Below are 82,290 nucleotides of genomic sequence, written 5' to 3' on the forward strand. Positions count from 1 at the left end.
CTTCCCTGCGCAATGGCTTTACGGCTTATGCCGTGATCTCCCCGGAGACGAGTTCTTGGTTGACTCCGTCGCTGCCGTTCAGCTCTCGCCTACCCGACAGCTTGACACCTGCAACGGGTGCCAGGACCACACGGTTTTGCCGTACGCTAATCCGCGCCATCGTCTCAGCGCAAACCAGCGTCCACCGCAACCCGTCCAACGTCCGTGACGACGGCCGACGCCCTTCTGAGTAGGACGGGATGGCTCTCATATAAACTGATTTGGTCTTCTGTAAAACAGAAATATTTTTTACTTCAGGGCTTGACATGATTTCCGTAAACCAGAAGCGATTTGCCCGTCGGGTCGTTTTGTCGCGGCCAAAGGATCATGTGCAGGTTGTCGGCGCGGCTGTTGCGCGTCGTCCGATCCGTTGTGTGCGGTAACTCACATTCAGTCGATGATGCCTGCTGTAGTCATCACGGATAGCCGAAGCAATCCTTCCCAAGGGCTTCGCGCAGGATGCAGTTGTAGCTCAGTTGGTTAGAGCGCCTGTCTGTGGAACAGGAGGTCGGTGGTTCGAACCCACCCAACTGTACCAGCCTTTCAAGGCGGTCAGATCAGCTTCCATCACAAACGTCCATTTGCCTGGTTCTCCATCGAGCCGAACCGACTATTTGCCGAACCCGAGTTTCACTGCGGCCGACGTCGCAAGTGAGCAGCAAGGAATTGCGCCATGTCGCGGCGCTGGTTGCGACCTTCAATAGTGCTGGCGATCGTCTTTCCCTTCATCGCCGAGCGGACACCTGAACAACTGTTCAGAAATTTTCCATGAACGATGTGAATGACGCGCGCGTCAAACAGCCATGCACACGATTCGACACATCGACACGATCGACGACGAAGCAATTTCGACGCGCGTCATTGTGGCGCATGCCGAGATGAATGTTCAGTTCGTGTCTGATTTGCCTTGCGAATTCGCTTGCATGTCCACGCTTCAAGTAGAGGCGAGTGCACCAACGTGTTTCAGCTCACGTTCAGCCGCCGACAACGATCATAGGGTTCGAACTACGGAGCAGATCCCCTGCTACCACAACCCAAGGAGCTACCATGTCGTTTCGTAAAGCAATCCTCTCTGCAGTCGCTGCAACCGTCATCCTGGTCGCCGGCGTCTCCGCAAGCAGCGCGGGGCATTGGCATCACCATCACGGTCATCATCACCACGGCCATCACCATCACGGTCATCACCATCATGGCCATCACTGGCATTGGCGCTGGCATGGCCATCATCATCATGGCCATCACCATCATCACCACGGCCATCATCACCACCACGGTCACCACCACCACTAACGACAAAAAGCCGGCCGACAGCCGTCGGCCGGCTTACCACCTCGGGTGGATCGCCGTTGATCCACCTTGCCCACATACCTTTGACGCCTGTCGGCAACCGAACATCTGGAGAATGACAATGAAGACGTTTCTAATGGTTGCTGCGCTCGTGGCTTCGTCCGCCAGTGCCTGGGCGCACGATCACCAGGGCACGAATGGCGGCAGGGTCGAGGATGCCGGCTCGTATCATGTCGAGCTGGTTTCGAAATCCGAAAAGGTCGATCTCTACATCAGCGATGCGAACCAGAAGCCGATCGCGGCAACCGGATTCAAGGCCATTGGCATCTTTGTCGTGAATGGCAAGGCCCAGCGCATTGCGATGGAACCTGCCGGAAGCGCGCGGCTTTCCGGAACCGCCAGCGATGCGCTGTCGACGCAGCCGAAGGGGGTGGTGCAACTGACCTCGCCCGATGGCAAAACCGTGCAAGCCAAATTCAACTGAGGTTGCGGGGCGCGTCCTGAACGGATGCGGACCGTAATAGTATTCAGTTTCGAGCGTGAATATACACCCTGTCCGGACCAGCGGCCCCGTTCATCAAAGCCTCGTGAACCGTTGCTGGCCTGAAGACGACAGAAAGATGAATGGCCCGCGGTACGCGTTAGCCATCTTTAACCTGACCTATGCAGTGCCGAGAGCCCTGTGATATTGTGAGCATGATGAACGCGAACCCAAAGCTTTGGCAGTTTATTTGTGCGGTGATCGTCCTGATCGCCGTTCAATTCGCGCCTGCCTTGGCCCGCGCCCATGCCGACCAGGCCCACCGCACGCAGGGACATGTCCACGTTCATCATCATGCGGTGCCTCACGGCGCCCATGCGCCGGTGGCGCATCACCTCACCAAGGCTGCGTTCACCAACGACGTCTTTGCCGAAACGACCGCTTCTATCCCGCACCAGCTTATCCTGACCGCAGGTCGACCGCCGGGCGCAGCGCCGATCGATGCGGACGGATGCGTGGACGGTTGTTGCGGGGCGGGCATGGGGTGCTGCGGCGGCGCCGCTTTGGTTGCAGCCTCGCAATGTTTGCCTCCCGCGGTTCATTCGCACCGTCTTGATGTCACCGGTGCCGTGCTTGCTTCGGGCATAGAGCCCGCAAGCCTGCGCAAACCGCCCCGAGCGTTCACCTGAGCAACGATGTCGCGGCGGCACGACGTGCCGGCCGCGCGAGCGAGAACACGCTTCTTCTCAGGTGAGTTATTCAGATGTCCTTTTTGTTCCGTGCCGCGCGGTGCGTGGCGGCTATGTTATTCCTGCTCACGGCAGGCCCGGTGCTGGCGCACGAAGGCCACGATCATGGCGCGCCCGTTCCGGCGCCGAGCGCCAGTCTCGCGCCGCGTGCCGAGAGCGACTCGGACGCGCATGAACTGGTTGCGATTGCGCGCGAAGGCGTGCTCGTCATCTATCTCGACCGGTTCGCAACCAACGAGCCGGTGGATGGCGCCGAAATCGAAATCGAAACGCCCGCCGGGCCGCAGAAAGCCGAAGCCAGGCCGGGCGAGCCCTATCGCCTCGACGCGCCCTGGTCCGGCAAGCCGGGCGCCTACGACCTGATCTTCACGGTCGCGAAAGACGGCAATGTGGATGTGTTGCCCGCCCGGCTGGTGATTCCGGATGCTCCGGGGGCCAAGGCCGGACCGACTTCGTGGTTCTCGACCTCCGCCATCGCGGGTGAGGTCGGCTATCACTTCAATCATGACGGCCCGGCGCTGTTGATCGCCATCCTGGCCGGGCTTGCTGCCGGCATCGGCGTCATGGCGCTGATCCGGCGGCGTCGCAGAGCGGCGGCAATGGTTCTCCTCGTCGCCGGCGCGTTCGTCCTGTCCAACAACCCATCCCGCTCCCATGACGGCCATGATCACACAGCTCCGGCAGCAGCGATGCAGTCGGCTCGCGACCTCGCGCAGCGTCTGCCTGACGGAGGCGTGTTCGTACCCAAGAGCACGCAACACATTCTCGCCCTTCGTACCGTGATGACCGAATCCCGCGCGCACCCGCGCGCCATCGAGCTGCCGGGCCGGATCATTCCCGATCCGAACGCCAGCGGCTTCGTGCAGGCTTCGGTGGGCGGCCGCCTCTCAGCCCCGCCTGGCGGTTTTCCAAGGCTGGGGACGCCGGTCAAGAAAGGCGACGTGCTCGCTTATGTCGACCCGCCGCTGCAGGCCATCGACGTGTCGGATATGCGCCAGCGCCAGGGCGAACTCGACCAGCAGATTTCCATCGTGGAGCGCCGGCTCGCCCGCTATGAAACGCTGGTGCCGAGCGGCGCCATTGCCCGCTCCCAGCTCGAAGACACAAGGTCGGAGCTGCAGGGACTGAAAGACCGACGCGGATCGCTCGACCGGGCGCGCCGTGAGCCCGAAGCGCTGGTGGCTCCGGTCGACGGTGTGATTGCCGAGGGCACGCCGGTAGCCGGACAAATCGCCCAGTCAAATGCCGTGATCTTCCACATCATCGATCCGACCCGTCTGTGGGTTGAAGCCCGCAGCTTCGACCCGCTGGCGGGCGTTCGCAGCGCGACCGCCAACCTCGGGACCGATCGCATCTTCACGCTGGTCTATCAGGGCTCCGGCTTTGCGGACCGCAACCAATCCATTCCGGTCCAGTTCGCGATTCAGGGCGACCATTCCGGCCTTCGCGCCGGGCAGTTCGTCACGGTCCTGGCCACCACCAATGAGGAAAAGGTCGGCCTTGCGGTGCCGCGGGCCAGTCTGGTGCGCAACGCCAACGGCCAGGAGGTGGTTTACGAGCACGTCGCGCCCGAGCGCTTCGAACAGCGCCCGGTACGGGTGGAACCCCTCGACGGCGACCGCGTGTTCATTGCCACCGGCCTCGCCGGAGGCAAGCGTCTTGTCGTGCAGGGCGCCGAACTCCTCGACCAAGTGCGCTGAGGAGCAGGCAGATGTTTCGCTTTCTCGTCACACAGTCGCTGCGCAACAGCCTGCTGGTCATGGCGGCTGCGCTGGCCCTGGTGTTGCTCGGCATCTTCAGCGCCGGCCGGCTCCCGGTCGACGTGTTTCCCGACCTGAACAAGCCGACGGTCACGATCATGACCGAGTCGGACGGGCTCGCGCCGCCCGAGGTCGAACAGCTCGTCAGCTTTCCGATCGAGACCCAGATGAACGGTGTTCCCGGCGTGACGCGGGTGCGCTCGGTTTCCGGAATCGGCCTTTCGATCGTCTATGTCGAATTCGACTGGGGTACCGATATCTATCGTAACCGGCAGCAGATCGGCGAGCGCCTCAATCTGATCCGGACCCAGTTGCCGCCCAACACCGTTCCGCAATTGGGACCGATCAACTCCATCATGGGCCAGGTGCTGCTGGTCGCGGTGACCAGCGACCGCGCTTCGGCGATGGAAGTCCGCGAGACCGCCGACTTCGTGGTGCGGCCGCGGCTGCTCACGATCCCCGGTGTCGCGCAGGTGATTCCGATGGGGGGCGAGGTCCGGCAATACCGGATCGCGCCCAATCCGCCGGCGCTGCGCAGCCTCGGCGTCACCTACGAGCAGGTCGAGCTCGCCCTCAATCAGTTCGGCGTTAATACCGGCGGCGGATTTACCGATCAGCATGCCCGCGAATATCTGATCCGCAACATCGGGCGGACCACCAATCTGGACGACCTTCGCAACGTGGTGGTGGCGCAGGTCAATGGCGGGCCGGTCTATCTCAAGCAGGTCGCCACCGTCGAGTTCGCACCCAAGGTCAAGCGCGGCGACGCCGGCTATATGGGCAAGCCCGCCGTGGTCGTCTCGGTCGAGAAGCAGCCGAACGTCGATACCATCCGGCTCACGCGCGAGATCGAACAGGCCCTGAAGGAAATCACGGCCTCGCTGCCAACAGGCATGAAGGCCGACCAGATCATCTTCCGGCAGGCCAATTTCATCGAAACCTCGATCGGCAATGTCGAGCGTGTCCTGCTTGAGGCCGGCGCGGTCGTCGCCATCGTGCTGTTTCTGTTCCTGATGAACTGGCGGACGACGGCGATCTCGCTGGCTGCGATCCCGGTGTCGATCCTGACGACCGCGGTCGTGTTCTATTTTGCCGGCCTGTCGATCAACACGATGACCCTTGGCGGCATCGCCATCGCCATCGGCGAGCTGGTCGATGACGCCGTCGTCGACGTCGAAAACATCTTCCGGCGCTTGCGCGAAAATCGCGCCCTGGAGCATCCCCGCCCGGCGTTCGACGTCGTCGTATCGGCATCCCAGGAAGTGCGCTCCGGCATCGTCTATGCGACCGCCATCATCGTTCTGGTGTTCGTGCCGCTGTTCGCGCTGTCGGGTATAGAAGGCCGGCTGTTTGCGCCGCTTGGTCAGGCCTACATCATCTCGATTCTCGCCAGCCTTGCGGTCTCCATCACCTTGACCCCGGTGATGGCGTATCACATGCTTCCGCATCTCAAGCGCCTCGATCATGGCGACAGCGCGCTGGTAGCGATGCTCAAGCGCGCCAATGCGGCCTTGCTGGAACGGGTTTTCCACCATCAGCGCGCCTTGATGGCTGCCGCACTCGCGGCGGTCGTCATCGCGGCGGCTTCCGCATTCTATCTTCCCCGCGCATTCCTGCCGCCCTTCAACGAGGGCACCTTCACGATCAACATGCTCTTCAATCCGGGAATCTCGCTCGCCGAATCCCATCGCGTCGGGTTGATTGCCGAGCGCCTCATCCTTGAAGTGCCCGAGGTCAAGACCGTTGGCCGGCGAACCGGGCGGGCGGAGCTCGACGAGCATGCCGAAGGCGTCCATTCGTCGGACCTCGAGGTCAATCTCAAGCCAACGAAACGGCCAAAGACCGAAATCGTCGCGGATATCCGGGCCCGACTCGCCGTGCTTCCCGCTGCGATCAACGTAGGCCAGCCGATTTCGCACCGGCTCGACCATCTGCTTTCGGGCGTTCGGGCCGAAATTGCGCTGAAAGTGTTCGGCGACGATCTGAACAGCCTGCGCGCGACCGCTGACATGTTGCGCGGCAAGCTGGCGGAGATTCCGGGTCTCACGGACCTGCAGGTCGAAAAGCAGGTGCTGATTCCGCAGCTGGAAATCCGCGTCGATTATGGCCGTGCCGCGCTCTATGGCGTGCAGCCGGCCGCCGTGATCCAGCAGCTCAGCCGGCTCTCGAACGGCCGCGTTATTTCACGGGTGGTGGACGGCTATCGCCGGTTCGACGTCACGATGCGGCTGCCGGATCGGCTTCGCACCACGCAAACCCTGGGCGACCTCTTGATCGAAACGCCGGCCGGATGGATCCCCGCCCGGCAGATCGCCGACGTCAAGGAGACCGAAGGCCCCAACCAGATCCTGCGCGAGAACGGTCGCCGTCGTGTGGTGGTGCTGGCGAACGCCGACGGGACGGCCGACATGACCGACATCATCGAGGCGATCCGGAAGGTGACCGCGTCGACCAGGCTTCCCGAAGGCTTCTATGTTCGGCTGGAGGGAACGTTCCAGGCCCAGGAGGAAGCAAGCCGGACCATCGGCGTACTCTCGCTGCTGTCGCTGTTGCTGGTGTTTGCCATTCTCTACAGCCGCTACCGCTCGACCGTGCTCGCCTTCATCATCATGGGCAACGTCCCGCTGGCGCTGATCGGGTCGGTCGCGGCGCTTTGGCTGGCGGGCCAACCGCTCTCGGTTGCGTCGATGGTCGGATTTGTCACGCTGACCGGCATTGCGGTTCGCAACGGCATCCTGAAAATCAGCCACTACATCAACCTGGCGCTGAAAGAAGGAATGCCGTTCGGCCACGACCTCGTGGTTCGCGGCAGCGTCGAGCGGCTGACGCCGGTCTTGATGACGGCGATGGCGGCCGGCGTGGCGCTGGTGCCGCTGCTGATCGATGCGGCAAATCCCGGCAAGGAAATTCTCCATCCGGTGGCCGTGACGATTTTCGGCGGTCTCCTCAGCGCGACCCTGCTCGACACGCTGCTGACGCCCGTTCTCTTCCTTCGCTATGGCGAAGCTCCTCTGGAGCGGCTGCGGCGAGGTGCCGACGGCAAGGCGGGAACGGCCCCGGCAAATTCAGCCGCCGAAGCTTTTTGACATCAACATGCGGAGAATGACGGTGAATGCGAAATTTCTGATGGTTGCGGCCATGTTGGCCTGGTCGACCTGCGCCTCGGCGCACGACGAGAAGGGAACGAATGGCGGGTGGGTCGCCCATGCCGGTTCGTATCACGTCGAACTGGTTTCGAAATCCGACAAGCTCGAATTGTTCGTCAGCGACGAGAACCAGAAATCGATCCCGGCAACCGGCTTCAAGGCGATTGCCATCCTCGTTGTCGGCGGCAAATCCCAGCGAATCCTGCTGCAGCCTGCCGGGAGCGCGCTGCTTTCCGGCACCGCCAGCGTCGCATTGCCGGTTCAGCCAAAAGGTGTCGTTCAACTGACCGGTCCTGATGGAAAGACGGCGCAGGCAAAATTCGACTGAGCGGATTGCGAAGCAAGGCCCAGATCGATCAATGAAATTCCCGCGGCGCAGCCCGCGGGGATTTTTTCGTCGGTGCGGCATTTTTGCGCATTGGCTGAGGCAGGACAAGAAGCCGGTCTGAACCGGACGGCTCTAGCCAATGACATACTTGTTCAATAGAACGGCGCGATATCGGGGTTGAGGATTTTTCGAGAGAGGTTGTATGGTTTCATTCGCGCGCATGGTGAAGCTCGCAGGCGTTGCCTCGGTGCTGCTGGTTTCCGTCCCCAATGCCGGTCAAGCCCAGGCCGACAACGGCTTTCCGTTCGGAATGGAAATGACCATGGATGTCCCGCCTCAGCCTGGCTCCAAGCGGATACCGAATCTCGAGATTGGCGACGCCGGCGAAGTGGTGCTCGAACTCTGGTGCAAGGGCGGCAAGGGGCAGTTTTCGGTGGCGGGCAACACCGTGATCTTCGTCGCCGGCGCGATGGAGAACCGCAATTGTCCGCCCAATCGCGCCCAGGCTGACGACGAACTGATTGCCGCACTGACCGATGCCGCGACCTGGAAGCGGCAGGGCGATGCGATATCGTTCATCGGCACCAGGACGCTGCGGTTCCGGCTCAATACGAACTAAAGCGTTTTCAAGCGAAGTGGATACCGGTTCGCGTCAAGAAAACGCGTCAAATCTGGAATCTGGAGCCTTTGCCATTCCGATTCAATCGGAACGGCAAAGGCTCCAGGCGCGCGAGCCGAGCCGGCGGCAGTTGCCGCTACCAGCGGAATGAAAAGAAAACCTTCGGCGGCAGCGGCTGCGGATTGAGCGCGACCCAGTCCAGCCTGGAGGTAAACTGGCGCTGCAATCCGCTCACGATGATGATGCCACCCGCAACGCGGTCGAGTTCATCTGATGTCAATGCTTCGGTTTTGACGGGAGTGAAATCGGTCATGGCTGTCTTCCCTTGGTTAGGCGCCGCACGATGCTGCGACGAACGGGACTTTGCCTTTCTCCGACCCGGCTTGTTTGTGATCCAGATCACTCAGCCCACGACTCGTTCCGTGACCCGTCCTGACTTCACGCGTCCTTTGCATAGCGCTTAAGCGAAGCTTTGAGGATCTCCAGCATTTCGTCCCTGATGAGATCGCGCGCGCCGCGGGTCCAGGCGGCTGCGAGCGGCAAGCGGTTCATGTCTGACCCCGCGAGCGGAACAAATCGAACGCCACGCGCCGCCATTCGCGATGTCCATCGTGGCACGATGGCAACGCCGAGTTCGGCCGCGACGAGGTTCACGATGGTCTGCTTTTCATTGGCAATCTGGATGATTCGCGCCTGCAGTCCAGCCTGAGCAAACAGTTTCATGGTCAGATCGTGGCTATGCGGGCGCGACCGGCGCTCGGGTACGATCAGCGGCTGTTCGGCAAGATCGGCGACGGTCACCCGTTTTCTCGACGCGAGGCGATGATGATCCGGCACCGCGACGACGGCCGTCTCGTGCAGGAGAAACAGAAATTCGAGCCGCTTGTCGGGCTTTTCCGGCGGGCGCACCAGGGCGATGTCGAGCCGGCCGGAGAGCAGCGCCGGCAACAGCCGGATCGTCTTGTCTTCCGTCAATTTCACCGTGACATCCGGTCTCTGTTCGCGAAAGTCGGAAAGCAGCATCGGCAGCAGTCCCGCCGCTGCGCTGTCGATCGCGCCGACGCGGATGATCGCGCCCTGCTTGCGGCCCCGCGCCTGGAATTTGACCGCCAGATTGTCCGCCTGCGCCAGCAGATTGCGGGCCTCCTTGAGCAGGACGACGCCATCATCGGTCAGCGTCACGCTGCGCGTCGTTCGCGTCATCAGGCGGGTGCCGAGATCGTCTTCGAGCAGGCGGATGTAACGGCCGAGCGCGGAGGGCAGCATTTCCAGCCGTTGGGCCGCGCGCCCGAAATGCAGCTCCTCGGCCGCCGCCACGAAGCAGCGAAGCTGGTGCAGTTCCATATTTCGTCCTCCTCCGGCAGATTATATCAAATATTTGTATAATCGTATGCCGATTGAAGGCGCGTGGCCTTTAGCCGTAGCGTGTCCGGAAGCGCTGAAATCAGCCAATCAACGAATTCTGCAGGGAGCGACCCAATGCGGTTCAATCGTCGTACGATCCTTTCCGGCGCCCTCGCGGCCGCGTCGCTATGGGCGTCACCCACGGCCTTCGCGCAGACCGCCTTTCCGACAAAACCGGTCACCATCATCGTTCCGGCGGCGGCCGGAGGGCCGACCGACACCGTGGCCCGCCTGATCGCGGAATCGATGGGCCGAAGCCTCGGCCAGACCATCCTGGTCGAAAATGTCGGCGGCGCCGGTGGCACGCTCGGCATGGCGCGCGTGTCGAAGTCGGCCGCCGACGGCTACACGCTCGCGATCTGGCACATCGCGCATGCCACCGCACCCGCGCTCTACGACTCCCTCAAATATGATGTCGTCGACGATTTCGATCACCTCGGCCGCATCACCGACGTGCCGATGACCCTGGTGTCGAAGCCGACACTTGCTGCCAACAATGTGACCGAGTACGTGGCGTGGATTCGCGCGAGCGGCGACAAGGCCGTCTACGGACATGCCGGCATCGGCTCCGCCTCGCATCTTTGCATGCTGATGCTGATGAAGGAGCTCGGCGTGCAGATGAACGGGATTCCGTATCGCGGCACCGGGCCGGCCATGAACGACCTGCTCAGCGGCCAGTTCGACGTGATGTGCGACCAGACCACCAACACCACCAACCAGATCAAGGAAGGCAAGATCAAGGGCTTTGCGGTCACGACCAAAGCCAAAGTCTCGTCATTGCCTGACCTGCCGACGCTCGACGGCGGCGCCGTCAAGGGATTTGAGGTCTCGGCCTGGCATGCGATGTGGGCCCCGAAGGGATTGCCGAAAGAGGTGACCGACAAGCTGGTCACAGCCCTTCAGGCCGCGCTGAAGGACCCCAAGGTGATCGAGCGGTTTGCCAATCTCGGCACCGAGCCGGTCCAGGCGGAGCTGGCGACGCCGGCGGCGCTCAAGGCGCATCTAACAGCCGAAGTGCCGCGCTGGGGCGCCGTGATCAAGGCAGCAGGCGCCAAGGGAAACTGAGCTCGAAATTGAACCCGCCGTCGCAAGCGGCCGGTCACCCATGGCTGAACAACGACATTCGCAATCCGGAGACCAATCGATGAAGACGTACGCCATAGCCGCCATCCCGGGCGACGGGATCGGCACCGAAGTCATTGCCGCGGGTGTCGAGGTGCTGCACGCGCTGGCCCAGCGCGACGGCAACTTCAAATTCAAGGTCGATCATTTTGACTGGGGGTCTGAATACTACAAGAAGCACGGCATCATGATGCCGGAGGATGGCCGCGACCAGATCGGGAACCACGACGCGATCCTGTTCGGCTCGGCCGGCGCGCCTGACGTGCCTGATCACATCACGCTGTGGGGTCTGCGGCTCGCCATCTGCCAGCCGTTCGATCAATACGCCAACGTCCGCCCGACGCGGATCCTGCCCGGCATCACCAGCCCGCTGCGCAACGTGCACGGCAAGGAGCTCGACTGGGTGATCGTCCGCGAAAATTCGGAAGGCGAATATGCCGGCGTCGGTGGCCGCGTCCACAAGGGCCTGCCGCTCGAAGTCGCAACCGACGTGTCGATCCTGACCCGTCCCGGAGTCGAGCGCATCATGCGCTTCGCCTTCAAGCTCGCGCGGTCGCGGCCGCGCAAGCTGCTCACCGTCGTGACCAAATCCAACGCCCAGCGCCATGCCATGGTGATGTGGGACGAGATCGCGACCGAGATCGCGGCCGAGTTCAAGGACGTGACCTGGGACAAGATGCTGGTCGATGCGATGACCATGCGCATGGTCATGAAGCCGGAGACCATCGATACCGTGGTGGCCACCAATTTGCACGCCGACGTGCTGTCGGATCTCGCTGCCGCGCTCGCCGGCTCACTCGGCATCGCGCCGACCGCGAATCTCAATCCGGAGCGGACCTATCCCTCGATGTTCGAGCCTATACATGGCTCGGCCTTCGACATCATCGGCAAAGGCATCGCCAATCCCGTCGGGACGTTCTGGTCATCGGTGATGATGCTGGAGCACCTCGGCGAGCCGGCAGCCGCGACGCGGTTGATGCAGGCGATCGAGCGTGTCACGGCCGATCCCCGCTTTCACACGCCGGACCTCGGCGGCAAGGCCAGGACCGACGAGGTCACGGCCGCGGTCGTTGCCTCCATCCACGGCGCCAACGACTGAGATCGTGCGATCCGTCGCAGCGATCCGAAACGAAGAAAGGGCGACCTTGCGGCCGCCCTTTGCATTGCCGGTTTGCTTTGCAGGTCCGGCAGAGTCCATCAAGTCACGCGGACCGCGCCGGTCGACTGGCCGTACTTGTTGTGACCGACAATGTACCAATGGCCTCCCATTTGGTAATAGGTGGCCTTGCCGCCGGTGACGGCTTCGAGTTCGTGGTCGGCAAGCGCGCGCGTGTCGAGGGTATCGGCATTCCTGATCCTGGTATTCATCGCAGTATCTCCCTTTGCTCCGGGCGGCGCGACCATCGCGTCCGCTGTCCGGTGAGGAGGACAATGCCTGCTGCCGCGCCGGCGCGCTGTTCCCCAGGTGACAGGCGGGGGGCGGGTGAGAAAATGCGGGCCGGGTAGCTCCCGCACCGGCCGGCTCCGAAGATTCGGTCTGGCTTCGGCTTGCGGAAGGTCCCAAAAATCAGGAGTATTCACGCCAATGCGGGAGCCAAATCCCGGGATAAATAATTGAGGGGAGACGCCTATGACGGCTTTCACGCGCCGCGATCTGTTGTCGGCTGCCGCAGGCGCGGCAGCGGCCACGAGCCTGCCGTTCAGTCAGCCAGTTCGCGCCGCGACGCCGCCAGCGGGCAAGCAGACCGCCGGCTGGTACCGCTACAAGATCGGCAGCATCGAGGTGACCGTGGCCACCGACGGCGTCAACCGCTTCAAGATGGCGGAGGATCACGTCACCAACATCAAGAAGGATGCGGTGAACGCCGCGCTCGCCGAGGTCTTCATGGAAAAGGACATGATGACCACGCCGTACAACCCGATCGCCATCAACACCGGATCGAAGCTGGCGATCATCGATACCGGCACCGGCGAGAGCAATTACAAGAAGAGCAACGGCACCGCCGGCCAGTTCGTGACCAATCTCGCCGCCGCGGGCATCGACCGCAATGCCGTCGATGTCGTGATCATCTCGCACTATCACGGCGACCACATGAACGGCCTCCTGATGGACGACAATTCACTGACCTATCCGAATGCCGAGATCCTCGTGCCCGCCAGGGAACACCAGTACTGGATGGACGACGGCGAAATGAGTCGCGCCCCCAAAGGCCGTATCGAGGGCGTCTTCAAGAATGTGCGGCGGGTGTTCACGCCGGAGGCTCTGAAGCGTGTGAGAACCTATGAGGGGGGCAAGGAAGTGATTCCCGGCGTCACCGCGCAGGGTACGCCTGGGCACTCGCCCGGCCATAGCTCGTTCGTGATCGCTTCCGGCTCGGATTCCGTCTACGTGCAATCCGATGTCACCCACGTCCCGTTCCTGTTCGTCCGTCATCCCGACTGGCACGTCTTTTACGATCAGGACCCGGCGATGGCGGAAGCGACCCGCCGCAAGGTTTACGACATGCTGGTGGCCGACAGGATGCGGGTGCAGGGTTTTCATTACCCGTTCCCGTCGCTCGCGCATGTCGAGAAACACGGCAGCGGCTACCGGGAGATTCCGGTGATGTGGAATCCGAATATTTGATGTGGGGTCGGCTTCACCTCGCCCCGCTTGCGGGGAGAGGTCGGATCGCACTTGCGATCCGGGTGAGGGGGTACAGGTCTATCAATTTGCATCAGCGTTCGCGGAGAGAGCCCTCACCCCGACCCTCTCCCCGCAAGCGCGGGGCGAGGGAGCAGTAGCCGGCGCTATTCCACCTTCAGCCCGAGCTGATGCACGAGCTTGCTCCACTTCTTCTCTTCCTTGTCGATGTCGTCAGCGTATTCGGCCGGTGTCGAGGCCAGGGGATCGCCGCCTTCGATCCGGATGCGTTTTTGCACCTCCGGATCGCTGCCGAGTTTGCGCAGCTCGGCGCTGAGGATTTCGACGATCTCCGGCGGCGTGCCTGACGGCGCCAGCAGCCCGTAATGCAGCACGGCTTCGAAGCCGGGCATGCCAGATTCGTCGAAAGTCGGCACGTCAGGCAACAGCGAGAACCGCTGCTTGCTGGTGACGGCGATGGCGCGCAACTGGCCGGCCGCGATATTGCCGAGCGCCGGCGGCAGCACGCCGAACGCGACCGGCACATGGCCGCCGAGCAGGTCGTTCATCACGGGCGCCGTGCCCTTGTAGGGAATGATGGCGGCATCGATACCGGATTCGGCCTTGAACAGTTCCGCGCACATGTAGCCGCCGGTGCCGACCGGCGAAGTGCCGATATTGAGTTTGCCCGGCTCCTTCTTGGCGAGCGCGATCACATCAGCAACCGTCTTGGCGGCAAACGACGGATGCGCGAGCAGGGCCACGGGCATCGATGCGACGAGACCGATCGGCGCAAAATCCTTGCGTGGGTCCATGCCGAGCTTGGTGTAGAGGCTGGGGTTGATCGAGAGGGTGCCGGTGTGGCCCAGCAGCAGCGTGTAGCCATCAGGCGCGGCGCGCGCCACGGCGCGGGTGCCGATGGTTCCTCCGCCGCCGCCCCGGTTGTCGACGGTCACGGTCTGGCGGAACGCATCGGACAGTTTTTGCGCCACCACGCGCGCCATGGCGTCGACGCCGCCGCCGGCCGGGTAGGGGACAATGAGCGTGATGCTGCGCGCTGGAAACTCAGCGGCATGCACGACCGCGCTTGCCGCCAGCGGGACTGCGAAGGCGATCGCAGATGCAAAGGTGATCACCGCGTTCATGACATTGCGACGATGTGAGAGCTTAACCACCAGATTGCCTCCCTCCAGCGATGTCGATCCACGTTCTTATGGGTGGCCTTGTTTCACCGCAAGCCCGGCGCGCCGCAACAATCTTCATCGAATGCTCGATTGGCCTGCAAACGGAATCATGCACTGCAGCAGAGAGGTTCGATTCATCGCCTCGCGCAGCCCCTGGAAAACGGCCAACCGTCAGACCCAACCTTGAACTGCCTGCCAAGGCCGCATAGGCTCGGTGATTGGAAACGCCTGCCAGGCAACAAACAACAAGAGGGATACCCCCCAGTCGATGAGCTCCGCGTTGCGGCGCCCTTTTGCCCACCGCCGGGGCCTGATCATCGTCGCGACCTTGGCCATGGCCTATGTCGCCAGCCATTTTTTCCGCGCCGCCAACGTCACCATCGGCCTCGACCTGATGCGCGACCTCGCCATCGGACCGGAAGCCTTGGGCGCGCTGACAGGCGCGTTCTTTTTCGGCTTCGCCGCGATGCAGATCCCCTGCGGCCTTCTGTTCGACCATTTCGGACCCCGGCGCACCGTGGCTTGCATGCTGATCCTCGCCACGACAGGCGCTGCGATCTTCACGCTGGCGCCGACCTGGCCGGTGCTGCTCACCGGCCGCGTTCTGATGGGCGCCGGCTTCGGCGTCATGCTGATCGGCAGCATGGTGGTGATCTCGCGCTGGTTTCCACCGGATCGTTTTTCCACGCTCACCGCCATGGTGCTGTCGATCGGACTGCTCGGCAATCTCTTCGCCACCACGCCGCTGGCATGGGCCTCGCAGGCCGTCGGCTGGCGCGCCGTGTTCGGCGTCGTCGTCGTCTTCATCGCACTCGCCACCATCGCCGTGTGGCTGGTGGTGCGCGACGCGCCGGCCGGCCACCCGTTTCTCGACCGCACCCCGGAGCCGCCACGCCAGATGCTGCAGGGCCTGATCGAGGTGCTGGGCAATCCGCGCCTGAGGCCGATCCTGGCGATGAATTTCTGCAACTATGCCTGCACCTTCACCGTTCAGGGCCTGTGGGGCGGTTCGTTCCTGCGCGAGGTGTATGGCATGAGCCCGATCGAGGCCGGCAACGTGCTGCTGGCCGCCGTGATCACCTACCAGCTTGGCATCGTCGCCTTCGGCCCCCTGGACCGCGTGCTCGACACCCGCAAATGGATCGCCATCGGCGGCACGATGGTGACCATATCCATGCTTGCGACGCTGGCGCTCGCGTCCCGCCCGCCCGTCTGGGTGCCCGTCGGCGCCATCGTCGCCATCGGTTTCTTCAGCGCCTCCAGCACCATGGTAATGACCCACGGCCGCGGCATCTTCCCGGACCGGCTGATCGGGCGCGGCATTGCGACCATCAACACCGCCGTGATGCTGGGCGTCGCCTGCATGCAGACATTGTCGGGCATCATCGTCGGCGGGTTCGAGCCTCTCGCCGATGGCACCCGCTCCGAGACCGCCTACCGCGCCTTGTTCGGCGTGCTCACCGTGGTGCTGATGTCGGCCGTTGCGATCTACAGCCGCTCGCAGGACGTCAGGCCCAGCGACGAAATGCGCGCCCGGGCGGCCACCGCGTGATGCCTCGGCGCGGCGCCCTGCATGGCTTGCCATGATGCGGGTAAACCTGTGAACATGCCGCCATGAACCTCGGCGCGCTGAAAAGCAATATCCGGCAGCTTTACGAAAGCGACACGCCGCTCGGCGTCCGTTTTCGCTACGCCCTGCTGGCGTTCGACATCGTCACGGTGCTGTTCATCGTCGTAACGTCGTTCCTGCCCCCAAGCGAGATCGTCGAAACGCTCGACGTCCTGTTCGGCGCGGTGATCCTGGCCGACTTCGCGGCGCGCCTGTTTATCAACCGGCGCCGGTTGCGGGCATTTACCCGCATTTCGACCTGGACCGATCTGATCGCGATCGCCTCATTCCTGGCCCCGCTGGCGGGAGAAGCGGGCGGCTTTCTGCGCATCCTGCGCACCTTGCGGCTGCTCCGCGAGGTTCAGATGCTGACCCGGCTGCGCGGCGACAGCACGTTTTTCCGGCGCAACGAGGAAGTGATCTTTGCCGTCACCAATCTTGCGGTCTTCATTTTCGTGATGACCGCGATCGTCTACGAGACCCAGAAGTTTCGTAACGAGCAGATCACGAATTATGCCGACGCGCTGTATTTCACCGTCACGGCGCTGACGACGACCGGCTTTGGCGACATCACCCTGCGCGGAACGGTCGGCCGCATGATTACGGTCGTGATCATGATCTTCGGCGTGACGCTGTTCTTCAATCTCGCCCGCGCGCTGCTGTCCCCGAGCAAGGTGCGTTTTCCCTGCCCCTCCTGCGGCCTGCAGCGCCACGACAGCGATGCCGTGCACTGCAAGGCGTGTGGTGTGGTCCTGAATATTCCCGACGAAGGGGCGACGTAGCCGAGCCGCGCGGAAATTACGATAATTTCGTACAGTGGTATTTGCCTTAAACGCTTACTCTCCGAAGGCGGCGGCATCATCGCCGGCGTTTGAACCTCTGGCCGGAGCGGTCGTACGGAAACCATGCCCTATTTGGGGTAGACTGCCGCGCAATAGACCCATGCAATAGACAACAGCGTTGCCATGGATGATGATGCCACCTGCAAGGTGGCGACAGGCGCCGGTTGCATCGGCCATGTGCGAAAGCCTTTTGCGCCGCAACGCTCGCCAGGTGCGATCCGCGGTGGCCTGGGAGTCGGAACGCAGATGTTCACATTCCGGACCTCCATCACGTTTGTGGTCATGGCGTTTATCGTCGCGTTGACCGTGCTGCTGATCGCCATTCAGCTCCGGTCGCTGCGCTTCGCCACCCACGAAGCCGCGTCTGCCTACATGGATGCAACCAGCACCAAAGTGCTTGGACGTCTTCGAGGCGAGCTGTCCGCGATTTCATCGCTGGTCAATGTGCTGGCTACCAGTTCAAGCGTGGCCGACTCCGATGAACGAAGCGAGACCGGCCGCGCCATTCCGCTGTTCAAGGCCGCGCTGCAGGAATTGCCGCAGATGGACAGCATCTATGCCGGCTTCGAGAACGGCGCCTGGCTGCAGGTGCGGCGCATCAGCGACCTTACCGAAGAGCAGCGCGAACGCCTGCGCGCGCCTTCCAACGCAGACATCGCAATCAGTCTCATTCGTCCGACCGCTGGAGGTCAACTGCCGCTGCGGCGGATCTTCCAGGACAAGCAAGGCAACGAGATCGATGAAATCGATCTGTGGAAATACGGCTACGACACCCGTAAACGTTCCTGGTACTGGGCGACGATGCAGGCGGACCGGCCGTATGTTTCAGAACCCTATCTCTCGTTCAGTATTGGCGCCCCGGTCATCACCGTCAGCGCGCCACTGCGCGGCAAGGTGCCGGGCGTGATCGCCGCCGATCTCAAGCTCGATACGTTCAGCGAATTCGTCCAGGCGCAGCGGGCGGGACAGCACGGCACGGTGATGATCTTCGACCAGGCGGGATCGATCATCGCCCACCCCCAGTTTTCAGATCTGGTGACCAGCGCGATGACGCACCCGGCCCGATCGTCATTGCCCAGCATCGACGAGATCAACAAGGGAATCGTGGCCTCGGTGATACGCGGTGCGTACAACAAGGACAATTACGAAGGAAACATCGAGGACGAAACAGGGAAAGGCTTTCTCTTCAGGGTGACGAAGTTCGCGCTCGGCGAACGCTACAGCGGCAACATATTGCTGCTGGCGGCCCAGGATGACTTCGTCCAGAACGTCCGCGAGCTCCAGTTCAATGGGTTGGTCCTCGCGATCCTGGTTGGCGCGGGCTTCATTCCGGTCGTCTGGATGTTCGGCAGCCAGATGTCCCGGGCCATCCAGCGCATTACCGCGCAGGCGCGCCAATTGCAGACCCTGGCTGAACCCGAACTCGTGCCGGTGACGTCCTACATCAGGGAGATCCACGCGCTGGGCAGCAACATGAATCTCGCGCAGCGGGCGATATGGTCGTTCGCGCATTTCGTTCCCAAGGAGATCGTTCGCGGGTTGATCGATAATTCCATCTCAACCGAACTCGGCGGCGTAAAGCAGGACATCACGCTGGTGTTTACCGACGTCCAGGGGTTTACCACCATTGCGGAGTCGGCCGATCCTGACGTCCTGATGCGGCAGACGTCGCGGTACTTCTCCGTGATGACAGAGGCGTTCCTCGCCGAAGGGGGCACGGTCGACAAGTTCATCGGCGACGCCGTGATGGTGTTCTGGAATGCACCCAATCCGCAACCCGACCATGTGGCGCGCGCTTGCCGGGCGGTGTTGGCAGCCAGGGCCGCCGGTGAACGCCTTAACGCCGAATTCGAGGCCGGCGGATTGCAGCCGTTCATTACAAGGTTCGGCATTCATGTCGGCGAGGCCGTGGTCGGCAATGTCGGATCGACCGAGCGCATGAATTACACGGCACTGGGCAACACCGTTAATCTGGCGGCCCGTCTCGAGGGCCTGAACAAGCAAACCGGGACAACGGTCCTGGTCAGTGAGGATGTGTTCCGGCGGGTTGGGGATCTCTTCAAGTTCAGGGCTCTTGATGCCGTGGTTGCCAAGGGCATGACCAGGGAAACCCGCATTTTTGAACTGCTGGGAGCATCGACATGAAGCGGACGCCGATCCCTTGCAGGATATTGTCGACGCTGCTCACACTCTGGCTGGGCTTCACTGCGTCGGCTGTTCACGCCGCCGAAGACACGATCAAGGTCGGCATTCTGCACTCCCTGTCCGGCACCATGGCAATCAGCGAGTCCGTCCTGAAGGACACCGTGCTGATGCTCATTGCGGACCAGAACAAGAAGGGAGGGCTGCTCGGAAAGAAACTGGAGCCTGTTGTCGCCGACCCCGAATCGGACTGGGATGCCTTTGCGGAAAAAGCCGGCGAGTTGCTGACCAGGGACAAGGTCGCGGTGGTATTCGGCGGCTGGACCTCTCTTGCGCGAAAGGCGGCTCTTCCCATCTTCGAGCAGATGAACGGGCTGCTTTACTATCCCATTCAATACGAAGGTGAAGAGAGCTCCCGTAACATCTTTTATCTGGGCGCAGCACCGAACCAGCAGGCCATTCCCGCTGTTCGGTACCTGATGAGCAAGGAAGGCGGCGACGTTCGCCGATGGGTTCTGCTCGGGACCGATTATCTTTATCCGCGCAAGACCAACCAGATTTTGAGCGCCTATCTTGCGGCCGAGGGCGTGTCTCTGGAGGACATTACGACGATCTATGGAGCGCCGACCCAGTCCGACTGGCGGGAGATCGTCGAACGCGTGAAGTCATTCGCCGCATCAGGAAAAAAGACCGCGGTGATCTCGACCGTCACCGGGGACTCAAACGTTCATTTGTACGCCGAGTTGGTCAAGCAACAGATCGACGTCAGCAAAATTCCGTTCATGGCGCTCTCCGTCAGCGAACGTGAGCTGCGCAGCGTGGACCTCGGCAAGTTCGCCGGGCACATGGCGGCGCGGAACTACTTCCAGTCCGTCAAGTCGGCGGAAAATGACGCGTTCATCAAGATGTGGGCGGATTTCAACGAGCAGCGGGACAAGACCACAAACGATGCGATGGAGGCGACCTTGATCGGCTTTCGGATGTGGGCGCAGGCCGTCAGCCAGGCCGGCACCGCCGACGTCAGCGCGGTCCGGCAAGCGATGTACGGCCAGCGCGTAAGGGCGCCGAGCGGTTTTGAGGTTGTGATGAACACCAATCATCTCCTCTCCAAGCCGGCCATGATCGGCAAGCTCGAAGCTTCCGGAAGTTATGACGTGGTCTGGCGGTCAATCAGCCCGATCAAGGCGTCGGTCTGGAGCAGATATCTTCCCGACAGCGCCAGACGGATTGCCGATTGGACCTTTCCCTGGATTTGCGGCGGGTGCACCGAGCCGACCTACAAGGATTGGTGACGGCCCGCACGATTGAGGTGGGAGCCTCACTCTTCGGTGGCGTCGGGTAGTTCGGCGAGCCGGGGAATCAGCCGAACTTCGATGTTGGCTTCGTTCAGCATCTGACCGGAGATGGAGAAATCCTCGGCCCAATTCGAGTTGGGCCGGTCGGGTTCGTAGGCGACGAGCGCCGTGATGCCGCATTGGATGATGGCCTTGGTGCACTCCACGCAGGGAAACCAGGGAACGTAGATGGTGCAGCCCTTGAGCGCGACGCCAATGCGGGCCGCATTGAAGATCGCATTCTGTTCGGCGTGGCAGCTCCAGATATATTTGGCGCCGGTGATACGGGAGTGGCGCTCCTCGAGGTCATCGCGAACGCCGCGCGGCAGCCCGTTGAAGCCGGTCGAGCGGATTTCATGATCCGGCCCGACGATCACGGCGCCGACGCGCCGCCCTTTCTCGATGCTCCAGGTCGCCAGATGATGCGCCAGGAGCATAAATCGCTCATCCCATTTTGGATCCAGCAATACCGTTCCCTCAAAAATCAGTGCGCTCTATGCGCCAATGTTCCACCATCAACCATGGCGAGACAACAGCGAGAGCATCAACATCCCGTTAATGCCCGTGTGGCCGCGGTCAGCATCTGACAGATTTAAGCCCGGCGGTAGCCGCTTGTCGATGACTGCTTGGTTCGTAAGCTTAACGCTTAGGATACGCCTATTCCTCGTCCGCGCCGGGCGCTTGCCTCAGCATGAAATGCCCGAATGCCGAGGCGATCGGTTTGGTCCGGTCGTCCTGCCAGGCCTGCGCCTCGAAGGCGACGACGCGCCGGCCCTGCTTGACGATCGAGACGTTGGCGTAGCTGTCCAGCGCGCGGCCGGAGCGCAAATAATTGATCGTCAGCCCGATCGGCTTCGGCAGCGACACGCCGAGTTCGCGCGTCACGCCGACGATGGCGGTGGTTTCGAGAAAGGCGCCGGTCATCCCGCCATGGATCGCGGGCAGGATCGGGTTGCCGATGATCTTCTGTGAAAACGGCATCACCAGCGTGCCGTCCTCGCTGACGCGGATGCCGAGGCAGCGCGCGAACGGGCTTTGGGCGAACGGGCCGGTCGGATCTTCCGGCGCCTCAAGCGTCGGCAGCGCGAGATCCTCCCTCGAGCGGCCCTTGAGCATGTTGGTGCGGTTGGCGCCGACCATGAAGCAGGCCGTCGCGGTGGCGACAGGGTCGTCCTCGGTCTCCTGATAGGCGGTCGCGCGCACGAAGGCGATCGAGCGGGTGACGCGGTAGCAGATTGCATGCGCCCTTATGTCGAGGCCGGGCGTTGCCGGCTTCAGGTAATCGATGCGCAGGTCGAGGGTTGCGATCGCGCGCGTGCCGTCGAGCGCGAGCTGGACCGCCATGCCGCAGCTCTCGTCGAGCATCGCGGTGACGACGCCGCCGTGAAGCACGCCGGTCCCGGTGTCGCCGACGAAAACGGGGCGATAGGGCAGGCTCGACCAGGCTTCGCCAGGGGCGGCGCGGTCGAGCTGAAGTCCGCTGATGTGCCCATAGACGGAGCGGTGGCTCTTGATGGCGTCGGCCAGTTCGTCAAACGGCAGCGGCGTGTCGACTTTTGATGCTTCGGACATACGGACGTTCTAGACCATATTGATCGATGAGCCAAAGACGGCTCAGCCGTTCGTCGCGTGCACGCCGGGCTTCCGTCCCGAGTTCCATTGGCCGCCGAGCGCGCGCTCGATCTGCGCTGCGAGCTGCAGCAGCAGCCCGTCATTGGCCTGCCTGGCCTGGGCCTGAATGCCGAGCGGCAAGCCATGCTCGTGCTGCGCCATCGGCAGCGAGATCGCGGGAATCCCGCACAGATTGGCGAGCGGCGTGAACGCAAAGTTGCGCCACAGATTGCCGAACCAGTCCAGCACCGACGGATTGTCCGAGATGGTCAGATATTCCGTGGTGCCGACTTTCGGCGTCGGCAGCGCGGTGATCGGCGTCAGGATGATGTCCCAATCCTCGAAGAATGCGCCGAAGCCGCGCGAGGTCGTGTTGAAGACCGCCTGCATGCGCGCCCGCTCGGCATACGTCGTGTGCCGTCCGGCTTCCCAGATCCGGATGTTGACCGGCTCGATGAGATCCGCCGGCGGCTTTTCGAGCCCGCGGGCGGCGAGCATGTTGCTGATGACCACCGCAAAATTGCTGATGTAGCAGGTGGTCTGGGCGTCAAACGCGGCGCGGTAGTCGATCGCGGGCAACGCGTAATCGACGTGATGGCCGAGGCCTTCGAGGAATTGTCCGGCTTTTTTCAGCTCTGATGCGATCTGCGGTGTCGCCTGGTAGTCGCCCCATTGGTGCGAGAGCGCAATCTTGAGCCGCCCCGGATCGCGCTTGATCATCTCCTGGTAAGGCTCCGGCGCGGTCCAGAACGGCATCAATTCGCCGGGCGCGGGACCGCGGCAAGCATCGACGAAGGCGGCGGTATCGCGCACCGTGCGCGACTGGCAGCCCTGGATCGACACCAGCCCGCTCAAGTCAGAAAGATGCGGCGCGAGCGAGAAAACGCCGCGTGAAACCTTCAGACCGATGTTGCCGTTGACGCCGGCCGGGATGCGGATCGAACCGCCGCCGTCGGTGGCATGCGCGATCGGCACCGCGCCCGCCCCGACCATCGCGGCGCTGCCGGCCGACGATCCGCAGGTGGTGTAGTCGGTATTCCAGGGGTTGCGCGTCACATACACGGCGGGATTATCAGCCGAACTGCAAACGCCGAACTCCGGTGTCGTGGTCCGTCCGATCAAATTGAGTCCGGCCTGGCGCATCTTCGATGTCAGGAACGTATCTGATGTGGCGCGATTGCCGCGCATCAGCAGCGAGCCCATTTCCTGCAGGCGTCCGTTCATGGTCGGGCCCAGATCCTTCATCAGGAACGGCAGGCCGGCGAAGGGTCCCGCGAGATTGGCGCCGGCCTTGGCGGGATCGTCGATCGCGTCTTCAAACAATTCGACCACGGCAGACAGCGCCGGATCGACTTTTGCGATGGCTGCGGCTGCCTGGCTTGCCAATTCCTGTGCCGTCAGTTCGCCCTTCCGCACGCGCTCCGCCAACGCCACGCCGTCGTGCTGCGCCCATTCGTTCCAGTTCATCGACAAAGTCATGCGGTCTATTTCCTTACGCGCGGCGTCTTAATGGGGCGCCGCTTCATGCGCCAACCCGGTTTCCTGTATCGTCGGCATCCACAGCCGTGCCAGCACCGGGATCACCAGCAGGCTGCAGATCGGGGACAGCAGCATTCCGCCGACGATGACGCAAGCCAGCGGCTGCTGAACCTGCGAACCGATCCCCGTCGAGATCGCTGCAGGGACCAGGCCGATGCTGGCCGACAGCCCGGTCATGAAGATCTGCCGCATTCTTGTTTCGGCGGCGCTGATGATCGCGTCCTCCGTTCCCATGCCTTCATCGATTTCGCGCCGGATATAGGACATCAGGAGAATGCCATCCATCGCGGAGACGCCGAACAGCGAGATGAATCCGACCGCGGCCGAGACGCTGAAATTCAGGCCGCCGATATAGAGTCCCAGAATGCCGCCGGCCACCGCAAAGGGGATGCCCGACAGCGCCAGCAGGCTGTCGCGAATCGAATTGAACAGGCTGTACAGCAGCATCAGGATCAACAGCAGGCTCAATGGCACGATCAGCGCCAGCCGCTTCTTGGCATCGACCAGCGCGCCGTATTCGCCGGACCATTCCATCGAGTAGCCCTGCGGAAGCGGTACTTTCTTTCCGACACGGTCCTGCGCCTCGACCACGGTCGAGCCGAGATCGCGGTCGCGAACGCTGTATTTCAGCGGGATGAAGCGCTGGCTGTTCTCGCGGTAGATATAGGCCGCACCACTGACGAGCTTGACCTCGCCGAGATCGCCGAGCCGGATATAGGCGGTTGGCGTCTTCGGATCCGAGTTCGGCAGCGCCACCGGGATCGCGCGGATGGCATCGACGTCCCTGCGGAATTCGGGCGCCAGACGCACCGTCAGCGCGAAGATCATCTCGCCTTCATAGACCTTGGAGACTTCCTGGCCGCCGATCGCGGCCTGGACCACGGAATTGATGTCGCTGATCGAGAAGCCGTAGCGCGCGGCCTTGGCGCGATCGATCTGGACGACCAGATTGGGCTGGCCGAGCAGATTGAAACTGGCGGGGTCGGCGACGCCGCGCACGCCAGAGAGTTCGGTCTTCACCGATTTGGACAGCCGCTCCAGCTCGTTGAGGTCCTTGCCGAAGATCTTGATCGAGTTCTCGCCCTTCACGCCGGAGACGGCTTCCTCGATATTGTCCTGGATGTATTGCGAGAAGTTGAAATCGATGCCGACGAACTCGCGGTTGAGCTTCTCGCTCATCTGCTTGACCATCTGTTCCTTGGTCAGCCCCGCCGGCCAGGTGTCGGCCGGCTTGAGCGGGACAAAGAACTCCGCGAGGAACGATCCGTCAGGATCGGTGCCTTCCTCGCCGCGGCCCTGTTCGGAAAACACGGTCTGGACCGGCGGATAGCTCGATATGATGGCGCGGATCTTGGTCACCGTTTCCATCCCCGCTTCGAGCGTGATCGTCGGCGGCATCACGGCGCGGATCCAGAGATTGCCTTCTTCCAGCTTGGGCAGGAATTCGGTGCCGAGCCGAAAGCTCAAACTGAGGCACAGCGCGAGAAACACTGCGGCGATAACCGTGGAGCGGCGATAGTTGCGGACCGCGGGCACCAGAATGGCCTGGTAAACGGTGCGTATATGACGGACCACGAAGGTTTCGACTTCCCTGACATGGGCCGGCAGCAGGATCGAGGCCAGCACCGGCGTCACGGTGAAGGTGGCGATGACGGCGCCGAGCAGCGCATAGGCATAGGTGCGCGCCATCGGCCCGAAGATCTGCCCCTCGACGCCTTGCATCGTGAACAGCGGCAGGAAGGCCGCGATCGTGATGATCACCGAAAAGAAGATCGCCTTGTCGACCTCGATGGCGCCGGTCAGGATCCGGTGCAGCTTGTCGCTGAGCCGCGCCCGCCGATCCGGGGCTACCCCCGGCGTGTGGTGGGCGATATGGCGGAAGATGTTCTCCACCATGATCACGGTGCCGTCGACGATGATGCCGAGGTCGATGGCGCCGACCGACAACAAATTGGCGGACTCGCCCCGCATCACCGTGATCATGACCGCCAGGAACAGCGCCACCGGAATGTTCGCCGCGACGATGACCGCGCAGCGCAGATCGCCGAGAAAGACCCACTGGATCAGGAAGATCAGCGCGATCCCGAACAAGAGATTATGCAGCACGGTCTGCACCGTGATCGCAACGAGATCGCCGCGGTCATAGAACGGCACGATCTTGACGCCTGAGGGCAGCGATCCGTCGGTGTTGATCCGCTCCACCGCCGCGCGCACGCGCTTGACCACGTCCATGGTGCGTTCGAGCTTCTGCATCAGCACGATGCCGGTCACGACGTCGGTCTTGTCGTCGCGGCCGGCGAGACCGAGCCGGGGCGCGAACCCGATCTGGACCTTGGCGACGTCGGATACCAGCACCGGAACGCCGCCCTGCTGGGTCAGCACGATATTGCCGATGTCGTCCATCGAACTGATGACGCCGATGCTGCGGACATTGACCGACTGTTCGCCGATCGAGATGGTGCGGCCGCCGACATTGGAATTGCTGCCCGAGATCGCGGTCATGATCTGCGGCAGCGTCAGCCCGTAGGCCATCATGCGGTCGAGGTTGATCTCGGCCTGGAATTCCTTGGTCTTGCCACCGAGCACCGCGACGTCGGCGACCCCGGGCACGATGCGCAGCTTGCGTTCGACCACCCAGTCCTGCAGCGCCTTGAGCTTCATCACGTCCATGCCCGGCGGGCCGACCAGCTCGTAGCGGAAGATCTCGCTGATGCCGCCGGCGGGCGAGATCACCGGCAGCACGCCGGCCGGCAGCACCGCATCCTTCAGCCGGTTGAGGGTCTGCTGGCGCACGAAATGATAGTCGCGGCCGTATTCGAATTGCAGGCGGACGAAACCGAGCCCGTAGACGGTATTGGAGCGGATGAACTTCAGCCCCGGCGTAGAGGCGACCGCGATCTCGATCGGGATCGTGATGTAGCGCTCGACTTCCTCCGGCGACTGGCCCGCCTGCTGGGCGATGATCTCGACGATCGGCGGCGCCGGGTCGGGATAGGCCTCGATGTTCAGCATCAGGAAAGTGACGTAGCCGAGACCGAGAAAGGCCGCGAACGCGACCATCACCAGCAGCCGCCGCGACAGGCAAAACGCAATCAGACTACGCAGCATCCGTGGCCCCGGACTCTTTATTTGACGCGTTTTCTTGACGCGAACCGGTATCCACTTCGCTTGAAAACGCTATCAGAATCATTGACGCCACTCGTTGTCGACGAAGATCGCGCCGCGCGCGAGGACTTTTTCTCCGGCCTCGAGGCCGCTGCGAATTTGCGTCAGGCCGTCCTGCTGGATTCCGATCTCGACCGGACGACGCTTGAACAGCAAGGGTTCGGTCTCGACCCAAACGGTGGCCGTGTCGCCCTCGCGGATCACAGCGTCGGTCGGCACCGCGGGATTCCTCGATGTTTCGCCGATGCTGATCCTGAACATCGCGAACATCTCGGATTTGAGCGCATGATCCGCATTCTCGATCTCGGACCGGACCACGACCCGGCGCGTCGTCAGGTCCGACGTCGAATTGATGGCGTTGATGCGTGCCTTGAACACCCGGTTCGGCACGGCGGAAACCCTGGCCTCGATCTCCTGGCCGATCCGCACCTGCGCGATATCCTGCTCGAAGATCTGGGCCTTCAGCCACACCGTCGAGAGGTCGGCGATCGTGTACAGGGCCTCGCCGGAATCGGCTTTGACATATTGCCCCGGTCCGACCTTGCGCGAGACGACGGTGCCATCGATCGGCGCCGTGATCGTGGTCACGCGGTTCAGCATGCCATCCTGCTCGAGCTTGGAAATTTCCGCATCCGCGCGGCCCAAAATCCGCAGGCGGACGCGGGCGGCTTCGAACGCCGTGTCCGCCGATCGCAGGTCATGTTCGGCGGCGGCAAGCTGCGCTTCGGCCTGCTGCAGGTCCTTGGACGGCGCAGCCTTGCCTTCATGGAGATCGCGAACGCGCTTTTCAAGGATAACAGCCAGATTGTGCTGGGAGCCTGCCTTGCGTCTGGCGGCCTGGGCGGCGATGAAGTCGTTCTGCGGGACCAGTTGCTCGGGGCTGTCGATTTCCAGCAGCGGATCGCCCTTCTTGACCTGATCGCCGAGCTTGGCAACCAGACGGGTAACGCGGCCGGAGAACGGTGTCAGGACGATCGTGGAGGCATCCTCATTGTATCCGATCTGGCCGATCGCCGATCTTTGCGGGCGAAACGCAACTGTCTCAACCTTGGCGACCTGCAGCTGATGCATCTGATCGGGGACGACCCGGACAAAGTCCGCCCCCTTCATGGTGCCTTCGGCCAAAGCGAACGATGTCACGGCAGCCGATGCCGTCAACGACACGCCGAACAGGGCAATCAGCCAGGGAAAATGCGTTTTCGCCGTAATTGACATGCCCCGGACGATACCCCAGCCGCGCAACCCAAAACAAAGAAATTCGCGCGGACCAAAGCATGCCGCTCGGGCCGCAGCTAGGGGCGGGGAGCTTCAAACCACTGGAATATCCGCGTCCCGCCTCAATTGCCGAGCGTGATGTTGGCTTCCTGAATGATCCCTGCGAATTTGTCCGATTCCGAACGGACGAAGGCGCGCAGCTCGGCATCGGTCATGCTGCGGGACACGATGCCCTGGATCGCCAGTTTCTCCTTGATGTCGGCCCGCTGCATGATCTGCGGCATCACCTCGGCGAGACGGGCGAGGATCGGCGGTGACGAGCTGGCGGGCGCGAACATCGCAAACCAGTTGAGGAGCTCGTAGCCGGCCAGTCCCGGAGCGTCGCTGAGCGGCGCGACATCGGGCAGTTGCGGCATGCGCTCGCGCGAGGTGACGGCGACCGCGCGGATCTTGCCGGCCTGGATCAACGGCAGCGCGGCGGCAAGACTGGAGAAGCTCATGGTGACGGCGCCGACCGCGACGTCGGTCACCGCCGGCGCCGAGCCGCGATAGGGCACGTGCTGGACATCGGTGCCGGCCATCTTGTTCATCAGTTCGCCGGCGAGATGCTGGGGATTTCCGACGCCCGAGGACGAATAGCTCAGTTTGCCCTTGTTGGCCTTGGCGAAGGCGATCAGGTCCGCAGGCGTCCGCACCGGGGAGCCGTCGGCGACGACGACCACGCAGGGCACTATCCCGGCGAGCGCGATCGGCACCAGCTCGGTCTCGGGCTGATAGGTCATTTTCTCCTTGTAGAGATGCTTGTTGATCGTGACCTCGCCTGACGCCGCCATCAGCAGCGTGTGGCCGTCATTGCCCGCCTTGGCGACAGCCTGGGCCGCGATCATCGCGGCCGCACCGGCGCGGTTCTCGACGATCACGGGCTGCCCCAACACCTCCCGCATCGGATCGGCCACGAGCCGCGCCACAAGATCGACGCCGCCGCCGGCCGGATAGCCGACGAGAATGCGCATGGTGTGATCGGGATAGACGGATTGCGCCCATGCCGAGCGGGCGCCGGTGAGGGCGGCTGCGCTGGCTGCGATGAAGAAGCGCCGTGAGATCATGGTCGCGTCTCCCAATGGGTCGCTCTTGTTAGAGCGTAGGGCGGTTTAGCGACAGTGTAATCCGTCGTCCGAACCGAAGACAAAATGGCGGCACGCCTCCGGTTAACTAATCCACCCCACGGTCCTTAACTCCATTTCGATGTAAGCAATTCCGCTCTCAAACCCCTCTGTCTCCACGCTAAGGGTAGTGCTTATGGCCTTCCATCTCTTGTCGCGTTAGGACAATGGCGCGGCGCTCAAATCCTTTGTTTGGCATGCCTTGAAAGTTGCCAAACGTTCTTTTCCATCATTTGCAATCTTCTTCAATATCTCAACCAGGAGTACAGTCCAATTTTGAGGGTTGAGAATCGTGTCCGATTATCCTGCAAGCCAAAAACTCTGGCGCCATATGTCGTCTTCCCGGTCCATGTGGATGCTACAGCGCAAACTCCTCTGGATTGCGCGGTCGGATACTCTTAACGACCCATAAAATGCATTTCAGCTACGAGCGCATTTCAGATTCGACCTTTGAAGCAAATAGACGCATTGAAGCAAACAGCGTTTCATCATCGAACGCTTTCGCGGAAACCGCCATCGCGGTGATTGCTCGATAGTAAACATTGCGGGCATCGCGCTTGTGTGACGGATATCTATGGTGCTTCCAGGTGCCACTGACGTCGAACCCTTCTGGAAAGTACATGTCCATAATGTGCGGAGAGGCGGCGTGAACATACCCCGAATATGCTTTGGATATAGTTCTGCCTACATCTTTCGCTCTTTCTAGCTCCGCGCCAGACAATGAGCTGCCGTGTACGTAGGCGCGAATTTTGTCGCGCTTAACCATTCCTCGGCTCAAACGTGAGCCGACAACATCATTCTGGTCCGAAAATTCTTCTGCATAAAAATACCGAAGGTACTCCATATGGCGGTCCGTGATATCGCTATTGATTACAGCAAGGGCCAGAAACCAAATATCCTCTTCTATCTCGTCGAGGCCCCGCTGCATAATTCCTAGTTCCTGAAACAAGCCGCGTTCGAGGAGCGCTTCGACCGAATGCAAACTGCTAATCAATCGCGCTAGCTTTTGCACAATTGCCTGGCGTATTGATTGCTCCGCATACCGAAAGCGACCGTCGCGACCTCGCACGGGTTGCGGAACTTTCGTTTCGATTTGGCGAAACGCGTTCTCCAACGCCTGCAAAATAGGCCCGAAAAAGTAGGTCTTGGGCTGGGACAACGACAGTTCTCCTAGGGTCGAGGGACAAACTTGCGCAATGAAAAAATGGAATGATACTAACGAGCCGGCTTAATGATTTTGTCTCGCTTCTCCGCGCCGCGCCCACGTCATCCGTAACGGCCGCTGCAGCGCCTCTGCTGCTTCCCACGGCGTACGCATCCAGACATCGCGCTCCTCGCCGGTCGTGAGCACGTAGAGCGAATTAGACAGCGTAATTCGCTGTCCGGTCGAAGACAAAGTGACGGATTATGCCTGCGGCTAATCCCCTGCGGCCTGCAATGAAGAGGCCGCCAACTGAGGCGGCCTCTCTCTAACCATTGCTACTGTTGGAACGGAGCACCTTTACAGACAACGATTGTATCAGCCTCCTGCACTTTCCACTTTCCAGCTTCGCAGGTGTAGCGCAGGCGCTCTCCGTTACAGATCTGTGCGCCGGTTGAATAAATTCTATTCGCAAAGATACATGCATCCTTAGGAGCAGTTGGCGTTTGTTGTGCGCTCGCCTGCGCGATGCACCCTGCCGAAACAATCAAAACTGCAAACAACCTTCTCATTATCGCCCCCATTCAAGCGTGGAAGAATTCCACTCGCTTAGGTTAGGAGAATATGGTTGTACAATCAAATGATCCACAGCCAAATTCGGCTGCTCGTAAATCAAATTAGGCCATCAGCGACCAAGTACCAAGCGGCCTAAGAGAACGTACCGTGATCTTCGCCAATTCGGGTACGCGGAATTTGCATCCGATCGCTGTGGCGTTGGTTTGGGGGTTACCATGGCAAACAAGAGTAGCTGCTGTGACGGCTCGCATCAATCTGGCAAGTTCCTGCAGCTGTATGCCTGAGTGTGAACCACCAGCTTCTCCTGACGGAAGCGGCAAGTATCTGCTGATATTCAGCGCGTAGGGCGGATTAGCGACAGCGTAATCCGCCGTCCGAACCGAAGACAGAGGGGCGCATTACGCCTTCCGCCTTCGTTCCTTGGGGCTCGGGTGGACAAGTCCGCTGACCAGCCCCCACAAGGCTGCATCGGCGGCCTTCCAAGTAATTTCCGATTCACGGAAATTATGCTTGACAACTTCGCCAAATCAGAATATATCGGTTTCGTCTCATCCCTTCACGAGGGGCGTATCGCGATCGTCACGGACGTGGGGTGGGATGCGGTGGACGTCGATGTTGCGCTTGACGGGCGCAGCAGAGGCGTACGGCGAAAGCATGTGGTCCTGGCGCCCGTAACGGCGTCAAGTCTTGCGGAGCGATCTGCGAGGCGACGGTGGCAATAGAGGCCGTCTCACCGGGGAGAGCGCGTTATAAGCCGTAAAGCCATTGCGCAGGGAATGTCGGATGTTCTCCGCTGCCCTGTATGCTCATGTGCAGTGTTCTTTGCACTATTCGCACATGAGACCGCGGGTGCAGCGCGCATCCGGCATTCCCTGCTCCCTTGTTTTGGGGAGAAACAGCATCAACCACTCGGGCGCATCGCGCCGCGGGATCGCGAACTCGTATCTGGAATTTGGGCGCCGTCATTGCGAGCGAAGCGAAGCAATCCATCGCGCGGCATCAATAAAGCAAAGCATGGATTGCTTCGCTGCGCTCGCAATGACGACCAAGCTGTTTGAAATTCAAATCACTGCATCGAGGCCGCAATCTTCTCCGCTGACATCAGCACCGGAAAATTGGTGTTGGCGCAGGGCACGACCGGGAAGATCGAGGCGTCGACGACGCGCAGGCCCTGCACGCCCTTGACGCGGCCTTCGGTGTCGACGACTGACATCGGATCCTCCGGCCGGCCCATGCGGCAGGAGCAGGAGGCGTGCCACACGCCGATGGTTCCCTTGCGCACGAAGGTCTCCAGCGCCTCGTCGTCGTTGATCACGTCGTCGAACGAAAATCCTTCGACCACGAAATTGTCGATCATGTAATGGCGCAGCGCCGCTGGGCCGTCCATCAGGGTGGCGGCGATTTTGGTGAGGATCCTGTTCTTGTTGTTGACCACGCCGATCTTGCGCACGCGGTCGGTATAGGAGGCAGGGAAGGGCTTGTCGGTGACCGCCTTGACGGCGTCACTCATTTGCACCGCCGCCATCTTGCGGAAACCGCTCATCAGGCGATCGAGGTCGCGCCGGTCGGACAACAGGTTGAACTCGACGATCGGTTCAGCCGCCGGGTCGCGCGAGGCGAGCTTGACCTGTCCGGTTTCGGAATAGGTCTTGTTGACGAATGTCAGCGCCGAGCCGATTTGCTCGCCGACCGCATGCCAGGCCGATTTGCTCAGCACCACGACGAACATGTCGCCCTTCGGCACGCCGGGCAGTCCGGACGAATAACGCAAGCCGACCTGCATGTGACGCCTGGTATGCCCGTTCATGCGCGCGCCGCGGCGGACAAAAGAGGACAGCGAAATCGAGGGATGATCCATCAGGCGCTGGCCGACACCTTCAAGTCCCATCAGGACGGGAATTCCCATGTCCTTGAGGTGACCGACCGGGCCGATGCCGGCGCGCAGCAGATGCGCCGGCGAATGGATGGCGCCGCTGCAGAGAATGATCTCGCGGCCGCGGAATTCCTGCTCCTTGCCGTTGACGAGGGCCTTCACGCCGACGCAATGCGTGCCTTCGAACAGCAATTCCCTGACCTGCGTGTTGGTGGAGATCGTGAGATTGGCGCGCTTGCGCGTTTCGCGATCGAGATAGCCCATCGCGGCCGAGACGCGTTGCTCGGCCTGATTGGAATGGGTCACGGGGAAATAGCCGTCGACGAACTCGCCGTTCTGGTCCGGCAGGAATTGATGGCCGGCCTGCTGGAAGGCGTCAGCGAAAGCCTGCGAATGCTTCGTCCAGTGCTCCCTGGGGATTCGTCGCACCGGGATGCGGCCATCCTTGCCATGGAACGGCCCGTCGAAATCAAGGTCGCGCTCGACCTTCTTGAAGTAGGGCAGCACGTCCTTCCAACTCCAGCCGGTGGCGCCCCGCGCGTCCCATTCATCATAGTCGGTCGGTGCGCCGCGGTTGGCCATCTGGCCGTTGATCGAGGAGCCGCCGCCCAGCACCCGCGCCTGCTCGTATTTGCGCAAGGGCGGACGCCCCTCGTTGGGATTGTTATGGCTGACGATCTGCGTCGTGACCTTGAGTTCGGTCCAGTGGAAGCGCGGATCGAAATAGGCGGTGCCCGGATAGCTATCCCTGATCTCGGCCGGCTCGTTGCCGGGCGGGGTGTCCTGGCCGGCTTCGCACAGCAGGACCTTGTTGGCGCTTTTGGCCGACAGCCGATGCGCCATGACCGAACCAGCCGAACCGCCGCCTACGATGATCGTGTCATACACTTTGGCATTTCCTCTTGTTGTTGATCTTGTTGCCGGGGAAGGTAGCGCAGCTCCGCGTCCGGGTCACGCCCGGCTGTCGCCGCCGTCCACGAGAGCGAATCGTCACGGATGTTCGGACGGGCGGCCGGTCTCGTCATGCAAAATCCGCTCGGCGGCCCCCTCGAGATCGTCGTACTGCCCGTTTTTGAGCGACCACATGAAGGCCGCCAGTGCGGTCAGGCCGATCCCGAGCGCGATCGGTATCAGATAGAAATAATCCTTCATTCGGCCGCCTCCATCATGGCCTTGGCCGAAAGTTGTGCATCCGCACCAGCGCGTGGCGCGATCTTTCGCGGGCTCCTGAGGCGTAGCGCGTTGGCGACCACCAGCATCGACGATGCAGACATCGCCACGGCTGCGACCAGCGGCGTCACATAGCCCATGATGGCGACGGGGACCGCGACCAGATTATAGGCGATCGCCAGGGCGAAGTTTTGCCGAACGAGCCGTCTGGAATTGCGTGCGACGGAAATAGCCTGAGGCACGGCGGACAGGCTCTCGCGCAAGAACACCAGATCGGCTGCGTTACGTCCGATATCCGCCGCGGTAGCCGGCGCCATCGAGGCATGCGCGGCCACCAGCGCCGGCGTATCGTTCAAGCCGTCGCCGACCATGAGAACCTTCCGGCCCGAAGCTTCAAGCGCTGCGATGTGCGCGATCTTTCCGGCGGGCATTACCGAAGCGAAGCAGGGAACATCGAGTTGTCGAGCCATTGGCGCTACCGCGGCTTCACGATCGCCGGAAACCACCTGGACCAGAATGCCGGCGTGCTTCAGTTCGGTCACCGCCGTCGATGCATCCGCGCGCAAAAAATCCTCGAAACGAAACTCGGCCAGGCGGTTTCCGTCTTTGGAAAGCACGACGAACTCATCACCTGGCATCCGCCCGGCGTTGTCCGGGCTCGCAACTGCCCATTCCGGCCGGCCGAGCCGGTAAGTGATAATGCCGGAGCGCGCCTCAAGACCGAATCCGGGGTGCTCGGAGACTTCATCGAATACGATGCGAGACGGCGGAAGATCGGCGGCGGCTTCGACCAACGCGCGCGAATAGGGGTGGCGGGAGTGACTGGCCAGTGCAGCCGCAATCCCGGTTGCCTGCCGGTCCATGCTGTCAGATCCGAGCAGGCGAGGACGGCCCAGCGTCAGCGTTCCGGTCTTGTCAAACACGACCGTGTCGATTTCGGCAAGGCGCTCAAGGGCGCCGCCGTCCTTCACCATGATGCCGCTCTCGAACAGCCGCCGGGCCGCGACGACCTGCACCATGGGTACCGCGAGGCCAAGCGCGCAAGGACAGGTAATGATCAGAACCGCAATGGCGATCGTCAGCGCGCGGTGAATATCGCCGGTTGCGAGGAGCCAGCCGGCAAGCGCGAACAGCGCCGTGAGATGGACGATCGGCGCGTACAGACTGGCGGCACGGTCGGCGATGCGGCGATAGGCCGAGCGACCCTGTTCGGCGGCCTCCATCATCCGCACCATCTCGCCCAGGAAGGAATTGTCCGGCGTCGCCGTCGCGACGATGGTCAGCGGCCCTGTCAGGTTCAAGGTGCCCGCGCGCAGCAGGGATCCGACGGTCGCCGGCTCCGGTGTCTGCTCTCCGGAGACCAGCGAAGCATCCAGTTCGGACGTTCCCTTGGTAACGGTTGCGTCGACCGGCACACGTTCGCCTGCCGCCAGCATGATGGTCATGCCGGTCTGGATTTCGTTCACCGGAAGATAGACCTGCTTGCCGTCCGCTTGCAGCACCCGCGCGCCACGTGCCGCGAGTTGCGCCAGTCCCTTCACGGCCAGCCGGGCCCGTTCGCGCATCATGTGATCGAGCGTGCGGCCGATCAGCAGGAAGAACAGCAGCGAGATTGACGCATCGAAATAGGCGTGCGGCCCATGCTGCGTGGTGTCGTAAAGGCTCATGCCGAAGGCGAGCAGCACACCGATGGAGATCGGTACATCCATATTGGTGCGCCGATGCCGTAGAGCCTGCCATGCGGAACGGAAAAATATCCGGCCGGAATATGCCAGCGCGGGTAGCGCGATGATGGCCGACAGCCAGTGAAACAGGTCGCGTGTCTCGGACTCAGCGCCCGACCAGACCGAGACGGAAAGCAACATGATGTTGCTGGCGGCGAATCCCGCGACCGCCAGCGCGCGGATCAATTCCGACAGCTCACCGTTCCCGTCATCCGACTCGATGTCGAACAAATGGGCTTCAAAACCGGCCTGCTTGAGCGTTTCGAGGAAAGGCGGCGGAGCGCTTTCGGCGTGCCATCTGACGGTCACGCGCCTGGTCGAGAGGTTGACGCGGGCGCTTTCCACGCCGGCAAGCCCGCCGAGTGCCTTTTCGATGGTCCGGATGCATACCCCGCAATGCACCGTGGGCACCGACAGATCAGTCTGGCGCACGCCATCGGCCACGATGCGGCTCGCGAGCAGGACTTCCTCGCCGTTCCCGGCCGCATCCCGAGCAAGCAATGCCGATTCGGCTCCCGGTGCGCAGCAACCCATCGCAGGAACTCCAACCGTCTCGTTATGCTAGGGACCGCATCGTTCGATAGGCGTGCCAGCTTCCGTGTCCCAGCACCGGGAAAACGACGATCATTCCCAACAGGCCGGTGACGATGCCGACAAAAATCAACGCAAGCATGATCGCCGCCCAGGTCAGCATGACCGGAAGATTGTTCCAGACCAGCGCCATGCTGGTGCCCATGGCGGTCAGCGCATCGGTGCGCTCGCTCAGCAGCATCGGAATCGAAAAGGCGCTGATGGCGAATGCGAAGGCCGCAAACAGGCCGCCCACCGCGCCGCCGACCACCAGCATCGCCCAACCGATCTCCGTCGTGAACAGCATCGGGATGATATGGTCGAGGCCGGGAAAAGGACGCAGGCCGAAAAACAGCGCATAAAGGATGACCGCCGCGCGCATCCACAATAGCGTCAGCCCAAGAAGCAGCACGCCTGCGAACAGAATCTGACCGCCTGAATCCGGCCTGACGAAGATCATGTTCCACAGGCTGACGGGCCTGCCTTCCTCGATGCGCCGGCTCTTTTCGTAAAGTCCGATTCCAATGATCGGCCCAGCCACCATGAAGCCGGCAAACGCAGGAAGCAGGATATAGTCGAGGCGCAGGGCAAACAGGCCGACGACGGTGACGACCGACACCAGAAATACCAGCACCCCGTAACTGATGCTGGCCGCCGGATTGATCTTGAAATCGCGCCAGCCGGCCGAGAGCCAGCCCAAAGCGGCTGCGGGGGCGACGTTGCGCTTCCAGGTTTGCGCTTGCGGCAGCGGCGGAACAACGTCCGGGATCGAAATCATCGCCGATCTCCCTGCATTCTCACCGCGGTGTGCATGACGACTTTGCCGCGCTGAATTTTCCGTCCCCAGGGCTGCCTTCGCCCTGGCGGACATGCGCAACGCACTCCGGTTGCGATGTGACCGCCATATAGACCAGGTGCGAGTTGGCGATCAGCACCAATAGCAGCCCGGCACCGACCGCGGCCCAAACAACGGCCTTTGTCCTGAACTGCGCCGTCGCTGCGCCGGTGTCGCTCATCGCTGCTCCCGACGAAGATCGAACAGGTAAAGCGTGAGAATCTTGCGGTCGAGCGGCGAAAGTCTTCCCTCCCAGCCTGGCATCTGGCCTTGCCGGCCGCTCCACACCGTCGTGTAGATCGATTCCGCGTCGCCACCGTAGATCCAGAGCCGATCGGTCAGATCAGGTCCACCGAGATCAGCCTTGCCCTTGGCGTCGTCGCCGTGGCAGGCGACGCAATTGGCGGCGAAGACGGCCTTGCCGGCGTCGATCTTCGCCGCGGGCACGTCCTTTGCGACAGCCGGATCGGAAAGACTGCGCACATAGTTCACGACGTTTTCGACTTCGTCCTTTTTGAGCATCTGATCGCGCCCGAACGCCATCATTTGCGACGTCCTGGTCTGCGGATGTGTCGAATTGATACCGACGCGGATGGTTTCGGAGATGCTTTCGGGATCGCCGCCCCAAAGCCATGACGCCGTCGTCAGGTTCGGAAATCCGTGGCCGCCCCGTGCATTCGATCCGTGGCACGGCGCGCAATTGTCGCCGAACAGCGTCCGGCCGGTCTGCCGCACCCGTTCCATCAATTGTGGATCGGCCTGGATCTCCTTGAAGCTTTCAGCCTCGACGCGCCTGGTCCAGACGCCGCGTTCGAGAGCGGCCTGCTTCACGCTCTCCGTGACGACGTTGCGCTGGTCAATGCCGAGCAGGCCCTTGGTGTAGGTCACACCGAGCGGCCACGCCGGCATCAGCACCCAGTAGCCGACGGCGAACAACGCCGTCACGATCAAAAAGAAATAGACCGGTCGCGGCACCGGCGTGTTCAATTCCTTGATGCCGTTCCACTCATGACCGGTGGTCATGTAGCCGGTGTATGGATCGCGTTCTTCTACCGCCATGGCTGATCCCTGTGCGGCTTGTCCTCATGGTCGAGGATCGATTGCGCGGCCTCGTCGAAATGCTTTTTGTTCGACGGCCAGAACGCATAGACCAGCACGCCGATCGAGAGCGCGATCAGATAGAACAGGCCGAACGACTTCGAGAACCAAACCACAAAATCATTGTCCATGATCAACCTCCCGCCGCGGCGACCGGCTTATGCGCAGCATCGGTCAGCTTGCCGAGAATCTGCAGATAGGCGACCAGGGCATCGAGTTCGGTAAGATTGCCCGGTTTGCCGTCGAAGGCCCTTACATTCGTCGCCGCGCCATATCGCTTGGTGACCCCTTCCGCGTAAGGCGTATCGGGCGCCGCCTGACCGTAGGCATCCAACCTCGCATTGGCGATCATCTCGTCGGTATAGGGGACGCCGACCTTGCGCAATGCCGCCAGGTGCGCGCCGAGGTCATCGCTCCGCAGTTCTGTGCGCCCGAGCCATGAATAATGCGGCATTACTGATTGAGGAACCACGTCGCGCGGGTTGTTGAGATGCCGCACGTGCCATTCGTCCGAATATTTGTTGCCCATGCGCGCCAGGTCGGGACCGGTCCGCTTCGATCCCCAGAGCATCGGGTGATCATATTTGGATTCGACGGCGAGCGAATACGGGCCGTAGCGCTCAACCTCGTCGCGCAAGGTCCGGATCATCTGGGAATGGCAGGCATAACAGCCTTCGCGGATGTAGATGTTGCGGCCTGCGATTTCGAGCGGGGTGTAGACCCGCATGTTCGGCGCGTCCTCGACGGTCTGATGGATCGTGAACAGCGGAATGATCTCGACCGCGCCGCCGATGCTGGCCGCAACGATGATGGCGAGCAGAAAGCCGATGGTCTTGCGCTCAAGCCGGTAATGCAGGTTGAACATGTGCGTTCACTCCGCCGGTTGAGGCGCGGTAGCGCCTGCGAGCGCGGGAACGGGGCGATCGGCCAGCCTTTGGTCGGCCGGCTGATCCGCGGTCCGAATGGTCATCCAGATGTTGTAGCAGGCGACCAGCGCGCCGATCAGGAAGAAGAGGCCGCCGATGGCGCGCGCGATATAGTAGGGATGCATCGCAACCACGGATTCGACGAAGGAATAGGCGAGCGTTCCGCTTTCATTGTAAGTCCGCCACATCAGCCCCTGGATGATGCCGGAATTCCACATCGCAAAGACGTAGATTACCGTACCAGCGAGCGCGAGCCAGAAGTGCACTTCCACCAGCCTGGCGGAATACATGCGCTCGCGCTTCCAGAGCCACGGCACCGAGGCATAGATGGCGCCGAACGTGATCATCGCGACCCAGCCGAGGGCGCCCACATGGACGTGCCCGACGGTCCAGTCCGTATAGTGCGACAGCGAGTTCACCGAACGGATGGCCATGAACGAGCCTTCAAAGGTGACCAGACCGTAAAACACCGCCGCGACCATCATGAAGCGCAAGGTCGCGTCGTCGCGGACCTTGTGCCAGGCGCCGTTCAGCGTGAGCAGCGCGTTGCCGGCCGAGGCCCATGACGGCACCAGCAGCATGACCGAGAACGTCATGCCGAGCGTCTGCACCCACTGCGGCAACGCCGTGTAATGCAGATGATGCGAGCCCGCCCACATGTACATGAAGGTGATGCCCCAGAAGCTGATGATCGACAGCCGATAGGAGAAGATCGGGCGGCCGGCGCGGACCGGCAGGTAGTAGTACATCATGCCGAGGAAACCGGCGGTCAGGAAGAACGCAACGGCGTTGTGGCCGTACCACCACTGCGTCATCGCATCCTGCACGCCGGAGAATGCCGAGTAGCTCTTGGCATGACCAAGTGACACCGGAATCGCCAGATTGTTGACGATGTGCAGGATTGCCACGACCAGAATGAAGGCCATGTAGTACCAGTTCGACACGTAGATATGCGGCTCTTTGCGGCGAACCAGCGTTCGCAAATAGATGATGAAGTAGGTGACCCAGACGATCACCAGCCAGATGTCCGCATACCATTCCGGTTCGGCATATTCCTTCGACTGCGTGACGCCCATCAGGTAGCCGGTTGCGGCGATGACGCAGAACAGATTGTAGCCGAGCAGCACGAACCACGGGCTCAACTGGTCAGGCAGGCGCGCGCGCGTGGTTCGCTGCAGGACATAGAACGAGGTTGCGATCAGGGCGTTGCCGCCGAAGCCGAAGATCACGCCGGAGGTGTGCACGGGGCGGAGGCGTCCGAAGCTCGACCAGGCTGCATCAAACGTCAGGTCCGGGTAGGCGAGTTGCCACGCGATCCAGTCGCCGACAAAAAGTGCCGGCACGAGCCAGACCATCGCGAGGATAATGCCCATCCGGCTGGGATCGTCGAAATAGCGCTCCAGCCGGTCGTCGCCGGGCTCCGGGTCGTAATAGCTGGAAATGACGCCGAACGCTCCCAATATGCCCGCCAGCAGCACGATGGCGCCATGAACGCCCAGCACGTTGTCCTGCGCGACGGCTACCATCGCCAATCCGCACACCGACACCGCAACTAGAATTATCAGCGCAAGCTGCCGTTCGTATTTTGTCAGTTGGGCAATCATGGGTCGCAGCTTTCTCCAGGAAGTGGGAAGCCGGCAAGTCAAGCACCATCGTGTGCCCTGGCCCGACGAAGGTCGGTCGGGCCAATAGGTGCAGGCTACTCCATCGTGGCAATCCGTCCAAATGAGTTTTCTGAGTCTTGTGGTCAGCGGCAAGCCAGAAGGCTAAACGAGCGCAAGGAAGGCCTCAGCTTTCGCCCAAGTTTTAGGAAAGCTTGGGGGCTTGTCTGTGCAAGAACGGACCTGCGCAGCAAGCCCGGCGCATGTCCGTTTTTGCATAGTCAGGCGCATTCGTCCCCAGCGAACATTCCGTCACGCGAGACATAACCGCTGCATTGCCGGTGGCGATGGTCTGGAAGGAGTTTGACGCTGCGCCGCAGCAGGTTTCATCGATTGACCGAATGATCGATTGGGATTTAGCTCCACGTGGCCCCGAGATTGTTCGATTGACTGAGCCATAGCCGCTGCCCAAGCTCGATTTCACAAAGAGGTTGGCGAACATACCACGGGGGCGCGCAAAGAATGCGCCGACAAATACCGCCACACTGATGAAGTGCCTGAGATAGCGATTGTAGCGCATGCAGGACACCATCCTGCTCCTCAACCAAAGGAGTTCGACATGTCACAGTCAACGATCCAACAGGGTAGCTCGGATTCCGCTCAAGAGCTTGGAGACGAATCCTTCATGTCGGCCGCGGAGTTGCGCAACTACGTGATGAAGACCGAGATGGCCAAGGCGTCGAAAGACGTCGGTGATATGGCCGCCAAGGCGCGCGCGGAGCTCATCAGGTCGTTGATGGAACCAGTCGCGGTCACGCCTGAAAAGATTGCCGAGGTAAAGCGGCGGGTGCTCGGCCAACTGAGGGCCGCTGCATTAAAGGGTAACAAGGAAGTTCTGGTCATGCGCTTCCCGAATGCGCTGTGCTCGGACAAGGGGCGCGCGCTCAACAATCTGGAAAAGGGATGGCCGACCACCTTGCTTGGGAGACCTCTTCAAGCCTTCGAGTTCTGGCGCGACCACCTGCAGCCCCAAGGCTATGGCCTGAAGGCGATGATCGTGGATTGGCCGGCGGGCCTGCCGGGAGATGTCGGCTTCTTCCTGACCTGGGAAGAAGCGAAGCGGTGACAGCTGGGGGGACTGAAATATGAACCAGGTAGCCAGGAAGAATCGCAAAAGCGAGGAGACCAGCGCTCCGGTGCTCAAGCGCAAGGAGTACGAGGAGAAGTTGCGCAAGCTGCACGTCGAACTCGTCAAGCTTCAGGAATGGGTGAAGCACGAGGGCAAGAAGGTGTGCGTGGTCTTCGAGGGACGAGATGGCGCCGGCAAGGGTGGTGTCATCAAGGCCATCACCGAAAGGGTCAGCCCGCGCGTTTTCCGCGTCATTGCCATGGCCGCTCCGACGGAACGCGAGAAGTCGCAAATGTACGTCCAGCGCTACGTGCCGCATTTTCCTTCCGCCGGAGAGATCGTGATCTTCGATCGCAGCTGGTACAATCGCGCCGGGGTCGAACGGGTCATGGGTTTTTGCACGGAGGATCAGGCCAAGGGTTTCCTGAGGGTGGTCCCTAACGTCGAAAAGGCCATGGTCGAATCGGGAATTATACTTTTCAAGTACTGGCTTGAGGTCAGTCCGGAGGAGCAAACCAACCGGCTCGCAGCGCGAATCGACGACAAGCGAAAGATCTGGAAGCTGTCCCAGATGGATTTGGATTCCTATACGCGATGGGATGATTACACGCGATGTCGAGACGACATGTTCCGGGCGACCGACACCGCGTGGGCGCCATGGTTTATCGCGCGATCCGACAACAAGAGGCAGGCGCGACTCAACATCATCTCGCACCTGCTCTCCAGCATTCCCTACAAGAAAGTGCCCCGAGGGGATGTCAAATTGCCGAAACGCAAGGTTACCTCCGGCAAGCCGCTTCGTGGTTCTCTGAGAATCGTGCCGGCGGCAGATTGATGAACGTATGGTCTCATTTGGCGATACGCGTCGGCGCCGCTCCGATTGTGCCCCGTCGCTCATAAAGCAGAGCATTCATGATCGAATCCGATTCATCGGTCGCGGAACGAGATCTCCCTTGGAGCTTGGTGCATCCCGTAAACGACAACAACGGAGGATCCGACATGGCTGAAGCGGTTCGGAGCATAAGGCTTGGCCCGACGTATCGCATTCGTCTCGCGATCGGGATATTTGCCGTTTTGACAGGGCCGCTAATTGTTTCATCTGCAGCGCAGTCAAGGGATCTGACCGGGGCCTGGGTGACCAATGCTGGGGCGTGCAAGAAGATCTTTACAGGGGGTGGCGCCAAACTCACCTTCGCCAGGGACGCGGATGTGTATGGCAGCGGATTTATCTATGAGAAAAACAGGCTCCGAGGAAAAATCGCGACTTGCCAGATCAAGACACAGAAAGAAGACGGTGACGTGTTGCACCTCATTGCCAATTGTTCGACCGATGTCGCGCTCGCCACGGTTCAATTCAGCCTCAAGATTGACAATGAAAACCAGATAACCCGTCTTTTCCCTGGAATGCCGGAACTCAAGACAGAGTACTTTCGTTGCGCTCCATGAATGCGAAGCAGTGTTAGTCCGCCGTTTTACTGAGTTGAGTAATGGTCAAGCGAGCCAATTCTGAAAGCGGCCCGACCGGCGGCTGAATTTCAACGGCCGTCTCACCTGGGCGTGTCGCGTGAAGGCGCTCACCTATGTCGGAAGTAGCTAGATTTTCAGCGATTGAGACACTGCGCGATGGACGCCGCGTTGAAATCCGCGCACTCAGGCACGAGGATCGGAGCGGCCTCGAACAAGCCGTCAGTCGTGCCAGCGCCGAGTCTCTCCGCCGCCGTTTCTTTTCGGTAAGACGCCATTTTCCGAACAGGAATTGGAGTTCTTGTCGGACATCGACTTTGTCAACCAGGTCGCCTTGGCCGAGGCTGCAGTTGCGGCCTTCAACAGCGCGCGGGGCGGATTAGCGACAGCGTAATCCGCCGTCCGAACCAAGATAAAATGGCGGATTGCGCCTTCGGCTAATCCGCCTACGGTCCAGGGATGATGGCTCTTAAAGCCTCGTCGCCTGCCGGCGTGATGCAGTACGATCGGCCGTCTGGTTGTTTTTCAATCCAGCCTTTCGCGAACATTCCCGCAATAACTTGCTTTCCTGCCGGATGCATCTGTTCTGGCCGAAGCCCGCGCGTAGGGCTCATCTTTTGTAACGCGGTGCGCTCCGTGGCGTGCGGAATGTGACTAGGCCGCGCCGGCATTCATTTCCCCTTCGCCTTCGGCCCCAACTCTACAAGCTCCGGGCATTGCTAATAGGTCAGCGGCAGCACTCGTTGCACAATCGCGCCGAGGCAAACGAGCACCACGAGCAACTTGAGGAGATTTGCCAGTCGGCCGTCGGTAGCGAACTTGTCGATCGCCCAAAAGCAGATTGCGCCGACGACGACGATAATTAAGACCCCAATCAAAACTGAAATCATGTTGCCCTCGGAGTGTTGTCGATTCCTATTTCGCCTTCGCCTTTAGGCCCAGTGCCACCAGGCGGCGGATGGCGTGCGCTCGGGTCAGCGTTTTGTCAGATGACGATGCAATCCAGGCATCAATTGCGACCAGTTCGGAAGGGTGCCAGCGCTCGCCAACTTGAATGCCCTTGCCAGTCGGCGGCGGCCCCCGTTTTTTCTTTGGTACCACGCCTGTCTTTGCCATAAACCATGGTACCATAGAAACAAGCCGGGTCGAAGCTGGAACTTCCGCTCCGGCGCTTGCTCGAAGAGGCCGCCAACTGAGGCCGCCTATCCGGGTTCGGAACTGACGTTGTTGCAGCCATAGCAGCGGAATATCCTCGCGGCTGGATGGGGTCCGAGGCCGCGAAGATCAGTCAAATGCTTCATAGGCTCGCCGCATTGCTCACAGGCGAGCGAAGGTGATTGGTCTGGCGGGGCCAATGCGTCGGTCAACGAAACGGGTTCAATTCAACGCCCGCCTCTACCTCCCGGAGCTGCTGAATTAGATCGTCGCGTCGCTTGCAAGGCGGAAGCGTTTCCATGTCCGCTCGAACTTTGCGAGCCAGATCGATCAGGCGTTCTTCAAGTGTCGTGCTGTAATCGAACTCGTGGCGCTGCATGGCTTTACTCCGGAGCCTTCAGTTCGCTGTATTGCCAGCCTGCCGTCTCCGACTTCATCGGATCGCGCGCGACGGTGCGCGTCTGCGTGTGATCGCACTTGGTGCACTCAAAGGTCCGGCTGTCGTAGCTCTCGGAGGCCGGGCTGATTCTGGCCAACATCATTCGGTTGGAGCACTTTGGGCAGCGGGGCCGCTCGATAGGAATTAGCGACGGTTCTGCACGGGCGTGAGGTTGGGGCATGTGATGCGTCCCTGCATCCGGCGGAAGTGCAACGTTCTCAGTCGCCGGTAAACCATCATGCCGCGTCGCAATACCAAACCGCTGGTCAAAACAGCTCACATCCAAGAATATTGGCCGGAGTCCGTTACGGCTCAGGTAGGCGTGCTGCCAACTTCTTCACGTCCGCCGTCCGGTCCAGGGCAAGTGCAGCAAATTGGAGTGCACAGGCCGCGCGGGGATAGCGACGCGCGGACCAAAGGCGCAATCAGCACCGGCAGCAAGATCACCGGCACCGTCGCAGCGCGATGGTGGAAAATGAAAGAGGCCGCCACCTGGGGCAGCCTCTCATAAAGCTATTGGGCCAATTGAGGCGCTGACCTTGCTTTATTTCTTAACGCGATTCCCCCGAACTCGTTCGGCTGGCGAGGGCGTGCCATTCAATTGCAATCTCGGCCCAAGCGGCCCGAGTATCAGGGTCGGTCGCCTCTCGCCCAAGCTTCTCGCACGCTAAAGCCTTGAGCCGGTATTTTTGTGCTGGATTGGTCATGTGCCACGCTCCGTGATGGGTGGGAGTCTGAAGCACTCTCTCACCGGTAGGTGCCCCAAAATGCGGTGATACGAGCAAACGTTTTCAGTTGTGGGGCGTTCCCCAGACCGGGGCGCGGCCCGATATCGGAACAATGCTGTCTGCAACCGCTTGCTAATCTGGAGGTTGCCGATGCCCCGCTACTTTTTTGATGTTAAGAACGGCCACAGGCTTTTTGATTCATCAGGCTTTGTTTGCGATGACGATACCGCTGCAATCATCAGGGCGACGGTGCTCGCCGTAGGCGTTTCACTCGATAAGCCCGAGGACGATCCTGAACGCCGCATCGCGATAATCAATGATGCGGGACGGGAGATTGGCACCGTGCCGGTATATTCCAGGCCTTCATACGAGAACCCGACCCAATAAAACCGAGGCATCGTTTGCGGTGGCGTTTATTTAGCGAAAGGAATCCCGAGATTTCGGGCCTTCGCTCGAATGACCATTACCGAGCGCCTCAGCACAAGGGCCGCATTCTCAGCGGTTGATCCGGCGGCGATAAGCGCCGTCAGGTGCTCGATTTGAGCCAATGTCCATGTTCTGCTGCTGATACGCACCATCATTTATCCGCCCGTCTCGGGCAATTTGTCGCGAAAGAGAAGCCTTAGTACGTAGGGCAGATTGTAGTGCTGATCACAGTGCGCGCACAGGAATGCTGCGCCGCCAATTTTTGCCCGCACCAACCTCATGGGCGTCCAGCAGTTCGGGCAATTTGGAAAGGGTCTGTGGGTGGTCGAGGAAATGTTTTGCGGCATGAAGCTCCCGCGCTGCAATCAGGCGGGAGCACAACACTCTCAGTCACCGGTAACTGCCAAAGGCATTGCGGCGATACGGGTCTAATCGTTCAAGTTGTATACGGTTCCGGAATTGCTGGGGACATTGCGACTTGAATCAGTGTCAATGAGCAATTTTGCACAGCGGGGCGGAGATGTATGTGCTCGGTTTATCGTCGAACGCCGCGCCGGCCGCCGACCGCGACGTTCCCCAAGATGGCCCCGGCTCGGTCACTCCCCCGCGCTGGGGCCGTTTTATTTCGGTGCCGCGTCGGACCGTCTAAAAACTGCTTGGCTTGTTCTCTGGCGGTGGTTTCGTCAGAACGAAAGACGAAGTGGCGGACGACGGCTTCCGCCTTCGCTCTTGAGCTACCGCGGACAAGTCGGGTGATCGCTCTACAGCGCTGCATCGGTCGCTCTCAATAAATTGCCGATTTACAGAAATTGCTCTTAAGATATTACGTCTCGCGCAAAATCATGTCGGCGCAGACACCGGCCGATTGCACGACGCCGGTGTAGCCGCCGAAACCGGCATAGGCGGATGCCAGATAAAGGCCTGATACCGCCGTGCGCGGCGAGCGGAACGGGTTGCTCCAGATCGTCGGCGGCGGGGTCGGCGCAAATCCGTAAACCGCGCCGTCGGGCGCGTTGAGATATTGCCGCACCGACAGCGCGCTGTTGAACGAGGATGCGACGACGGCTTCCGAAAGCCCCGGATAGATCGAGGAGAGATAGCGCACGATCGCCTCCTGCCAGCGCCCGCGCTTCTCGCGATAGGCGTCCATGTCGGCGGCGTCTCAGTTCGACAACAAATCGGGGCCGAGGATCGAGAGCACATAGGGCGGCGCCGGCACGCCGGAATCGATCGCGGCATAGTCCACCACCGACATCGGCGGCATGCGCTCGCCGGGCTCTTCCGCCATCAGCGCGGCGCCTTGCGCGTAGTCGGTCAATCGCTTCATCCAGGGCGGCAGCAATTGCGTGGAATAGGCGGCGATCCCGAATTCGCGTGGCGGTTTTTTTAGACCCAGCGTCAGCGCGAACAGCGAGGTCGAGGGCGCCTGCCGGGCATAACTTTGGTTCAGCTGTTCGGCGGCGTCCGCCTGCATCAGGGGTTCGAGCGCCGCGGGCGCGGCGTTACCGATGATCTGTGCGCATTGCACGGTCCTGGGATCGCTGCCGTCCTTGGCGGTGTGGGTGATGGACTTGGCGCCGTCGCCAAGTGCAATCGAGCTGACGACACGGCGCACCAGCACTTCGCCGCCGGCCACCTTGATGGCGCGGGCGAGCGCGCTGGAGAGCCGCTGCGAGCCGCCCTGCACGTAGCGGCCGCCGCTTTGCAGATAGCTGCCCTGCGCCATCGCGAAATAGATCCACCACAGCGTGGTGGGGTCGTCGTGGAAATAGGACAGGTTGGCGGCGAGGGCGCATTTGACGGCTTCGTTGTCGCCGAATACGCGGTCGAGCTTTTTCGAAAGCGACAACGGCCAGTCGCGCACGATCGGGATCAGGCCGGACAGCGCGCGCAGCGCCTGCCGCGGATTTTTCAGCGCCTCCCTGCCTTGCGAGATCGTAGCCATCGCGGACGCGATCCGCGCCATCTCGCCGAGCAGCTGCTCGATGCCGCGGCGCGCCTCCGGGAAGCGCTCGGTCAAGGCACGGCGCGCGGCGTCGAAATCGTCGGGCATCAGGAACGGCTGATCGAGCGGGCCGCCGCGCGCCCGGTAAAACGCGCCGGACGGAATCCATTTGACGGCGTCGATCACGCCGGCACGCGTCAGCACGTCATGTTTGGGGTCGCGCGGGTCGTGCGGGTCGCTGGTCTCGTGCAGCGATCCCTCGACAAAGAGCTCGCCGGATTTGTAGCTCGACGCCGCACCGCCGACGGAATTGCTGCGCTCGACCACCAGCACCTTGCGGCCGGCGCGTGCCAGGATCGCTCCGGCCGTGAGGCCGCCAAGGCCGGCGCCGACAATTACGACATCATAACGCGCCATTCAGCCTGGAATCCTGAAACCCATGACGGACGGGTTGTTCATTGCCGCTCGGCTGCGGCATGTCAAATGCGCTGGCGGCATGGAGCGGTGCGTGGGAGGCTGCCTCAAGGATTAGAAGAGGACCAGAAGCCGATTAGAACCAATCGAGAAGAGAACGGCCGGAAAACCGCTATTTCCAGGCCGCTTTGTCGACGTCCCAGCGTTGGCCTTTGAACTCCCTGGCGAGGGCTTCAACCGAACCATTGTCGTCCTCCGGCTCGCCGCCTTCCTCTTCGCCGCCGGCGCCTTCGGACAGGTTCAGCTTGGGACCTGCGCCTTCGTCGATCGTCGATGTCACCGGGCTCGAGATCCACAGCATCAGCCGGTCCGATGCGCCGGGCTTGTCGGGCGAGACCAGCGCGGTGACCTCGACGCTGTCGGTGAGGCCGAGCGCCGGGTAGATCTCGCTCGGCCGCTTGAAGGTCAGTGTCAGCTTGCCGGTGTTGGCGTTCCACGCCGCACCCGCCGCCTTGGCCGCGAGCGTCTTCGTCAGCACCGCGGATACTGCGGCGGCGATCTTGTCCTTGTTGATCTTGTCGCCATCGCGCCAGTCGGCGGCGGCAAAACGGATGGTGCGGTCCATCTCGACGATGCCGGTGGTCCATCCCGCGGTGACCACGCCTGGTGTCGACTTGGCCTTGGCGATCAGCGCCGCTGACCGCTCCGGATCGGCGGTGAGATTGATGGTCTGCTCGCCGGCGCGGAGCGCGTCGCAGGAAATCGACAGGCTGCTCAGGCCGAGCTCCACCTCCTGGCCCTTCAGGCTCTTGAGGAAATCCAGCGCCGCATCCAGCTTTACCCGCACGCCGATCGATTCCGGCGACACCTCGGTGAAATCCTTCGGTGCCGGCGTGATGCCGTCATCGGTGGTCTGGTTGTCCAAAAACTCCTTCTCGCTGAGATCGGAATTGTCGGTCGAGGCCACTTCCGTCACCGCCTGACCGATGGTGATCCGGCCGCGGAATTCGAAGCCGTCGGCGCTGGCCTTGCGCGCGAGGTTCACGGTGACCGGCAGCTTGTCGCCGATGCTTTGCGTCGAGCCGGTCAGGTTCTGGCCGCTGACGGTGAGGTTGGCGACGAAGCGGTCCTTGCGGTCGGAGCCTTTTTCGACGGGGTAGCAGACGTCGAGCACGGCCGCGGTGACGGTTTTGCCCTGGCGGATCTCCTTGAGGACGACGTCGGCGTTGCCGCTCATCAATCCGTCGATCGAGGTGAAGTATCGGACTTCGCTGCCGCCGGGTGCTGGTGCTGCCTTGGAGGGAAGCTTCATCTGGGCAAAAGCCAGGTCCGAGGCCGTCACCAGACCGAACAGGCAGAGCAGGAGTGCGCGCATTGGAATTCCTCAAGGGAGAGAATCAGCGTCCGTCGTAAGTAGCAAACCTCAGTAGCGTTTTCGAGCGAAGTGGGTACCGGTTCGCGCCAGGAAAACGCGTCAAAACAAAGAGAGGAAGCTTGGTTCTGATTCCATCGGAACCGAGCTTCATGTCATTTCGCCAAACAAGAAGGCCGCCCGGAGGCGGATCGCCCCGAGCCCGGGGTAACGGGCCGGATTGTAGACCCGACTTCCACGATGCAACTGCCGAGGCCGCCAATCGAACATGGCGTGCGAGGGCCGGGACGGCAGAACCAGGGTGAAACCCGGTTGCAGCCTCGGGCATCTACAATTACAAACTTTACTGGTCCACCGTCGGTATCGCCACTCATGTCGCAACAAACGCAGAGCCCTTCGCAAGCCGCCCGCGACGCGAATCCGGAGAGGTCGGATCCGGCCACGGATGTGGTGGACGTCGTCATTCTGCTTCATGGAATTCGCACCCGCGCGTTCTGGTATGATCTGGTGCAGCCTATCCTGGGCGAGATAGATGGCACCGTCGTCAAGCCGCTTGGCTACGATTACTTCAGCGCCCTGCGACTGGTTTTTCCCTTTTTTCGATCTGGACCGGCACGGAAGATCGCCGACGATATTCGTGACATCAAATCAAGATACGATCAGAAGAACAAGCGCGTACGTATCTCGGTCATAGCTCACAGCTTCGGAACCTACACCATTGCAACGCTTCTTCGGCAAACGAGGGACATCGACCTGCATCATCTTGTTCTGTGTGGATCGGTGCTGCCAAATAATTTCAACTTCGACAGCATCAGCCGAAAAATTCACGGCAAATTCGTCAACGATGCCGGCGCAAGGGACGCTTGGCCGGTTTTGGCGAAGATTTCCTCATTCGGATATGGCGTTTCGGGAACGTTTGGCTTTCAGAGCGGCTTGATTGAGGACCGGTTCCACGATTTCGCCCACTCCGACTTCTTCAATAAGGAGTTCATCCGCACCTACTGGCTTCCGATCTTCGATCAGGATCAGGTCAACCATTCGTCATATGAGCGAAAGCCGTCCTGGCGCACACGCTTGATCAACCTTCTCGCCTTGGCGCCGCCCGGTATCCTGCTTGTCGGTTTAATCGCGGCGGCGCTGTATCTCGCTGTCCCGCCTTTGTATGCGACCTACAAGGAGACCGTCCTTTCGATACTCATCAATCAGATCGACAAGGAACGATCGAAGGTAAAGCCGGTGGCGGCCCCCCCTGCGGTACCGCCATCCACACCAAGGTCGACCGAAACCGTGGCGTCCGACGATGACATTCTTTCAAGAATCCTGAAATGGGAAGGCGGTTACGCGAGTTCGCCGCAGGACCCGGCTGGCCCGACCAACGCAGGCATTACGATCGCCCAATGGTCGACCTTTACCGGGAAACCCGCCGATGCCGACACGATCAAGAACCTGACGCGAACTCAGGTGATGGATTTTTACAGGGACAATTTTCTGCAGCGTCCTGGCGTACGATCCATCAAGAATCCCGCCGTCAGGGGCGCGTATGTGAACATGTTGGTCCAGTCAGGGCCAGTTCAGGCAACCAAGGCTTTTCAGACCGCTCTAAAGGGCAGCTTCCAGGTCAGCGTTCCGCTCGATGGTGTGCTCGGCCCTTTCACGGTCGCGTCGATCAATGCGGTTGGCGATCCGGACCTTCTGATCGAAGCTGCATCCTGTGCCTTGCTCGATGCGCTCAAAGGCTCACCCGTGTTCTCCGCCTTTGGAAGAAGCTGGACTCGAAGGCTGGCGGACTTTCTCCCGAAAGATCTCAAGGGCGTCTGCCCCGGCACTTTTCAATAGCATCGACAGGCGCAAAAAAAGGGCTGCCATTTGGCAGCCCTTTAAGCGTTCGTGCGGATCCTTGGCTTAGAAGCCCATGCCGCCCATTCCACCCATGCCGCCGCCGCCGCCGGGCATCGGCGCGGCCGGCTCCTTTGGCAGTTCGGCGACCATGGCCTCGGTGGTCACCAGGAGGCCGGCGACGGAGGAAGCGTCCTGCAGGGCAGTGCGCACCACTTTGGCCGGGTCGATGATGCCCTTGTCGACCATGTCGACATACTGCTCGGTCTGGGCGTCGAAGCCGAAGGTTTCGGACTTGTTCTCGAGGATCTTGCCGACCACGATCGAGCCCTCGACACCGGCGTTCTCCGAGATCTGGCGGACCGGAGCTTCCAGCGCCTTCAGCACGATGTTGATGCCGGCCTGAACGTCGGAATTATCGTGCTGGATGCGGCCGACCGCCTTCTTGGCGCGCAGCAGCGCCACGCCGCCGCCCGGCACGATGCCTTCCTGCACGGCCGCGCGGGTTGCGTTGAGCGCGTCCTCGACACGGTCCTTCTTCTCCTTGACCTCGATCTCGGTCGCACCGCCGACGCGGATCACCGCGACGCCGCCGGCGAGCTTGGCCAGGCGCTCCTGCAGCTTCTCGCGGTCGTAGTCCGAGGTGGTTTCCTCGATCTGCGCCTTGATCTGGCTGACGCGGGCTTCGATCGCCGGCTTCTTGCCGGCGCCGTTGACGATGGTGGTGTTCTCCTTGTCGATCACCACCTTCTTGGCGCGGCCGAGCATGTTGACGGTGACGCTTTCCAGCTTCATGCCGAGCTCATCGGAGATCAGCTGACCGCCGGTCAGGATCGCGATGTCTTCCAGCATCGCCTTGCGGCGATCGCCGAAGCCCGGCGCCTTGACGGCGGCGACCTTCAGTCCGCCGCGCAGGCGGTTGACCACCAGCGTCGCCAGAGCCTCGCCCTCGACGTCCTCGGCGATGATCAAGAGCGGACGGCCGGACTGCACCACGGCTTCCAGCACCGGCAGCATCGCCTGCAGGCCGGAGAGCTTCTTCTCGTGCAGCAGCACGTAGACGTCCTCGAGCTCGGCGGTCATCTTTTCCGCGTTGGTGATGAAGTAGGGCGACAGATAGCCGCGGTCGAACTTCATGCCCTCGACGATGTCGACTTCGGTCTCGAGCGACTTGTTTTCCTCGACGGTAATGACGCCTTCATTGCCGACCTTCTGCATCGCCTGCGCGATCATCTTGCCGATGGCGGCATCGCCATTGGCCGAGATGGTGCCGACCTGGGCGACTTCGGCGGAGGAGGCGACCGGCTTGGCGCGCTTTTCGATGTCCTTGACCACGGCCAGCACCGCGATGTCGATGCCGCGCTTCAGATCCATCGGGTTCATGCCGGCGGCAACCGACTTGGCGCCTTCGCGCACGATCGCCTGGGCGAGCACGGTCGCGGTGGTGGTGCCGTCTCCGGCGGTGTCGTTGGTCTTGGAGGCGACTTCGCGCAGCATCTGCGCGCCCATGTTCTCGAACTTGTCCTCGAGTTCGATCTCCTTGGCGACGGTAACGCCGTCCTTGGTGATACGCGGGGCGCCGAAGCTCTTGTCGATCACGACATTGCGGCCCTTCGGGCCGAGCGTCACCTTCACGGCGTTGGCGAGGATATCGACGCCGCGCAGCATGCGATCGCGGGCGTCTCCGGCGAATTTAACGTCTTTGGCAGCCATGTGGATTTACTCCTGATTGGATGAATACGGTTGCTTGCCGCTTGTCGTCGCCGGGGCCTCTTCCCCTCTCCCCTTGTGGGAGAGGGTGGACGCGATGCGAAGCATCGCGGACGGGTGAGGGGTCTGTCTCCGCGGATGGAGACCCCTCATCCGGCGCGCTTTGCGCGCCACCTTCTCCCACAAGGGGAGAAGGGAAGTGACCGCGCCGACGGGCGCGGCGGCAGTTAGGCGGTGCTTAAACCAGCACGCCCATGATGTCGGATTCCTTCATGATGAGGAGTTCCTCACCGTCGAGCTTGACCTCGGTGCCCGACCATTTGCCGAACAGCACGCGGTCGCCGACCTTGAGGTCGATCGGGATCAGTTTGCCGGCCTCGTCCCGGCCGCCCGGGCCGACGGCCGTGATTTCGCCCTGCGAGGGCTTTTCCTTGGCGCTGTCGGGAATGATGATGCCGCCCTTGGTCTTCTCTTCGGCGTCGATACGCTTGACCACGACGCGGTCATGCAGTGGGCGGAATTTGGATTTGGCCATGAGGTTTCCTCTTTGGAAGGCTTGGTTTCAGGTCTGATTGCCATCAAAATGGCTGCTAATGCCGGGTATTCGACACCGTCCCGGGCGGGACGGCCAAACTCCTTACTTGCCTTAGCAATCGTCGCGTTTGAGTGCTAATGTGTGGCCCGGGGAATATGGCTTGGCGCCGATCCTGTCAAGCAAGGGGGGTTAAGGCCCAAAAAAGGTTAAGGCCTTGGTGAGGCCAATATAGGATGCTCCCTGAGAAACCAAATCGGAGCGACGGCGTAATTTGATGGACGTCATTGCTCCGGCACGTGTTTTACGGTTGGCTGCAGGACGGGTGCGGCCAAAAAACTTGTTTGGGGGAATGCGATGATCGGGTCCGGTACTGCGCGCGTGGTTGCCAATCTGGCGATCGCCTCAGCGCTCACGATGCTCTTGGGAGCGTGCAGCAGCATGAGCCTGCCGTCGCTGTCATCAAGTTCCGCGCCTCCGCCCGAGCCGGGTGTGGCTCCCGACATGCCGGCGACGATCCGCTCCGACGAGATCGTCGGCCGCTGGGGTCTCGCCTCGTATCAGAATCCGAACGACCGGGCCCGCACCGAAAAGATGGCCCGCGATCAGTGCAGGCAGCCTTATGTGATCACCGCCGGCACCTCCGGGGGCGTGGTCATGCATCTGGCCGACCAGGCGACCCCGCAGGAACTGCGCCTCAAGGGCTCTCCGAGCGGCAAGAATTATATCGGCCCGGCCGGACCGACCCCGGGCGAGCAGGACCGCGAGGTCGTCTCGTTCGACGGCCGCGTTCTGGTGACCCGCTTTGTCGACAAGGATGCCGGGGTCCGTTACGGCAACATGGTCTATGTCCGCTGCGCGCCGCGCGCCTGAGCCGACAAAAGCCTTAACCTCGTCCGCAATAAAAAACGCCGGCTTCGCGCCGGCGTTTTCGTATTCTCGGGATGACGTCGCCGGGCGTTGCCACCCGGCGCGCCGGAACTCTTAATCGAACAGCGCGTCGATGTCGTCCTGCGAGGCATGGCCGACGTCGCCGTCGAGCTTCGGACCGTTGAGCAGCTTGGCGTCGCCTTCACGGGTGTCGACGATCGGGGTCGCGTGCGCTTTGAGCGCGTCGACGCCACCCCAGATGTCCATCATGACGTTGATGTGGTTCTCGATGAACTTCATCGTGGTCATCACCTTGCTGATGCGCTGACCGGTGAGATCCTGGAAGTTGCAGGCTTCGAAGATCGCGATGACGCGTTCCTGGATTTCCTCGCTGAGCAGCTTCTGCTGGTCCGGCGAAGTGTTCTTGGACAGCGCGGTCGCCGCCTGGTCGATCGCCTCGGTGGCTTCGAGAATCTGCTGCGTGGCCTGCTCGGTGCCGCCGACGACGGCGCCGAGTTCGCCATTGACCTTGGCCATTTCGCCGCCGTCAAAGCTCTTGCCGTGCAGGGTTGCGATTTCGCGCTTGGTGCGGTTGATGGCGTCGTGAATGAGGTCGAGTTCGACCTTGAGCTTTTCGCACTGCTCGATCTGGGCACGATAGGTTTCCAGCAGCGCCTGGGCTTCGGCAACCTCGCGCGCCACCGACGCTTCCGCCGATTCAGTCACGACGGAGCGGCCTTGACCGCCCGCGGCCATCTGGGCGCGGATCGAGCGCAGCTCGCTCATGATCTCGCGATGCATCGGGCCGATGTCGCCGCCTTCGGCAGCCGCGGACACCGGTATTGGCACATCGCCCAAAATGGCCTGTTCGATACGAAAACGTTTGCGACTAACCGACATGATGTATTCCCACCCCTTAACTCCGTGACCTGTTTTAGGCAGATGCGATTTAACGTGAGGTTCACGCGGGGAACACATCGCGGCGTAGTCTTCCGCGAGGCGCACACCAGGGATTAACCATGCGTGTCCGGCGTTCACTCAAAATAAACGCTACCGGACAAATCAGCGCGCAATCGGCGACGTGGTGAATCGAAACGCCGTTCCTGTTTACCAAACCGATGTGGTTTTGACCCTTTATTGACCACGTGCAACGGCGCCGCTCAGGCGTCGCCAAACGCTAACAGTGACGAAACAGTACAGAGTACGTCGATGTTCAGAAAAATGTCTCTCGCGCTCCTTGCGGGCGTGTCGTGCCTTGGCTTCTCCGATTCTGCCTTGGCGATCGACGCCTCTCCGCTCGCCGAACCCACCGTGATCTACGCCAATCAGCCCGCGCAGCCTGCGCCGGTACGCACCGCTTATGCCGAACGTTCGCAAATGGGCGGCGGCTTCATTGAATTCCTGTTCGGCGACGGGCCGGCGCAGGGCGGCCGCTATCAGCAACAGCAGCCGGTCTATCAGCAGCAGCCGGATTACGGATATGGCGGACGGCGCGGCACCCTGCCGCCGATGGATCCGCAACAATCGATGCGTCAGCAGCAGGAAGAAGCGGTCGAGCCGGCACAGCGCCCGGTCGATCCAAAGTACAACAAGCAGGTTGTCGACTACACCGGCAAGGAAGGTGTCGGCACCATCGTCGTCGATACGCCCAACAAGTTCCTGTTCCTGGTGCAGGGCGACGGCAAGGCGCTGCGCTACGGCATCGGCGTCGGCCGCCCGGGTTTCACCTGGTCCGGCGTCAAGACGATCTCGGCGAAGAAGGAATGGCCGGCCTGGACCCCGCCGCCGGAAATGCTGGCGCGGCGTCCCGATCTGCCGCGGCACATGGAAGGCGGTCCGCAAAATCCGCTCGGCGCGCGCGCGATGTATCTGGGATCGACGCTCTACCGCATCCACGGCTCCAACGAGCCCTGGACCATCGGCACCAACGTTTCGTCCGGCTGCATCCGGATGCGCAATGAAGACGTGATCGATCTCTACGGCCGCGTCGGCGTCGGCGCCAAGGTCGTTGTCATTTAAGCATAGCGTTTTCGAGCGAAGTGGGGATGCCGGTTCGCGTAAAGAAAACGCGTCAAAATTAGAGCTACCAAACCGACAAAAACAAACGGCCGCTCGATCGAGCGGCCGTTTTGCAATTTATCACTTGTCGTCCCGGGCTGGTGCGCGATTGCGCACCATAGGCCGGGACCCATAGCCACAAATGTTTGTTGGCGTGTACGTCCGTTGCCACAGCTTCGCTTACCACGAGCAGCGGTGGTTATGGGTCCCGGCTCAAGGCCGGGACGACAAGGAAGAGAAATAAAAACGGCCGCTCGATTGAGCGGCCGTTTTCTTTTTCAGACGTGACGTCGTTCAGGCTTAATCGTCGTCGCCGCCGCCGTCACCGTCGAAGCCGTCGGAGTCATGATCCATGTCGTCATAATTGTCGTCGTTCGATGTGTTGTCGAACAGCCCCGTGCGCGAACTTCCGGACGAACCGATGTCGTTGGCGCCGGCCTCCCGCGCCAGGTCGCCGCCGGATTGATCGCTGCCGCCCGGCCGCCGGTCTTCAACGCTGCCGCGATGACCGCCGGTATCGCCGCCGAAGGCCGCCTGCTGGTTGCCGCCGCCGCCCATCATCGAGCGGATGCTGCCGAGCAGCATCGATCCGCCGACCACGCCGGCCGCTGCTGCCGCTGCCGTTCCGAGGAACGAGCCGCCACCACCGCCGCCGAACGGCGGTTGCTGCTGCGGCTGACCATAGGCAGGCTGCTGCCCGTAGCCGGGCTGGCCGTATTGTCCGGGACCTTGTTGTCCCTGGGTCTGCTGCACCACCTCGCCGCTGTTCCAGACCGGGCGACCGCCCATGCCGGGCGAGCGGACGTTAGGTACAGAGCCGCGTGGCTGGCTCTGCCCGAAGATCGTGTCGCGCATCGAATCGAGGAAGCCGCCGGGTTGATTCTGTTCGCCCGCGTGTCCGCCTTCCAGTTGCTGGATGCGGTCGTTGGCGCGCTTCAGCGCCTCGTCCTGCACCAGCGCCGTCTGCACCAGCGCATAGACGGCATTGGGCGCACCACGCAGGCCCTGCATGATCGCGGACATGGCTTCGGGATCTCGCGGGGTGTTCTCCAGCTTGGCAAGGCGGTCGAAAAGATCGTCAATCAGTTGGCGTTCTTGCGGTGTCATGGCGTTCTCCATCGCGTCGAGTGCCTCGAAGCGCGGGGCAGATGTAGGGCGGGGTTTGTGTCGCAAGTAGTGGGAGGGCAGATTAAATTTCTGTATGCGACAAAACGACCGGCCGGTTTTTTGAGCAAACTCAAGTCAGTGTAACATTGTTCCGCGCCAGCAGCGGCGGCAATTGCGCGCCGGCGAGAAACGCGTGCTCGCTTTCGCGCTGGGTGGTCATGGGATCGAGGCTGATGAGGGTTTCGTCGACGAAGCCCGGATGACACATCACGAGCCCGCCCTCCGGCAGGCCCTGCAGGAATTGCCCCATCAGGACGCCGAAATCGGGCATCTTCGAAAAATCATAGGCGCCGGCAAAGGCCGGATTGAACGGGATACCGGCACGGGTGGCGAGCCTGCGAAACCGCGAGCTGAGAACATCGAGCAGCAGCGCCTTGGGCGCGCCGAGCCGTTTCGCCAGCGGCTGAAGGCGCCCGCCCTGGCGAACCCAGGCTCCGGGCGCGGCCTGCTTCACCGCGCGCAGAAACGCATCGCGGACCTGCGGGAAGAGTTGCGCATGCTGATGGGCGTCGACGAAATCCGGCGGCCGGCCGAACAGATCCTGGAACGCCGCCAGCTGATCCATCAATTCGGCATGAATCATTTCAGGGTCGAGCCGCCGCAACAGGCCCGATCGCAGCATCGCCGGCAGCGGCAGAAACATGCCGCCATCGGTCGGCCTGAAGTGCATCGTCAGCGGCCGGAATGGCGCGGTCAGCGTCGCATGGAGGCCGATGGCGCAGCGCGGGCTGCCGGCGGCGGCGTCCTGCAGCGCAGTGACCTCGCCGCGGCCGATCGCCGGGCCGACCACCATCACCGATGTCGCATTGAGCCGGCCCTGGCCGATCAGCTCGCGAATGGCGCGATTGACGCCCTCGCTGATCCCGTAATCATCGGCGCACAGCCAGATACGGCGCGGCGGCGCGGCATCGTTCATTCCGCGGCGGTCCGTTCGCTGACGCTTGCGGTGGTCGTTTCGTCCGCGCGCTTCTCGGAGTGTTCGGCGACGAAATAGATCGGACGGGCTTTCAGCTCCGACAGGATCTTGCCGATATATTCGCCGACGATGCCGATCATGATCAGCTGCACGCCGCCGATCGTCATCAGGCCGATCACGAGCGAGGGATAGCCGGGGACCTGCTTGCCCGTGGTCAAGACTTCCCAGAGAATGGTCAGGCCGAACAGAAAGGCGCCCACTGCGAGCAGCACGCCGAACAGGCTGGCAAAGCGCAACGGCGCCACCGAGAACGAGGTCAGCCCCTCGATCGACAGGCCCACCAGCCGGCCGGCGCTGAAGGTGGTGACGCCGTGCGCGCGCGGCGCCGGCTCATAATCGACGCGGATCTGCCGGAAGCCGATCCAGCTCGCCAGACCCTTGAAGAAGCGATTGCGCTCGGGCAGCTGCTTGAGCGCTGCCGCGGCGCGCGGCGACAGCAGGCGGAAGTCGCCGGCATCCTCGGGGATTTTCTGCCGTGCGCCGTAATTGATCAGCGCGTAGAAGCCGTGCACGGCAAGACGCCGCAGAAACGATTCATTGTCGCGATGCGCCTTTGCCGTATAGACGACGTCGTAGCCGTCATCGATCCAGTGGCTGACCAGCTTCTCGACCAGGGTCGGCGGATGCTGGCCGTCGCCGTCCATGAACAGCACCGCGCCGCGCCGCGCATGGTCGAGCCCCGCCATCAAGGCGGCTTCCTTGCCGAAATTGCGCGACAGCGACACCACCTGAACGTCGAGCGCGTCGGCCTTCAGGGTGCGCGCGATGCTAAGCGTGGTATCGGCGCTGCCGTCATCGACATAGACCACTTCGCTGGCGAGGCCATAGCGCTGCCGCAAGATCCTGGCGAGGCCGATCAGCCGCTCGTGCAGCAACGCGAGCCCGGCGGCCTCGTTATAGACCGGCACGACAATCGACAGCCCCCGCGCCGCGGCGCTCGCCGCGGTGGTGGACAGGCCGGAAACGTCAGAGCCAAGCGTCATAGATCAGGTTCCATCATGGACAACAGCATATGTTACTCGTCGCAAGCTGTCGCTACGATGAATGAAATCTATAGCGTTTTCGAGTGAAGTGGATACCGGTTCGCATAAGAAAACGCGTCAAGACAAAGACTGGAGCCTGACCGGTTCTGATTCAATCAGAACCGGTCAGGCTCCAGAACCCGCTTTATTGTCGCAAGAACGCCTCGAGGCGGGCGAACAGCGGGTTTTCCCGGTCGAGCACATAGTCGAGGGCAGCCACCGAAACCGTGTCGGCGCCGTGCTCGCGCAGGAAGCTGCCGAGCGCGTAGAGCTTCGACGGCGGGCAGTGCAGCGTCAGCATGCCCGACGAGGTCGGGCCGCCGAACGGGGCGACGACACCGAAGCGGTTATGCGCCTCGGTCAGCAGCCTGTCGTTGCAGCCGGCAAAGCGGGTGCGGACTTCGCGATATTTGCTGGCGCGGGCACGTGCGGCGATGTGATCGAGGATGACGCGCGCGGTCTCGCGCGCCCCGCTCGACCAGTCGGCATCCTTTGAGGCGACGAGGTTGGCCTGGCTGCGCAGGATCACGCCGTCGTCGAGCACCTTGAGGCCGTTGGCGACGAGGGTGGCACCTGTTGTCGTGATATCGACGATCATCTCGGCGGTGCCGACCGCGGGCGCGCCTTCGGTCGCGCCGGCGCTCTCGACGATGCGGTAATCGACCACGCCGTGGGTGGCGAAGAAGTTTCGGGTCAGGTTGATGTATTTGGTAGCGACCCGCATGCGCCGGTTATGCTGCGCGCGGAAACCCGTCGTGACGTCGTCGAGATCGGCCATGGTGCGGACGTCGATCCAAGCCTGCGGTACCGCGACCACGACATTGGCGCTGCCGAAGCCGAGATTGTCGATCAACAGCACGCGCTTGTCGGCGTCCACGATGCTTTCGCGCAAGAGATCTTCGCCGGTCACGCCGAGATGCACCATGCCGCGGGCGAGCTGCGAGGCAATCTCGCTCGCCGAGAGATAGGCGATCTCGACATTGTCGAGCCCGGAGATGGTGCCGCGATAATCGCGGGCGCCGCGCGGCTTGGCGAGGCTGAGACCGGCGCGCGTGAAGAACGCTTCGGCTTCTTCCTGCAGGCGGCCCTTGGAGGGAACGGCGAGAACGAAGGGCGCGGTCATGATGCGTTCCCGACCGGTTTGCGGAGTTGCGTCAGGGCTTCGATCCAGACCGAGAAGCCGACCGCCGGGATCGGCGCCGCCGAGCCGAGCTGGGTCATCAGCCCGTCATAGCGCCCGCCTGCCACCAGCGGCTCGATGCCGTTACCCTTGCCGTGCAGTTCGAATTCGAAGCCGGTGTAGTAGTCGAGGCCTCGTCCGAAGGCGGTCGAAAAGCGCGTCAGGCTGGTGTCGATGCCGCGCGCCGCCATGAAGCCGACCCGGCTTTCGAGCTGATCGATCGCCGCCGTCAAATTGAGTTTTGTGTCCTCGGCCAACGCGCGCAGTTGCGCGACCGCGTCGTCGGGGTCGCCCGCGATGGCAAGAAAGCGCTTGATGGTCGCGAGTGCGTCGCGCGGCAGCGCGCCGCTCTTGAGCGTCGATTGTTCGAGGAAGCGGTCGGCGATTTCGGCAACGGTGCGGCCGCCGACATTGGTGGTGCCGGCGATCGACATCAGGTCGGTGACCAGCGCCAGCGCGGCCTTGCGGTCGGAGCCGGCAAGGGCTGCCAGCACGCCTTCATACTCGTTGCGGCCGGGGGCGGTCGCCAGTGTCAGCTGCTCGATGTCCTGGGTGAGGCTGACCTTGCGGTTGAAATCCTTGATCAGCCGCCGCTTCCAGACCGGATAAAGCTCGAGCGCATCGATCAGCGCGGTGAACAGCGCGACGTCGCCGGTGCGGATTTCGACATCGCTCAGGCCGAACGCCGAAGTCGCCTCCAGCGCCAGCGCCAGCATTTCCGCATCCGCCGCGGCGCGATCCTGCCGGCCGAAGGATTCGATGCCGGCCTGCAGGAACTGGCTCGGCTGGCCGTCGCGATAACGGAACACCGGCCCAAGATAGCTGAAGCCAGCGGGCTGGCCGGCACGCCCCGAGGCCAGATAGTCCCGCGCCACCGGAATGGTGAGATCGGGACGAAGGCAAAGCTCCTCGCCGCTGGCGTCGGCGGTCAGATAGAGGCTCTTGCGGATGTCCTCGCCGGAGAGGTCCAGGAACGGCTCGGCCGGCTGCAAAATCGCCGGTTCAGCCTGGACGTAGCCGGCCTGCGCAAACGACAAAAGCAGCGCGTCCGCCCATGTGGCGGACCCGGCGGCACCATCGATGGCGGCGGTTACGGTCATTTCGCGTCCAAATATCCCGAAAAACGGGTTCCAAGAGGTATCAAGCGTTTGTTGGCGGAGGCCTTAGCATGGCCGGGGCAGGGTTTCGACAGAGATTGGTGTCGTCACTTAACGCGGGGTTCAATGAGGCTTAACGGCCTCGGCTGCCTGACCCGGGCCGGCCCAGTCGCCGAGCGCGGCCTGCACCAGCGCCAGCGCCGCGACGCCGGCGGTATCGGCGCGCAAAATTCGGGGGCCAAGCGAAAGCCGCAGCGTTCGCGGCTGGCGCAGCAACAGCGCGCGCTCTTCCTCGGCAAATCCGCCTTCGGGACCGATCAGGATGTCGATGCCGTCAGCCGTTAACCCGTTTTGCAGCGCCTGCAGCGGCGAGGTAATTTCCGCCGCCTCGTCGCAGAAAACCAAAAGGCGCTCCGGCTGGCGCTGGCTCAGAAAGCGATCGAGCGGCATCGGTTCGGCAACGTCGGCCAGACTCAGGATGCCGCATTGCTCGGCGGCCTCGATGACATTGGCGCGCATCCGCTCGCCATTGACCCGCGAGACCTGGGTAAAACGCGTCAAAACCGGTTGCAGCTTTGAGGCGCCCATCTCGACCGCCTTCTGCACCATGTAGTCGAGCCGGGCATGTTTTAACGGGGCAAAGACGTAGGCGATGTCGGGCAGGCGATCCTGCGGCCGGTTCTGGATGAGGATCTCGAGGCTGTCGGGCCGCTTCCGCCCGATAATCTGCGCCTGCCATTCGCCGTCGCGGCCGTTGAACACCAATATCGATTCGCCGGCGGAAAGCCGCAGCACATTGCCGAGATAATTGCTTTGGTTCCGCTCCAGCGGGACCCTTTCGCCCGGGCTCAAGGCGGCATCGACGAACAGGCGAGGGGCACGAAAATCGAGTTCAGGCATCTGTGATTGTTCCGTTTCGCGCCCGTTTTAGCCTAAAGGGTTAGAATCCGGGGACAATTTAATGATTCGGTGCGGCCCAGCGCCGCGCTGCCGCCTAAATCCACGGGTTGTTAAGGGCCGGCAGGAATCGTAAAAAGCCCCGTCGGAATTGTGCTTCGATCGGAAGTCGCCCGGGCCCTGCTGGACCTTTGCCGGAGAAACACCTTTGATAATCCGCCGTCTCATTGTGCCCCTGACGATTGCCGTCGTGACCATTCACGCGGGGCAGGCCTTTGCGCAGACCCCATTTCCGGCGCCACTGCCCAACGGACAGGCTGCACCCGCAACCGCAAGCAGCGCGTCGCCGTTCCCGTCGGTGAACGGCGCAGCCCCCGCGGCGTCGGTGGGTGGTCCTTCACCGTTCCCGTCGGCGGGAGCCGCCCCGGGCGGGGGCTCGGCATTCGACCGTGGACCGCCGCCACAAGCCAGCGGCGCGGCGGATGCCTGCATGAAGGGCTTCGTTCCCTTGCGCGAGGACGCCGAGAAGCGCGGCAAGCTGATCAAGGCCGCCAGCGATCGCAAGGCGTCGCCGGACGAGGCCTGCAAGCTGATCGGCAGTTACAGCCAGGCCGAAGTCAAGATGATCAAATATGTCGAGACAAATTCCGCGAAATGCGGAATTCCGCCGCAGATCGCCGAGCAGCTCAAGAACGGCCACAAGAACACCGAGAAAATGCAAAAGCAGGTCTGCACGGTCGCCCAGCAGGGAGCACAAGCGCAGCGAGCGGCCGCGCCGAGCCTGAGCGAAGCGCTCGGCTCTTCGGCGGCGCTGCCCGAGGCGCAAACTGTGAAGAAGGGCGGCAGCACGTTCGATACGCTGAACGGCAACGTTCTCACCCGATGACCGCCTTCCGATGAGCGACCTCACGGCCCGCGTTGCCGACGCCACCGGCAACTGGGTCGATACGCGCGCGCCGTCTTGGTCGCGGCCTTATTTACGTCTCTCCCGTTTCGACCGGCCGATCGGCTCATGGCTATTGCTGATGCCGTGCTGGTGGTCGGCGGCGCTGGCCGCTGGCATCGCGCGCGACGCCAGTCAGTTGCTGTTCGTCATCGTGCTGTTCTTCATCGGCGCCTTCGTGATGCGCGGGGCGGGGTGCACCTGGAACGACATCACCGATCGCGACCTCGACGCCAGGGTCGAGCGCACGCGGTCGCGGCCGATCCCGGCCGGACAGGTGAGCGTGCCGCAGGCACTTGCGTGGCTGGTGCTGCAGGCGCTGATCGGACTCGCCGTGTTGCTGCAGTTCAACCGCTTCGCGATCATGACCGGCATCGCGTCGCTGATCATCGTCGCGGTTTATCCCTTCATGAAGCGCATCACCTGGTGGCCGCAGGTCGTATTGGGCCTCGCCTTCTCATGGGGCGCCTTGATGGGATTTGCGGTCACGCTCGGACGCATCGATCTGACCGCGTTCGTGCTCTATGCCGGCTCGATCGCCTGGGTGATCGGCTACGACACCATCTACGCGCATCAGGACGCCGAGGACGACGCGCTGATCGGCGTCAAATCGACCGCGCGTCTGTTCGGCGCGGCGACGCATCGGGCGCTGGTCGTGTTCTATTCACTGGCTGTAGTTCTGATCGGCGCGGCGATGGTGCTGGGTGGGGCGCGATGGCCGGCATGGATCGGGCTGGTCGCGTTCGCGGTTCACCTGGTCTGGCAAATCCGGCGCTTGGACATCAGCGATCCCGCATTGTGCCTGCGCGTTTTCAAATCCAACCGTGACGCGGGGCTGCTGCTGTTTGCGGGCCTGCTGGTGGATGCGGTGATGCGTTGAAGCGTAGGGTGGGTTAGCGAAGCGTAACCCACCATCTTGATCTTCCGCGCAGCGGTGGGTTACGCCTTCGGCTAACCCACCCTACGAAAACAATCTCAATCCCTTGCGATGATCTCGCGCTCGCCCTGATGAATATTCGCCGGGTTGAGCAGATCGCCGGCGCGCCTACGCACCAGAAATTTCGGCCGGCGGGCGCGGATCGCGTTGTGGCGGCGGCGGCGCTGGGCCGGATCGCGGCGCTTGTCCTCCGGCAATTGCGGAAGCGCGAAGATCTCGCTCCACATCTGCCAGGCCGTTGAAAGCTCCTCGGCATCGGAACTGACGCCAAGCGGAATGTTAAGCGAGGGATCGCGATGCACCAGCACCAGCATCTGCGCGTCGTCGAGACCGCGCAAAGCGACGCCAAGGAAATCGCTGACGCGAACGTTGACGGCCATCTGCATGCCCTTGACGGCACGGCGCAGCACGACGCGTTCGCGGTGAAGTTCTATCTGCCGCACGCCGCCGTCGGCACGCGTGTCCTGCGCATCGAAGCGGAGCGGAAGGGAAAGAGGGTCGAGCCGCAATGCGCGGCCCGACCCGGCGGGATTGATCCCGCTTGTTGCTGTTTGACGCCTCACGGCTTTTAGTCTCCCCGCCGGAATTATGTTCCCGGTCGATGTGTGAGACCTTAGCCGAGCGGTTTCCGTTTTGGCTTAAAAAGGCTGGTTAACCCGAAGTCACCGGCGCCGCTTCTGCCCGCATGATTGACAAGAGCTTGGCGCGCATGATTGACGAGTCCTTGCTTTGAAGCCGAAAATGATTGGCTTTTGAGGCGTCAAAATGCTTGAAATCCCCGTGAATCAGGCACATCTGATGGGTCCAAAGATTTGCGTCCCAACTCGCTTCAATGTCAGGGATTTTGTTTGTGAACTCTTCACCATCCAAGCCTTCATCCTCCGCGACCTCCGACCTGTTCGACCAGTCGGCGCTCTCGACACTGGCGCAGCAGCTGGTCGAGGCCGCCAGGCGCGCCGGCGCCGATGCGGCTGATGCGGTCGCGGTGCGCGGCGTCAGCCAAGGCGTCGAAGTGCGCGATGGCCGCGTCGAGGAATCCGAGCGCTCGGAAGGCGACGATGTCGGATTGCGCGTGCTGGTCGGACAGCGCCAGGCGGTGGTCTCGACCAACGACATCAGCGGCGATGGTATTTCGAAACTGGCCGAGCGCGCGGTCGCGATGGCGAAGGTCGCACCCGACGACAAATATGTCGGTCTCGCCGATCCTTCACTCCTGGCACGCGAGTTCGCCGATCTCGACCTGCTCGACCGCACGGTTCCCTCGACCTCCGAACTCGAACGCCGCGCCGTAGAAGCGGAGGCCGCAGCGCTTGCGGTCAAGGGCGTGACGCGATCCGGCGGCGCGTCGGCATCGAGCGGCATCGGCGGCATGGTGCTGGTGACTTCGACCGGGTTCCACGGCTCGTATTTGCGATCGAGCCAGGGCATCTCGATGACCGCGATCTCAGGCGAAGGCACCGGGATGGAGCGCGACTACGACTACACGTCGGCGCCGCATGCCTCCGATCTCGCCGCGCCCGAAAGCGTCGGCCGCAAGGCGGGCGAACGCACGGTGGCGCGCGCCAATCCGCGCAAGGTCGAGACCTGCAAGGTGCCGGTCGTGTTCGATCCGCGGGTCTCGGGATCGCTGGTCGGCCATCTCGTCGGCGCCGTCAACGGCGCCTCGATCGCGCGCAAGACCAGTTTCCTGAAAGACCGCATGGGCGAGCAACTGTTCGCCAGGAACATCCGCATCATCGACGATCCCCTGCGGGTGCGCGGCTTGCGCTCGCAGACCTTCGATGCCGAAGGCGTCACGGTGAAGAAGCTCGCGATCATCGACGAGGGCGTGCTGACCTCGTGGCTCCTGGACACCGCGACCGCGCGCGAACTCGGACTGGTCACGACCGGACATGCGCATCGCGGCGTGTCGTCGTCGCCGTCGCCGGGTTCGTACAATCTGCACATGGAGGCGGGCGAGCCGACGCCGGCCGAACTGATCTCTGATATCAAGCAGGGCTTTTACGTCACCGATTTGATCGGCTCCGGCGTCAACGGCGTCACCGGCGATTACAGCCGCGGTGCGTCCGGCTTCTGGATCGAGAACGGCGAGATCACCTATTCCGTCAGCGAAGTGACGATCGCGGGCCATCTCTTGCCGATCTTCCAGTCGCTGACACCGGCCAACGATCTGGAATTCCGCTATGGCGTCAATGCGCCGACGGTGCGCATCGAGGGTTTGACGCTTGGCGGACGCTGATACGCTGGGCACGACAAAGGTGCGCGATGCCGCGCTGCTGACGGAGACGGTGCGCGAGGCGGGGGCGCTGGCGCTGTCGTTGTTTCGCACCGAGCTGAAGAACTGGACCAAGGGCGCCTCGTCGCCGGTGTCGGAAGCCGACATCGCCGTCAACGATCTCGTCGAAAGCCGGCTTCGCGCGGCAACGCCTGATTATGGCTGGCTGTCGGAAGAAAGCGTCGACGACGAGGCGCGCCTCGGCAAGAAGCTGGTCTGGATCGTCGATCCCATCGACGGCACCCGCGCCTATCTGGCCGGCCGCGAGGACTGGTGCGTGAGCATCGCGCTGGTGGCCGATGCCACGCCGGTGCTGGCGGCGGTGTTCGCGCCGGCGACCGACGAATTCTTCTTCGCGATGCGCGGGCAGGGCGCCACGCGCAACGGCAAGCGCGTGTCGGCGACCGCAGGCACGGATCTGGATTTTTCCCGCATGGCCGGCCCCAAGCCGCTGGTGCAGCGGCTGAGCCCGTCATCCGATGAGATCACGCTGTTTCCGCGAATCGGTTCATTGGCGCTTCGGCTGTGCCGGGTCGCCGACGGCGGCCTGGACGCCGCTTTTGCGGGCGGTCAGAGCCGCGATTGGGACCTTGCGGCGGCGAATTTGATCGTGCACGAAGCCGATGGTAGGATGACGGCGCTCTCGGGGGACACGATTGAGTATAATCGCCGGGAGGTGACGCACGGGGTGCTGGTGGCTGCGGGACTTGATCGGCATGCACGCATTGTCGAGCATTTTCGAATCCGACCGCTGCCCTGAACACGCCGGACCTGCGTCACGGTTCGTCACGCCACTCATCATGCGATACGCCTCAACAACCTTGCTTGCCGGGCACCTCGTTAGGAACAATCATCATGCCAGATAGTGCCCCGCCGCAACTGCTTCATCTCGTCATCGGCGGCGAGTTGACCGATCTCGAACACACGACGTTCAAGGATCTCGACCAGGTCGAGATCGTCGGCGTGTTTCCCAATTACGCCACCGCCCATGCGGCCTGGAAGGCGAAGGCGCAGCAGACCGTGGACAACGCCCACATGCGCTATTTCGTGGTCCACCTCCACCGGCTGCTGGATCCGGGGCAGGACACTAAGCAAGACGCGAAGCCTGCCCGTTGAAACGATTCCTTCGCGATTTGCTGCGCAGCAGCTGGCTTCAGCGTGCGCTCGGTGTGCTTGCGGCCGAATATCTGCGGCTGGTCTGGCTGACCAACAAGTTCAGCTACGAACCGGCTGACGTCTACGACCAGGTGGAGCCCGCCATGCCGGCGATCCTCGCCTTCTGGCACGGCCAGCATTTCATCACGCCGTTCATCAAGACCAAGGAGAGCCATCGCGCCAAGGTCCTGATCTCGCGGCATCGCGACGGCGAGTTCAACGCCATTGCGGCCGAACGGCTCGGCATCGGAACCATCAGAGGTTCCGGCGACCATGGCGGCGCGTTTCACCGCAAGGGCGGCGTCGGCGCGTTCCGGGAGATGGTGCAGGCGCTTGAGGATAATTGGAACGTTGCGACCACCGCGGACGTGCCGAAGCGGGCGCGGGTGGTGGGGCTCGGCCTCATCATGCTGGCGCGGGAGTCCGGGCGGCCGATTCTCCCCTTTGCGATGGTGACCAGCCGGTTCATCCGTTTGAAAAATTGGGACTCCTCCACCATCAATTTGCCATTCGGCAGGGGTGCCGTGGTAGGCATTGATGCGGTTTTCGTGCCGCCGGACGCCGACGCAGAGACCATGGAAAAGCTACGCCAACAGGTAGAGACTTATCTGAACGAAGCGACCCGTCGCGCCTATGCGGCTGTCGGTCGTCCGGAGGCCGCCCTTGGTTAATTCGCTGCCGCTGCCGATGACGTTGCGCGTCTACCGGAGTCTGTCGTCCGCGATGGTGCCGCTGGCGCCTGCGTTCATCAACCGGCGGCTGAAGCTCGGCAAGGAAGATCCGGCGCGTGTCAGTGAACGCCGCGGCGTGAGCGCCGATGTTCGCCCGGTCGGGCCGCTGGTGTGGATTCACGGCGCCAGCGTCGGCGAGGTGCTGGCCTCGGCAGCGCTGGTCGAGCAGCTGCGGGCGCTGAACCTGCGCATCCTCCTCACCTCCGGCACGGTGACCTCGGCGGCGGTCGTCGCCAAGCGGTTTCCGCCCGACGTCATCCATCAATATGTCCCCTACGACTCGCCGCGCTATGTCGCGCGGTTTCTCGACCATTGGCGTCCGTCGCTGGCGCTGTTCATCGAGTCCGATCTGTGGCCGAACTTGATCCTGTCGAGTGCGGCGCGGCGCGTGCCGATGGTGCTGATCAACGGCCGCATGTCGCCTCGCTCTTTTCCGCGCTGGCGGCGTGTCTCCGGCACCATCTCGGCGCTGCTCGGCCGGTTCGAACTGTGCCTCGCGCAGTCGGAAACCGATGCCGACAGGTTTTCGACGCTTGGCTGTCCCAACGTCGTGACGACCGGCAATCTGAAGCTCGACGTTCCCGCGCCACCGGCGGACCAGGCCAAGCTGGAGCGGCTGATGTCGATGACGCGCGGCCGTCCGGTCGTCATCGCCGCCTCCACCCATCCGGGCGAGGACGAGATGCTGGCGGAGGCGCACAAGACGCTCGCCGGATTCTTTCCGAACCTTCTGACCGTGATCGTGCCGCGGCATCCCGATCGCGGCGAGGCGATCGCGCGCATGGTCGAGGCGTCTGGCCTGCACGCGTCGTTGCGTTCGCGCGAGGAACTGCCGACGGCTGCGACCGACATCTATGTCGCCGACACCATGGGCGAGCTCGGGTTGTTTTACCGGTTGTCGCCGATCGTGTTCATGGGCGGATCGCTGGTCGAGCATGGCGGACAAAATCCGATCGAGGCGGTCAAGCTTGGTGCCTCGATCGTCCATGGCCCGCACGTCTTCAATTTCGGCGACGTCTATGAGGCGCTCGATCAGGCCGGCGGCGCGCGAAAAGCCGACACCCAGGAAGCCCTGGTCAAGCAACTCGGTCAGCTGCTCGCCGATCCCAGGGCGCGCGAAGTATCGCTCAAAGCCTCCGAGCGCGTGGTCGAACAGCTCGGCGGCGCGCTGGATCGCACGATGATCGCGCTGGAGCCGTATCTGTTGCAGTTGCGGCTCGAAATGGGAGCCGCGAATGCGTGAGCCGCGCTTCTGGCACGGCCCGCCTTCCCTCAAATCCAGTCTATTGACACCGCTCGCCGCCCTCTACGGTGCCATCGCCGCGAGACGGATGCAGCGCGACGGGCTGGATGCCGGCGTCCCCGTCATTTGTATCGGCAATTATCACGTCGGCGGCGCCGGCAAGACGCCGACCGTGCTCGCGCTCTCGAAGCTGCTGCGTGAGCTCGGCGAAACGCCCGTCGTACTCAGCCGCGGCTATGGCGGAAAATTGCGCGGCCCGGTGCGGGTCGATCCGGAACGGCATGCCGCCGCCGATGTCGGCGACGAACCGCTGATGCTGGCGGCGACGCTGCCGGTGGTGGTCGCGCGCCAACGCGCCGACGGCGTTCCGCTGGCGCGTTCGCTGGCGGCGTCGGTGATCCTGATGGATGACGGTTTCCAGAGCCCGGCGGTCGCCAAGGACGCCTCGCTGATCGTGATCGACGCCGGCCGCGGCCTTGGCAACGGGCAGGTGTTTCCCGCCGGCCCCTTGCGTGCGCCGCTAAAGCCGCAGCTGGCGCGCACCGATGCGCTCATCATCGTCGGCAACGGCACGGCGGCCGACCGCGTGGCGGCCGATATCGCCGCGCAGGACAAGCCGGTGCTGCGCGCGCGCCTTGTGCCGAACCAGGATTCTGTGGCTTCGCTGCGCGGCAAGCGCGTGCTGGCCTTCGCCGGCATCGGCGATCCCGCACGGTTCTTCGGCACGCTGACGGCGAGCGGCGTTGACGTGGTCCGGCAGCACGCCTTCGCCGATCACCATGGGTTCTCCAGGGCCGAGATCGACAGCCTGATCGCCGAGGCCGGCCGCGACGCGCTGACGCTGGTGACGACGGAAAAGGATCTGGCGCGGCTGAGAGTCGGCGGCGGATTGCCGGATTGGGCGACAGTGATCGTACCGTTCGCGGTGACACTGGAGTTTGAGGATGGCGCCAAGCTGAAGAGGTTCGTGACCGATCAACTCTTCAAGGCCCGCGAGAAGAAAATTCGCACGGCGTCGTCCCGGGCTTGACCCGGGACCCATAACCACAGTTCTACGTAGTCGTGCAGGGCTGGAGCTCCAGCCCACTTTAAGAATTGGCGACGGTGGTTATGGGTCCCGGCGTTCGCCGGGACGACAACAGATCAACCTTCCGTCTTCAGCGCGCCGGGAAAATGCCGTTGCAGCACGGCCGTCGGCACCGAATAGGCTTCCTGAAGATCGACGCTCCAGTATTTCAACTCGTCGAGCGGGATCCGTACATCCGATATGGCGCAGCGCACATAGGTTCCCGGCGAGACCACGCGGAAATCGCCATCCAGATATTGCACCTGCGCTTCGCCATGTCCCGAGGGACCGAATTTATTCAGCACCGTAAACTCTCCGACAGGTCGGCCAATTCACAGGCCGACTAAAGTGTATTTTCCAAATCCGATCTATCACAGATAGGTTGGGCTGTCCGCTCCCGAAACCCACTCGATTGTGATGAATTTCCGCCGATTGCGTATGATAACCTCCTGATTATGGTACGCTTTGCCCCAAGCGCCATAACCACCCGGCGAACACGGATGCGCCCAGCGACGCTGCTATTCCTGACGCTGTTTGCCGCGGCCTGCGCTGGCGTGCCGAACGCAGCTTCGGCCGCGCCATTACCGGCCCCCAAACAGGTCGATATCCCCGCGCCAAAACTCAACTTGCACGCCCAGCTCTACAAACCTGACGGCGACGGGCCGTTTCCCACCGTGATCGCGCTGCATGGCTGCGGAGGCTTGAGCGGGCATTCCGAGCCGGTGCTGCCGCGCTACCGTGACTGGGTCGAACAGCTATTGAAGGCGGGACACGCGGTCGTGCTGCCGGACAGTTACGGCTCGCGCGAACTCGGCCCGCAATGCCGCGACAAGGAGCGCCGCGTGCTGGCGCGCCGCGAGCGGGTCGCCGATATCGTGGCGACGCGGCGATGGCTGGCGCAGCAGGCCTGGGTGGCGCAGGATCGCGTCAGCCTGATGGGATGGGCGAACGGGGCCAGCGCCCTGTTGTGGGCGGTGCGTCCGCAAGCCTGGCGCAATGACGGGCCGGATTTCCGCTCGGCGGTCGCCTTCTATCCGGATTGTCGGATTTCCGCCGGCCTCGGCTGGAGCGCGCGGATGCCGACGCTGCTGCTGATCGGCGCCAAGGACGACGTCAGTTCGCCATCGGCCTGCCGCCAGATGGTGGAGGGCGCCCGCGGCCGCAGCGCGCTGGCGCGGATCGAAATCTATCCCGGCGCGCCTCACGATTTCGACCGCGCCAACCTGCCGCTCCGTGCGCTCAGCGGCGGCGACGCCGGCCAGCCGGAGCGCGGCCACATCGGCACCGACGCTGAGGCGCGCATCGATTCGCAAAAGCGCGTGGCCGAATGGCTGGCAAGGTGACTCTTACCCTCCCCTGGAGGGGGAGGGTCGACGCGAATGAAATTCGCGGCGGGGTGGGGTGACAGTCTTTCCAATCGATCAGTATCCGAGCGGAGGGAGTGTCACCCCACCCCGTCTCGCATTTCGCTTCGCTTCACGCGAGCCGACCCTCCCCCTCCAGGGGAGGGTGAAGAAAGCGCGTTCCCCTAAAACAAACTTCCCTGATCGACCGGTTTCACCACCCGCTTGGGCGCAAGCGTCTTGGTTTCCCGCCGGGCAAGGGTCGGCTGGCTGGTCGGCCCTGATGTTGCCGCCGGCCGGTCCGCATCGGCCGTCGCCGCGACGCGGCCGTCGGCGAACTCGATCGAAAGATTCGCGCCCGGCCCGATCGAGGCGGCGGCATGCACGGAATGGCCGTGTTCGTCGCGCACCAAGGCAAACCCGCGCGCCAGCACGCCGCGATACGACAGCGCCGACAGCAACTGGCCGCTATGCGCAACGCGGGCGTTGAGCCGCGTCATCGCTGTCGCCAGTGCGCGGCGCGCGCGCTCGGCAAGGCGTTGCGTGCGCTCGCGGTCGCGCGCGATCGCGTTACGCTGTGCCTGGGCGTTGGAAAGTTTTGACGCTTTCAGCCTGACCTCGAGTCCGGCAAAGCGATCGCGGCGGTTGCGCAGCAGGGCGCGGGCGGAAAGCCTGATGCGCTCGCCGGATACGGTGAGACGGTGCCCCGCCTGCGCGACCTGTCCGCGCAGCACCTTCAACGTCAAACCGGCGCTGAGCTGCGAGAAGCGGCGGTGATGCGCGTTGGTGTTGGCTTTCAAGCCGCGGGGCAGCGATGCACCCGCGCTGTCCAGCCGCTGCCGCGGGATCGCCAATAATTCGCTGGCCGCGGGCAGGGCGCGCGCCGCGGCGCGCAATTCATTGCGGCGGCTCTCCTGGCCGCGCAGCCAGCACACCATGGTGCGGCGCGCGAGGCCGGCAATCTCGACCAGCAATTCGCTGCGCACGGGCACCGCCATTTCGGCCGCCGCGGTCGGCGTCGGCGCGCGCTTGTCGGCGGCGAAATCGATCAGCGTGATGTCAGTCTCGTGGCCGACCGCCGAGATCAGCGGGATCATGCTCTCGGCGGCGGCGCGAACCACGATCTCCTCGTTGAACGACCACAGGTCCTCCAGCGAGCCGCCGCCGCGCGCGACGATCAGCAGATCCGGCCGCGGAATCTTGCCACCCTCGGGCAGCGCGTTGAAGCCGCGGATCGCCGCGGCAACTTGTTCGGCGGAGCCTTCGCCCTGCACCTTCACCGGCCACACCAGCACGCGGCGCGGAAAGCGGTCTTCCAGGCGGTGCAGGATGTCGCGGATCACGGCGCCGGTCGGTGACGTCACGATGCCGATCACTTCCGGCAGCCACGGCAGCAATTGCTTGCGCGCCTCGTCGAACAGGCCCTCGGCGCCGAGCTTCTTCTTGCGCTCCTCCACCAGCGCCATCAGCGCACCGATGCCGGCGGGCTCGATGGCTTCGATGACGATCTGGTATTTCGACGAGCCCGGATAGGTGGTGAGCTTGCCGGTCGCGATGATCTCGAGCCCTTCCTGCGGCTTGAAGCGCATTCGGGAATGCACGCCCTTCCAGATCACGGCCTCGATCTTGGCACTCTCGTCCTTCAGCGCGAAATAGCAGTGCCCGGAGGAATGCGGCCCGCGGAAGCCGGAGATTTCGCCGCGCACCCGGACATGGCCATAGGCGTCCTCCACCGTCCGCTTCAGGGCGGAGGAGAGTTCCGAGACGGTGAATTCGGGCGCGTTGAGCAGAGGTTCGGTCGCGGGCATCTCGTCCAATCGAATCAGGCTTTTGGAGCTTCCACGCAAGGTAGGGATTTCGGCCATCCCCGCCAATCTATCTTGCGTTGCAGATAACTCTGTATTATAGAGTTCTCCAAGATGAACCCAACCGATGAGGAACGACCATGTTCAGGCAGTTGGTACGCGGCAGCTTCAGCACCTTGAAACGGGCGCTCAGCGCCGTTGGCGCGATCGCTTTGCTGATCACGGGGCTGGTCGCCACGCCACTGACGCGCCCCCCGGAGCTGCCATCGATCTCGGCTGCCCGCGGCACCGTCGATCTCAGCACCTTGCCCGCGGTCGAGCGGTTTCAGGCGCGAGACGGCACTGCGCTCGGCTTCCGCCACTATGCCGCCAATGGCCCGGCGACCGGTCGCGCCGCCATTGTGGTGCACGGCTCCTCCGGGTCGAGCGGCGGAACTATCCACGCGCTGTCGACGGCGCTGGCGACCCGGGGCGTCGAAACCTGGGCCGTTGATATTCGCGGCCACGGCACGTCTGGCACCCGCGGCGACATCGGCTATGTCGGCCAGCTCGAGGATGACCTCGCCGATTTGGTCGGCATTATCCGCACGACCGCGCCCGCCAAGCCGCTGACGCTGGTTGGCCATTCCTCCGGCGGCGGTTTTGCGCTGCGCGTCGCGGGCTCGTCGATCCAGGACCTGTTCGAGCGTACGGTGCTGCTCGCGCCCTATCTCGGTCACGACGCCCCGACCGGCCGGCCCAATTCCGGCGGCTGGGCCAAGGCCGATGTTCCGCGCATCGTTGGTCTGTTCGCGCTGCGCAGCATCGGCATCACCTGCTGCGACGCGCTGCCGGTGCTGGCGTTCGCGGTGCCGCCGAATTCCGAGAAGAACCTGGTCGGAACCTACAGCGACCGCCTGATGCGCAATTTCGCGGTCCGCGACCGCGATTTCCGCCACGATCTCGCGGCGGCCAGGAAGCCGATCACGATCATCTCCGGCGCCGATGACGAACTGATGTTCGCGGACAAGTACGCACCTTCTGTGCATGCGATAGCCCCCGCGGTTGACGTCAAGCTGATCGATGGCGTCAATCACATGGGCATCGTCAGCGTACCCCGCGCGGTATCTGCGATCGCCGAGGACGTCGCCACGCGCGGCACAACCGGGTCGTAACCGCGATCGAGGGGAAGGCGACATGATCGACAGCCAGCAAGCTTCCGAGGCGCTCGCGGATATCAGGGAGATCGCGCGCCGCGTCCGCCAGTCGCGGATCTACAATCTGGCGAGCCTGCTCATGATCATGTGGGGCGCGCTGGTGTTCATCGCCAATGCCGCCTCGTTCGGCTGGCCGCGCCATGCCGGCTACATCTGGATCGCGGTCAATGTGGTCGGCCTCGCGGGCTCGTTCGTGGTCAGCGCCTTCACCCATTCGCGGACCGGCGTGCGCACCTTCGACCTGCGGACGCTGATGGCGTTCCTGCTGTTCTTCGCCTTCGGGCTCGCCACCTGCATGCTCGCCCATTTCGGGCCGCGCGAGCTCGGCGTGTTCTGGGCGATCTATTTCATGCTGTTCTATACCATCGCCGGGCTCTGGGTCGGCCTCGCCTTTGTCGTCATCGGCGTCGGCATCTCCGCGCTGACGTTGATCGGTTATTTCCTGGCCGGCAACTGGTTCGAGCCATGGATGGCGATCGTGAATGGCGGCGGGCTCGTGCTGGGCGGCCTCTGGATGCGCCGGGAATAGCGATGACCGGGCTCGACGACATCATCCACCAGCCGCTGCGCTTGCGAATCATGGCCGCCCTGAACGCGCTGCCGCCGGGTACCGGGCTCGAATTCGCCAAGCTGAAAAAGCTGACCGGCGCCACCGACGGCAATCTCGGCGCCCATATCGAGACGCTGTCGAAGGCCGGCTATGTCGCTGTCGACAAGGCCTTTGTCGGCAAGAAGCCGCAGACCACGGTGACCGCGACCGCGGCCGGCCGCGGCGCCTTCGCCCGCCATGTCGCGATGCTGCAGGAAATCATCGCGGGGCAACCACCTGAATGAATTCGCGGCCAGGGAGCCCGACATGCAAACCGCCATTGCCATCCTCACCCACACGCCGCCATGGGTCTTCGTCCTGCTGGCACTGCTGATATGGCAGGGATGCATGGCGTTGCGGCCGCGCTCGCAGCCGCTGGCGCGGATGCTGATTGTGCCTGCGGTGTTTTTTCTGATGGGTCTTTCCCGGCTGGTGCTGGGCGGAAAATCGATCGGCCTGCTGCTGGTCTGGGTGGCCAGTGCGACCGCGTTCGCCGCGCTGGCGCTCTACACCGGGCCGCGGTCGGTGACGATCGACGGCGAAACCGGCCGTATCCTGCGCCCCGGCAGCGTGGTTCCCCTGATGCGCAACCTCACGGTCTTCATGCTGCAATATGCCGTCGCTGTCGTGACGGCGATGAAACTGGGCGCCATCTGGGAAGTGGCCGCGGCGGGGCAGGCGGTGTCAGGCGCCTGTGCCGGCTATTTCCTGGGCTGGACGATTGCATTGTTGCGCAGCTATCGGGCGCGCCTGGCGGTGCCGGCTACGCCCCAGCAAATCAGTTGATATCCCCTTGCAGACAGCGGGAGATTCGTGCGACCGACTGGCCATCGGTTCCCACATCTGGCTCCAGTCATGAACATCCTCCTGCTCGGTTCCGGCGGCCGCGAACATGCTCTGGCGTGGAAGATCGCCGCGTCCCCGCTGCTGACCAAATTGTGGTGCGCGCCGGGCAATGCCGGCATCGCCAAGGACGCCGAATGCGTCGCCATCGACATCACCGACCATCCGGCCGTGATCGATTTCTGTAAGGCGCACAAGGTGGATTTCGTGGTGGTCGGCCCGGATGCGCCGATCGCCGCCGGGATCGTCGACGATCTCAACGCCGCGGGCTTCAAGGCGTTTGGGCCCACCCAGGCTGCGGGCCGGCTGGAGAGCTCAAAGACCTTCACCAAGAATCTGTGCCGCGACAACAACATCCCGACCGCGGCCTATGAACATTTCACCGACGCGGCAAAGGCAAAAGCCTATATCCGCAAGCAGGGCGCGCCGATCGTGATCAAGGCCGACGGTCTTGCCGCCGGCAAGGGCGTCGTCGTGGCGATGAGCGAAGCCGAGGCGCTTGATGCCGTCGACATGATGTTCGGCGGCGGTTTCGGCGAGGCGGGCGCCGAGGTCGTGGTCGAGGAATTCATGGTGGGCGAGGAGGCCTCGTTCTTTGCGCTGTGCGACGGCGAGCACGCGTTGCCGCTGGCGACCGCGCAGGACCACAAGCGCGCCTTCGACGGCGACCAGGGCCCGAACACCGGCGGCATGGGCGCCTATTCCCCGGCGCCGGTTATGACGGAAGCGATGTGCACGCGCGTCATGAACGAGATGATCTATCCGACGCTGCGCGCGCTCAAAGCGATGGGATCGCCCTACAAGGGCGTGCTCTTTGCCGGCGTGATGGTGACGAGGGACGGCCCGAAACTCGTCGAATACAACGCCCGCTTCGGTGATCCGGAAACCCAGGTGCTGGTGATGCGGATGATGTCGGATCTGTTGCCGGCGCTGATCGCCAGCGCCGACGGGCAACTAAAGAATTTCAGCCTGCGCTGGTTCGACGATGCGGCGTTGACCGTGATCATGGCGACCAGGGGTTATCCCGGCAGCTACGGCAAAGGCTCGGCGATCTCTGGCCTGGACGACGCCGCCAAGGTCGAGGGCGTCGAAATCTTCCACGCCGGAACGATCGCGAAAGACGGAAAAATTCTCGCCAGCGGCGGCCGCGTGCTCAACGTCTGCGCCATGGGCAAGACGGTGACCGAAGCGCAGCAGCGCGCCTATGCGGCCGTCGACCGCATCAACTGGCCGGAAGGCTTCTGCCGCCGCGACATCGGCTGGCAGGCGGTGGCGCGGGAGCGCTGACAGCACCTGCAATCCGCGCAACGCTTCCCCGCGCGTTGGCCCACTGGACACGCATATGTTGCGCTGTCCAAAATCGCCAAAACGGAGGAACTGCCTGATGGCGATTATCGATTCCCAGGTTCACGCCTATGAGGCGAACACATCGAAGCGGCCCTGGGATACGGTGCCGAACTGGCCCGATCACGTCACCGGTGACGAGATGGTGGCGGCGATGGACAAGGTCGGCGTCGACGGCGCGATCTTCATCTCGGCCTTTTCGATGTACCGCTACGACGCCAGCTATGCCGTGGAAGTGGCGCGCGCCCATCCCGGCCGGCTCGCCATCGTCAAGCCGGTCGATCCTGACAATCCTGATGTGGCCGATGTCGTCGCCGACTGGAAGAAGACGCCGGGCGCCGTCGGAATCCGCATCATGCTGCGGAAGGATTCCGGGCGCGCGCCTGATGACCCCGGCCTCGACCGCATCCTGCGCGCGGCGGTCCGCCATGATTTTCCGGTCAACATCCTGTGCTGGGACAATCTCGACGCCGGCACTGCGGTCATCGATCGCCATCCCGACGTCAGGTTCATTGTCGATCATCTCGGCATCCTGCAGCCGCGCGTGCCGCCGGCGCCGCCGCAGCCCTGGGCCGAACTGCCGAAAGTGCTGGCGCTCGCCAGGCGCAAGAATGCCGTGATCAAGGTCAGCGGCGCCTGCACGCTGTCCCGCGAGCCGTATCCGTATCCCGACATCTGGGATCCGCTGGCCCGCGTGTTTGAAGCCTGGGGTTTCGACCGCTGCCTGTGGGGCACCGACTGGACCCGCGCCTTCGCCGTCGTCAATTACGAGCAGGCCGTCACGCCCTTCCTCAAGACGGATCGCCTCAGTGACACCGAGCGGGCCATGCTGATGGGTGGTGCCTGCGCCAAGGCCTATGGCTGGTCACCGAGCAAGGGTTAGCGCATTTCAGCAAGGTCGCGGCCCTAGCTCGGGGATTGCTTCCCATTGACCATCGAAAGAACCGTGCGGGCGAGATCGGCGGGGGAATCCACCAGCTGGTCTGCGCCAGCCGTCTCAAGTTCGTCCCTTGTGCCATAACCCCAGAGCACGCCGAGACCGCGCATTCCGACCGCGTGGGCGCCGGCAATATCATGCCGGCGATCGCCGACCATCAGGCTGTGAGACGGCGAAAGACCGTGCCTGGACAGGATATGGGCAAGCAGCTCGGGCTTGTGATCCAGCTCGCCGCTCGGCACTGAGCCATGGATGCCATCGAAGTATCTGGCAAACCCCAGATGCTCCAGAATGCGGCTCGCGAAAATCTCCCGCTTCGACGTCGCGAGATAGATCCGCAATCCGCATCGCTTCATCTCTGCAAGGCAGTTGCCAATTCCCGGATAAGGCACGCTGCCGAGAAACCCGCTTTCACCGTAGTGCTGACGATAGGCAATGACTGCTTCACCGACCCGGTCGTCTCCATGTGACTGCAGCAAGCTTTGCATGATCTCTTCGAGCGGCGGCCCGATGATGTGTCTTATGTCGAGAGTTTCACCCGGTTCATGTCCAAGGGCGCGCAGCGCCGCCAGGCAGCTTGCCAGAATGCCGGGATACGAATCGATCAGGGTGCCGTCGAGATCCAGAAGAACGGAGCACGTCATGATCCAAAGCTAGCGGCCAAGGCAAACCTGTACAAGTTTGTTTGATTTCGTTCCTGCGTCGGTCATTCGCGGCAAGGCAATGCAGCAGCAGGTCCAGCCATGTCGTGGTGAGGTCTCATCCGGCGCAGCCGCCGCCCCATTTCCCGTTACTAGCCTAAGCCGATCCGATGGCTTATCTTAAGGCCCGGGGCAGGCAATGACAGCACGTTCTGGAGCAGGCGGCGGATCGAAAAAGCCGCAAAGCCGTACGGCGAAGCCGCGAAAGCGCAGCATTGCGCCAAAGGTCGCGCGCGTCTCCAGGTCAGCGAAAACGGACGTCGAAAATCCAGCGCAAACCGAAGTCGAGCAACTTGCCCTCGAACTTCAGCAAGCCAGAGAGCGCCAGGCCGCGACATCCGAGGTCCTGAGCCTCATCGCCGATGCGCCGACCGATCTTGCGCCGGTGTTCGACCGGATCGTCAGGAACGCAGCGCGGCTCTGCCAGAGCGTGCTGAGCGCCGTCTACCGCCGGGAGGGGGACCACGTCCACCTGGTCGCGCACGATCAGTTTTCAGCGGCATCGGTGGCGGCGGTGCGCAAAGCCTATCCGGCTCCGCTCACCAGCAAGAATCTGATCTCGGTGGCGATCCGCGAGCGGCGCGTCGTGCATGAGCCGGATGTGCTGGTCTCCGGCGGCTACAGCGAACTGCAGAAGACATCGGGCTATCGCAGCATCCTGATCATGCCGATGCTGCGCGACGAGGTTGCGATCGGCGCGATCGCGGTGATGCGGCTGGAGCCGCAATTATTCCCCAGGGCGCAGGTCGAACTCTTGAAGACCTTTGCCGGGCAGGCGGTCATCGCCATCGAGAACACGCGGCTGTTCACCGAGTTGCAGGAACGCAGCCGGCAGCTGTCGCAATCGCTTGACGATTTGCGCGCCGCGCAGGGCAGTCTGGTACAGACCGAGAAATTGGCCGCGCTGGGGCGGCTGGTGGCGGGCGTCGCGCACGAGATCAACACCCCCGTCGGCACCAGCCTCACCGTGGCCTCGGCATTGATCGACAAGACCAAGCGATTTGAAGCCGATGTCGCCAAGGGCGACGTGCGCCGCTCGACGCTCTCGGAATTCATTGCGGCCAGCCGCGAGGCGGCGTCGCAGATCATGTTCAATCTTGGCAACGCGGTCGAGCTGATCCAGTCGTTCAAGCAGGTTGCCGCCGATCGCAACGTTTCGGATCGCAGGCGCTTCGATCTCGGCGAGGTGACCGAGCAGGTCGTCAGGGGACTACGGTACGGGCTGCAAGGTCAAAATCTGACGGTCGCCGTCGAATGCGAACCCGATCTTGCCATGAACAGCTATCCCGGACCTTACGGCCAGGTGCTCACCAATCTGGTTCTCAATTCCGCGGCGCACGCCTTCCCGGACGGCGGCCGGGGATCGGTCCATATTGCGGCGCAGGCATCGGGCAAGGGCAATGTCGAGGTGCTGTTTTCAGATGACGGCTGCGGCATGACCCCGGAGGTCAAGCGCCAGGTGTTCGACCCGTTTTTCACGACCCGGCGCGACCAGGGCAACACCGGCCTCGGGTTGCACATCGTCCACAACATCGTGACCAATCGTCTGGGCGGCCGGATTCATCTGGAAACCAAACCCGGTGCTGGAACGAAAATCCAGATCATCATGCCGCGCGAAGCGCCGCGGGAGTCGGCGGCGGAGTAGGGCGGGCTCTCACGCCTTGTCATTCCGGGGCGCGCGTAGCGCGAGCCCGGAATCCATCAGGCCACATGCACGGTCGCACCATGGATTCCGGGCTCTCGCTTCGCGAGCCCCGGAATGACGGAGGAGAGAGGTGCGACAAATTAACCCGACGGGCAAAATTCCACTTTCCTCGTCGGGCAAATCAGCGGTTTGAATCGTCGCGTCCCGCCCGACAAGAGGGGCGTGCGCACGTCACGAACGCGCG

At 62.6% G+C, this 82,290-nt stretch carries 74 protein-coding genes, 1 tRNA gene and 3 pseudogenes; 38 read left to right on the plus strand and 40 right to left on the minus strand.

Going from position 1 to position 82,290, the window contains the following annotated elements:
* Nucleotides 1–500 precede the first annotated feature (500 nt).
* The 7 genes from JQ600_RS32235 to JQ600_RS32265 all read left to right on the plus strand — a co-directional run bounded on the left by JQ600_RS32235 (nucleotide 501) and on the right by JQ600_RS32265 (nucleotide 8,409).
* Nucleotides 501–577: transfer RNA gene (locus tag JQ600_RS32235), tRNA-His, on the plus strand.
* 678 nt (nucleotides 578–1,255) lie between these two features.
* On the plus strand, nucleotides 1,256–1,810 hold the full coding sequence (locus JQ600_RS32240) for a hypothetical protein (protein WP_249136199.1): 555 nt from the start codon (nucleotides 1,256–1,258) through the stop codon (nucleotides 1,808–1,810).
* A gap of 212 nt (nucleotides 1,811–2,022) precedes the next feature.
* Entirely contained in the window at nucleotides 2,023–2,496 is a 474-nt protein-coding gene (locus tag JQ600_RS32245) for a hypothetical protein (RefSeq protein ID WP_212392340.1), read from the plus strand.
* Nucleotides 2,497–2,570: 74 nt separating this feature from the next.
* Nucleotides 2,571–4,256, plus strand: a complete 1,686-nt coding sequence (locus JQ600_RS32250) for an efflux RND transporter periplasmic adaptor subunit (RefSeq protein ID WP_212392341.1) — start codon at nucleotides 2,571–2,573, stop codon at nucleotides 4,254–4,256.
* Between the two features lie 11 nt (nucleotides 4,257–4,267).
* Nucleotides 4,268–7,402, plus strand: a complete 3,135-nt coding sequence (locus JQ600_RS32255; protein ID WP_212262896.1) for an efflux RND transporter permease subunit — start codon at nucleotides 4,268–4,270, stop codon at nucleotides 7,400–7,402.
* 22 nt (nucleotides 7,403–7,424) lie between these two features.
* Nucleotides 7,425–7,790 carry a hypothetical protein gene (locus JQ600_RS32260; RefSeq protein ID WP_409363359.1) on the plus strand — a complete coding sequence of 122 codons (366 nt, stop codon included), beginning with the start codon at nucleotides 7,425–7,427 and terminating at the stop codon, nucleotides 7,788–7,790.
* A 202-nt stretch (nucleotides 7,791–7,992) separates the two neighbouring features.
* Nucleotides 7,993–8,409 carry an META domain-containing protein gene (locus JQ600_RS32265; protein WP_212262895.1) on the plus strand — a complete coding sequence of 139 codons (417 nt, stop codon included), beginning with the start codon at nucleotides 7,993–7,995 and terminating at the stop codon, nucleotides 8,407–8,409.
* Nucleotides 8,410–8,545: 136 nt separating this feature from the next.
* Here the strand turns inward: JQ600_RS32265 and JQ600_RS32270 are convergent, their stop codons facing one another.
* Nucleotides 8,546–8,722: a hypothetical protein gene (locus JQ600_RS32270; protein ID WP_212392342.1), complete on the minus strand. Its 177-nt coding sequence runs from the start codon at nucleotides 8,720–8,722 to the stop codon at nucleotides 8,546–8,548.
* 125 nt (nucleotides 8,723–8,847) lie between these two features.
* On the minus strand, nucleotides 8,848–9,753 hold the full coding sequence (locus JQ600_RS32275; RefSeq protein ID WP_212392343.1) for a LysR family transcriptional regulator: 906 nt from the start codon (nucleotides 9,751–9,753) through the stop codon (nucleotides 8,848–8,850).
* 135 nt (nucleotides 9,754–9,888) lie between these two features.
* Between JQ600_RS32275 and JQ600_RS32280 the strand changes: the two genes are divergently transcribed.
* On the plus strand, nucleotides 9,889–10,878 hold the full coding sequence (locus JQ600_RS32280; protein WP_212262892.1) for a tripartite tricarboxylate transporter substrate-binding protein: 990 nt from the start codon (nucleotides 9,889–9,891) through the stop codon (nucleotides 10,876–10,878).
* Between the two features lie 79 nt (nucleotides 10,879–10,957).
* Complete coding sequence (locus JQ600_RS32285) at nucleotides 10,958–12,034, plus strand: tartrate dehydrogenase (RefSeq protein ID WP_212490302.1); 1,077 nt, start codon at nucleotides 10,958–10,960, stop codon at nucleotides 12,032–12,034.
* Nucleotides 12,035–12,132: 98 nt separating this feature from the next.
* Here JQ600_RS32285 and JQ600_RS32290 read toward each other — a convergent pair whose 3' ends face one another.
* Nucleotides 12,133–12,303, minus strand: a complete 171-nt coding sequence (locus JQ600_RS32290) for a hypothetical protein (RefSeq protein WP_212262890.1) — start codon at nucleotides 12,301–12,303, stop codon at nucleotides 12,133–12,135.
* A gap of 262 nt (nucleotides 12,304–12,565) precedes the next feature.
* On the opposite strand from JQ600_RS32290, the gene JQ600_RS32295 reads away from it, so the two are divergent.
* Complete coding sequence (locus JQ600_RS32295; protein ID WP_212392344.1) at nucleotides 12,566–13,561, plus strand: MBL fold metallo-hydrolase; 996 nt, start codon at nucleotides 12,566–12,568, stop codon at nucleotides 13,559–13,561.
* A gap of 164 nt (nucleotides 13,562–13,725) precedes the next feature.
* Here JQ600_RS32295 and JQ600_RS32300 read toward each other — a convergent pair whose 3' ends face one another.
* Nucleotides 13,726–14,733, minus strand: coding sequence for a tripartite tricarboxylate transporter substrate binding protein (locus tag JQ600_RS32300; protein WP_212392345.1), 1,008 nt, complete (start codon nucleotides 14,731–14,733; stop codon nucleotides 13,726–13,728).
* Between the two features lie 277 nt (nucleotides 14,734–15,010).
* Here JQ600_RS32300 and JQ600_RS32305 point away from each other — a divergent pair, with 277 nt between their 5' ends.
* From JQ600_RS32305 to JQ600_RS32320, 4 genes are all read left to right on the plus strand, one after another.
* Nucleotides 15,011–16,294 (plus strand): MFS transporter, encoded by a 1,284-nt coding sequence (locus tag JQ600_RS32305; RefSeq protein WP_212392346.1) that lies wholly within the window; start codon nucleotides 15,011–15,013, stop codon nucleotides 16,292–16,294.
* A 62-nt stretch (nucleotides 16,295–16,356) separates the two neighbouring features.
* Nucleotides 16,357–17,133, plus strand: coding sequence for a potassium channel family protein (locus JQ600_RS32310; protein WP_212262886.1), 777 nt, complete (start codon nucleotides 16,357–16,359; stop codon nucleotides 17,131–17,133).
* A 306-nt stretch (nucleotides 17,134–17,439) separates the two neighbouring features.
* The gene (locus JQ600_RS32315) at nucleotides 17,440–19,338 is read left to right on the plus strand and encodes an adenylate/guanylate cyclase domain-containing protein (RefSeq protein ID WP_212392347.1); all 1,899 of its coding nucleotides are present in this window, start codon (nucleotides 17,440–17,442) and stop codon (nucleotides 19,336–19,338) included.
* Nucleotides 19,335–20,627: an ABC transporter substrate-binding protein gene (locus JQ600_RS32320; RefSeq protein WP_212392348.1), complete on the plus strand. Its 1,293-nt coding sequence runs from the start codon at nucleotides 19,335–19,337 to the stop codon at nucleotides 20,625–20,627. The genes JQ600_RS32315 and JQ600_RS32320 overlap by 4 nt, the downstream gene beginning before the upstream one ends.
* Before the next feature lie 26 nt (nucleotides 20,628–20,653).
* Here JQ600_RS32320 and JQ600_RS32325 read toward each other — a convergent pair whose 3' ends face one another.
* From JQ600_RS32325 to JQ600_RS32405, 17 genes are all read right to left on the minus strand, one after another.
* Entirely contained in the window at nucleotides 20,654–21,136 is a 483-nt protein-coding gene (locus JQ600_RS32325) for a dCMP deaminase family protein (RefSeq protein ID WP_283815738.1), read from the minus strand.
* A 190-nt stretch (nucleotides 21,137–21,326) separates the two neighbouring features.
* A complete protein-coding gene (locus tag JQ600_RS32330; protein ID WP_212262883.1) occupies nucleotides 21,327–22,241 on the minus strand; it encodes a PaaI family thioesterase in 915 nt (304 codons plus the stop codon).
* A 42-nt stretch (nucleotides 22,242–22,283) separates the two neighbouring features.
* A complete protein-coding gene (locus JQ600_RS32335; protein ID WP_212490303.1) occupies nucleotides 22,284–23,759 on the minus strand; it encodes an amidase in 1,476 nt (491 codons plus the stop codon).
* Between the two features lie 27 nt (nucleotides 23,760–23,786).
* Complete coding sequence (locus JQ600_RS32340) at nucleotides 23,787–26,927, minus strand: efflux RND transporter permease subunit (RefSeq protein ID WP_212392351.1); 3,141 nt, start codon at nucleotides 26,925–26,927, stop codon at nucleotides 23,787–23,789.
* Between the two features lie 78 nt (nucleotides 26,928–27,005).
* The gene (locus JQ600_RS32345) at nucleotides 27,006–28,199 is read right to left on the minus strand and encodes an efflux RND transporter periplasmic adaptor subunit (RefSeq protein ID WP_212392352.1); all 1,194 of its coding nucleotides are present in this window, start codon (nucleotides 28,197–28,199) and stop codon (nucleotides 27,006–27,008) included.
* Between the two features lie 122 nt (nucleotides 28,200–28,321).
* Nucleotides 28,322–29,305, minus strand: a complete 984-nt coding sequence (locus JQ600_RS32350; protein WP_212392353.1) for a tripartite tricarboxylate transporter substrate binding protein — start codon at nucleotides 29,303–29,305, stop codon at nucleotides 28,322–28,324.
* Between the two features lie 481 nt (nucleotides 29,306–29,786).
* On the minus strand, nucleotides 29,787–30,521 hold the full coding sequence (locus JQ600_RS32355; RefSeq protein ID WP_212490304.1) for a hypothetical protein: 735 nt from the start codon (nucleotides 30,519–30,521) through the stop codon (nucleotides 29,787–29,789).
* Nucleotides 30,522–32,145: 1,624 nt separating this feature from the next.
* Nucleotides 32,146–33,840 (minus strand): GMC oxidoreductase, encoded by a 1,695-nt coding sequence (locus tag JQ600_RS32360; protein ID WP_212390329.1) that lies wholly within the window; start codon nucleotides 33,838–33,840, stop codon nucleotides 32,146–32,148.
* 102 nt (nucleotides 33,841–33,942) lie between these two features.
* On the minus strand, nucleotides 33,943–34,104 hold the full coding sequence (gene ccoS / locus JQ600_RS32365; RefSeq protein WP_212390330.1) for a cbb3-type cytochrome oxidase assembly protein CcoS: 162 nt from the start codon (nucleotides 34,102–34,104) through the stop codon (nucleotides 33,943–33,945).
* A complete protein-coding gene (locus JQ600_RS32370) occupies nucleotides 34,101–36,380 on the minus strand; it encodes a cation-translocating P-type ATPase (protein WP_212490305.1) in 2,280 nt (759 codons plus the stop codon). The genes ccoS and JQ600_RS32370 overlap by 4 nt, the downstream gene beginning before the upstream one ends.
* 22 nt (nucleotides 36,381–36,402) lie before the next feature.
* Nucleotides 36,403–37,194, minus strand: coding sequence for a DUF2189 domain-containing protein (locus tag JQ600_RS32375; protein WP_212390332.1), 792 nt, complete (start codon nucleotides 37,192–37,194; stop codon nucleotides 36,403–36,405).
* A gap of 19 nt (nucleotides 37,195–37,213) precedes the next feature.
* Entirely contained in the window at nucleotides 37,214–37,432 is a 219-nt protein-coding gene (locus JQ600_RS32380; RefSeq protein ID WP_212390333.1) for a hypothetical protein, read from the minus strand.
* The gene (gene ccoP / locus JQ600_RS32385; RefSeq protein ID WP_212390334.1) at nucleotides 37,429–38,310 is read right to left on the minus strand and encodes a cytochrome-c oxidase, cbb3-type subunit III; all 882 of its coding nucleotides are present in this window, start codon (nucleotides 38,308–38,310) and stop codon (nucleotides 37,429–37,431) included. Before ccoP ends, JQ600_RS32380 begins: the two co-directional genes overlap by 4 nt.
* A complete protein-coding gene (locus JQ600_RS32390) occupies nucleotides 38,301–38,480 on the minus strand; it encodes a cbb3-type cytochrome oxidase subunit 3 (RefSeq protein WP_409363322.1) in 180 nt (59 codons plus the stop codon). The genes ccoP and JQ600_RS32390 overlap by 10 nt, the downstream gene beginning before the upstream one ends.
* Before the next feature lie 2 nt (nucleotides 38,481–38,482).
* Nucleotides 38,483–39,214 carry a cytochrome-c oxidase, cbb3-type subunit II gene (gene ccoO / locus JQ600_RS32395; protein ID WP_212269798.1) on the minus strand — a complete coding sequence of 244 codons (732 nt, stop codon included), beginning with the start codon at nucleotides 39,212–39,214 and terminating at the stop codon, nucleotides 38,483–38,485.
* A gap of 6 nt (nucleotides 39,215–39,220) precedes the next feature.
* Nucleotides 39,221–40,879 carry a cytochrome-c oxidase, cbb3-type subunit I gene (gene ccoN, locus JQ600_RS32400; protein ID WP_212390335.1) on the minus strand — a complete coding sequence of 553 codons (1,659 nt, stop codon included), beginning with the start codon at nucleotides 40,877–40,879 and terminating at the stop codon, nucleotides 39,221–39,223.
* A gap of 202 nt (nucleotides 40,880–41,081) precedes the next feature.
* On the minus strand, nucleotides 41,082–41,456 hold the full coding sequence (locus JQ600_RS32405; protein ID WP_212390336.1) for a hypothetical protein: 375 nt from the start codon (nucleotides 41,454–41,456) through the stop codon (nucleotides 41,082–41,084).
* Nucleotides 41,457–41,495: 39 nt separating this feature from the next.
* On the opposite strand from JQ600_RS32405, the gene JQ600_RS32410 reads away from it, so the two are divergent.
* The 3 genes from JQ600_RS32410 (at nucleotide 41,496) to JQ600_RS32420 (ending at nucleotide 43,451) form a co-directional block, all read left to right on the plus strand.
* Nucleotides 41,496–42,002 (plus strand): hypothetical protein, encoded by a 507-nt coding sequence (locus tag JQ600_RS32410; protein WP_212269795.1) that lies wholly within the window; start codon nucleotides 41,496–41,498, stop codon nucleotides 42,000–42,002.
* A gap of 19 nt (nucleotides 42,003–42,021) precedes the next feature.
* Nucleotides 42,022–42,840: a polyphosphate kinase 2 gene (ppk2, locus tag JQ600_RS32415; protein WP_212390337.1), complete on the plus strand. Its 819-nt coding sequence runs from the start codon at nucleotides 42,022–42,024 to the stop codon at nucleotides 42,838–42,840.
* Nucleotides 42,841–42,917: 77 nt separating this feature from the next.
* Nucleotides 42,918–43,451 carry a hypothetical protein gene (locus JQ600_RS32420; protein WP_212390338.1) on the plus strand — a complete coding sequence of 178 codons (534 nt, stop codon included), beginning with the start codon at nucleotides 42,918–42,920 and terminating at the stop codon, nucleotides 43,449–43,451.
* A 737-nt stretch (nucleotides 43,452–44,188) separates the two neighbouring features.
* Here the strand turns inward: JQ600_RS32420 and JQ600_RS32425 are convergent.
* From JQ600_RS32425 to JQ600_RS37095, 4 genes are all read right to left on the minus strand, one after another.
* A complete protein-coding gene (locus tag JQ600_RS32425) occupies nucleotides 44,189–44,359 on the minus strand; it encodes a hypothetical protein (RefSeq protein WP_154070762.1) in 171 nt (56 codons plus the stop codon).
* Nucleotides 44,360–44,384: 25 nt separating this feature from the next.
* On the minus strand, nucleotides 44,385–44,585 hold the full coding sequence (locus tag JQ600_RS32430; RefSeq protein ID WP_212269792.1) for a hypothetical protein: 201 nt from the start codon (nucleotides 44,583–44,585) through the stop codon (nucleotides 44,385–44,387).
* 247 nt (nucleotides 44,586–44,832) lie between these two features.
* Nucleotides 44,833–45,003: a hypothetical protein gene (locus JQ600_RS32435; RefSeq protein ID WP_212269791.1), complete on the minus strand. Its 171-nt coding sequence runs from the start codon at nucleotides 45,001–45,003 to the stop codon at nucleotides 44,833–44,835.
* Between the two features lie 4 nt (nucleotides 45,004–45,007).
* Entirely contained in the window at nucleotides 45,008–45,160 is a 153-nt protein-coding gene (locus tag JQ600_RS37095) for a response regulator (protein ID WP_249133066.1), read from the minus strand.
* A 781-nt stretch (nucleotides 45,161–45,941) separates the two neighbouring features.
* Between JQ600_RS37095 and JQ600_RS32445 the strand changes: the two genes are divergently transcribed.
* A complete protein-coding gene (locus JQ600_RS32445; protein WP_212390339.1) occupies nucleotides 45,942–46,178 on the plus strand; it encodes a DUF6894 family protein in 237 nt (78 codons plus the stop codon).
* 862 nt (nucleotides 46,179–47,040) lie between these two features.
* On the opposite strand, the pseudogene JQ600_RS32450 reads toward JQ600_RS32445, so the two are convergent.
* Nucleotides 47,041–48,579, minus strand: a pseudogene (locus JQ600_RS32450) (phytoene desaturase family protein).
* Nucleotides 48,580–48,748: 169 nt separating this feature from the next.
* On the minus strand, nucleotides 48,749–49,951 hold the full coding sequence (locus JQ600_RS32455) for a hypothetical protein (protein ID WP_212390340.1): 1,203 nt from the start codon (nucleotides 49,949–49,951) through the stop codon (nucleotides 48,749–48,751).
* Nucleotides 49,952–50,320: 369 nt separating this feature from the next.
* On the opposite strand from JQ600_RS32455, the gene JQ600_RS32460 reads away from it, so the two are divergent.
* Nucleotides 50,321–51,784, plus strand: a complete 1,464-nt coding sequence (locus tag JQ600_RS32460) for a glycosyl hydrolase 108 family protein (RefSeq protein WP_212490306.1) — start codon at nucleotides 50,321–50,323, stop codon at nucleotides 51,782–51,784.
* 66 nt (nucleotides 51,785–51,850) lie between these two features.
* Here JQ600_RS32460 and groL read toward each other — a convergent pair whose 3' ends face one another.
* Nucleotides 51,851–53,497: a chaperonin GroEL gene (groL, locus tag JQ600_RS32465; protein WP_212269785.1), complete on the minus strand. Its 1,647-nt coding sequence runs from the start codon at nucleotides 53,495–53,497 to the stop codon at nucleotides 51,851–51,853.
* A gap of 235 nt (nucleotides 53,498–53,732) precedes the next feature.
* A complete protein-coding gene (groES, locus tag JQ600_RS32470; protein ID WP_192738881.1) occupies nucleotides 53,733–54,029 on the minus strand; it encodes a co-chaperone GroES in 297 nt (98 codons plus the stop codon).
* Nucleotides 54,030–54,383: 354 nt separating this feature from the next.
* On the opposite strand from groES, the gene JQ600_RS32475 reads away from it, so the two are divergent.
* Nucleotides 54,384–54,899 (plus strand): hypothetical protein, encoded by a 516-nt coding sequence (locus JQ600_RS32475; protein ID WP_212269784.1) that lies wholly within the window; start codon nucleotides 54,384–54,386, stop codon nucleotides 54,897–54,899.
* 111 nt (nucleotides 54,900–55,010) lie between these two features.
* On the opposite strand, the gene JQ600_RS32480 is transcribed toward JQ600_RS32475, so the two are convergent.
* On the minus strand, nucleotides 55,011–55,796 hold the full coding sequence (locus JQ600_RS32480) for a protein phosphatase CheZ (protein ID WP_212209639.1): 786 nt from the start codon (nucleotides 55,794–55,796) through the stop codon (nucleotides 55,011–55,013).
* A gap of 309 nt (nucleotides 55,797–56,105) precedes the next feature.
* Between JQ600_RS32480 and JQ600_RS32485 the strand changes: the two genes are divergently transcribed.
* Complete coding sequence (locus tag JQ600_RS32485) at nucleotides 56,106–56,915, plus strand: L,D-transpeptidase (protein WP_212390343.1); 810 nt, start codon at nucleotides 56,106–56,108, stop codon at nucleotides 56,913–56,915.
* Nucleotides 56,916–57,254: 339 nt separating this feature from the next.
* Here JQ600_RS32485 and JQ600_RS32490 read toward each other — a convergent pair whose 3' ends face one another.
* The 6 genes from JQ600_RS32490 to JQ600_RS32515 form a co-directional block, all read right to left on the minus strand.
* Nucleotides 57,255–58,061 carry a DUF2076 domain-containing protein gene (locus tag JQ600_RS32490; protein ID WP_212390344.1) on the minus strand — a complete coding sequence of 269 codons (807 nt, stop codon included), beginning with the start codon at nucleotides 58,059–58,061 and terminating at the stop codon, nucleotides 57,255–57,257.
* 130 nt (nucleotides 58,062–58,191) lie between these two features.
* Nucleotides 58,192–59,037 (minus strand): ChbG/HpnK family deacetylase, encoded by an 846-nt coding sequence (locus tag JQ600_RS32495; protein WP_212390345.1) that lies wholly within the window; start codon nucleotides 59,035–59,037, stop codon nucleotides 58,192–58,194.
* Complete coding sequence (locus JQ600_RS32500; RefSeq protein WP_212390346.1) at nucleotides 59,034–60,080, minus strand: glycosyltransferase family 2 protein; 1,047 nt, start codon at nucleotides 60,078–60,080, stop codon at nucleotides 59,034–59,036. Before JQ600_RS32500 ends, JQ600_RS32495 begins: the two co-directional genes overlap by 4 nt.
* A gap of 184 nt (nucleotides 60,081–60,264) precedes the next feature.
* On the minus strand, nucleotides 60,265–61,242 hold the full coding sequence (hisG, locus tag JQ600_RS32505) for an ATP phosphoribosyltransferase (RefSeq protein WP_212269779.1): 978 nt from the start codon (nucleotides 61,240–61,242) through the stop codon (nucleotides 60,265–60,267).
* Complete coding sequence (locus tag JQ600_RS32510) at nucleotides 61,239–62,399, minus strand: ATP phosphoribosyltransferase regulatory subunit (protein WP_212390347.1); 1,161 nt, start codon at nucleotides 62,397–62,399, stop codon at nucleotides 61,239–61,241. Before JQ600_RS32510 ends, hisG begins: the two co-directional genes overlap by 4 nt.
* A gap of 120 nt (nucleotides 62,400–62,519) precedes the next feature.
* Entirely contained in the window at nucleotides 62,520–63,296 is a 777-nt protein-coding gene (locus JQ600_RS32515) for a 16S rRNA (uracil(1498)-N(3))-methyltransferase (RefSeq protein ID WP_212390348.1), read from the minus strand.
* Nucleotides 63,297–63,504: 208 nt separating this feature from the next.
* Here JQ600_RS32515 and JQ600_RS32520 point away from each other — a divergent pair, with 208 nt between their 5' ends.
* Nucleotides 63,505–64,179, plus strand: a complete 675-nt coding sequence (locus tag JQ600_RS32520; RefSeq protein WP_212269807.1) for a hypothetical protein — start codon at nucleotides 63,505–63,507, stop codon at nucleotides 64,177–64,179.
* A 10-nt stretch (nucleotides 64,180–64,189) separates the two neighbouring features.
* Nucleotides 64,190–65,116, plus strand: a complete 927-nt coding sequence (gene ubiA / locus JQ600_RS32525) for a 4-hydroxybenzoate octaprenyltransferase (RefSeq protein ID WP_212390349.1) — start codon at nucleotides 64,190–64,192, stop codon at nucleotides 65,114–65,116.
* A gap of 95 nt (nucleotides 65,117–65,211) precedes the next feature.
* Here the strand turns inward: ubiA and JQ600_RS32530 are convergent, their stop codons facing one another.
* Nucleotides 65,212–65,736 (minus strand): DUF6101 family protein, encoded by a 525-nt coding sequence (locus JQ600_RS32530; protein WP_212269775.1) that lies wholly within the window; start codon nucleotides 65,734–65,736, stop codon nucleotides 65,212–65,214.
* A gap of 269 nt (nucleotides 65,737–66,005) precedes the next feature.
* Between JQ600_RS32530 and JQ600_RS32535 the strand changes: the two genes are divergently transcribed.
* From JQ600_RS32535 to lpxK, 6 genes are all read left to right on the plus strand, one after another.
* Entirely contained in the window at nucleotides 66,006–67,412 is a 1,407-nt protein-coding gene (locus JQ600_RS32535) for a TldD/PmbA family protein (protein ID WP_212390350.1), read from the plus strand.
* A complete protein-coding gene (locus JQ600_RS32540) occupies nucleotides 67,399–68,208 on the plus strand; it encodes a 3'(2'),5'-bisphosphate nucleotidase CysQ (protein WP_212390351.1) in 810 nt (269 codons plus the stop codon). The genes JQ600_RS32535 and JQ600_RS32540 overlap by 14 nt, the downstream gene beginning before the upstream one ends.
* A gap of 95 nt (nucleotides 68,209–68,303) precedes the next feature.
* The gene (locus tag JQ600_RS32545) at nucleotides 68,304–68,564 is read left to right on the plus strand and encodes a DUF4170 domain-containing protein (RefSeq protein WP_192738867.1); all 261 of its coding nucleotides are present in this window, start codon (nucleotides 68,304–68,306) and stop codon (nucleotides 68,562–68,564) included.
* On the plus strand, nucleotides 68,561–69,274 hold the full coding sequence (locus JQ600_RS32550) for a lysophospholipid acyltransferase family protein (RefSeq protein WP_212269772.1): 714 nt from the start codon (nucleotides 68,561–68,563) through the stop codon (nucleotides 69,272–69,274). The genes JQ600_RS32545 and JQ600_RS32550 overlap by 4 nt, the downstream gene beginning before the upstream one ends.
* Entirely contained in the window at nucleotides 69,237–70,577 is a 1,341-nt protein-coding gene (locus tag JQ600_RS32555) for a 3-deoxy-D-manno-octulosonic acid transferase (protein WP_212269771.1), read from the plus strand. The genes JQ600_RS32550 and JQ600_RS32555 overlap by 38 nt, the downstream gene beginning before the upstream one ends.
* A complete protein-coding gene (gene lpxK / locus JQ600_RS32560; RefSeq protein WP_212490307.1) occupies nucleotides 70,570–71,607 on the plus strand; it encodes a tetraacyldisaccharide 4'-kinase in 1,038 nt (345 codons plus the stop codon). The genes JQ600_RS32555 and lpxK overlap by 8 nt, the downstream gene beginning before the upstream one ends.
* A 113-nt stretch (nucleotides 71,608–71,720) precedes the next feature.
* On the opposite strand, the gene JQ600_RS32565 is transcribed toward lpxK, so the two are convergent.
* On the minus strand, nucleotides 71,721–71,948 hold the full coding sequence (locus tag JQ600_RS32565) for a DUF2093 domain-containing protein (RefSeq protein WP_211993604.1): 228 nt from the start codon (nucleotides 71,946–71,948) through the stop codon (nucleotides 71,721–71,723).
* Nucleotides 71,949–72,143: 195 nt separating this feature from the next.
* Between JQ600_RS32565 and JQ600_RS32570 the strand changes: the two genes are divergently transcribed.
* Entirely contained in the window at nucleotides 72,144–72,986 is an 843-nt protein-coding gene (locus tag JQ600_RS32570; protein WP_212390353.1) for a dienelactone hydrolase family protein, read from the plus strand.
* A gap of 185 nt (nucleotides 72,987–73,171) precedes the next feature.
* Here JQ600_RS32570 and xseA read toward each other — a convergent pair whose 3' ends face one another.
* Nucleotides 73,172–74,794 (minus strand): exodeoxyribonuclease VII large subunit, encoded by a 1,623-nt coding sequence (gene xseA, locus JQ600_RS32575; protein WP_212390354.1) that lies wholly within the window; start codon nucleotides 74,792–74,794, stop codon nucleotides 73,172–73,174.
* A 137-nt stretch (nucleotides 74,795–74,931) separates the two neighbouring features.
* On the opposite strand from xseA, the gene JQ600_RS32580 reads away from it, so the two are divergent.
* The 6 genes from JQ600_RS32580 to JQ600_RS32605 all read left to right on the plus strand — a co-directional run bounded on the left by JQ600_RS32580 (nucleotide 74,932) and on the right by JQ600_RS32605 (nucleotide 79,646).
* Nucleotides 74,932–75,945: an alpha/beta hydrolase gene (locus tag JQ600_RS32580; RefSeq protein WP_212390355.1), complete on the plus strand. Its 1,014-nt coding sequence runs from the start codon at nucleotides 74,932–74,934 to the stop codon at nucleotides 75,943–75,945.
* Nucleotides 75,946–75,967: 22 nt separating this feature from the next.
* Nucleotides 75,968–76,516, plus strand: a complete 549-nt coding sequence (locus JQ600_RS32585; RefSeq protein WP_212390356.1) for a hypothetical protein — start codon at nucleotides 75,968–75,970, stop codon at nucleotides 76,514–76,516.
* A 2-nt stretch (nucleotides 76,517–76,518) separates the two neighbouring features.
* The gene (locus JQ600_RS32590; RefSeq protein WP_212390357.1) at nucleotides 76,519–76,821 is read left to right on the plus strand and encodes a transcriptional regulator; all 303 of its coding nucleotides are present in this window, start codon (nucleotides 76,519–76,521) and stop codon (nucleotides 76,819–76,821) included.
* Complete coding sequence (locus JQ600_RS32595; RefSeq protein ID WP_312011063.1) at nucleotides 76,775–77,362, plus strand: DUF6622 family protein; 588 nt, start codon at nucleotides 76,775–76,777, stop codon at nucleotides 77,360–77,362. Before JQ600_RS32590 ends, JQ600_RS32595 begins: the two co-directional genes overlap by 47 nt.
* A 69-nt stretch (nucleotides 77,363–77,431) precedes the next feature.
* Nucleotides 77,432–78,706 carry a phosphoribosylamine--glycine ligase gene (purD, locus tag JQ600_RS32600; protein WP_212390359.1) on the plus strand — a complete coding sequence of 425 codons (1,275 nt, stop codon included), beginning with the start codon at nucleotides 77,432–77,434 and terminating at the stop codon, nucleotides 78,704–78,706.
* Between the two features lie 97 nt (nucleotides 78,707–78,803).
* Nucleotides 78,804–79,646 (plus strand): amidohydrolase, encoded by an 843-nt coding sequence (locus JQ600_RS32605; protein ID WP_212390360.1) that lies wholly within the window; start codon nucleotides 78,804–78,806, stop codon nucleotides 79,644–79,646.
* 23 nt (nucleotides 79,647–79,669) lie between these two features.
* On the opposite strand, the gene JQ600_RS32610 is transcribed toward JQ600_RS32605, so the two are convergent.
* Nucleotides 79,670–80,344, minus strand: a complete 675-nt coding sequence (locus JQ600_RS32610; RefSeq protein WP_212390361.1) for an HAD hydrolase-like protein — start codon at nucleotides 80,342–80,344, stop codon at nucleotides 79,670–79,672.
* A 196-nt stretch (nucleotides 80,345–80,540) separates the two neighbouring features.
* Here JQ600_RS32610 and JQ600_RS37100 point away from each other — a divergent pair.
* A pseudogene (locus tag JQ600_RS37100) lies at nucleotides 80,541–81,185 on the plus strand (GAF domain-containing protein); the annotation flags it as partial.
* Nucleotides 81,186–81,248: 63 nt separating this feature from the next.
* Nucleotides 81,249–82,046, plus strand: a pseudogene (locus JQ600_RS32615) (sensor histidine kinase); the annotation flags it as partial.
* Nucleotides 82,047–82,290: the final 244 nt, after the last annotated feature.

Origin of the sequence: Bradyrhizobium sp. AUGA SZCCT0176 (assembly GCF_018130145.1) — a bacterium.
In the GTDB taxonomy this organism is placed as follows: Bacteria; Pseudomonadota; Alphaproteobacteria; order Rhizobiales; family Xanthobacteraceae; genus Bradyrhizobium.

Bases quoted from the DNA above. Each gene is read 5' to 3' on its own strand.
- JQ600_RS32240 (WP_249136199.1), top strand. From the start codon at position 1,256: ATGGCCATCATCATCATGGCCATCACCATCATCACCACGGCCATCATC.
- JQ600_RS32245 (WP_212392340.1), top strand. From the start codon at position 2,023: ATGATGAACGCGAACCCAAAGCTTTGGCAGTTTATTTGTGCGGTGATC.
- JQ600_RS32250 (WP_212392341.1), top strand. From the start codon at position 2,571: ATGTCCTTTTTGTTCCGTGCCGCGCGGTGCGTGGCGGCTATGTTATTC.
- JQ600_RS32255 (WP_212262896.1), top strand. From the start codon at position 4,268: ATGTTTCGCTTTCTCGTCACACAGTCGCTGCGCAACAGCCTGCTGGTC.
- JQ600_RS32265 (WP_212262895.1), top strand. From the start codon at position 7,993: ATGGTTTCATTCGCGCGCATGGTGAAGCTCGCAGGCGTTGCCTCGGTG.
- JQ600_RS32270 (WP_212392342.1), bottom strand. From the start codon at position 8,722: ATGACCGATTTCACTCCCGTCAAAACCGAAGCATTGACATCAGATGAA.
- JQ600_RS32275 (WP_212392343.1), bottom strand. From the start codon at position 9,753: ATGGAACTGCACCAGCTTCGCTGCTTCGTGGCGGCGGCCGAGGAGCTG.
- JQ600_RS32280 (WP_212262892.1), top strand. From the start codon at position 9,889: ATGCGGTTCAATCGTCGTACGATCCTTTCCGGCGCCCTCGCGGCCGCG.
- JQ600_RS32285 (WP_212490302.1), top strand. From the start codon at position 10,958: ATGAAGACGTACGCCATAGCCGCCATCCCGGGCGACGGGATCGGCACC.
- JQ600_RS32290 (WP_212262890.1), bottom strand. From the start codon at position 12,303: ATGAATACCAGGATCAGGAATGCCGATACCCTCGACACGCGCGCGCTT.
- JQ600_RS32295 (WP_212392344.1), top strand. From the start codon at position 12,566: ATGACGGCTTTCACGCGCCGCGATCTGTTGTCGGCTGCCGCAGGCGCG.
- JQ600_RS32305 (WP_212392346.1), top strand. From the start codon at position 15,011: ATGAGCTCCGCGTTGCGGCGCCCTTTTGCCCACCGCCGGGGCCTGATC.
- JQ600_RS32310 (WP_212262886.1), top strand. From the start codon at position 16,357: ATGAACCTCGGCGCGCTGAAAAGCAATATCCGGCAGCTTTACGAAAGC.
- JQ600_RS32315 (WP_212392347.1), top strand. From the start codon at position 17,440: ATGTTCACATTCCGGACCTCCATCACGTTTGTGGTCATGGCGTTTATC.
- JQ600_RS32320 (WP_212392348.1), top strand. From the start codon at position 19,335: ATGAAGCGGACGCCGATCCCTTGCAGGATATTGTCGACGCTGCTCACA.
- JQ600_RS32330 (WP_212262883.1), bottom strand. From the start codon at position 22,241: ATGTCCGAAGCATCAAAAGTCGACACGCCGCTGCCGTTTGACGAACTG.
- JQ600_RS32335 (WP_212490303.1), bottom strand. From the start codon at position 23,759: ATGACTTTGTCGATGAACTGGAACGAATGGGCGCAGCACGACGGCGTG.
- JQ600_RS32340 (WP_212392351.1), bottom strand. From the start codon at position 26,927: ATGCTGCGTAGTCTGATTGCGTTTTGCCTGTCGCGGCGGCTGCTGGTG.
- JQ600_RS32345 (WP_212392352.1), bottom strand. From the start codon at position 28,199: ATGTCAATTACGGCGAAAACGCATTTTCCCTGGCTGATTGCCCTGTTC.
- JQ600_RS32350 (WP_212392353.1), bottom strand. From the start codon at position 29,305: ATGATCTCACGGCGCTTCTTCATCGCAGCCAGCGCAGCCGCCCTCACC.
- ccoS (WP_212390330.1), bottom strand. From the start codon at position 34,104: ATGAAGGATTATTTCTATCTGATACCGATCGCGCTCGGGATCGGCCTG.
- JQ600_RS32370 (WP_212490305.1), bottom strand. From the start codon at position 36,380: ATGGGTTGCTGCGCACCGGGAGCCGAATCGGCATTGCTTGCTCGGGAT.
- JQ600_RS32375 (WP_212390332.1), bottom strand. From the start codon at position 37,194: ATGATTTCGATCCCGGACGTTGTTCCGCCGCTGCCGCAAGCGCAAACC.
- JQ600_RS32380 (WP_212390333.1), bottom strand. From the start codon at position 37,432: ATGAGCGACACCGGCGCAGCGACGGCGCAGTTCAGGACAAAGGCCGTT.
- ccoP (WP_212390334.1), bottom strand. From the start codon at position 38,310: ATGGCGGTAGAAGAACGCGATCCATACACCGGCTACATGACCACCGGT.
- JQ600_RS32390 (WP_409363322.1), bottom strand. From the start codon at position 38,480: ATGGACAATGATTTTGTGGTTTGGTTCTCGAAGTCGTTCGGCCTGTTC.
- ccoO (WP_212269798.1), bottom strand. From the start codon at position 39,214: ATGTTCAACCTGCATTACCGGCTTGAGCGCAAGACCATCGGCTTTCTG.
- ccoN (WP_212390335.1), bottom strand. From the start codon at position 40,879: ATGATTGCCCAACTGACAAAATACGAACGGCAGCTTGCGCTGATAATT.
- JQ600_RS32405 (WP_212390336.1), bottom strand. From the start codon at position 41,456: ATGCGCTACAATCGCTATCTCAGGCACTTCATCAGTGTGGCGGTATTT.
- JQ600_RS32410 (WP_212269795.1), top strand. From the start codon at position 41,496: ATGTCACAGTCAACGATCCAACAGGGTAGCTCGGATTCCGCTCAAGAG.
- ppk2 (WP_212390337.1), top strand. From the start codon at position 42,022: ATGAACCAGGTAGCCAGGAAGAATCGCAAAAGCGAGGAGACCAGCGCT.
- JQ600_RS32420 (WP_212390338.1), top strand. From the start codon at position 42,918: ATGATCGAATCCGATTCATCGGTCGCGGAACGAGATCTCCCTTGGAGC.
- JQ600_RS32425 (WP_154070762.1), bottom strand. From the start codon at position 44,359: ATGATTTCAGTTTTGATTGGGGTCTTAATTATCGTCGTCGTCGGCGCA.
- JQ600_RS32430 (WP_212269792.1), bottom strand. From the start codon at position 44,585: ATGGCAAAGACAGGCGTGGTACCAAAGAAAAAACGGGGGCCGCCGCCG.
- JQ600_RS32435 (WP_212269791.1), bottom strand. From the start codon at position 45,003: ATGCAGCGCCACGAGTTCGATTACAGCACGACACTTGAAGAACGCCTG.
- JQ600_RS32445 (WP_212390339.1), top strand. From the start codon at position 45,942: ATGCCCCGCTACTTTTTTGATGTTAAGAACGGCCACAGGCTTTTTGAT.
- JQ600_RS32455 (WP_212390340.1), bottom strand. From the start codon at position 49,951: ATGCGCGCACTCCTGCTCTGCCTGTTCGGTCTGGTGACGGCCTCGGAC.
- JQ600_RS32460 (WP_212490306.1), top strand. From the start codon at position 50,321: ATGTCGCAACAAACGCAGAGCCCTTCGCAAGCCGCCCGCGACGCGAAT.
- groL (WP_212269785.1), bottom strand. From the start codon at position 53,497: ATGGCTGCCAAAGACGTTAAATTCGCCGGAGACGCCCGCGATCGCATG.
- groES (WP_192738881.1), bottom strand. From the start codon at position 54,029: ATGGCCAAATCCAAATTCCGCCCACTGCATGACCGCGTCGTGGTCAAG.
- JQ600_RS32475 (WP_212269784.1), top strand. From the start codon at position 54,384: ATGATCGGGTCCGGTACTGCGCGCGTGGTTGCCAATCTGGCGATCGCC.
- JQ600_RS32480 (WP_212209639.1), bottom strand. From the start codon at position 55,796: ATGTCGGTTAGTCGCAAACGTTTTCGTATCGAACAGGCCATTTTGGGC.
- JQ600_RS32485 (WP_212390343.1), top strand. From the start codon at position 56,106: ATGTTCAGAAAAATGTCTCTCGCGCTCCTTGCGGGCGTGTCGTGCCTT.
- JQ600_RS32490 (WP_212390344.1), bottom strand. From the start codon at position 58,061: ATGACACCGCAAGAACGCCAACTGATTGACGATCTTTTCGACCGCCTT.
- JQ600_RS32495 (WP_212390345.1), bottom strand. From the start codon at position 59,037: ATGAACGATGCCGCGCCGCCGCGCCGTATCTGGCTGTGCGCCGATGAT.
- JQ600_RS32500 (WP_212390346.1), bottom strand. From the start codon at position 60,080: ATGACGCTTGGCTCTGACGTTTCCGGCCTGTCCACCACCGCGGCGAGC.
- hisG (WP_212269779.1), bottom strand. From the start codon at position 61,242: ATGACCGCGCCCTTCGTTCTCGCCGTTCCCTCCAAGGGCCGCCTGCAG.
- JQ600_RS32510 (WP_212390347.1), bottom strand. From the start codon at position 62,399: ATGACCGTAACCGCCGCCATCGATGGTGCCGCCGGGTCCGCCACATGG.
- JQ600_RS32515 (WP_212390348.1), bottom strand. From the start codon at position 63,296: ATGCCTGAACTCGATTTTCGTGCCCCTCGCCTGTTCGTCGATGCCGCC.
- ubiA (WP_212390349.1), top strand. From the start codon at position 64,190: ATGAGCGACCTCACGGCCCGCGTTGCCGACGCCACCGGCAACTGGGTC.
- JQ600_RS32535 (WP_212390350.1), top strand. From the start codon at position 66,006: ATGTCAGGGATTTTGTTTGTGAACTCTTCACCATCCAAGCCTTCATCC.
- JQ600_RS32545 (WP_192738867.1), top strand. From the start codon at position 68,304: ATGCCAGATAGTGCCCCGCCGCAACTGCTTCATCTCGTCATCGGCGGC.
- JQ600_RS32555 (WP_212269771.1), top strand. From the start codon at position 69,237: ATGCGGCTGTCGGTCGTCCGGAGGCCGCCCTTGGTTAATTCGCTGCCG.
- lpxK (WP_212490307.1), top strand. From the start codon at position 70,570: ATGCGTGAGCCGCGCTTCTGGCACGGCCCGCCTTCCCTCAAATCCAGT.
- JQ600_RS32570 (WP_212390353.1), top strand. From the start codon at position 72,144: ATGCGCCCAGCGACGCTGCTATTCCTGACGCTGTTTGCCGCGGCCTGC.
- xseA (WP_212390354.1), bottom strand. From the start codon at position 74,794: ATGCCCGCGACCGAACCTCTGCTCAACGCGCCCGAATTCACCGTCTCG.
- JQ600_RS32580 (WP_212390355.1), top strand. From the start codon at position 74,932: ATGTTCAGGCAGTTGGTACGCGGCAGCTTCAGCACCTTGAAACGGGCG.
- JQ600_RS32585 (WP_212390356.1), top strand. From the start codon at position 75,968: ATGATCGACAGCCAGCAAGCTTCCGAGGCGCTCGCGGATATCAGGGAG.
- JQ600_RS32590 (WP_212390357.1), top strand. From the start codon at position 76,519: ATGACCGGGCTCGACGACATCATCCACCAGCCGCTGCGCTTGCGAATC.
- JQ600_RS32595 (WP_312011063.1), top strand. From the start codon at position 76,775: ATGTCGCGATGCTGCAGGAAATCATCGCGGGGCAACCACCTGAATGAA.
- purD (WP_212390359.1), top strand. From the start codon at position 77,432: ATGAACATCCTCCTGCTCGGTTCCGGCGGCCGCGAACATGCTCTGGCG.
- JQ600_RS32605 (WP_212390360.1), top strand. From the start codon at position 78,804: ATGGCGATTATCGATTCCCAGGTTCACGCCTATGAGGCGAACACATCG.
- JQ600_RS32610 (WP_212390361.1), bottom strand. From the start codon at position 80,344: ATGACGTGCTCCGTTCTTCTGGATCTCGACGGCACCCTGATCGATTCG.